The 115,343-nt window shown below is 35.4% G+C and carries 103 protein-coding genes and 2 tRNA genes (2 of these 105 running past the window's edge); 63 read left to right on the top strand and 42 right to left on the bottom strand.

The genetic code is table 11. The features are described from left to right. On the top strand, positions 1-314 hold the 3' portion of the coding sequence (locus ACQ65V_RS05440; protein WP_430467168.1) for a hypothetical protein. The gene continues 181 nt to the left of window position 1, outside the view; only the last 314 of its 495 coding nucleotides appear in the window; its start codon lies beyond the left edge, outside the window; its stop codon occupies positions 312-314. Here the strand turns inward: ACQ65V_RS05440 and ACQ65V_RS05435 are convergent. Both ACQ65V_RS05435 and rsmI read right to left on the bottom strand, forming a co-directional pair. After that, complete coding sequence (locus ACQ65V_RS05435) at positions 311-877, bottom strand: uracil-DNA glycosylase family protein (RefSeq protein ID WP_430467167.1); 567 nt, start codon at positions 875-877, stop codon at positions 311-313. The two genes, ACQ65V_RS05440 and ACQ65V_RS05435, sit on opposite strands and share 4 nt — an antisense overlap. After that, entirely contained in the window at positions 877-1,545 is a 669-nt protein-coding gene (gene rsmI / locus ACQ65V_RS05430; RefSeq protein WP_430467166.1) for a 16S rRNA (cytidine(1402)-2'-O)-methyltransferase, read from the bottom strand. The genes ACQ65V_RS05435 and rsmI overlap by 1 nt, the downstream gene beginning before the upstream one ends. Before the next feature lie 92 nt (positions 1,546-1,637). Here rsmI and ACQ65V_RS05425 point away from each other — a divergent pair, with 92 nt between their 5' ends. Beyond that, complete coding sequence (locus tag ACQ65V_RS05425) at positions 1,638-5,057, top strand: gliding motility-associated C-terminal domain-containing protein (RefSeq protein WP_430467165.1); 3,420 nt, start codon at positions 1,638-1,640, stop codon at positions 5,055-5,057. Here the strand turns inward: ACQ65V_RS05425 and ACQ65V_RS05420 are convergent. After that, positions 5,054-5,800, bottom strand: a complete 747-nt coding sequence (locus tag ACQ65V_RS05420) for a hypothetical protein (RefSeq protein WP_430467164.1) — start codon at positions 5,798-5,800, stop codon at positions 5,054-5,056. The two genes, ACQ65V_RS05425 and ACQ65V_RS05420, sit on opposite strands and share 4 nt — an antisense overlap. Before the next feature lie 171 nt (positions 5,801-5,971). Between ACQ65V_RS05420 and ACQ65V_RS05415 the strand changes: the two genes are divergently transcribed. From ACQ65V_RS05415 to ACQ65V_RS05375, 9 genes are all read left to right on the top strand, one after another. Next, positions 5,972-6,619, top strand: a complete 648-nt coding sequence (locus ACQ65V_RS05415; RefSeq protein WP_155089131.1) for a thymidine kinase — start codon at positions 5,972-5,974, stop codon at positions 6,617-6,619. Beyond that, a complete protein-coding gene (alr, locus tag ACQ65V_RS05410) occupies positions 6,612-7,721 on the top strand; it encodes an alanine racemase (RefSeq protein ID WP_430467163.1) in 1,110 nt (369 codons plus the stop codon). Before ACQ65V_RS05415 ends, alr begins: the two co-directional genes overlap by 8 nt. Before the next feature lie 82 nt (positions 7,722-7,803). Next, positions 7,804-8,205, top strand: a complete 402-nt coding sequence (mscL, locus tag ACQ65V_RS05405; protein ID WP_155089133.1) for a large-conductance mechanosensitive channel protein MscL — start codon at positions 7,804-7,806, stop codon at positions 8,203-8,205. Positions 8,206-8,394: 189 nt separating this feature from the next. Continuing rightward, positions 8,395-9,384 carry an aspartate-semialdehyde dehydrogenase gene (locus ACQ65V_RS05400; protein WP_430467162.1) on the top strand — a complete coding sequence of 330 codons (990 nt, stop codon included), beginning with the start codon at positions 8,395-8,397 and terminating at the stop codon, positions 9,382-9,384. 185 nt (positions 9,385-9,569) lie between these two features. After that, positions 9,570-11,738, top strand: coding sequence for a prolyl oligopeptidase family serine peptidase (locus ACQ65V_RS05395; protein ID WP_430467161.1), 2,169 nt, complete (start codon positions 9,570-9,572; stop codon positions 11,736-11,738). Positions 11,739-11,770: 32 nt separating this feature from the next. Further along, positions 11,771-13,840, top strand: coding sequence for an HAD family hydrolase (locus tag ACQ65V_RS05390; protein WP_430467160.1), 2,070 nt, complete (start codon positions 11,771-11,773; stop codon positions 13,838-13,840). A gap of 124 nt (positions 13,841-13,964) precedes the next feature. Beyond that, entirely contained in the window at positions 13,965-15,326 is a 1,362-nt protein-coding gene (locus tag ACQ65V_RS05385) for an Ig-like domain-containing protein (protein WP_430467159.1), read from the top strand. An 11-nt stretch (positions 15,327-15,337) separates the two neighbouring features. Next, positions 15,338-18,364: an FG-GAP-like repeat-containing protein gene (locus tag ACQ65V_RS05380; RefSeq protein ID WP_430467158.1), complete on the top strand. Its 3,027-nt coding sequence runs from the start codon at positions 15,338-15,340 to the stop codon at positions 18,362-18,364. Positions 18,365-18,432: 68 nt separating this feature from the next. Further along, a complete protein-coding gene (locus ACQ65V_RS05375; RefSeq protein ID WP_430467157.1) occupies positions 18,433-19,344 on the top strand; it encodes an ABC transporter ATP-binding protein in 912 nt (303 codons plus the stop codon). A gap of 3 nt (positions 19,345-19,347) precedes the next feature. Here ACQ65V_RS05375 and ACQ65V_RS05370 read toward each other — a convergent pair whose 3' ends face one another. The 19 genes from ACQ65V_RS05370 to pdxA all read right to left on the bottom strand — a co-directional run bounded on the left by ACQ65V_RS05370 (position 19,348) and on the right by pdxA (position 37,530). Further along, on the bottom strand, positions 19,348-21,600 hold the full coding sequence (locus tag ACQ65V_RS05370; protein ID WP_430467156.1) for an efflux RND transporter permease subunit: 2,253 nt from the start codon (positions 21,598-21,600) through the stop codon (positions 19,348-19,350). A gap of 45 nt (positions 21,601-21,645) precedes the next feature. Then, complete coding sequence (locus ACQ65V_RS05365; RefSeq protein ID WP_430467155.1) at positions 21,646-22,245, bottom strand: 4'-phosphopantetheinyl transferase family protein; 600 nt, start codon at positions 22,243-22,245, stop codon at positions 21,646-21,648. Further along, the gene (locus ACQ65V_RS05360) at positions 22,245-22,496 is read right to left on the bottom strand and encodes an acyl carrier protein (protein WP_412559551.1); all 252 of its coding nucleotides are present in this window, start codon (positions 22,494-22,496) and stop codon (positions 22,245-22,247) included. The genes ACQ65V_RS05365 and ACQ65V_RS05360 overlap by 1 nt, the downstream gene beginning before the upstream one ends. Positions 22,497-22,586: 90 nt before the next feature. Further along, positions 22,587-23,861: a beta-ketoacyl-[acyl-carrier-protein] synthase family protein gene (locus ACQ65V_RS05355; protein WP_430467154.1), complete on the bottom strand. Its 1,275-nt coding sequence runs from the start codon at positions 23,859-23,861 to the stop codon at positions 22,587-22,589. Positions 23,862-23,885: 24 nt separating this feature from the next. Beyond that, complete coding sequence (locus ACQ65V_RS05350) at positions 23,886-24,329, bottom strand: 3-hydroxyacyl-ACP dehydratase FabZ family protein (RefSeq protein ID WP_430467153.1); 444 nt, start codon at positions 24,327-24,329, stop codon at positions 23,886-23,888. A 73-nt stretch (positions 24,330-24,402) separates the two neighbouring features. Further along, complete coding sequence (locus ACQ65V_RS05345; RefSeq protein WP_430467152.1) at positions 24,403-25,197, bottom strand: enoyl-ACP reductase FabI; 795 nt, start codon at positions 25,195-25,197, stop codon at positions 24,403-24,405. Positions 25,198-25,265: 68 nt separating this feature from the next. Next, positions 25,266-26,318, bottom strand: a complete 1,053-nt coding sequence (locus ACQ65V_RS05340; protein ID WP_430467151.1) for a type III polyketide synthase — start codon at positions 26,316-26,318, stop codon at positions 25,266-25,268. After that, positions 26,319-26,981 (bottom strand): methyltransferase domain-containing protein, encoded by a 663-nt coding sequence (locus ACQ65V_RS05335; protein WP_430467150.1) that lies wholly within the window; start codon positions 26,979-26,981, stop codon positions 26,319-26,321. A gap of 47 nt (positions 26,982-27,028) precedes the next feature. After that, the gene (locus ACQ65V_RS05330) at positions 27,029-28,159 is read right to left on the bottom strand and encodes an NAD(P)/FAD-dependent oxidoreductase (RefSeq protein WP_430467149.1); all 1,131 of its coding nucleotides are present in this window, start codon (positions 28,157-28,159) and stop codon (positions 27,029-27,031) included. Then, positions 28,159-28,671, bottom strand: a complete 513-nt coding sequence (locus tag ACQ65V_RS05325) for a YceI family protein (protein ID WP_430467148.1) — start codon at positions 28,669-28,671, stop codon at positions 28,159-28,161. Before ACQ65V_RS05325 ends, ACQ65V_RS05330 begins: the two co-directional genes overlap by 1 nt. 65 nt (positions 28,672-28,736) lie before the next feature. Beyond that, entirely contained in the window at positions 28,737-29,186 is a 450-nt protein-coding gene (locus ACQ65V_RS05320) for a 3-oxoacyl-ACP synthase (RefSeq protein WP_430467147.1), read from the bottom strand. Continuing rightward, positions 29,183-30,298, bottom strand: coding sequence for an NAD(P)/FAD-dependent oxidoreductase (locus ACQ65V_RS05315; protein WP_430467146.1), 1,116 nt, complete (start codon positions 30,296-30,298; stop codon positions 29,183-29,185). The genes ACQ65V_RS05320 and ACQ65V_RS05315 overlap by 4 nt, the downstream gene beginning before the upstream one ends. Before the next feature lie 53 nt (positions 30,299-30,351). Beyond that, entirely contained in the window at positions 30,352-32,394 is a 2,043-nt protein-coding gene (locus ACQ65V_RS05310) for a T9SS type A sorting domain-containing protein (protein ID WP_430467145.1), read from the bottom strand. 129 nt (positions 32,395-32,523) lie between these two features. Continuing rightward, entirely contained in the window at positions 32,524-33,873 is a 1,350-nt protein-coding gene (gene accC, locus ACQ65V_RS05305; protein ID WP_155089152.1) for an acetyl-CoA carboxylase biotin carboxylase subunit, read from the bottom strand. A gap of 95 nt (positions 33,874-33,968) precedes the next feature. Further along, entirely contained in the window at positions 33,969-34,451 is a 483-nt protein-coding gene (accB, locus tag ACQ65V_RS05300; protein WP_155089153.1) for an acetyl-CoA carboxylase biotin carboxyl carrier protein, read from the bottom strand. A gap of 30 nt (positions 34,452-34,481) precedes the next feature. Continuing rightward, positions 34,482-35,480, bottom strand: coding sequence for a beta-ketoacyl-ACP synthase III (locus ACQ65V_RS05295; RefSeq protein ID WP_430467144.1), 999 nt, complete (start codon positions 35,478-35,480; stop codon positions 34,482-34,484). Positions 35,481-35,658: 178 nt separating this feature from the next. After that, the gene (gene rpmF, locus ACQ65V_RS05290) at positions 35,659-35,862 is read right to left on the bottom strand and encodes a 50S ribosomal protein L32 (protein WP_087492327.1); all 204 of its coding nucleotides are present in this window, start codon (positions 35,860-35,862) and stop codon (positions 35,659-35,661) included. A gap of 8 nt (positions 35,863-35,870) precedes the next feature. Then, positions 35,871-36,410: a YceD family protein gene (locus ACQ65V_RS05285; protein ID WP_430467143.1), complete on the bottom strand. Its 540-nt coding sequence runs from the start codon at positions 36,408-36,410 to the stop codon at positions 35,871-35,873. Positions 36,411-36,489: 79 nt separating this feature from the next. After that, the gene (gene pdxA, locus ACQ65V_RS05280) at positions 36,490-37,530 is read right to left on the bottom strand and encodes a 4-hydroxythreonine-4-phosphate dehydrogenase PdxA (RefSeq protein WP_430467142.1); all 1,041 of its coding nucleotides are present in this window, start codon (positions 37,528-37,530) and stop codon (positions 36,490-36,492) included. A gap of 98 nt (positions 37,531-37,628) precedes the next feature. Here pdxA and ACQ65V_RS05275 point away from each other — a divergent pair, with 98 nt between their 5' ends. Further along, positions 37,629-38,219, top strand: coding sequence for a riboflavin synthase (locus ACQ65V_RS05275; RefSeq protein WP_430467141.1), 591 nt, complete (start codon positions 37,629-37,631; stop codon positions 38,217-38,219). Here ACQ65V_RS05275 and ACQ65V_RS05270 read toward each other — a convergent pair. The 3 genes from ACQ65V_RS05270 to mce form a co-directional block, all read right to left on the bottom strand. Then, positions 38,216-38,416, bottom strand: coding sequence for a hypothetical protein (locus ACQ65V_RS05270; RefSeq protein ID WP_430467140.1), 201 nt, complete (start codon positions 38,414-38,416; stop codon positions 38,216-38,218). The two genes, ACQ65V_RS05275 and ACQ65V_RS05270, sit on opposite strands and share 4 nt — an antisense overlap. 268 nt (positions 38,417-38,684) lie before the next feature. Then, positions 38,685-38,758 (bottom strand) — tRNA-Ile (locus ACQ65V_RS05265). A 74-nt stretch (positions 38,759-38,832) separates the two neighbouring features. Then, on the bottom strand, positions 38,833-39,237 hold the full coding sequence (gene mce / locus ACQ65V_RS05260; RefSeq protein WP_430467139.1) for a methylmalonyl-CoA epimerase: 405 nt from the start codon (positions 39,235-39,237) through the stop codon (positions 38,833-38,835). A 93-nt stretch (positions 39,238-39,330) separates the two neighbouring features. Here mce and rbfA point away from each other — a divergent pair, with 93 nt between their 5' ends. Then, positions 39,331-39,723, top strand: coding sequence for a 30S ribosome-binding factor RbfA (gene rbfA, locus ACQ65V_RS05255; protein ID WP_155089160.1), 393 nt, complete (start codon positions 39,331-39,333; stop codon positions 39,721-39,723). Beyond that, positions 39,724-40,926, top strand: coding sequence for an ABC transporter permease (locus ACQ65V_RS05250; RefSeq protein WP_430467138.1), 1,203 nt, complete (start codon positions 39,724-39,726; stop codon positions 40,924-40,926). It begins immediately after the preceding gene. Between the two features lies 1 nt (position 40,927). On the opposite strand, the gene dusB is transcribed toward ACQ65V_RS05250, so the two are convergent. Both dusB and ACQ65V_RS05240 read right to left on the bottom strand, forming a co-directional pair. Next, positions 40,928-41,920 (bottom strand): tRNA dihydrouridine synthase DusB, encoded by a 993-nt coding sequence (gene dusB / locus ACQ65V_RS05245; protein WP_430467137.1) that lies wholly within the window; start codon positions 41,918-41,920, stop codon positions 40,928-40,930. Positions 41,921-42,032: 112 nt separating this feature from the next. After that, positions 42,033-43,277 (bottom strand): M28 family peptidase, encoded by a 1,245-nt coding sequence (locus tag ACQ65V_RS05240; RefSeq protein ID WP_430467136.1) that lies wholly within the window; start codon positions 43,275-43,277, stop codon positions 42,033-42,035. Between the two features lie 60 nt (positions 43,278-43,337). Between ACQ65V_RS05240 and ACQ65V_RS05235 the strand changes: the two genes are divergently transcribed. Then, a complete protein-coding gene (locus tag ACQ65V_RS05235) occupies positions 43,338-44,444 on the top strand; it encodes a TolB family protein (RefSeq protein WP_430467135.1) in 1,107 nt (368 codons plus the stop codon). Between the two features lie 61 nt (positions 44,445-44,505). Here ACQ65V_RS05235 and ACQ65V_RS05230 read toward each other — a convergent pair whose 3' ends face one another. After that, a complete protein-coding gene (locus ACQ65V_RS05230) occupies positions 44,506-46,911 on the bottom strand; it encodes a TonB-dependent receptor domain-containing protein (RefSeq protein ID WP_430467134.1) in 2,406 nt (801 codons plus the stop codon). A gap of 152 nt (positions 46,912-47,063) precedes the next feature. Between ACQ65V_RS05230 and lepA the strand changes: the two genes are divergently transcribed. The 5 genes from lepA (at position 47,064) to ACQ65V_RS05205 (ending at position 54,775) form a co-directional block, all read left to right on the top strand. Continuing rightward, positions 47,064-48,860, top strand: coding sequence for a translation elongation factor 4 (gene lepA / locus ACQ65V_RS05225; protein WP_155089165.1), 1,797 nt, complete (start codon positions 47,064-47,066; stop codon positions 48,858-48,860). A 45-nt stretch (positions 48,861-48,905) separates the two neighbouring features. Continuing rightward, positions 48,906-49,541: a response regulator gene (locus tag ACQ65V_RS05220; protein ID WP_430467133.1), complete on the top strand. Its 636-nt coding sequence runs from the start codon at positions 48,906-48,908 to the stop codon at positions 49,539-49,541. Beyond that, complete coding sequence (locus tag ACQ65V_RS05215) at positions 49,519-51,345, top strand: sensor histidine kinase (RefSeq protein ID WP_430467132.1); 1,827 nt, start codon at positions 49,519-49,521, stop codon at positions 51,343-51,345. Before ACQ65V_RS05220 ends, ACQ65V_RS05215 begins: the two co-directional genes overlap by 23 nt. 252 nt (positions 51,346-51,597) lie before the next feature. After that, positions 51,598-54,003, top strand: coding sequence for a T9SS type A sorting domain-containing protein (locus tag ACQ65V_RS05210; RefSeq protein WP_430467131.1), 2,406 nt, complete (start codon positions 51,598-51,600; stop codon positions 54,001-54,003). Between the two features lie 22 nt (positions 54,004-54,025). Then, complete coding sequence (locus ACQ65V_RS05205; protein ID WP_430467130.1) at positions 54,026-54,775, top strand: hypothetical protein; 750 nt, start codon at positions 54,026-54,028, stop codon at positions 54,773-54,775. Between the two features lie 58 nt (positions 54,776-54,833). Here the strand turns inward: ACQ65V_RS05205 and ACQ65V_RS05200 are convergent, their stop codons facing one another. From ACQ65V_RS05200 to ACQ65V_RS05190, 3 genes are all read right to left on the bottom strand, one after another. After that, positions 54,834-56,744, bottom strand: coding sequence for a cation:proton antiporter (locus tag ACQ65V_RS05200; RefSeq protein WP_155089169.1), 1,911 nt, complete (start codon positions 56,742-56,744; stop codon positions 54,834-54,836). 70 nt (positions 56,745-56,814) lie between these two features. Continuing rightward, positions 56,815-58,590 carry an SLC13 family permease gene (locus ACQ65V_RS05195; protein WP_430467129.1) on the bottom strand — a complete coding sequence of 592 codons (1,776 nt, stop codon included), beginning with the start codon at positions 58,588-58,590 and terminating at the stop codon, positions 56,815-56,817. A 13-nt stretch (positions 58,591-58,603) separates the two neighbouring features. Further along, on the bottom strand, positions 58,604-58,963 hold the full coding sequence (locus ACQ65V_RS05190) for a DUF202 domain-containing protein (protein WP_430467128.1): 360 nt from the start codon (positions 58,961-58,963) through the stop codon (positions 58,604-58,606). Between the two features lie 154 nt (positions 58,964-59,117). Here ACQ65V_RS05190 and ACQ65V_RS05185 point away from each other — a divergent pair, with 154 nt between their 5' ends. From ACQ65V_RS05185 to ACQ65V_RS05155, 7 genes are all read left to right on the top strand, one after another. Next, positions 59,118-59,975, top strand: coding sequence for an MBL fold metallo-hydrolase (locus ACQ65V_RS05185; RefSeq protein WP_430467127.1), 858 nt, complete (start codon positions 59,118-59,120; stop codon positions 59,973-59,975). A 22-nt stretch (positions 59,976-59,997) separates the two neighbouring features. Beyond that, positions 59,998-61,602, top strand: coding sequence for a S8 family serine peptidase (locus ACQ65V_RS05180; protein ID WP_430467126.1), 1,605 nt, complete (start codon positions 59,998-60,000; stop codon positions 61,600-61,602). Positions 61,603-61,636: 34 nt separating this feature from the next. Next, positions 61,637-63,442, top strand: coding sequence for a M1 family metallopeptidase (locus ACQ65V_RS05175; protein WP_430467125.1), 1,806 nt, complete (start codon positions 61,637-61,639; stop codon positions 63,440-63,442). A 63-nt stretch (positions 63,443-63,505) separates the two neighbouring features. Beyond that, the gene (gene rnpA / locus ACQ65V_RS05170) at positions 63,506-63,880 is read left to right on the top strand and encodes a ribonuclease P protein component (protein ID WP_430467124.1); all 375 of its coding nucleotides are present in this window, start codon (positions 63,506-63,508) and stop codon (positions 63,878-63,880) included. A gap of 28 nt (positions 63,881-63,908) precedes the next feature. Then, on the top strand, positions 63,909-64,745 hold the full coding sequence (locus tag ACQ65V_RS05165; protein WP_430467123.1) for a DUF4349 domain-containing protein: 837 nt from the start codon (positions 63,909-63,911) through the stop codon (positions 64,743-64,745). Then, on the top strand, positions 64,723-66,360 hold the full coding sequence (locus ACQ65V_RS05160; RefSeq protein ID WP_430467122.1) for a S41 family peptidase: 1,638 nt from the start codon (positions 64,723-64,725) through the stop codon (positions 66,358-66,360). Before ACQ65V_RS05165 ends, ACQ65V_RS05160 begins: the two co-directional genes overlap by 23 nt. Before the next feature lie 85 nt (positions 66,361-66,445). Then, the gene (locus ACQ65V_RS05155; protein WP_155089177.1) at positions 66,446-67,291 is read left to right on the top strand and encodes an OmpA family protein; all 846 of its coding nucleotides are present in this window, start codon (positions 66,446-66,448) and stop codon (positions 67,289-67,291) included. On the opposite strand, the gene ACQ65V_RS05150 is transcribed toward ACQ65V_RS05155, so the two are convergent. Genes ACQ65V_RS05150 through rpiB form a run of 3 tightly spaced genes read right to left on the bottom strand, consistent with a single transcriptional unit; the run spans position 67,288 to position 69,111 of the window. After that, the gene (locus ACQ65V_RS05150; protein WP_430467121.1) at positions 67,288-67,734 is read right to left on the bottom strand and encodes a GNAT family N-acetyltransferase; all 447 of its coding nucleotides are present in this window, start codon (positions 67,732-67,734) and stop codon (positions 67,288-67,290) included. The two genes, ACQ65V_RS05155 and ACQ65V_RS05150, sit on opposite strands and share 4 nt — an antisense overlap. 27 nt (positions 67,735-67,761) lie before the next feature. Continuing rightward, entirely contained in the window at positions 67,762-68,676 is a 915-nt protein-coding gene (locus tag ACQ65V_RS05145; protein WP_273289060.1) for a cation diffusion facilitator family transporter, read from the bottom strand. Continuing rightward, entirely contained in the window at positions 68,677-69,111 is a 435-nt protein-coding gene (rpiB, locus tag ACQ65V_RS05140) for a ribose 5-phosphate isomerase B (protein WP_430467120.1), read from the bottom strand. 687 nt (positions 69,112-69,798) lie between these two features. Here rpiB and rnr point away from each other — a divergent pair. From rnr to ACQ65V_RS05115, 5 genes are all read left to right on the top strand, one after another. Continuing rightward, the gene (rnr, locus tag ACQ65V_RS05135) at positions 69,799-72,033 is read left to right on the top strand and encodes a ribonuclease R (protein WP_430467119.1); all 2,235 of its coding nucleotides are present in this window, start codon (positions 69,799-69,801) and stop codon (positions 72,031-72,033) included. Positions 72,034-72,151: 118 nt separating this feature from the next. Further along, positions 72,152-72,451 (top strand): YbjQ family protein, encoded by a 300-nt coding sequence (locus ACQ65V_RS05130; RefSeq protein WP_155089182.1) that lies wholly within the window; start codon positions 72,152-72,154, stop codon positions 72,449-72,451. A 14-nt stretch (positions 72,452-72,465) separates the two neighbouring features. Further along, entirely contained in the window at positions 72,466-73,137 is a 672-nt protein-coding gene (locus tag ACQ65V_RS05125; protein WP_430467118.1) for a head GIN domain-containing protein, read from the top strand. Positions 73,138-73,181: 44 nt separating this feature from the next. Beyond that, positions 73,182-73,871 carry a LysE family translocator gene (locus ACQ65V_RS05120; protein WP_155089184.1) on the top strand — a complete coding sequence of 230 codons (690 nt, stop codon included), beginning with the start codon at positions 73,182-73,184 and terminating at the stop codon, positions 73,869-73,871. Positions 73,872-73,931: 60 nt separating this feature from the next. After that, a complete protein-coding gene (locus ACQ65V_RS05115; protein WP_430467117.1) occupies positions 73,932-74,591 on the top strand; it encodes a hypothetical protein in 660 nt (219 codons plus the stop codon). A gap of 544 nt (positions 74,592-75,135) precedes the next feature. Here ACQ65V_RS05115 and ACQ65V_RS05110 read toward each other — a convergent pair. The 3 genes from ACQ65V_RS05110 to ACQ65V_RS05100 form a co-directional block, all read right to left on the bottom strand. After that, positions 75,136-75,206 (bottom strand) — tRNA-Cys (locus ACQ65V_RS05110). A gap of 50 nt (positions 75,207-75,256) precedes the next feature. Then, complete coding sequence (folB, locus tag ACQ65V_RS05105) at positions 75,257-75,619, bottom strand: dihydroneopterin aldolase (RefSeq protein ID WP_430467116.1); 363 nt, start codon at positions 75,617-75,619, stop codon at positions 75,257-75,259. Between the two features lie 43 nt (positions 75,620-75,662). After that, the gene (locus ACQ65V_RS05100) at positions 75,663-75,863 is read right to left on the bottom strand and encodes a zinc ribbon domain-containing protein (RefSeq protein WP_155089187.1); all 201 of its coding nucleotides are present in this window, start codon (positions 75,861-75,863) and stop codon (positions 75,663-75,665) included. 127 nt (positions 75,864-75,990) lie between these two features. Between ACQ65V_RS05100 and ACQ65V_RS05095 the strand changes: the two genes are divergently transcribed. The 3 genes from ACQ65V_RS05095 to ACQ65V_RS05085 all read left to right on the top strand — a co-directional run bounded on the left by ACQ65V_RS05095 (position 75,991) and on the right by ACQ65V_RS05085 (position 78,833). Further along, the gene (locus ACQ65V_RS05095) at positions 75,991-77,991 is read left to right on the top strand and encodes a glutamine--tRNA ligase/YqeY domain fusion protein (protein WP_430467115.1); all 2,001 of its coding nucleotides are present in this window, start codon (positions 75,991-75,993) and stop codon (positions 77,989-77,991) included. A gap of 59 nt (positions 77,992-78,050) precedes the next feature. Continuing rightward, positions 78,051-78,260 carry a hypothetical protein gene (locus ACQ65V_RS05090; RefSeq protein ID WP_273289615.1) on the top strand — a complete coding sequence of 70 codons (210 nt, stop codon included), beginning with the start codon at positions 78,051-78,053 and terminating at the stop codon, positions 78,258-78,260. 96 nt (positions 78,261-78,356) lie between these two features. Beyond that, a complete protein-coding gene (locus tag ACQ65V_RS05085) occupies positions 78,357-78,833 on the top strand; it encodes a DUF1761 domain-containing protein (RefSeq protein WP_430467114.1) in 477 nt (158 codons plus the stop codon). Positions 78,834-78,889: 56 nt separating this feature from the next. Here the strand turns inward: ACQ65V_RS05085 and ACQ65V_RS05080 are convergent, their stop codons facing one another. Continuing rightward, positions 78,890-79,819 carry an SPFH domain-containing protein gene (locus ACQ65V_RS05080; RefSeq protein ID WP_430467113.1) on the bottom strand — a complete coding sequence of 310 codons (930 nt, stop codon included), beginning with the start codon at positions 79,817-79,819 and terminating at the stop codon, positions 78,890-78,892. Positions 79,820-79,913: 94 nt separating this feature from the next. On the opposite strand from ACQ65V_RS05080, the gene ACQ65V_RS05075 reads away from it, so the two are divergent. Beyond that, positions 79,914-80,591, top strand: a complete 678-nt coding sequence (locus ACQ65V_RS05075; RefSeq protein WP_430467112.1) for a hypothetical protein — start codon at positions 79,914-79,916, stop codon at positions 80,589-80,591. A gap of 103 nt (positions 80,592-80,694) precedes the next feature. Here ACQ65V_RS05075 and gltX read toward each other — a convergent pair whose 3' ends face one another. Both gltX and ACQ65V_RS05065 read right to left on the bottom strand, forming a co-directional pair. Next, positions 80,695-82,212 (bottom strand): glutamate--tRNA ligase, encoded by a 1,518-nt coding sequence (gene gltX / locus ACQ65V_RS05070; protein ID WP_430467111.1) that lies wholly within the window; start codon positions 82,210-82,212, stop codon positions 80,695-80,697. Positions 82,213-82,345: 133 nt separating this feature from the next. Next, positions 82,346-83,389, bottom strand: a complete 1,044-nt coding sequence (locus tag ACQ65V_RS05065) for an alkane 1-monooxygenase (protein WP_430467110.1) — start codon at positions 83,387-83,389, stop codon at positions 82,346-82,348. A 109-nt stretch (positions 83,390-83,498) separates the two neighbouring features. Between ACQ65V_RS05065 and ACQ65V_RS05060 the strand changes: the two genes are divergently transcribed. The 5 genes from ACQ65V_RS05060 (at position 83,499) to ACQ65V_RS05040 (ending at position 91,152) form a co-directional block, all read left to right on the top strand. Continuing rightward, positions 83,499-87,089 (top strand): DUF4175 family protein, encoded by a 3,591-nt coding sequence (locus tag ACQ65V_RS05060; RefSeq protein WP_430467109.1) that lies wholly within the window; start codon positions 83,499-83,501, stop codon positions 87,087-87,089. Beyond that, entirely contained in the window at positions 87,082-87,492 is a 411-nt protein-coding gene (ybeY, locus tag ACQ65V_RS05055) for an rRNA maturation RNase YbeY (RefSeq protein WP_430467108.1), read from the top strand. The genes ACQ65V_RS05060 and ybeY overlap by 8 nt, the downstream gene beginning before the upstream one ends. A gap of 83 nt (positions 87,493-87,575) precedes the next feature. Next, a complete protein-coding gene (mnmG, locus tag ACQ65V_RS05050) occupies positions 87,576-89,447 on the top strand; it encodes a tRNA uridine-5-carboxymethylaminomethyl(34) synthesis enzyme MnmG (protein WP_430467107.1) in 1,872 nt (623 codons plus the stop codon). A 79-nt stretch (positions 89,448-89,526) separates the two neighbouring features. Beyond that, a complete protein-coding gene (locus ACQ65V_RS05045) occupies positions 89,527-90,384 on the top strand; it encodes a class I SAM-dependent methyltransferase (protein ID WP_430467106.1) in 858 nt (285 codons plus the stop codon). Between the two features lie 213 nt (positions 90,385-90,597). Then, entirely contained in the window at positions 90,598-91,152 is a 555-nt protein-coding gene (locus ACQ65V_RS05040) for an OmpH family outer membrane protein (protein WP_155089199.1), read from the top strand. Between the two features lie 32 nt (positions 91,153-91,184). Here the strand turns inward: ACQ65V_RS05040 and ACQ65V_RS05035 are convergent, their stop codons facing one another. Next, the gene (locus tag ACQ65V_RS05035; protein ID WP_155089200.1) at positions 91,185-92,345 is read right to left on the bottom strand and encodes an ATP-binding protein; all 1,161 of its coding nucleotides are present in this window, start codon (positions 92,343-92,345) and stop codon (positions 91,185-91,187) included. Between the two features lie 137 nt (positions 92,346-92,482). Between ACQ65V_RS05035 and ACQ65V_RS05030 the strand changes: the two genes are divergently transcribed. From ACQ65V_RS05030 to ACQ65V_RS05020, 3 genes are all read left to right on the top strand, one after another. Further along, complete coding sequence (locus ACQ65V_RS05030; RefSeq protein ID WP_155089201.1) at positions 92,483-93,670, top strand: phosphoglycerate kinase; 1,188 nt, start codon at positions 92,483-92,485, stop codon at positions 93,668-93,670. Positions 93,671-93,732: 62 nt separating this feature from the next. Next, complete coding sequence (locus tag ACQ65V_RS05025; protein WP_235898307.1) at positions 93,733-95,289, top strand: LysM peptidoglycan-binding domain-containing protein; 1,557 nt, start codon at positions 93,733-93,735, stop codon at positions 95,287-95,289. A 23-nt stretch (positions 95,290-95,312) separates the two neighbouring features. Then, positions 95,313-96,293: a DUF4837 family protein gene (locus ACQ65V_RS05020; protein WP_155089202.1), complete on the top strand. Its 981-nt coding sequence runs from the start codon at positions 95,313-95,315 to the stop codon at positions 96,291-96,293. Between the two features lie 52 nt (positions 96,294-96,345). Here the strand turns inward: ACQ65V_RS05020 and ACQ65V_RS05015 are convergent, their stop codons facing one another. Next, the gene (locus ACQ65V_RS05015) at positions 96,346-96,528 is read right to left on the bottom strand and encodes a twin-arginine translocase TatA/TatE family subunit (RefSeq protein ID WP_155089203.1); all 183 of its coding nucleotides are present in this window, start codon (positions 96,526-96,528) and stop codon (positions 96,346-96,348) included. 113 nt (positions 96,529-96,641) lie between these two features. On the opposite strand from ACQ65V_RS05015, the gene ACQ65V_RS05010 reads away from it, so the two are divergent. The 19 genes from ACQ65V_RS05010 to pseG form a co-directional block, all read left to right on the top strand. Next, positions 96,642-97,511, top strand: a complete 870-nt coding sequence (locus ACQ65V_RS05010) for a M23 family metallopeptidase (RefSeq protein WP_155089204.1) — start codon at positions 96,642-96,644, stop codon at positions 97,509-97,511. Next, the gene (locus ACQ65V_RS05005) at positions 97,511-99,013 is read left to right on the top strand and encodes a GH3 auxin-responsive promoter family protein (RefSeq protein WP_430467105.1); all 1,503 of its coding nucleotides are present in this window, start codon (positions 97,511-97,513) and stop codon (positions 99,011-99,013) included. Before ACQ65V_RS05010 ends, ACQ65V_RS05005 begins: the two co-directional genes overlap by 1 nt. A 27-nt stretch (positions 99,014-99,040) precedes the next feature. Continuing rightward, on the top strand, positions 99,041-100,732 hold the full coding sequence (locus tag ACQ65V_RS05000; RefSeq protein ID WP_430467104.1) for a DUF6909 family protein: 1,692 nt from the start codon (positions 99,041-99,043) through the stop codon (positions 100,730-100,732). A gap of 3 nt (positions 100,733-100,735) precedes the next feature. Next, the gene (locus ACQ65V_RS04995) at positions 100,736-101,788 is read left to right on the top strand and encodes a hypothetical protein (protein WP_430467103.1); all 1,053 of its coding nucleotides are present in this window, start codon (positions 100,736-100,738) and stop codon (positions 101,786-101,788) included. Beyond that, positions 101,781-102,800: a dTDP-glucose 4,6-dehydratase gene (gene rfbB, locus ACQ65V_RS04990; RefSeq protein ID WP_155089208.1), complete on the top strand. Its 1,020-nt coding sequence runs from the start codon at positions 101,781-101,783 to the stop codon at positions 102,798-102,800. Before ACQ65V_RS04995 ends, rfbB begins: the two co-directional genes overlap by 8 nt. Continuing rightward, a complete protein-coding gene (gene rfbA, locus ACQ65V_RS04985; RefSeq protein WP_155089209.1) occupies positions 102,800-103,663 on the top strand; it encodes a glucose-1-phosphate thymidylyltransferase RfbA in 864 nt (287 codons plus the stop codon). The genes rfbB and rfbA overlap by 1 nt, the downstream gene beginning before the upstream one ends. Before the next feature lies 1 nt (position 103,664). Further along, positions 103,665-104,210: a dTDP-4-dehydrorhamnose 3,5-epimerase gene (gene rfbC / locus ACQ65V_RS04980; protein WP_155089210.1), complete on the top strand. Its 546-nt coding sequence runs from the start codon at positions 103,665-103,667 to the stop codon at positions 104,208-104,210. Beyond that, positions 104,207-105,058, top strand: coding sequence for a dTDP-4-dehydrorhamnose reductase (gene rfbD / locus ACQ65V_RS04975; protein WP_430467102.1), 852 nt, complete (start codon positions 104,207-104,209; stop codon positions 105,056-105,058). The genes rfbC and rfbD overlap by 4 nt, the downstream gene beginning before the upstream one ends. 26 nt (positions 105,059-105,084) lie before the next feature. Further along, positions 105,085-105,891 carry a 3'(2'),5'-bisphosphate nucleotidase CysQ gene (cysQ, locus tag ACQ65V_RS04970; RefSeq protein ID WP_430467101.1) on the top strand — a complete coding sequence of 269 codons (807 nt, stop codon included), beginning with the start codon at positions 105,085-105,087 and terminating at the stop codon, positions 105,889-105,891. Then, entirely contained in the window at positions 105,891-106,319 is a 429-nt protein-coding gene (locus ACQ65V_RS04965) for a DUF2061 domain-containing protein (RefSeq protein WP_430467100.1), read from the top strand. The genes cysQ and ACQ65V_RS04965 overlap by 1 nt, the downstream gene beginning before the upstream one ends. A gap of 36 nt (positions 106,320-106,355) precedes the next feature. Further along, positions 106,356-106,958, top strand: a complete 603-nt coding sequence (cysC, locus tag ACQ65V_RS04960; RefSeq protein ID WP_430467099.1) for an adenylyl-sulfate kinase — start codon at positions 106,356-106,358, stop codon at positions 106,956-106,958. Then, positions 106,951-107,856, top strand: coding sequence for a sulfate adenylyltransferase subunit CysD (cysD, locus tag ACQ65V_RS04955; RefSeq protein WP_273289642.1), 906 nt, complete (start codon positions 106,951-106,953; stop codon positions 107,854-107,856). Before cysC ends, cysD begins: the two co-directional genes overlap by 8 nt. Before the next feature lie 11 nt (positions 107,857-107,867). Continuing rightward, complete coding sequence (gene cysN, locus ACQ65V_RS04950) at positions 107,868-109,121, top strand: sulfate adenylyltransferase subunit CysN (RefSeq protein ID WP_155089216.1); 1,254 nt, start codon at positions 107,868-107,870, stop codon at positions 109,119-109,121. 76 nt (positions 109,122-109,197) lie between these two features. Beyond that, entirely contained in the window at positions 109,198-110,217 is a 1,020-nt protein-coding gene (pseB, locus tag ACQ65V_RS04945) for a UDP-N-acetylglucosamine 4,6-dehydratase (inverting) (protein ID WP_155089217.1), read from the top strand. Beyond that, positions 110,218-111,378, top strand: a complete 1,161-nt coding sequence (gene pseC / locus ACQ65V_RS04940; protein ID WP_430467098.1) for a UDP-4-amino-4,6-dideoxy-N-acetyl-beta-L-altrosamine transaminase — start codon at positions 110,218-110,220, stop codon at positions 111,376-111,378. Next, the gene (locus ACQ65V_RS04935) at positions 111,375-112,250 is read left to right on the top strand and encodes an aldo/keto reductase (protein WP_430467097.1); all 876 of its coding nucleotides are present in this window, start codon (positions 111,375-111,377) and stop codon (positions 112,248-112,250) included. The genes pseC and ACQ65V_RS04935 overlap by 4 nt, the downstream gene beginning before the upstream one ends. A gap of 10 nt (positions 112,251-112,260) precedes the next feature. Further along, positions 112,261-113,034 carry an SDR family NAD(P)-dependent oxidoreductase gene (locus ACQ65V_RS04930; RefSeq protein ID WP_430467096.1) on the top strand — a complete coding sequence of 258 codons (774 nt, stop codon included), beginning with the start codon at positions 112,261-112,263 and terminating at the stop codon, positions 113,032-113,034. Beyond that, a complete protein-coding gene (locus ACQ65V_RS04925; RefSeq protein ID WP_155089221.1) occupies positions 113,015-113,863 on the top strand; it encodes a cytidylyltransferase domain-containing protein in 849 nt (282 codons plus the stop codon). Before ACQ65V_RS04930 ends, ACQ65V_RS04925 begins: the two co-directional genes overlap by 20 nt. After that, positions 113,835-115,343: the 5' portion of a UDP-2,4-diacetamido-2,4,6-trideoxy-beta-L-altropyranose hydrolase gene (pseG, locus tag ACQ65V_RS04920; protein WP_155089222.1), read on the top strand. The gene runs 66 nt beyond the window's last position; 1,509 of the gene's 1,575 nt are visible here — the first part of the coding sequence; its start codon is at positions 113,835-113,837; the stop codon falls past the right edge of the window. Before ACQ65V_RS04925 ends, pseG begins: the two co-directional genes overlap by 29 nt.

Genomic DNA, 115,343 nt, shown 5'->3' with positions numbered 1-115,343 from the left:
TTGAGGTTACCAATAAAAATGCTTCCATTTTAGAAAATAAAGGAAAAAGCATTACTCCATATTTGGTTGATGCTCTAAAAGACAAAGAAAAAACAGTTATTGCACATATTATACTAACAAATATATGGGAGCCTGAAGTTAATTTTATTAATTACTATTATTGTATCGAAGATCCTTTTTACGAAACACATTATCAATGTTTAATCAATAACTTAAAATGGTACATGCCGACTTCAGAAAATTATAGTCGTCAAATTGACGAATACGACCAAAATAGAATTTTTGAATATTGGGTTAAAAGGATTAACAGTTAGTTTAAAACCTGACTAACTTTATTCTGCAACTCAAGCACCACCAATTCCTCAAACCAAGGGTTTTTGGCACGCCAAAATCTGTTGGTTGGTGATGGATGTGGAATCGGAAAATACTTTGGCAAATAAGATTTGTAATCGCCAACCCGCTCTGTCAAGGTTTTCTTGTCTTTTAAATAATACTTCTGCGCGTAAGCTCCAATTAAAATAATTAGTTCAACCTTGGGCATTTTCTCTAATAATTTCTCATGCCATTGTGGTGCACATTCTGGTCTTGGTGGTAAATCTCCTGTTTTACCTTTTCCTGGATAGCAAAAGCCCATTGGTATAATGGCAAAGTTTTCTGTGTTATAGAATTGTTCGTCTGTAACATTTAGCCATTGTCTTAGTTTCTTTCCGCTTTGGTCGTCCCAAGGAATTCCAGATTCATGGACTTTAGTTCCTGGTGCTTGACCTATAATCACAATTTTAGAATTTGGATGTGCCGTTGCAACAGGTCTTGGGCCTAGCGGAAGGTGAGCTTTACATGTAGTGCATTGGCTTATGTTGTGGAGTAGTTCTTCCATCACTTTTTCCCAGCAACACAAATTACAATCTCGCCTTTTGGTGGTTTGTTGGTATAATGTTCCAATACCTCTTTAGCTGTTCCTCTGATGGTTTCTTCATAGAGCTTGGTCAATTCCCTCGACACCGACACCAATCGGTCCTCACCAAAATACTCACAAAAATGCCCTAACGTCTTTATGAGTTTATGTGGGCTTTCGTAAAAAATCATCGTTCTATTTTCTTCTGCCAATAATAAAAGTCGGGTTTGACGTCCTTTCTTTACCGGCAAAAAGCCTTCAAAAACAAACTTGTCATTAGGTAATCCGCTATTGACCAATGCTGGTACAAAAGCCGTTGCTCCAGGCAAACATTCCACCTCTATATTGTTTTCTACACAAGCTCTTACCAATAAAAATCCTGGATCAGAAATGGCAGGAGTGCCAGCATCGCTTATCACAGCAATGGTCATTCCAGACTTTAGCTTTTCAACTAAACCATTAACCGTTTTATGCTCATTGTGCATGTGGTGGCTTTGCATTTGGGTAGAAATTTCAAAATGCTTTAAGAGTTTTCCTGAAGTTCTGGTGTCTTCGGCTAAAATCAAATCGACATCATTTAAAACTTCAACAGCTCTAAAGGTCATGTCCTTTAGATTTCCTATTGGCGTTGGTACCAGAAATAACTTCATATTTACGTTTGTTACACCTCAAATTTACAATCTTTTGCATTTCTTTACGCAACCATTTGTAAGAATCTACATCTATAGTATAAAACCAATCAATGTTAAAATCAATCTGCCTTTTGTTCGTTTTTTGTGTAAACGCATGCCTGCTATCTGCGCAAACTACAGACTTATCCATTACTATTGAGGCTCAAGATTTAAATGGCACTACTGTGTCTCAGGTTGATATTTATGAAGATTTTCGATATCTAATTACCATTTCTAACTCTGGTAATGCGGTAAATGATGCTACAATTTCTATTGATTTTGATGATGATTTAACCCTGATTTCAACAAACTCCCAGAACAACATTAATGGCGCTTCAGATATTTCTAACATTAATGTAGTCGCAAATGTCTTAACCGCTTCAATAGATAATATGCCCAACAACTCTAGTGTTGAGTTATTGGTTTTAGTTACCGCTCCTACAAACCTAGGTGGAATTGCAGCGAACGGAACCGTAAGTCCTCCTGTGGGAACGACAGATACCAACACCAATAACAATCAGTCTATTATATCTATTGATGTTTTGGATATCGTTATAGATTTTTCAGTCACGCAAACCCAAATACAACCAACATTAGGAACTCCAATAAATGCTTGGGGAGATGAAGTGACTTATCAATTTACAATCACCAACAATAGTGCTGTAGATTTTCCTGTAAATACAATTTTTGGAAACATTAAATTAAACACTTTGCCAAATAATGGTCAGCCAATTACCCAATTTATATCTCTAGAATGTATTGCGACAACCAATGGAACATTGTGCCCAGATTTAACAGACCTTACAGGAACAACAGTTGTGGTAGCCTCGCAACCAACTCCTGTATTTATTTTTGAAACAGATACTGAAATCACTTCTGGAGGAAGTATTACGTTTGAAATGATTTATAAATACTCCAACTTCTCATGTTCACCAGATCCCATGCCTATAGATGTTGATAGTATTATAGAAATAGGGCTAGAGCATGATAACGCTTCATCAAATAACTCGAATACCATTATTACCAATTTGCTTAATGCAGACCCATGTCCAGAAACCGATATCTGTATTGAAACGGTACAAACCAATCCAGATATATCCGCTACTCTCGATTATGACCAGGAGATTACATTCAATACAACGGTATGCAACACTAGTTCTACACCAACACCTATAAGATTCTTTTTTCAGAATATAACGGTTGGAGATGTACTTTGGGAGCTAGAATCTGTAAACTGCACAAGTACATTAGGGCCTGTTTCTTGTACTGACTTTGACATTAACGCCTCAGATAATGGGCAGCTATGGGTTAGTAGTGATTTTGTTTTACAAGGCAATACAACTATTAATATTGAAACTATATTGAAATTCATAGAACCTCAGTGTGTTCAAAACCCTGTGCCAATTGAAGCCATTGCTCGTAGTGCCATTAATATTTTAGACAGTCAGATCATAGATGTTAATTTAGATAACAATCAGTTTTTTAATTACTTACAACTTCCTGCTCCAGATCCAGAAAACTGTGATGGACCTAGCCTTTCTGGTTTAGAAATCTCTAAAACTCAAATAAGTCCTGAGTTACCCATAGGAAGTTCTGAAGATAACACTGCAGAATGGGGTTTGGTAACGTACGAAATAACGGCAACCAATACAGGAGACTATGATGGTATGTTATTTTTACAAGATTACATGGCTATATTGGAAACTAATTATGCTCCAATTACGGCATCATTGGTTTCGGTTGATTGTGTAAGTACTACAGGAACCGCATCTTGTTTTAGCATTCAAAATGCTAACATTGGAGTGTCCTATGATGGTGTTCCTGAAGATGGTGAGTCAGATGTGTTTTGGGAAATTCTACCGGAAGACAATTGGGTATTACCTGCAAATAGTTCTGTAACGTTTCATGTTGTTGTAGATTGGCTTCCAGAATGTTCAATAGATCAACCTATGGCAGGTTCTAATGTTGCTCTTGCTGGTTATGCTGATGGTCCAGAAAATGAAGTAGGTTCTTTCATTGCTGATGATGTAACTACTTTTTTTGCACCATGTGTGGATTTGGTGGTTCAAACGTATCCTGAATTTACTCAAGTTGATACAGGCCAAGCTTTTAACTGGATTGTAGATATTAGTAATAGCATTACAAGCGCTGATGCCGTTGATGTACTTTTTGAAAATACTCTAAATTCTGTTTTCAACATTTCCGGAGCACCAATTTGTACTGTTACATCTGGCAATGCTACGTGTATAACCAATTTTAACATCAATGGTAATTTTATCTCTGGAATCATTCCTTCAATGGCAGCTGGTTCTACTGTAAGGATTAGTATTCCTGTAATCGCTCCAAACTTAGGAGGTGCATTTAATAATATTGCAGAAGCAATTCCGAGTGCAATAAACAACGAAGAGCTAACACCAGAAACTAATATTTCCATTAATAGCGTTCAGGTTATTTCTCCCGTTCTGGAAAAAATGTTTTCTCCAGACACTATTTTTGAAGGTGGCGAAAGTGAGTTGATTTTCACCGTTTATAATATCGCCAACAACCCAACACAGAATAATATTTCGTTTACAGATAATTTACCAACTGGAGTTGTAATAACTCAAGTACCTAATTGGGTAGAAGCCAATGGCTGTACAGCTAATTTTATTGGTGATCCAGGAGATGATTTCATAGGTGTTACGGATTTAATTTTCCCAGCTGGTGTTGAAAGTTGTACATTCTCGGTGATGGTAACTGCTGATGTCGCCGGAAATTATCTTAATAACTTTGAGAATTTCTCGGACACCAATAATATTGATGCCTCTCAAACCAATGCCGCATTAAACGTATTAGCTGACACGTCTAATGTGGATATTGAAATTACTAAAATAGTCGAGCCAGCAGAAGTTATTATTGCAGAGGAAGTTATCTTCACTATTACAGCAACTAATTTAGGAACAACCAACGCAACTGATATCGAAGTTTTGGATCAACTACCTATTGGTTATGAATTTATTTCAGCCACAACCAACTTGGGTGTTTTTGATGAGGGTACTTTTATATGGACAATTTCAACTCTATTCCCAAGCGAATCAGCTACACTAAGCTTGATTGCAAGAGTGGTAGCATCTAACGATTTATTAAATGTTGCTCTTTTAAATAGCGTAAATGAAATTGATAGAGACGCTACCAATAATGAAGACAGTGCGCTTGTTGAAATTTCTAACTGTTTATCTATTCCTGAAGGAATTTCACCAAATGGTGATGGAAAAAATGATTTCTTGGTAATTCCTTGTATTGAAGCTTATCCTAATAACATTATTAAAATATACAACCGCTATGGTACACAGGTATATCAGGCAAAAAATTATTTAAACAATTGGAATGGAAGAGCAAATATGGGAGTTCCAAATTCATCTAGATTATTGCCAGTTGGCACTTATTTCTATATTCTAGAAATTATGGATTTTGAAAAACCGTTACAAGGATATGTCTATCTCAACTATTAATTAAACCTGCTCTCAACAATTTCGATAAAGCGTTCTTCGTATTCTTCTTTGCCTTCCCAATTGTTGTAATCTGGCTTTACCATATCTAGAATGAGTGCTTTGGCCTCACTAAATGATTTGGTGGTGTTTATTTGAGAGACCACGCGCTCGTAATCTTCGTTTTTACCTTCAAATAGGTGTTTTATAAACGCGATTTTGTCATTCAAGCCTATTTTTAAACCTTTACCTTTAAGCTTGTCATTAAGAGATTTTTTTCCTTGTTCTGCTTCACGTTTTTTTGCATCTTCAATAGGTTCAAATTCTGGAATATCGGCAAAATCTGAGCTTATGTTTTCAAATTCTACCGTATTTGGGTTTTCCTTTGCAACAGCTTCCTCAACAATAACATCAACTTGTTGGGTTTCTTCGGGCATCTGTGCTACCATATCCTTAATTTTCTCCATTACGGGTTCCATAATGCCATCATCCTCTACCTCATCTAAATTGACATAGGTCTTGTTACCAACCTCAATATTGTCGCTTACTTTATTATTAAATGCTGTGTCTAGCATATCAAAAAATGAGGAGTCGTTGCCAATAGTTGGCATATCATCTTCAAAATTCTCTTGAGCAAATTTTAAAACCGTAAGCTTTTCGTAGAGTTTAGACACTTCTTCGTGCATTCTATCAACATCTTCTCTGCCTTTTAGTTTTAGAATCCTGTGCGCTATGCTAACCAATTCTGATTCTAATTTCTTTTTCATGTGCTTATTTTTATTGATTTTTTAAAGTCACATGGAACATCCTAATCTTTGCTTTACAGCGTTTGTAAACAAATCATAGATGTTTCATGAATTTTACTTTTGTTTTTTAATAAATTTGCGTGACCTTTATACAAACGAATTATTACTACGTTTTAGTGCTAAAATTACGAAATGTTTCTTGAAAATACGGTAAATCATAAAGAACAATTTGGGTGGATTGAAGTGATTTGTGGATCGATGTTCTCTGGTAAAACCGAAGAGTTGATTCGCAGATTAAAACGCGCTCAGTTTGCAAGGCAGAAGGTTGAAATTTTTAAACCAGCCGTAGATGTGCGCTATGATGATGATATGGTTGTGTCTCATGATGCTAATGAAATTCGATCTACGCCTGTACCTGCAGCAGCCAATATTCCTATTTTAGCCGATGGTTGTGATGTGGTCGGAATTGATGAAGCACAGTTCTTTGATGATGAAATTGTAAGGGTTTGTAACGACCTTGCCAATAAAGGCATAAGGGTTATAGTCGCTGGATTGGATATGGATTTTAAAGGTAATCCTTTTGGGCCAATGCCCTATCTTATGGCTACTGCAGAATATGTGACCAAAGTGCACGCTATTTGTACCAAAACCGGAAACCTAGCGCAATACAGTTACAGAAAAGCAAAAAGTGACGATTTGGTTTTGCTCGGCGAAGTCGATGAATATGAGCCACTAAGTAGAGCCGCTTACTATAAAAGCATGCTTCGTGATAAAGTAAGACAAATGAAGGTGAATGATGCTGAAGAAGTGAATTCTAAAGAAAAAAAGTCTAATGCCTAAAGCTAAAGAAACAGTTCTTGAAATTGATTTAGGTGCCTTAACCCATAACTTCAATTATTTAAAATCTAAACTACAACCAAGTACAAAGTTTTTAGCCGTTGTTAAAGCTTTTGCGTATGGAAGTGATTCTGTAGAAGTAGCCAAACATCTTCAAACTTTAGATGTAGATTATTTTGCTGTAGCTTATGCTTCTGAAGGTGTTGTGTTACGCGACGCTGGCATCACAAGACCTATTTTAGTGCTTCACCCTTTGCCAACAAGTTTTGAAGTGATTATTGAACGTTGCTTAGAACCTAGCCTTTACAACGCTAAGGTTTTAAAAGAATTTATTGCAACTGCAGAAGCGCATAACCAATCAAATTATCCTGTACACATTAAATTTAATACAGGTTTAAACCGTCTGGGATTTTGGGAAAATGATGTGGATTATATTGTTTCAAAACTACAAGGAACAAAATCCGTTATAGTGAAATCCATTTTTTCTCATCTAGCAGCTAGTGAAGATAAAAATGAAGTCGCCTTTTCAAATAAGCAAATTGAATCTTTTAAGTCAACAGCTAAAGCATTTGAAAATAAGATAGGTTATAAACCATGGTTACATCTATGCAATACCTCTGGTGTAATTAACTATCCTGATGCCCATTTAGATTTGGTGCGTTGTGGTATAGGGCTTTACGGATTTGGTAATTCTGCAAAAGAGGATGAAAGTTTAAAGCCTGTTGCTAGGCTTAAATCTGTAATTTCTCAAATACATAAAATTGAGAAAGACGAAACTGTTGGCTATAATAGAGCATACAAATCAAAAGGATTTGAAAAAACAGCAACCATACCTATTGGACATGCAGACGGTATAAGCCGTATCTATGGAAACGGAAATGGGTTTGTATTCATAAATGGTAAAAAAGCTCCTATTATTGGCAATGTATGTATGGATATGGTTATGGTAAATATCACTAATATTGATTGTAATGAGGGTGACGAGGTTGTGGTATTTGATTCTGGGTATAAAGCCAGTGATTTAGCAGAATCTGCACAAACAATTTCTTATGAAATTTTAACTGCCATATCTCAGCGAGTTAAACGGATTATTATCGCAGATTAAGGTTTTTTTAACACATTGTGACTTTTTAATTACTTTAGTGTCACATTAACATAAATACTAACTATTTTAAAAACACTAAATTATGTTGAAAGAATTTAAAGAATTTGCAATGAAGGGCAACCTTGTAGACATTGCTGTAGGTTTTGTAATGGGTGCTGCTTTTAATAAAGTAGTTTCTTCATTCACTGGAGGAATTGTTTCTCCTTTAATCGGTTTAATTTTCGATGCCGACTTTAAGGACTTAAAGTACAAACTAAAGGATGGCGAACTAAACGATGCAGGAGAAATGGCAGGAGAAGTCTTCTTGGAATACGGTACATTCTTAACCAACGTAATCGATTTTATTATCGTAGCATTTGTAATGTTCATGGTAGTAAAAGGTGTTAATAAAACAAAGAAAAAGGAGGAGCCAGCACCAGAAGCGCCAGCGGGTCCAACAGAAATTGAACTACTTCAAGAGATTAGAGATTCCCTAAAGAAATAAGAAATTAGCGTCACCGCTACATTATATATTATTAACCAAACCCAGGCATTTTGTCTGGGTTTTTCTTTTATAGTCTTCTCTTTTATGAAACCCATAATTTTAAACGTGAATTTTTATCATATTTTTATAGATAAACAGCCTTATTTAGTTCAAGAAATGCTATAATTTTGTGGTTTAAATTTTTTGATTATGAAAGTAGCAATAGTTGGCGCAACTGGTTTGGTAGGAAATGTAATGCTCAAAGTGTTAGAAGAGCGTAATTTCCCAATAGATGAATTATTATTGGTAGCTTCTGAGCGCTCTGTTGGTAAAAAAGTAAACTTCAAAGGAAAAGATTATGAGGTTATTAGCATACCGACAGCTATCGAAAAGAAGCCAGATATTGCTTTGTTTTCAGCAGGTGGAAGCACATCTTTAGAGTGGGCTCCAAAGTTTGCTGAAGTTGGTACAACGGTAATCGACAATTCCTCTGCTTGGAGAATGGACTTATCAAAAAAATTAGTAGTCCCAGAAATTAATGCCAATCAACTAACCAAAAATGATAAAATCATTGCTAACCCTAACTGTTCCACTATACAAATGGTAATGGCGTTGGCACCGCTTCATAAAAAATATAAAATTAAGCGTATTGTTGTTTCTACCTATCAATCGGTTTCTGGTACAGGCGTAAAAGCTGTTGAACAAATGGAAAATGAAATGGCTGGTGTAAAAGGCGAAATGGCTTACCACTATCCTATCCATAAGAATGCTATTCCTCATTGCGACGTTTTTGAAGAAAATGGGTACACCAAAGAGGAAATGAAATTGGTTAGAGAAACCCAAAAAATACTTGATGACAGAACCATTGCTGTAACTGCTACAGCAGTTAGAATACCAACAGCAGGTGGACATAGTGAAGCTGTTAATGTTGAGTTTGAAAATGATTTTGATTTGACCGAGGTTCGCCAACTTCTTAGTGAAACCGAAGGTGTTACCGTGCAAGATAATTTAGACGTTAATGTTTATCCAATGCCAATGTATGCCAACGGAAAGGATGATGTTTTTGTTGGACGTATTAGGCGTGACGGTTCACAGCCAAACACATTAAACCTTTGGGTGGTTAGCGATAACCTAAGAAAAGGTGCAGCGACCAATACTGTTCAAATTGCGGAGTATTTGGTTAAAGAAGGGTTGGTTTAATATCTTTTAAGTCTTTCGCAACAACAGTAATTTTTTGTATTTCAACTAATTAATTAATTTTTTAGTTGTAAATGTCTATATATTGGCCTCCCATTTTACCTAAGTTTTAAGAAAATTTGATAAAATCAGTTTTGTTAAATACTTATCTTTGAATTTAACATTGTTATCATTCAAAAAACCTAATTATGAAAAAATTACTTCTAATTACTGTAGTGCTAAGTATTTTTGTTTCTTGTAAAAACGAAACTGAAAAGGTGAAACCAATTTCCGTAGATTATCCCGAAACAAAAAAAGTTGATACTGTTGTTGACAATTACTTTGGCGAAGAGGTCCCAGACCCATATCGTTGGTTAGAAGACGATAGAAGCGAAGAAACAGAGGCTTGGGTAAAAGCTCAAAACGAAGTAACTTTTGGGTATTTAGACAATATCCCTTATCGTGAAGAATTAAAAGAACGTCTTTCTAAACTTTGGAATTACGAAAAAATAGGCGCTCCTTTCAAAGAAGGAGATTATACCTATTTCTATAAAAATAATGGGTTACAGAACCAATATGTCATCTATCGTTATAAAACAGGAGCTGATCCAAAAAATGCTGAGGTATTTTTAGATCCAAATACGTTTAAAGAAGATGGTACCATTTCATTGGGAGGAGTAAGCTTTTCAAAAAATGGAAAAGTTTTAGCCTATGCCATATCAGAGGGAGGAAGTGATTGGAGAAAAGTTTTGGTAATGAATGCTGAAACCAAAGAGATAGTCGAAGACACTTTAGTTGATATAAAGTTTAGTGGTATGTCTTGGTATAAAAATGACGGTTTTTATTACTCTAGCTATGACAAGCCTGAAGGAAGCGAACTGTCTGCTAAAACCGACCAGCACAAGGTTTACTATCATAAATTAGGCACTAAACAATCTGAAGACAAATTAATTTACGGAGGAGCTCCTGAAGAAAAACACCGTTATATTTATGGAGGTGTCACTGAAGACGATCGCTATTTAGTGATTACTCCAAGGGTTTCAACTTCTGGAAACAAGTTATACATTAAAGACTTAACTGTACCAAATGCTCCTTTAGTTGAGATTTTAGGACATACCGATTCTGATTCTAATATTATAGAAAATGTTGGTTCTAAGCTATATATTATGACCAACCTTAACGCTCCTAATCAAAAAATTGTCACAGTAGATGCATCTAATCCTACACCAGAAAATTGGGTGGATTTTATTCCTGAAACTGATAATGTATTAAGCCCGTCAACAGGTGGAGGTTACTTTTTTGCGGAATATATGGTAGATGCTGTTTCTAAAGTCTTACAATATGATTATGATGGGAACTTAGTTCGTGAGGTTGAATTACCAGGTGTTGGAAGCGCTGGTGGCTTCGGTGCCAAAAAAGAAGAAAAGGAATTATATTATTCGTTTACCAATTATGTAACTCCAGGAAGCATTTACAAATACGACATAGAAAATGGTACTTCAGAATTATATCGTAAACCAGATATAGATTTCAACCCAAATGATTATGAGAGTAAACAAATCTTTTACACTTCTAAAGATGGAACACAAGTGCCGATGATCATCACATATAAAAAAGGCATAGAACTTAATGGGAAAAATCCAACTATTCTTTATGGGTATGGTGGTTTCAATATATCTCTAACACCAAGTTTTAGTATCGCTAATGCCGTATGGATGGAACAAGGCGGTATATATGCTGTAGCCAATTTACGTGGTGGTGGAGAATATGGAAAGGCATGGCACAATGCAGGCACTAAAATGAAAAAACAAAATGTATTTGATGATTTTATTGCAGCAGCGGAATATCTCATAGACTCAAAGTATACCTCATCAGATTATTTAGCTATCAGAGGTGGTTCTAATGGAGGTTTGTTGGTTGGTGCCACTATGACCCAAAGACCAGATTTAATGAAGGTGGCATTACCTGCAGTTGGCGTTTTAGATATGCTGCGTTATCATACGTTTACAGCAGGAGCAGGATGGGCTTATGATTACGGAACCTCTGAAGACAGTAAAGAAATGTTTGATTATCTTAAAGGTTATTCACCTGTTCATAATGTAAAGGAAGGTGTCGAATATCCTGCAACTATGGTTACAACAAGCGATCATGATGATAGGGTTGTACCTGCTCACAGTTTTAAATTTGCAGCAGAATTACAGAGTAAACAAGCTGGAGACAATCCGGTTTTAATAAGAATAGAAACAGATGCTGGCCATGGTGCAGGAACTCCTGTCAGCAAGACTATAGAGCAGTATGCTGATATTTACGGTTTTACACTTTACAATATGGGATTTGATGTATTGCCGAGCAAAACCAAAGAAAAAGTAAAAGGGTAACACCGTTTTAGCTATTAACCAAATCATATTTTTTGTCACTTAACCAACTTCATAAGCAACTTAAAGAAAAGGATATTAAATTTCTTTTCACGGACTACTATGATACCATAGTACATAGACATGTGCACCCAAATTATGCTCAACGTTTGTGGGCTAAATTTATGATCAGGGAGTTGGGATTGTGTATTTCTATTGATAAACTATATTTTATACGACAAGAATCCGTAAACTATCTTGTTAATAAGTTAGGAAAGAGCATTGATGAAATTCCTTATCACAGGCAAAAAGAAGAAATTAGTAAAAGGTTAATCAACGATGATGTCATTTCTGTAAACGAAAAAGATGATTTTATCAACCTTTTTGAAGATGCAGATGTAAAAGCAGAGTCTAGCGTGCAATACATAGACCAAGATGTTCTGGATACCATCAAATACTTTAAGAGTAATGGAGGAAAGGTTTATATTGTTTCAGATTTCTATGGCGCCAAAACTCTTTTCGAAAAACTATTGACACATCATAAAATCATAGATTTATTCGATGGTATATATAGCTCGGCTGAATTGGAAAAAAGTAAGTCTTCAAATTCAATCTATGAACCAATTCTTTCAGAATTAAAAATAGAACCCGAAGAGGTAATGATGATTGGTGACAACTTAAAAAGTGATTACACCAATGCTATTAAAAATGGATTGAATGCCTATCACCTGCCTCATAAGAAGTATTTAAGGAAAAACAAGCGTAATAATTTTGGTAATGACAAAAAGCAACTAAAATCAATTATCAACGCTGTATATAAAAAATGCAAAAAAACCTCCGCTATACCATATACTGAATACGTTATATTTTATCACATCTTTGCCGAACGCTTATACGAAGTTGCCAAAAGAAAAAAAATTAAGAATTTATTCTTTCTTTCTCGCGAAGGGCAATATCTAAAAAAACTTTTTGACTCCTATCAAGATTTCGCTTTGATTGATGAAAGCCATAGAATAAAAACGCACTATTTAAAAATATCGAGGCATGCCGCACTTCAAATGTCCTTAAAAGATATTAATGAAGAGCCATTTACTTTTCTAAGTAAAAAGTATGGCAATATTTCAACTGAAGATTTTTTAATTGCCGTCAATTGCCCAGACAACCTTAGGGACAAGGTGATAAAAGAACTTAATATCGAAGGGAAGGCCAGTGTTAAAGGTTTTTTTAACTCTCCTATATTTGAGAGTTTAAAACAGAATGAAACCTTTGTTTCATATTATAACGAGCACAAGGATTTAAGCCGTAGGGCATTTGAAACATATATTCAGTCTTTTAACACCAACATTGAAGAAAACGGAATTCATCTCGTTGATATTGGTTGGGGAGGCACTATGCAAGAGGCCATTTATGCATTTTTTGATGAACAAATTCCGGTCACTGGTTATTATCTTGGTTTGAATGAAATCTATGATATACAACCTTTAACAAAACGACATGGATTAAACTTTTCCTTAATGCCTTATCCTGACTACCACGACCATATTATAATGGCGAATATGCAGCTTTACGAACAATTTTCTGCAGCAGATCATGGTAGTGCGTTAGATTACAGTTTAGATGCAGAGGGCTACACCTTAGAATATCATAAACCAGAAGAAAAGTGGCTTTACGAAAATCACATTAAGCCTCACCAAGAGCAAATGTATAGCCTACATAAAAAACTATTGGTCAATTTACAACCTTTGTGCTATTCCGAAGAAATGATGCAAGAGACCATGTCTAAAATAGCTTTAAAGGTTGGGCTGTTTCAGAGTGTCAAAAAATTAAAGTTTTTAGATACGTTAAGCCATGGCTTTTATCAAAATGTTGGGACAAATCAAGTTGGTATATCTTATGAACCACCAAAAATTAAAAGCCCTATTAAAAGTGCTATTAAATTCTTAATGACTCCTGAAAAATATTTTAGGTATTTAGTAAAGCTAAAACCTGTACTTTACAAAAAGAACAAGTTAATAACAATGCTTGCGCCTATGTATTTTGTTTATCTCTACATTAAGCTCAATAAATACATTAGGTTTAAAATCCTTAAGCGTTTTTTCCTTCTAAAATACAACGCTTTTAAGTAGGTAGGTCATCCCTTTTTATTGATTATTAACGATTTAATAAAAAAATCTTAGATTTACTCCTATTTTTGTAAAAAGTAGGGGTTTCTCAGTTTAGGTTGTTCTATTGATATAGACTAATAATTGTATGAAAAAGAAGTACGTACTCAGCTTATTTTTAGTCTTGCTTTTGCTGCATTTTTCCTGTGGTACAGATGACGGTACAACTCCGGTAAATATTGAAACTGTTGCAGATGACGCTGTATTAGCTCAAAACTCTGAGGTTGAAATCTTCATATTTGAAAATGATTCTAATATTCCTGAAATTGGCAGTCTGTCGCTTAGTTCTCCAACAATGGGAGTGGTACAAGTTATAGATGCTAATGGCACACCCAATAATCCGAGTGATGACTCTGTAGTTTACACGGCCAACCCTAATATAGTAGGGCAAGATTCTTTTCAGTATACCATATGTAATAATTCAGGGGAGTGTGAAACCGGAAATGTTTCCATTACAATTATATCTTCTTCTGTTGTGAATGTTTTTACTGGCGATACACCTCATCAAACACTTTCAGAGTATAATTTTTTTGAGGGAGATTTAAAAGATTTAAATCCCACATTTGGAGTGGTTCCTTACGATTTAATTTCCCCATTATTTACCGATTACGCTAAGAAAAAACGCTTTTTATGGTTGCCTAATGGCGTTAGCGCGAATTATGTAGACGATCATTCATCTCTTCAATTTCCCGAAGGCACAATTATTATTAAAAATTTTTATTATAATGATGTCCAACCTAATAATTCCACTAAAATCCTAGAGACTAGGATAATGTATAAAAAATCAACCGGGTGGGATTTTGCCAATTATGTATGGAACGAGAACCAAACAGAGGCTTTTTTTACTAATCAGGGCAGTACGGTATATATAAGTTGGCTTCAGGGCGAAAATATTAAAACAACAGACTACCGAATCCCTTCTAGAGCAGAATGCTTCACTTGTCATAATCAACTAGATGACCCTACGGTTATTGGTTTAAAACCACAAAACTTAAATAAGGATTATAACTATGCCAGCGGAATAGCTAATCAACTACGTAAGCTTAGCGAAATAGGCTATCTTAATTCTGATATACCAAACAATATTGAGACAACCGTGGCCTGGGATGACTCCTCCCAGCCCCTTGAAGAAAGAGTTCGTTCATATTTAGATATAAACTGTGCACATTGTCATTCAGACAACGGACATTGTAATTACAGACCTATGAGGTTTGAATTTCAGTTTACAGATGAACCCGAAAATATTGGAGTTTGTGTAGAACCTGAAACTCAATTCATTCCAAATTCTTATATTGTAAAGCCCAACGACACAGATCTATCCATACTCTATTACAGATTAAGTACCACTGACGAATCTTTTAGAATGCCCTTGCTAGGAAGGACTATTAATCATGAAGAAGGTATTGACCTTGTAGAGGAGTGGATTGCCTCATTAACTAATTGCGAATAACATAAATAAATATGAAAAATTTTACTTTACTTTTAATTGCTGTTGTATTGTCTTCCTTTGTGGGTAATGCTCAGTTTGTTTTTGATCCAATAGTTGGACCCACCAATGTTGCAGAAGGCTCTCCTGTTACCATAAATCTAAATAATGCTGCTAACTCAGCTAATGTATCTGCATCTTCAACAGGTACTTATAACTCTTTTTCTATTTCCGTAGATTGGGCAGCTGGCGCAGGAATTCCTTGGTCAACAGAAGCTGATTTGACTTTTACCACCTCTGCAGGTTCAACAACTATTGATCCACCTACAACTGGTGCTGCAAATTCAACTAGTAATACAGTTTTAACATTCCAAGGTAATTTAGCTGGTGTATACAATCCAGCTGTAGATGGATATATCGATTTAGTTTTAAATCAAAGTTATGGTGGTTCGGATGCCAATTGGTCGAACATCGTAGTGACTCTGATTGAAACTCCTAGTTGTCCAGATCCAATAAACCTTAATGCAACTAATGTCACGGAAACTTCTGCTGACATTCAATGGACAGAATCTGGCTCTGCTACCCAATGGAATATTGAATGGGGAACTAGCGGATTTACTCCAGGAACAGGCACAACAATAGCTAATGTTACTTCTACAACATATAGTTTGTCTGGTCTCTCTCAAGGAGTTTCGTATGATTTTTATGTACAATCAAATTGTGGAGGAGGCGACTTATCTAATTTTGCTGGACCTTTTAACTTTATTACCGCTGCTCCCGGTGGAACTTGCATTTCAGCAGTTAGCGTCAATGTAGAGTCCAATTGTAGCAGTGCAACACCAACGACTTTTGACTTTAGTGTTGCAGCAGACATAGATGCAAATAATGAAAACCCATCTTGTGACGCCGTTGGTAACTATGGGTATTTTATAAGTTTTACAGCCCCTGCTGTTGGGTCTGTTGCTATACATTTTAGTGGCGCCGCTAATGCTATTGGGCTCGAAGTGTATGATTCTTGTGGCGGCAACTCGGTTTCAAGTTGTACAAACAACGGTTTCGACGCGGGTGATAATTCTGGTCAAATAGGCGGCTTAACTCCTGGTGCTACATACTATGCTGTAATTTGGAGGGATCAACAGAGCGGTACTGCTGATATATGTATAGAAGAAGGCTCTAGTTGCCCGGGACCAAATAATTTAACAGCTTCTGGAGTAACTTTAGATTCTGCCGACTTAAGCTGGGCAGAAAATGGTTCTGCATCACAATGGAATTTAGAATGGGGAAACACTGGATTTCTTATAGGTTCGGGCAATATGGCTAATGGTTTAACAAATACATCCTATAATTTAACAGGGTTATCGCCAAGTACATCTTATGATTTTTATGTTCAATCGGTTTGTACGGGTGAAACTTCAAATTATTCTGGACCGTATACCTTTACCACACAAGCATTGTCAAGAATAAATTACTCACAACAACCGATTTCTGTGAGTGGCTCTGATTTAGCTGTGGTTGATATGGATGGTGACTTCTTAGATGATATTGTCGGAGTTTCTTCTACTAACGTAAACATAAAGAAACAAAACCCTGATGGTACATTTACGGATATTAATATCACAACGCCCAATGCAGACTACTTACCAAGCTGGAGTATAGCTGCAGCAGATATAGACGCCAATGGAAAAACAGATTTGTTATATGGTGCCGGTAGTGGTGTTACTTTTATGAAAGCCAGTAATGATGGGCTTAGTTTTGCTGAACAATCCACAACTGAATATGTGTTTTCGCAACGCTCAAACTTTGTTGATATTAATAACGATGGTAATCTTGATGCTTTTGTATGCCACGATGTTGAACCAAACGTATATTTTATTAACGACGGTACAGGTAATTTAACTTTCTACCAGTCTGATGTTACGCCAGGCGCACCGTATTCATTAGGTAACTATCCTTCTGGTGGCGATTATGGCTCAATTTGGATTGACTACAATAACGATGGGAATATAGACTTGTTTATAGCAAAATGTGGCGGCTCTGTAGAACGAAGAACCAATATGATGCTTACAAACAATGGTGATGGTACTTACTCAGAAAATGCTGCTGTCTTAGGTTTGGATGATCCTATGCAAACTTGGTCCTCTACTTGGGGAGATTATGATAACGATGGAGATATGGATGTTTTTGTAGGTGCAAGTTCAGGAAGTCATAAACTTATGATGAACAATGGCTTTACAGACGATGGAAACCCTAACAATGATTACTTATTTACAGATGTTACTGCTGGTGCCGGAATTTCCGCTCCAACTGGTTGGGAGAGTTCTTCCTTCGATATTGATAATGATGGTAATTTAGACATTATCAGTAATGGCTCCATAATGTACGGAAAAGGCGACATGACTTTTGAAGACGCAGATCCAAACCAATTAAATTATAAGAATGGTAGCTTCGGTGACTTAAACAATGATGGTTTTATAGACGCTTATTATAATGGTGTAAGGTATTATAACCAAGGTAACAGCAACAACTGGGTTAAAATAAACACTGTCGGTATGGCGCATGTTACACCAAACTACAGTAATAGAAATGGTATTGGTGCAAGAGTTGTGCTTACAACTCCTTCGGGTACTCAGATTAGAGATGTTAGAAGTGGTGAGGGGTTTGAGTTTATGAGCTCACTCAATACACATTTTGGAATTGGCTCGGATACAACTATAAACGAGATAAGAGTATATTGGCCTTCAGGTGAAATAGATGTTATTGAAAATCCTGGTTACAACACTACACATACAATAGTAGAGGGTTCTTCGCCATTAAGTGTAGAAGACGAAACCTTAAGTGACATTTCTATATATCCAAACCCAGTTGATGACGTTTTAATCATTAAAACAAGAGCAGATTTAACAGAAAAAATTGCAACTATTTTTGACGTTACGGGTAAAAGGGTTTACAACCAAAAGCTACTTACCAATGAGCTTAACGTTTCAAGCTTGCAAAGTGGTGTGTATTTCTTAAGGCTTGAATCTGATGGGAAAAGCATAAGACGAAAATTTATAAAAAAATAAAATCACCATATAACTATCCTTAAAACCGTTTGAGAAATCAAGCGGTTTTTTTATGGTATTTTTACAACATGCTTCAAGTAAAAAATATTTCTTTTGGGTATTCTTCAACTACTGTTTTAGAAGAAGTTGACTTTAGTATTGGAATTGGTGAAAACCTAGCCATTATTGGCGAAAGTGGCTCTGGAAAAAGTACCATGCTCAAACTAATTTACGGTGAATATGATTTAGAAGTCGGTGAAATTTTATGGAATGACATCAAAATTCTTGGGCCAAAATACAATCTGGTAATTGGCTATGACTTTATGAAATATGTTACCCAAGAGTTTGATTTAATGCCTTACACCTCTGTTGAAGAAAATATAGGCAAATACCTGTCTCGTTTTTATCCAAAGGAAAAAGAAAAACGGATTAAAGAACTGATTAAAGTTGTAGAGCTTGAGTCCTTTTCAAAAACTAAAGTTAAAAACTTAAGTGGTGGGCAAAAACAACGTGTTGCACTTGCTAGAGCATTAGCAAAAGAACCCGAAATCTTGTTACTAGATGAGCCTTTTAGCCACATTGATAATTTTAAAAAACAATCTTTAAGACGAAACCTTTTTAAGTATCTAAAGGAGAACAGCATTTCGTGTATTGTTGCGACTCACGACAAGAGTGACGTACTGGACTTTGCTGATAAAATGATTGTACTTCACAATAAAAAAATCATTGCCAAAGGCACACCTCAAGAGCTATACAAAAACCCTAAAATACCACTGATTGCTTCTTTTTTTGAAGAATTTTCGACTATAAATGATGAAATCTACTACGCACATCAACTTGAAATTGTAGAGCGATCTAATTTTAAAGCTCTTGTGAAACAGTCTTATTTTAACGGTAATTCTTGGTTGATTGAAGCAGAATATAATAGTGATTCTGTTTTCATTACTCACAGAAACTTCTTAGAAAAAGACACTGTTGTGTATTTTAATATCAAAAAATAACTTTTACTTATCAAACTTCTTCAACAACGCTGGTAAATAAAATATATCCGTTATCAATGCAATCGCAACCGTAACCGCACACAACAAACCAAAATCCTTAACGGAAGGTGTGGCACTTGAGGCAATAATCAAAAAACCACCAACCAAAGCGATAGTTGTAGAAATCAATGCGCTTCCCGTATAATGCATCGCATTATCCATTCGGTTTTTTGGGGAGCCTTTTATGGTTTTACTTCGTCTGTATTTGTGCACTAAGTGGATGGTGTCGTCCATAGCAATACCCAACATAATGGGTGTAATCATTGCCGTGGTCACATCCAACGGAATATCCAACAAGCTCATAAAAATTGCCAACACTGCAAGTGGTAATAAGTTAGGTATTAAAACCAATAGCGTGGTTCGCAATTGCTTAATAAAAATTAAAAGACAAAGAAACGCCACAAAAAAAGCAGCAAAAAACGATTTAAATTGTGTCTCTAGAATGAAGTTATTGAGCTGTGCAAACACAACAGCAAATCCGTTAATTTTTAAATTGTAATCTTCAACATTAAAGGTCGCTTCAAAATCCCTCTGAATATCTTCCAGTACTTTTTCTAGTTCAGAGGTTTTCATTTCTCCTAGCGTCAACGTGAATCCTGCAGTTGATAGATCTTCAGAAAAGAGCTTGAAGAAGCTGTTATCATTACTATCAACTTCAGCTAACGTGTTTTTTAATTTTTCTTCAGAAATGTTGGATTGAAATAAAACAGGAGTTCGTTTTTCCAAAAAGGATTTTATAGTAACTACCGAAACCGGACTCGCAATAAATGGATTGTCCTCCAATCTATTTTGAAAATCTTCAAGTTGTTTTATGGCGTCTCTATTCAGAATAACGTCTCCATTTACTGTAGAAATATTGAGCTGTAAACGGTTGCTTCCACCGAGTTCAACTTCAACAGTTCTTAAATCTTGTTTTGCTGTTCCTTCTGCCAAAAGGTCACGGGAATTGGTATCAATTTTAACTTGAAATATAGAATATATACCAAACAAGAGAATTGCCGAAAAGCCCACTATTATTGTCGTTTTATATTGGGAAGTCACACTATTAATCCAATTAATAAACGCATTTTGATTCCACTTTTTTAAGCTTAAAAGCGGTTTGGCCTTTTCAAAATTATGAGTCTTAAAACTGAAGCCAATAATGGTAATTACATAAACCAAAATAAAACTGAGCAACAGACCAATACAGGTAAAAACACCCATATTTTTAAACGCTGGCAATGGCGACAAATACAGTGCAAAATAGCCTACGAAGGTGGTCAATGTGGTGTAAAAACAAGGCGTAAGACTTTTTTTGATAGCAATAGTCAGCAGGTCAATTTTGTTCGACGATTGATTTAAAATGCCTTCTTTATGGTAGATGTTAATGATATGAACAGCATCACTAACACTGTAAACCATTAATATGGTTGGGATGAGCATAGATATCATATTGAGTGCATATCCCAAGGATGTTATGAGTCCAAATAACAGGGTTATTGGAACCGCTACCGACAAAAGTGAAATAATTAAATAACGCTTACTCGGCAACATAAACAAAAGTAAAATTGTGATTACCAAAACGGTTAAAATCCCAAAGGTTAAGCTCTCTTTGTAAATCCCTTTACTATACGCTTCATTTAATACTGGTGGACCTGTTAGATAATAATTTGAAAATTCCTTATCTAAAATTGTACGTATCCCCCCAGCAATATCTTGGCGTTTGGCTTCAATCGTCGGAGTTGGGTTGAGCTGAATATAAAAGAATTGATTTCTGTAGTCTTTGGTCACCAATTGCGAAGTAATATTCGGTAATTTTGAAAAGAGGTTTTTTAATCCTTTTTCACTACGTTTCGGATTGTAGAGGTTATCAAAATTTATTTTGCTGTTGGCATAAATAGGGTATTTGGCTTTAGCCAAACTGAACGTTGTCTCCACGTAAGGTAAGTCTTCGAAAGTTTTATGAAGCTTTTTTAACCTATTTATTTCAATTTCGCCAATGGCATTTTCAACAGGAAGCATAGCAATAAAGATTTCATCTGAACCAAAATTTTCCTGAAAATCTATATACGCTTTATAGCTAGGATCATCCTCTAAAAACCAAATAGACAATGAATTGTCAACACTGAGTTTATTTATGGTTTGGTAAGCTGAAACACCCATCAGCAACACCAAAACAATAATGATTGCTATTCTGAATTTGATGATAGTTGATATGATGGCTTTTAATTTATTCATTTATCATTACTGCGAAAGCAGGGATCTATTTTAGTTTAGTTTATATCATAATGATACTACTGCTTTCGCAGGAAGGGCAACGTGCACAAAGGCATAAGCACCAAATTGCCCATGATGACTAATGCTCACTTTGATTTTTTCTGAATTAAAACTCACGGTCGGAATTCCAAACTCTGATTTCTGAAGTTTTAGTTCTGAAAAAGGAACTTGATGTGTTCTTGAAATGCTGCTCAATAACGCTGATTTAGTTTCTTTGCTCTGTGATTTATGATGTCTTACGTTAAGTCGAATGACTTCTGAATTCATTTCAAAAAGATTTAACCGTGCTTCAGAAATTATATAGTTTGAAGTTACTTTTGATTGTATGTAACATTCAAAGTCTTTGAAAAACACTTTTTGGTTTTTATTTTGAACTGCACACTCAAAAGATTTGGGGCTATAAAATCGGCTTGGATTTAGCTGTGTGTAAAGTTTATAAGCAGCTTCTTTCATTGACCACAGTTGCCATACTTTTAAAAACGGATTATTAGAATTTTTAATGTATTGTTGCTCATTTGGCGTAAATAATTTTTCTAAGAAGCGAGGACGTTGCCAATTAGAGGACGTTTTTGCTTCAGCCAAATCAACAATATCATTGCCAACCATTAATTATCTAATTTGGTGTTTATAATTTGCATAGCTGACTTAACATCGAGCATTTTCTCCATGTCCTCATTTTCCAACCTTATATCAAATTCGTCTTCGATATCAAGAATAATATCAACTAAATTTGCTGAATTTATCTTCAGGTCTTTTACAAAATCGGTGTCTTCAGATAGGTTTTTAAAAGCTTCTTCGTCTTGAACATAGGGTGCTATTATGGTTTTTAGTTTTGGGATTAATTCTTCTTTGTTCATAGCTTGTTATTGTATTGTAAAGTTACGCTATAAATAGCATCTATGAAATAGAAAAATATAAGGCTAACTATCTGTCACACTGACAGCGAATTATAAATGAAACTTCTTAAAAACCACACAAGCATTAACATCGCCAAAACCAAAACTTGCCTTCGCTAGAACATCAAAATTTAAATCTATTTTTTCCGTAGGAATTTTTTCTGAATCGATAAGTGCTTCAATTTCAGGATGCAAGTCTTCACAGTTGATGTTTGGTGCAATAAATTGTTCTTTTAATTGAATCACGCTCGCCACACACTCAATCGCGCCAGCAGCAGCCAAGCAATGGCCAATCATGGATTTAGTAGAATTTACATATGGGAAATCAATACCTGTTCGATTTAAGGCTTTGGTCCAATTTTCAATTTCTAGAGCATCTTTAGTAGTAGCTGTCAGATGACCATTTATTACTTCAATGTCATTTGACAAAATTCCAGAATTTTCAATTGCTTTTTTGATGCAACGTTTTACGGCTTCTGGATTTGGTGCGGTCAATGTACCGCCTTCTCGTTGTCCACCAGAATTAACTTCTCCACCTAAAACCTCAGCATAAATAGTTGTACCACGCTCTAACGCACTCTCAAGAGATTCTAAAACCAAAGTGCCTGCACCACTTCCAGGGACAAAACCTGATGCTGTGGCACTCATTGGTCTTGAGGCTTTTTCTGGTTCATTATTATGCTTGTAAGTCATTACGCGCATGGCATCAAATCCGCCCCAAATATATGGTCCATCGTCGCTGCAACTGCCAACAAGCATACGTTTGGCTTTTCCATTTTGAATACGGTCAAAACCCATCAACAATGCTTCTGTTCCTGTTGTGCAAGCTGAAGAATTTGTTGTAACCTGGTTGCCCAAACCTAACATTCCACTCAGATATGCACTAACTCCACTTGCCATGGTTTGTAACACCACTGTGCTTCCCAAACGACGCACTTTGCCTTCATCGACTCCATGAATGGCTTCTCTGAACTTCTCGACACCAGATGTTCCTGTTCCGAAAATAAGTCCCGTATCATAATCCAATTCACTTTCTGGATTCATATTAAAACCAGCATCTTTCCAGGCGTCTACACCAGCGATACAACCATACAAAATTCCAGAGCTATTAAATCCCCTTAATTGTAAATCTGTAAAATATTTTGACTTTAAGTCTTCAGAAATATTTGGAGTGCCACCAATTTGACAAGAAAAATTGAGGTCTTTTAGGTTCTGGTGAAATGTGATTCCAGATTTACCTTCTCTTAGCGCATCTGTGAATTCTGTCACTCCCACTCCGTTTGGTGCGACTACTCCCAAACCTGTTATGACTACTCTTTTTTTCATTTTTTCCAATTGTGAGATTACTGCCTACGCAGGAATTGTTATCATTCCCGAAATATTTCCGCGAGCCACCAATTCTTCTTTTTCATTCAACATCCTCACCTTACATTTCAACTTATTGAAACGAAAGATTTCTTTTTCTGAAACCACAGTTACTTTTGCGTTGGGCAAAACCGGTAAATAGAAATCCATTTGATGTGACGTCAATACTATTTGTGGGTTTTTGCTATCATCTAATTCGTTTTTCATTAAATATATCCCTAGACAAACTAATCCTATTTGCGCCATGCATTCTGTTAAGATCACTCCAGGCGTTATTGGGTTGTCCTTAAAATGGCCTTTGTAAAACATTTCATCACTTTTAAAGGTGTAGTGACCTTTGATTTTTTCTTCTGAAATTTCATCTATGCCATCTACGAATATAAATGGATTTTGATAGGGTAAAAGGTTTATGATGTCATTCTTATTCATAGTTTCTTTATAACTTCTCAATACAATTTTCTCGTTCCTCAAAAATCACTCGAAGTGACATTTTATTTATAATTTATGACAGATGTTCTCCTCCATCAACAGGAATCACAGTTCCCGTAATCCAAGACGCTTCATCCTTGCTCAATAAATATACAGCATTTGCAACATCTTCTGGCAGTGTTAATCGTTTGTTTGGATTGCGTTTAAGAGTGTGTTCTATTATTTTTTTGCTTCCTGGAATCATGCGTAAAGATGATGTATCTGTAACTCCCGCTTGAATGCAGTTGGCTTTAATTCCGTATGGTGCAAACTCCAATGCTATGTTCCTCGTAATGGCTTCAAGCGTGACTTTGGCCGCTGAAACTGTTGCATAATTTGGCCAAGCCTTAGTATTGCCTTCGCTTGTAAAACTTATGATTCTGGCATCTTCTGAAAACAAACCTGCTTCATAAATGGCTTTTGTCCAATCGTAAAGACTTATTGCCATCGCATTTATAGTTAAATTGAAGTCATCATTTTTTAATTCCGGTTTTTCGTTTGAAACCATTGGTTTTAAATTGCCTTTGGCGACGCTGTGAACAAGGGTTCTAATTTTCCCGTCACTTCCAAAAGTTTCTTTTAGTTCTTGGATGACTTCGTTTCTTTTTTCACTTTTAAAAGCATCGATATTGAAGGATTTAAATTTTACTCCTTCATTTTTTATAGTTTTAAATTCTGATTGTATTTCTTCTTTCTGCAGTCTGGAATTTCTATGAACGATGCAGATATTCATGCCGTGTTTGGCTAGTTTTTTTGCTGTTGCCAAACCTAAGCCGCTACTGCCTCCTAAAATGAGTGCCCAATAATTTTTGCTTTTGAATTCTTTCATTTTCGTATTAATATTGAGGTTTCGAAACACTTCGACTGCGCTCAGTGTGATATAGATTTTCATTTGGATTACCACTCCAACAAAATACGCTGCGCCGAAAAGCCAGGCCCAAAACTGAGCATTAGGCCTTTGTCTCCTTTTGGCAAATCCCTGTCCATAAATCGCTCTAGCACGTAAAGTACTGTTGCGCTACTCATATTGCCATATAATCGTAAAACCTCTTTAGTATCGTCTATATTCTTGCCCAATTCTCCGAATAATTCTTCTACAGTCTGTACTATTTTTTTTCCTCCTGGATGAAATACCAAATGGTCTATATCTTCAATCGTAAGATTGTTTCGCTCTAAAAACGGATGAATTATTTTAGGAAAATGGTCTGCAATGGTTTGTGGAACTGATTGGTCTAACACCATTTGTAGACCAGAATTTTTCAATTTAAAACCCATCATATGTTCGGCATCAAAGAAATGGTACATGGCTTCGTCTTTTATTTCTGGGCCTTTTTCATCTTCATACGATGATAAAATCACACTTGCACAACCATCACCAAAGATTGCAGCACTTACAACATTCACCATAGAGTAATCATCGAGTTGAAAGGTTGCCGTTGGCGATTCTACCGCAATCACCGCTGCTCGTTTATTCGGGTTGGCTTTTAGAAAATTCTTGGCATATATAATTCCTGAAACTCCTGCTGCACAACCCATTTCGGTTACTGGGAGACGTACAATATCTTGTTTCATTTCAAGATTATTAATAAGATAGGCATCTAACGACGGAATCATAATGCCAGTGCAACTCACCGTAATTATATAATCAATGTCAGTAGGTTTTAGTTGGGCTTTTTTCAATGCTTTAAGCAAACTTTTCTCTGCTAATATTATCGCCTCCCTAGTGTAAATATCGTTTTTTTCCTCAAAAGACGTTTTGTTGAAAACCTCTTCGGCATCCATTATGGAATAGCGTTTATCTACTGCTGCATTTTCAAAAATCTTTAGGACTTTTCTTTTAAAACGTTCTTCTTTTCCATTTAGCCATAGTTCCACAAAGGGTAAAATGTCTTTGGTCTCTCTGGTATATTTTGGTAATTGTTTTGCAACTGATGTAATTCTAACTGCCATTTATTTTTGAATTAGCCATTGGTAACGAAATGCCCATTTCCAGCGGATTTGTGATTTGAGGTGTAGTTGTTGTGATATTTCTTCTAATTCTTCTCGTTTAAAAGCACGAAGAATAGAGGTTAATCCATCTTGTTTTATCATTTGGTTGGTTATCACCAAACCTAATAATTTAAAGAGTCCGTAGGCCAATTTACTCCTTTGTAAGTCATTTATAACCAAACCAATATTAGCATTGGCATATAATTTTTTTAATAATTTTTTTATTTCCTCTTCTTTAAAATGATGCAGAAAAAGTGTTGTAAGCGCAATATCAAAATTCAAAGTTTCAAATTGGTCCGAAAAAATATCGATACTTTTAAAAGTTATATTAGGATACTCAGAAGATAGTTCCGTGGCATAAGCAATTGCATCTTGGTTGGCATCGATACCTATTAATCTAAAGCTATATTGATGTTTACGACCATATTTTGCCACCTGCCTTAGTATGTCTCCGTGTCCACAGCCCAAATCTATAATGGTATAGGTTTTATTCTTTGGCTGGTTTTTTAAAAGCTGAATAATACCATTTAAAGTCACACGGTTTCCTCCTAGCCATTTATTGATGTTACCGAGTTTATCCAAGGTGTCGCGTAACAATTCCCCTTTTAGAGAAAAATCGTCCATGAGCTCAGTTTTATTGCTTCGATATTTAGTGTTTATAAATAAATTCACTACGCTTTCATAGGTTTACCATGTGTCATTTTAATGATTAAAGGAACTAAAAACGGAAACCATCTCAACATAATCAATAGCTTTGGAGCTAACCAATTTTGCCTAAACAAATACGCAATTGTGTGGCCAATTTTTAATCTAAATCTAAATGTTTGTTGCCAACGCTTGGCATAATGTTTCTCCAATTTTTCCCTAGACTCAATTTTTCCTTGAAGATAATCAATAATCAGCTCTGATGCTAATTGTGCACTTCTTATAGCCATTCCCATTCCATTGCCGCACAAGGGGTGAATCATTCCTGCAGAATCGCCACACATTATGATATGGCTTTCTATTGGCTGTTTAGTTTCAAATGAAATCTGGCTGATCGTCAAAGGATTTTCAAATTGAATTTCAGAATTATTGAAAATCTCTTTTAATGCAGAATTTTTGAACACTACTTCTTCCTGAAAAGATTCAATATCCTTATACTTTTTAAAAGCTTTAAAATCTGTGATATAGCATAAATTGATGTGGTCGTTTTCAACTTTTGAAACACCGCAATAACCTCCTTTAAAGTTATGAAGCGCAACTTTATCCTCAGGAAATACTCCTGAAACATGAAGTTTCACTCCTAAATAAGGCGACTTATTTTTTATGAATTTTCGGTTGAATTTAACATCTAGATTCGATCGTTTCCCGAATGCACCAATTACTATTTTTGAATGGAATGTTCCATTGGATTTAGCTTCTACTTTAAAAATATCCTGTTCAAAGTCTACATCAATTACGGAATCTTGAAGTACTTCCACTCCATTAGAAACGGCCAATTTATATAGCTGAAAATCCATTGCATAGCGACTCATGCCGAAACCTCCTAAAGGTAAATTGGCCTGAATCTTTTTATTATTATGTGTTGTTAACTCAAACTTAGAAATGACTTTAGCACCAAAACTAAATGGATTAAAGCCTAAATACTTCAAGTATGGCAATACTTCGTTAGACACATATTCACCACAAACTTTATGTTTTGGATAGCTGTTTTTTTCAATAACCAAGACTTCAATATTGTACTTAGCTAAGTGTATGGCACTTGCTAATCCGGCTAAACCACCACCAATGATTATAACATCGAAGTCTTGTTTGCGCATTAGATATCTTGGTAATGTGTCACATTAATTTTGACCGTTTTACCCATTATGAAACTACCACGTCCAATATCAAAATCTTTGCGGTTGATTTCAAAATATGAGGTAATTTTATATTCACCATCTACCTTCTCTATGGCAATAGGAATTGTGATTTTCTTTGTCTTCCCCTTAATAGTTAAATGGGCTGTTACCTCATAACTGCCGACTTTTAATATTTTGATTGCGGTACTCTTCAGGGTAATTTTTTGGTGCTTCTTTGCGTTAAAATAATCTTCCTCTAAGATATGTTCGTCTCTACTATCAATTCCCGTTTCTATTGAAGATACATCAATAGTGCCCGCAATGTCATTCAGCTTACCATCTGAATCAAAATCAGCAGTTATGACAAATTCATTGAAATGACCATCTACATTAACGCCAAGGTTTTTAATGATGAAATCTATGCTAGAGCCTTGAGCATTTGCATTCCCAAAACAAAACAAACTAATAAATAGAATTAAAAGACGTTGCATAATAACAGTTTTTCTTTGTTAAGTTACTGTACAACCAAAACACTTTAAAATGATTTAACGTTTTTCTACAATACTTTTAAAATTTTAATCTCTTGATTCTTGAATTGTATTTTGTCGCCCTCAGCTTTAGACATTAATAATTTACCTATTGGTGTGACAGGCGAAATAGCAAAAAAGCATTGCTCGTTTATTTTAATTTCTCCTACACTAATCGCTAAAAAATAATTAGATTGAGAAGTATAAACCACAGAGCCTAAAGCAACTGTGTTTTGAATAGTCTCTGGATTTATTTTGTTTAATAATTCGAATTGCATTTGGATTTCAGCAAGTTGTTGACCTGCTTTTTCGCGCTCAAGTTGAAGCATAGCTCTACCTGTTTCGTGTTTATCGCCAGCACTACTTTTGGTTTCCGATTGAAGAGCGTTCTGAATATCTGAAATGCTATTCTGAATAACTTTTAATCGGCTATCTATAAGCGCTTTGCATTTGTTATGAAGTTGTTGTTTGGTGTTCATTCTATTAAGTTTGCAAGTTCTTTACCCACTAAACTACCAATGGCAACTCCCATTCCGCCTAATCTTACTCCGCAATATACATTATTGCTTAATTGTTTTACAATGGCGCTCTTTTGTTCTCCAACTCCCATAATACCAGACCATTGATAGTCAATCTTATAATCTATATTTGGCAAAATCATTGTTCTAAGTAATTCGTTTAGTTTACTCTGAATAATATGTGTTTTACCAAACTCTTGGGTTTCCTCGGTTTTAAAATCTAGGTGACGTCCGCCTCCAAGTAATATTCTATCATCAATATTTCTAAAATAATAATAGCCTCTATCGAGGTGAAACGTTCCTTTAATATGAAGATTTTTTATCGGTTCGGTAACTAAAACTTGTGCTCTTGCGGGTTTTACGTTTTGATTTATCAGTTTTGAGGCGAATCCGTTAGTGGCTATTAACAATTTTGAAGTTGAGAACTCGAAGTTGTCAGTCTTAATTTTCACCTTATCAATATCTTCTGAAAAACCTTTAACATTGCAGTTGTTCAATATTTTTATACCAGACTTCAGCGCCTTTAACAGTAGGGCTTCCATCATTTTTCCTGTATCAATCTGTCCTTCAAATTGATTAAAACTATAATGAGGTTTTATTTTTAGAAAATTGAAAAGATTTTCCTTAAATGAAAAAACATCAGCTTTAAAAATTGGCTGCAGAAGCTTATTGATGTATTGTTGCTTACCTACACATAAATCATATAGTTCTTTATCTTCACTTAAGAATAATTCATAGCCTCCTTTATTTTGATATTGAATAACCTCATCTCCTAAAGTTTTTCTAAGTAAACTTAATCCATCAACTCTTTTTTTAACAAGCTGAAAAACCTCTTCTTCTGAATGGCTCTCTAAATCATCTATTATCTCACTAAGACTTCCAAAACAAGCAAAACCAGCATTTTTAGTGCTTGCACCTTGTGGCAAAGTTCCTTTTTCCAAAATTAGAATTTTAGAATTAGGGAACTTCTTTTTTAATTCTAAGGCACAGTTTAGACCTACGATTCCGCTTCCAACGATCGTAAAATCAATGTTAGATAACCATGTCTTTATTTCCCAATATGATAAATTCATGTTATAAAAAAAAGCTCCTAATGTTAGGAGCTTTTTATTAATAAATTAAATAGTTAATCAACTACTATTTTCTTCGTCACTTTTTGAGGGCCATCAGAAATGTTTAACAGGTAAACACCAGATTCTGCATTCGTCAATTGAATAACTTCATCAAACCTACCGATACTATTATACGTGTTCTCAAAAATAGCTCTACCTCTAATATCATAAACCTGAATAGTAATATCCTCACCTGACTTAGGGCTAAAACCAATATTAAAAGTGCCGTTATTAGGATTTGGATAAACACTAAGGTTATCAATTATGCTCTCGTCTATACTTAAATTATTCATTACGTTCAGCGTATAGTCCTCTACTTCACCATCAAATCCTATCTCACACGATGTTGGGAAGTCATTTCCTGTTGGTGGTGAGTATTTTGCACTTACTCGCATTATTGTGGTACCAGAGGCCGCATCTGTTGGGACTGAAACGGTTAACGGTGAGCTGGTAGTTGGTTGATCTACGACGTTAGCCGTATCACCCATATCATATTCTTCTCCTGGGTCGTCAAAAGAACAGTTTTGGTTCCAATCGATCCAAACTCTAGTAATTACAAGAAAATTACCATCGGTATTTATATTCACTGTTAAATCATAATTTTGGCCAGCTTCGACGTCAGTTGATTGGCTAGTGAAATCAGAGTATGGTGCCGTTTTAGCACCTGGTGATGAGTTGTTTATTGTGTTAAAGTTTACTCCTGTTACTCTCGTTTGGAAACTTAAATCACCTTCTGAAGGGCAAAGGCTGCTTGTAATTGTTAGGTCAACAGAAGCTTGTTCTGTAACCGAGCTCGAAGTACCTGTTAAGGTCATCGTATAAGTATTATTAGCCAGAGAACTAATATTTGAGAGCGTTAAAGTAACAGTACCATCAGAGTTCAAGGTAGTAGGGCTCAAATCAGAACTTACACCTGGCGGAACACCTGATACACTAAAGTTCGTGGTTTCCGAAAACCCTTGAATAGTATTGTAAGAAAACATATAAACGGCCTCTGTATCGTTGTTTGGACATGTTACTATTTCTTGTGGATCTGCAATTAGATTGAAACCAGGACTAGCCGGTTGGCAAACATTTGGTTTAATATCTGCCTGTATACTAGATATGTAAGCTTCTGCGAATGTCATTTGATCTTGGCTAAACATATACATACAGGCATCATTAACATAATCCATATAATTCATGGTTAATGCAGGTTGACCAGGTGTACATGAAGGAACTGATGTTGGTGGGTTAGGACATCCATAGGTGCTGTTAGCAACTTCTGGTGTATCTGCAATACCATCTCCTCCAGAACCACAAGTACCGCCACCATCTGCATTAAATGTATGATTAAGACCGAAAAAATGCCCCAGTTCATGTGTTGTTGTTCTACCTAAATTATAAGGTGCTCCAGGAACTACAGACGTACAACCTGCACCCGAACCGAATGCGTTATTATCCATAGTAACAGCGTCGCCATCCGAAATATCTCCAAACAATGGTGAAAAACCTAAGGCTCCAATATTTCTAATCACAAAATTAAGATAGCCACTCCAGTTGCCATCTGTATTACTACCACCGCCAAAATTGTAGCCAATGGTAATACAAGGGTTTCCTTCTAGTAGCTCTGGGTCCAATCCTGTTGGGTGGTTGGATGTTGCAATACAAAATGATATGTTAGCCACACCTGCACTAGTGCCAGGATACTGGCTACTAATTGCGTTCCAGCTTGAAATATCTGAGTTTGTTGCAGTGTAATCAGCATTTAATATATCAATCTGGTTTTGAGCTAACGCTTCTAAACAAGATCTCTCTGCTTCACTAGCTTCAGGAAAGTGAACTGCAACAGGAATTTCTATAGTTCCGCCGCGTTGATATAAATCGCTGTTGTTAAGATAGTTTTGTAGTCTCTGTTTTAAAGCCTTTTGTTTTTCCTCGTATTGTCTGGCATACTCAGGATCTTTCATCATTTCTTCCATATATTCTTCCATACCGCAACGGTCTTGGGCATGACTATTAAATGGAACAGCCGCCAACAGCAGTCCTAGTAAAACACAAAGTGTAAAGTTTTTCATGTGATGATATTTAATTATTAATAACCGTAGGTTAGACTCAAATTTAAGCAATTTTGACAAATTGAAGCTTTTTTAAGCTTTTAAAGTTTACCCTACAAAAAAACCCAAGTTTAAACTTGGGCTTTAATTTTATTCTGATTCTTCTTTAATCTTAAAATCTTCCATAAACTTGGTGGTGTAATTACCAGCCAAATAGTCTGGATGCTCCATTAATTGTCGATGAAATGGAATTGTAGTTTTTATACCCTCAATAACAAATTCATCTAAAGCACGCTTCATTTTGTTGATGGCCTCTTCACGAGTCTGTGCCGTTGTAATCAATTTTGCAATCATAGAATCATAATTCGGAGGTATACTATAACCAGCATAAACATGTGTGTCTAGTCGTACTCCGTGACCACCTGGTGCGTGGAGCGTCGTAATCTTTCCGGGTGATGGTCTGAAATCGTTAAACGGATCTTCAGCATTGATTCTACATTCTATGGAGTGCAGGTTTGGTGTATAGTTTTTACCAGAAATCGGCACTCCGGCTGCAACCAATATTTGTTCTCTAATAAGGTCAAAATCTATAACCTGTTCAGTAATTGGATGCTCAACTTGAATACGCGTATTCATCTCCATAAAATAGAAGTTTCTATGCTTATCCACTAAAAACTCCACAGTTCCCGCGCCTTCGTACTTGATGTATTCTGCAGCCTTAACTGCAGCCTTACCCATTTTTGTTCTCAACTTGTCGGTCATAAACGGAGATGGTACTTCTTCCGTTAATTTTTGGTGTCGACGTTGAACAGAACAGTCTCTTTCGGATAAATGGCATGCTTTACCTCTCGAATCACCTACTATTTGAATTTCTATATGTCTAGGTTCTTCAATGAGTTTCTCCATATACATATCGTCATTCCCAAAAGCTGCTTTAGACTCTTGTCTTGCAGAATCCCATGCCTCTTTTAAGTCTTCTGGCTTCCATACGGCTCGCATCCCTTTTCCACCTCCACCTGCGGTTGCCTTTAACATTACAGGATATCCTGTGGACTTGGCAACTTTTTTGCATTCATCAAAATCTGCAATAATTCCGTCACTTCCTGGTACGCATGGCACTCCTGCCGCTTTCATAGTTGCTTTGGCAGTCGCTTTGTCTCCCATTTTAGAAATCATCTCTTCTGATGCTCCAATAAATTTAATACCGTGTTCCTCGCAGATTTTTGAGAACTTAGCATTCTCAGATAAAAAACCATAACCTGGGTGGATTCCATCAGCATTTGTGATTTCTGCGGCTGCAATTATATTGGATATCTTTAAATATGATTCGCTGCTGGGAGGTGGGCCAATGCAAACTGCTTCATCTGCAAACTTTACGTGCAGACTTTCAGCGTCTGCAGTTGAATAAACCGCAACGGTCTTAATGCCCATTTCTTTACAGGTTCTAATAACACGTAATGCTATTTCGCCTCTATTGGCAATTAGTATTTTTTTAAACATAACTTTAGTTTTAAAAATTCAACTTCCAAGCACCAAAATCCAATAATTTGGGTTTTGGTCCCGAAATAACGGGAGTAGATTGGAATTTTCAATTGTTATGATGGATCAACCAAAAATAGTGGTTGGTCAAATTCAACTGGAGAAGAGTCATCTACTAAGACTTTTACAATCTTACCAGAAACCTCAGATTCTATTTCGTTAAATAATTTCATTGCCTCAATGACACAAAGCACATCTCCTTCTTTTATTTCAGTACCTACCTCTACAAAAACTGGTTTGTCTGGAGATGGTTTACGATAAAATGTACCTATTATGGGTGACTTTATAGTAATATATTTAGAATCATCATTTGCTGAGGCAGCTGGAGCAGAAGCCTCTTGTGGTGCTGCGGCAGGTGCTGGTGCGGGAGCGTGTTGAACCATAGGCGCAGACTGCACTGGTACCTGCTGAACAATAGTGGTATCGTTTTCTGAACCTGTTCTGATGGTAATTTTAACATCATCCATTTCTAGCTTAACTTCGCTTGCACCAGATTTGGCCACAAACTTAATTAAGTTCTGAATTTCTTTTAAATCCATAGTTTTTAGATTATTTGTTCGTTAGTTATATTAGTTAGGATTATAAGCCCATTTAAAATAAATTGAGCCCCAAGTAAATCCACCGCCAAAAGCAGCGAATATAATATTATCCCCTTTTTTTAATTGGGATTCGTAGTCGTATAATAATAATGGTAATGTTGCAGACGTAGTGTTACCATATTTCTGTATATTCATCATTACCTTTTCATTTTCTAGATTGATACGTTGTGCCGTAGCGTCTATGATTCTTTTATTAGCTTGGTGAGCAGCCAACCAAGAAATGTCATTATTAGTAAGATTGTTTCTTTTTAAAATGCGCTCAGTTACATCTGCCATATTAAAAACTGCATTTTTAAATACGGTCCTCCCATCTTGAAAAACATAATGCTTTCCTTCATTGAAGGTGTTTTCGTTGATTGGATAAGACGAGCCACCATATGTGGCTTGTAAAAATTCTCGTCCTTCCCCATTACTTCTTAATAACTCATCTTGCAAACCAAACCCTTCTTCGTTAGGTTCAAATAATACAGCGCCTGCGCCATCACCAAAAATGATACAAGTAGCTCGATCTTCGTAATTAATAAATGATGAGTTTTTATCTGCTCCTATTAAAAGAATTTTTTTATAACGCCCAGACTCTATGTAAGCTGCTGCCGTTGACATACCAAAAAGGAAGCTAGAACAAGCCGCTTCAAGATCATAGGAAAATGCATTTACGGCACCGATTTGAGTTGCTGTATAAGCTGCGGTTGAGGCAGCTTTCATGTCTGGAGTAGCTGTTGAGACTATGACCAAATCAATCTCTTTAGGGTCTAATCCTTTTTTACTGATAAGATCTTCAGCAGCTTTTATGGCTAAAAATGAGGTTCCTTTTCCTTCTTCTTTAAGAATTCTTCGCTCTTTAATTCCCGTACGTGTGGTAATCCATTCGTCATTTGTGTCAACCATAGTTTCAAGAACCTTATTTGATAACACAAAGTCAGGAAGATAGCCTCCTACAGCTGTGATTGCCGCTGTGATTTTACTCATTGTTAGGATTTAGTTAATTAAAATTAGTTGAAAAAAGACAAAACCAATGCTTTTTTAGCCAATTTTCCTCATTTTTTGGCAAATAATTATACAAATTAAGTGGTTTTTGGCTTATTCAGAAAATAATAACAAAAAAAACGCTCACAAGTGAGCGTTTTATTATATGCGTGCATAATAGTTATGCTAAGTTCTCTTCTTCAGTAGAGTTGTCTATTAGAACTTGTCCTCTGTAATAAAGTTTACCTTCGTGCCAATGTGCTCTATGGTACAAATGTGGCTCACCTGTTGTAGGGCAAGTTGCTATTTGAGGTACGGAAGCTTTATAGTGTGTTCTTCTCTTGTCTCTTCTTGTTCTAGATATTTTGCGTTTAGGATGTGCCATTTTAAATGTTATTTATCCGTTAATAGTTTTTTTAAATTATTCCAACGAGGGTCTATATCCTCTGATGATTTTGTTTTTGAGTCCTCCTTTGGACTTAATTCTTCTAATTTTGAAAGTATTTCTGACTTTAATGTTCCATCTTCAACACCTGGATGAACTCGTTTTGCTGGTACTGCTAAAACAATAAGCTCATAAATATACTGAGCTATATTAATTTCATACTCACCATGAGGCACAATCAAAATGTCCTCATTGTCGTCGTTATATTCTGCACCGAACTTTACAACCAATTTAAACTCATCCTCAACAACCTGATTATAAGGCTCATTGGTTAAGTCGCAATTTACATTGACATGTCCAGAAGCAGAAAAATACAACTCCAAAAGCGTCGTTTTCTTAATGAGTTTTAGATCGATTTTCACATCAACTTCATTAAACTCATCGTATTCAAAATTCTGAAAGAACGTATTGTCTATATTAAAATCAAAATTGTGCTCTCCTTCTTTTAACCCAACGAATTGGATTGTATATTCTTTTAATGCCTTCATTACCACACTCATTTTGAGCGTGCAAATATATAAATTTTTAGTTATTTAAAGCCTAGATATCAACAAAATTTGTTAATATCTATTTTGAGGCTTTCTTTAGTGGGTCTTTGCTATAATGATTAAAATCCTGTCTATTTCTGTAAATCTTAATTGCAGTATAAATAGCTTGCTTAAATGAACTTTCGTCAGCAGTGCCTTTTCCCGCAATTTCATAGGCTGTGCCATGGTCTGGTGATGTTCTTACCTTGTCTAACCCAGCAGTGAAATTTACACCTTTTCCAAACGCAATAGTTTTAAAAGGGATGAGCCCTTGATCGTGATAAGATGCAATTACGGCATCAAAACTTTCGTAATTATTTGAGCCAAAGAAACTATCCGCAGAATATGGTCCATAAACCAAGTTGCCATCAGCTTTAATTTTTTCTAATGTAGGTTTTAAAATTGTGTCATCCTCATTACCGATAACACCATTATCTCCTGCATGTGGATTTATTGCCAAAACAGCTATTTTAGGCCTTCTAATATTAAAATCTTGCTTTAAGGATTTAGTTACTGTAGCAATTTTATCTTGGATTAAATCTTCCGTAATATGATTGCTGGCATCTTTTAAAGGCACGTGATCGGTTAAAAGTCCTACGCGCAGTTCTTCAGATACCATAAACATCAAACTTTTACCATTTAAAGCTCGTGCCAGATAATCCGTGTGGCCTGGAAAATTGAATTTATCTGATTGGATATTGTGTTTATTTATAGGAGCGGTAACTAAAACATCTATGGCTCCATCCTTTAGAGCGTTGGTTGCAGCTTCAAGTGATTTTATGGCATATTCCCCTATTCTTTTATCCTCTTTACCAAATTCAATTTTTACCGGTTCTTGCCACACATTGACCACATTGACTTTTCCATGGGCAATTTTATTTACATCATCAATATTAAAAAAGTTGATTTTACTTTTAAAATGATTCTTAAAAAATTGCATCGTCTTGCCTGATGCAAAAATCACGGGTGTATTTAGTTCTAACACCCTCGGGTCTTCATAAGTTTTTATGATGATTTCCGGTCCTATACCATTGAGGTCACCAATAGAAATACCAACAATAACTTTTTCTTCTTTCTTCATAATAAGTGATTCTCCTATTTTTTTATTAAAATTGGTGATTGAGTTAAGTGGTGTACTTAACTTTGCTGATGCAAATTTAACCAAATAAAGCACATACTATGTTTACGGGTATCATTGAAGATTTAGGAACTGTTCAAAAATTAGAAAAAGAAGATGGCAATCTTCATTTAACATTGGGTTCTTCAATTACCAATGAATTAAAGATTGATCAAAGTGTTGCTCATAACGGCATTTGCTTAACCGTGACAGGTATAGAAAACAATAATTATACTGTAACCGCTATAAAAGAGACCTTGGATAAAACCAATTTAGATTCTCTTAAAAAAGGTGATGTGATGAATTTAGAACGTGCCATGAAATTAGGTGACCGCTTAGATGGACACATTGTACAAGGTCATGTTGACCAAACTGCAAAATGTATATCGGTTGAGGAGGAAAATGGAAGTTGGTTGTTTACTTTTAACTACGATAAGAGCCTCAATAATGTAACTATAGAAAAGGGTTCAATTACAGTGAATGGTGTTAGCTTAACTGTTGTAAACTCTAAGACAAATCAATTCTCTGTAGCGATAATTCCTTTTACGTATGAGCATACCACCTTCAACACCTTAAAAGTTGGTGATGATGTAAACCTTGAGTTTGATGTAATAGGTAAATATATTAAGCGTCTTAATGATCTAAGACACTAAGCGGTTTTTTTTGAAATTGTATAAGCTTTATAAATCCCGAAGCTTAGGGCAACTAAAAATAGCGCCACAACTCCACTGTCAATTGGCAGTCCCGGAGGAGGAGGAGGCATAGGCGGAGGAGGCGTAGCTCCCTGAGCCATAGATATGAAACCTACGAAGAAAAATAAGATTGAGGCTAACATATTTTTATTCTGCATGTGATAATTTAAGCTGTAAATGTATAAAAAAAACCTATCTAACAAAACTAATTCAACTAAAAAACGTCTTTGAACGGTAAATATTGTCGATGAAATGCATAAAATGAGCTTAAATTAGGGAAGATACGCACATTTCACATGAACACTTAACACAAATATAATATTTATTCCTTATTCGATGAATACTCAACAGCCTTTAATTCATTAAAAGCTAAGAATATAATAATAAAAAAAGCTGCTTCAAATTAATGAGGCAGCTTTTAATTTGTGGTCCCACCTGGGCTCGAACCAGGGACTTTCTGATTATGAGTCAGATACTCTAACCAACTGAGTTATAGGACCTATTGGTAAAACCAATCTCTCTATTTCTAAAGAGTGTGCAATATTACTATATATTTTAAAACTCTACAAGAATTTTAATCGCTAATGTCTTGGCATAACTCTACTAACACACCGTTGGTAGATTTTGGGTGTAAAAAAGCAATCAGCTTGTTGTCTGCTCCTTTTTTTGGAGTTTTATGAATCATTTTGAAGCCCTCTTTTGTCAAACGTTCAATTTCTTTTTCAATATCACTTACCGCAAAAGCAATATGGTGAATGCCCTCTCCCTTTTTTTCAATAAACTTTGCAATTGGGCTATCTTCATTGGTGGCTTGTAGCAACTCAATCTTATTCGGTCCACATTTAAAAAAAGATGTTTTAACACCTTCGCTTTCTACATCTTCAATTTTGTAGTGCGGTTTTCCAAAAAGGGCCTTAAACAATTGATTCGAATTCTCAATATCCTTTACGGCAATGCCAATGTGTTCAATTTTCTTCATTTTAAAACAATTTCAGTCTCCTTGAAGCGGAAATCTGCTTAATATTTACCTTCAAAAATACTATAATACTATAATATGCTATACTTTTGCATCATGGAAAGTAACAGACAGAAAAAAATAGCAGGTATTTTACAGCAAGACTTGGCAGAGGTTTTGCAGCGTGCTGCTGCAGATGGTGGATTGAAAGGGGTTATCATATCTGTTTCAAAAGTGAGCGTTACCGCAGATTTATCTATTGCTAAAGTTTACCTCAGTATTTTTCCAAATAAAGAGGCTAAAGAATTATTGGAAGGCGTTAGGTCTAATACTCCATTAATACGTCACGAATTGGCACAACGCACAAGGCATCAGCTAAGACGTATGCCTCAACTCGAATTCTTTATAGATGACTCGTTAGAATATATCGATGGCATTGAGCGTTCTCTTAAAGGAGGCGACAACCCTCTTGAGGATCCTGATTTGTTAGGTAAGCGCAAAAAATCTTAAGTGAATTTTTCCCTATATATAGCAAAACGTTACCTGTTTTCTAAAAGCAGTAACAATGCTATAAATATTATGACGCTTATCGCTTCTGGTGGTGTTGTTATTGCTTCGGCTGCTTTATTTATTGTGCTTTCTGTTTTTGCAGGCCTTAAGGATTACAGCCTTCAGTTTTCATCTTTTGTAGATCCAGACTTAAAATTGCTTCCTTCAGAAGGTAAATCGTTTCTTTTTACAGATGATGATGTTTCTAAGTTCAATTCCATTGACGGTATCGCGTTTTATTCTGAAATTATAGAGGAACGTATCATTATAAAGTCTGAAAACAAAAATCTCCTTGCCACTTTAAAAGGTGTGGATTCTAATTTTTTGAATGTTACCAATGTAGACTCTATGGTAACAAAAGGTAGTTGGATTTCGCCTGAAAGCAACGATGTGGTCTCAGGTTGGGGAATTTCCAATAAACTATCTTTTGGTATCCTTGATTACAGAAAAGCGTTATCATTATATGTACCTAAGCCGGGAAAAGGACAATCGAGCTCGCTAAAAAGTATTTATAATTCTGCTTACGTAAACAATGTCGGACTTTTTGATATTAACGAGGAACTCAATTCAGAATATGTGTTTTCGGGTATTGAATTAGCCAAGCAACTGTTGAACTATAAGGAAAATCAAATTAGCGCGGTAGAATTAAAATTAAATCCAAATGCTAACGAAAGTGATGTTAGAGCCGAAATCAACTCAAGTTTCCCAAATCGTTTCACTATTAAAAACAGAGAACAACTCAATGACGCACTTTTTAAAATGCTGAATACTGAAAACCTTGCAATTTACCTCATCTTTACTTTGGTGATTATTATTGCGCTTTTTAACGTTATAGGCGCTATCATTATGATGATTTTAGATAAGAAAAAGTCTCTAAACACGCTTTTTAACTTGGGTACAGAACCCAAAAACATTAAATCTATTTTCTTTTGGCAAGGCAGTTTAATGACAATGTTTAGCGGTATAATCGGTGTAGCCCTTGGGTTGCTTATTGTCTTTTTCCAACAATCTTTTGAGTTGGTAATGCTCACGCCTGAATTACCTTATCCGGTAAGATTAAATGCGTTTAATGTACTTATAGTTTTGGCAACAATTTTTGCGCTAGGTGTTGTGGCTTCTCGAATTGCATCACAGAGAATTACTAAAAGCCTTATACAAGGTTAATCTAAGCGAACTGGTAGTCTGCAAATTTTTCCAATACTTCGTCAAACGCATCAAACACATCTTTAGAATCATCACTGGTGACCATTTTCATTCTATATTCCTTAAAGTTAGGAATACCTTTAAAGTAGTTGGTGTAGTGTCTTCGGGTTTCAAAAACACCAAGTTTTTCACCTTTCCAATCAATGGACATTTGTAAATGGCGTCTCGCTGCTTCTACACGCTCTGGCATTGAGATTGGTGGCAGGTGTTCTCCCGTTTTAAAGTAGTGTTTAACTTGCTTAAAAAACCATGGGTTACCAATGGTTGCTCTACCGATCATGGCGCCATCCAACCCATAACTGTCTCGCATTTCTGCAGCACGTTCTGGTGTGTTTACATCACCATTTCCAAACACAGGTATGTGCATTCTAGGATTGTTTTTTACTTCTGCAATAGGTTTCCAATCTGCATTGCCTTTATACATTTGCGCTCTTGTTCTTCCGTGAATTGCAATAGATTTACAACCCACATCCTGAAGGCGTTCCGCAACTTCAACAATTTTTATGGAATCGTAGTCCCAGCCAAGCCTAGTCTTTACGGTTACTGGCAAGTTGGTACGCTTTACCATTTCGGCTGTCAGCTTTTCCATTAAGCAGATGTCCTTTAAAATTCCTGCTCCCGCACCTTTAGAAACAACCTTCTTTACAGGGCAACCGAAATTAATATCAATTATATCTGGATTGGATTTTTCCACAATATCAATGGTCTGCAACATACTATCCATATTGGCCCCAAAAATCTGGATGCCAACAGGGCGTTCTTTTTCGTAAATATCTAGCTTCATAACGCTTTTAGCTGCATTACGAATTAAGCCTTCGCTACTCACAAACTCGGTATAGACCACATCTGCGCCTTGCTCCTTGCACAATGCACGGAAAGGTGGATCGCTAACATCTTCCATCGGTGCCAAAAGCAACGGAAAGTCTGGTAATTCTATGTCTCCTATTTTAACCAAGGCTTATTTTTTATGCAAAGCTAAAGCTTTTTAGAATATTCACTATTTAAGTTAAAGACTTATAACAGCCATAAGCATGTACTACATTTTTTTTATAGATACAAAAAAGCGTTTAAAAGTTAACCTTCGTTGCTATAGTTCTATCTCCGCGTTTTACTATAATGTCTGCCTCATCTCCCTGGTCGAAAACTGAAAGTGCTCGCATATAACTCATCATGTCTGTTACCGTGCTATCACCCAATTTCACTACGATATCTCCTTTTTGCAGTCCTGCGTTATAGGCTGGCGTTTCTTCTCGTGTACCATCAATACGCATGCCTTTGCCGTCATACAAATAATCTGGCACAACACCTAAACCAACTTTAAATCGTGGTGTTTCTTCACTTTCGTTTTTAGTTTTTCTAAAAGCCAATTCTCCGTTATCATCTAAATCTGTTATAACAGAATAGATGTAATCTGAAATTAAACGCATGCCCTCGTAATTTAACTTTTCAGAATCGTCTCCAGGTTTGTGGTAATCTTCATGCTGCCCTGTAAAGAAGTGTAAAACCGGTATATCAATTAAGTAAAATGAGGTGTGATCACTTGGTCCTACTCCACTTTCATTTTCTATGAGTTTAAATTTCTCGTTATTGGCTTTTAATGTTTGCTTAAACAATGGTGATGTGCCAGTACCGTAAACCGCCAATGTGCTATCAGCTTTCATTCTACCAACCATATCCATGTTTATCATGTAATTAATAGAATTGGCATCAATGGTTGGGTTTTTTGAAAAATAATTAGAGCCTAACAAACCCATTTCTTCACCAGAAAATGCCATAAACAGGTAGTTGTTGTTGTCCTTAACTTTAGCGGTATCATTTTTCACTTTTAATCGACTTGCTAAATTCAACATTACTGCAACTCCGCTTGCGTTGTCATCCGCTCCGTTATGTACGGCTTTTTCTTCTCCTCTAAAAAGGGAGCCTTCTCCACCAAAACCTAGGTGATCGTAATGCGCACCAATAACAATTGTGGTCTTGGCACCATTATTAATATAACCAATGACATTGTTACCCGTTATGGTGCTGTCTGCGTTGGTTGTAAACTCTACTTCTTTATGTGGATCTGTTTTTGGTTTAAATGAAAATGGCTGTAAATAACCTTCAGTGCCTTTTGGGTCTAGACCTATTTCCTTATACCGTTTTATTAAATATTCTGCGGCTTTTTTTTCGCCGTCTGTTCCGGTTTGTCGACCTTCAAGTTTATCGTCTGCTAAAAAAGCAATATCTTCCTTTATTTTGCTTTCCGCTACTTTAGGTTCAGTTTTGCAAGAAAGTATCGATGCTAAAACAACAAAAAGGACAATTTTTTTCATCTTAAATCTTATTTTTGCACAAAATTAGGCATTAATAGCCATTTATTATAATTCTTTACTATGAACAGATTAGCTGTTATTGTTTTTGTAAGTCTTTTGTTTTTTTCATGTAAAAACGAAAAGAATTCATCTGATTCAGAGGCATCTTCTGGTGCAACAAAAATGAATGAATCCTTAATATATCCTGAAGAAACCAACTTTAAATCTTTACGCCAAGTCACCTATGGTGGTGATAATGCGGAGGCATATTGGAGTTTTGATGACAAGCAATTGGTTTTTCAATCTAACAATACAAAATGGGGAGTTAATTGCGACCAAATGTTTTTAATGGATGCAGATGAAACCTTTACAGACAGTATTGCACCGCCAATGGTAAGTACAGGAAAAGGGAGAACCACCTGTGCTTATTTTCTGCCAGACAATAAGCACATTATTTACGCTTCTACACATTTGGGAGACGACGAGTGTCCGGAAGTTCCACTAAAAGAAAATGGTAATTACATATGGCCAATTTATGATAGTTACGACATCTTTATTGCGGATTTGGAAGGTAACATAGTAAAGCAGCTGACCGACGAAGTGGGTTATGATGCAGAGCCAACCGTGTCACCAAAGGGCGATAAAATTGTGTTTACCTCTACAAGAAGTGGAGATTTGGAACTTTATACCATGAACCTTGACGGTAGCGACGTAAAGCAAATTACAGATGAATTGGGTTACGATGGCGGAGCATTCTTTTCACCAGATGGCAGCAAACTTATCTTTAGAGCATCACGACCAAAAACAGAGAAAGAAAAGAAAGAATACAAGGACCTACTAGCCAAAGGTCTTGTTGAGCCAAGTGATATGGAATTGTTTATCTGTAATGCTGATGGAAGCGAGATGCGACAATTAACCTTTTTGGGGAATGCCAATTGGAGTCCGTTTTTTCACCCTAGTGGCGAAAAAATATTATTCTCTTCTAATTTTGAAAGTGAAATCGGTTTCCCGTTTAACCTTTATATGATCGATATTGACGGTAAAAACCTAAGACGCGTTACTCATGGTAATACGTTTGAAGCTTTCCCTGTATTTTCTAATGATGGTAAACATTTGATTTTTTCATCTAACCGTAATAACGGAGGGACAAGAGATACCAATTTATTTATTGCAGAGTGGCAAGATTGAGATTCTTCGCTTAGCACTTCGACAAGTTCAGCATGGCACTCTGAATGACAAATTGCATGTTTCAGTTTAAGTCTTTTAAACGCTCGCGCTCCTCTGCGCTTGTGGTGCGTTCATTGGTTTCTAGCTTTGTATTACCAAAGTTATAACGAAAACCAAGTTTAACAAACCTAGTGTCAACATCAACAAAGCTACTACTAGACTGGTTGAGATAATTTGTAGAAGAGTCAAAATCTTGCATGTTAAAGATATCGTCCACTGCTAAGGAAATAATACCCTTTTTATTCAGAATGGACTTTGAGATACTGAGCTCTGAAACCAATCGATTTTTAAGCGTTTGAAATTGTTGCAAGTTTTTTCCTGCCCAAGTAAGTACTAAGCTCACATTTAAACTTCTGTCTTCTAGAAATGACACATTGTTGTATAATATGCTATAGTTAGACCATTGGTCTTGTTTCACAAAACCCTCACCAAAATCAGATTCTTCAGAGATATTATAAAACGATGTAACAAAGTAGAGATTCCATGTGTTTGTTGGGTAGTAATCAAAAAGAAAGTCAAATCCATACTCTATTTTTTTATCCAAATTCACAGGTGTGTAGGCAACAATATTGGTTTGGTTGTTCTGCCTTGGCAACTCTACAATATCACCATCATAGTTCATATAATAAGCCTCAACTGTAAAATGCTCTAAAAAACTGGTTCCTATTTTATAATGATCTCTGTAAGTCGGTACTAGATTAGGGTTACCCAAAACCACCGTGTTTTCATTTAAAAAGAAAGTGAATGGGTTTAAATTCGTATAACTTGGTCTCGTTATGCTTCTTTTGTAGCTAGAGTAAATATTAACATCATCAGAAATGGTGTGCAATAAACTTACGTTGGGAAACCAATTTAAATAATCTTGCGTGTTGGTTTCGCTTAAGCTTAAAGATTCTCCTTCAATATTAGTTTGCTCTGCACGCAAGCCTAGGTTTAACTCCCAACTGTCCCAAGATTTGTTGTAGTTAGAATAAACTGCGAAAACTTTTTCATCATACTTAAACGCATCACTATTCTCCATGTTCACCACTTCATTACCATTAATAATATCGGTTCTTGTAATGTCGCTATCTGTATTAACACTTGAGTATTTCGCTCCAAGATCAAAAGTAGAACTTTCATTGATCGGTAAATTATAGTCCATTTTACCAGTAATAATTTGTGTGTCTTGGTTGGCTAGCGTATTGAATTCTGAGTCATCATCAACTCCGGATTCATCTTGAAACACATTTTGGTCGCGCTCATAATCATAAACTGTATGGTGCACGTTAAAAGTGAGGCTAGCATCATTCTTAAAACCATGTCTAAAAATTAAATTCGTACCAATATTATATTTATTGTCCCTTGATAAGTTATCTGCCGTAAAACTTGACACAAAGTTTTCATTGGCATCAAATATATCGGTCTTGTTTCTTAGTTGATATTTAAAATACGGCGTGTATAAACCTGTGCTCGTTAAACTCAGTGTATTTCTTTCATCAATATAATAATCGAAGTTTAGATTGAGGTTGTGGGTTTCAGACCATGTGTTTCTATTGACATTAGATTTCCAAATCTCTTCTATTTGATTAGAGTCATCTAAAAAATTCACTCTATCGTCTTGGTCTCTATTGATTTTTTGGTTGGTATAACTATAATTTAAGTTTAGGTTGATTTTGTCATTCTTAAAATAATGGCTTGTCCCAGCATTATACCTCGGAAATACTCCTTGCGTAAAATTGGTTTGAATACTTCCTCTGTAACCTGTCACCAGATTTTTGCTCATTATAATATTAATTACCGAGCCACTATCAGCATCGTAGCTAGCAGGTGGATTTGTAATGACCTCCACAGATTTTATACTGTTTGCTGGTGCGCTTTCAAGCAATTGAATGAGTTCATCCGAAGTTAACTGCACCTTACGATTGTTGATATAAACGGCAGCTGGTGCACTTTTAATATTTATACCTCCTTCGCTTATAATGATGCCTGGAGTACTTTTTAAAACTCCGAGAGTTGAGCCCTCTGTCAACGCTGTGTTTTCGACATTAAAAATTAATCGGTCTGGTTTTCTAGTTATGGTTGGGCGTTTGGCCACAACAGTCACCTCGTCTAGGCTTTCTGGTAAGTCGTTAAGTTGAATGGTTTTGATATCTAAGTTCCCGGTGAGTATAACTTTCTGAGCGAAATCTTCATGCCCAATATAGCTAATTCTAACAAAATATGTGGTTGCATCTAAGTTGTCTATTATAAAGAACCCCTTATCATCAGTTGATGTACCCTTGTAGAATTCATCTTCGTTTTCAACTGATAAAATAACATTGGCAAATTCAATAGGGCTACCGTTAGCATCAACCACTTTTCCAGAAAGGGAAAAATCCTGAGCAAAGGCACTTAAAGATAGCACAAAAAGAATTGCGCTAATATAATTTCGTAGGTGAGCAATCATTAGTTAGGTTTGTATCGCAATATAAAGATTGTTTTTTACTTTTTATTATGGTTTTTCCGTAATTCATCAACTGTTTAATGTAGCCTTGGATAGCGTAATGCACAAGAAATCGATTATATTTGCAGTCTTAAAACGCCCTTAGAAAAAGAGAGATGAAGAATATTCGCAATTTTTGCATTATTGCACATATAGACCACGGAAAAAGTACGCTAGCGGATCGATTATTGGATTCCACAGGTTCTGTTACCGATAGAGAAAAACAAGATCAGTTACTGGATAGTATGGATTTAGAGCGCGAACGTGGTATTACCATAAAGTCGCACGCCATACAGATGGATTATGAGTATAATGGTGAAAAATATGTGTTAAATCTTATCGACACTCCTGGTCACGTGGATTTTTCATACGAAGTATCTCGCTCTATTGCGGCTTGTGAAGGAGCACTTTTAATTGTTGATGCTGCGCAAAGTATTCAGGCTCAAACTATTTCTAATTTGTATTTGGCTTTAGAGAATGATCTGGAAATTATTCCTGTATTGAATAAAATAGATTTACCAAGTGCCAATCCTGAAGAAGTAACTGACGATATCGTTGATCTTTTAGGTTGTGACCCTTCTGAGGTGATTCCTGCCAGTGGAAAAACCGGTCTTGGTGTAGAGGATATTCTTTCTGCTATTATTGAACGGATTCCTGCTCCAAAAGGTAATGTTGATGAGCCTTTACAGGCTTTGATTTTTGATTCTGTTTACAATCCTTTTAGAGGTGTTGAAACCTACTTTAGAGTAATAAACGGCTCAATTAAGAAAGGGCAGCACATTAAATTCATTAACACAGGCAAAAGTTATTACGCCGACGAGGTTGGGACTTTAAAATTAAACCAAGTAAAAAAGCAAGAAATCAAAGCTGGTGATGTTGGGTATCTGATTACAGGAATTAAGGATGCGCGCGAAGTAAAAGTTGGTGACACCATTACGGATTCTAAAGAGCCAACCAAAAACGCCATTTCTGGTTTTGAGGATGTAAAGCCTATGGTTTTCGCTGGTATCTACCCTGTTGATACCGAAGACTACGAAGAGCTTAGGACTTCCATGGAAAAATTGCAGCTTAATGATGCATCTTTGGTTTTTGCCCCAGAAAGTTCGGCTGCTTTAGGCTTTGGTTTCCGTTGTGGCTTCTTGGGAATGCTTCACTTGGAAATCATACAAGAGCGTTTAGAGCGTGAGTTTGATATGACGGTTATTACAACCGTACCAAACGTAAGCTATCATGCATTTACCAATAAAAACCCTGACGAGATTGTCATCGTAAACAACCCTTCTGATTTACCAGAGCCTTCAACATTAAATCGTGTTGAAGAACCGTATATTAAAGCCACAATCATAACAAAATCTGACTTTGTTGGCCCTGTGATGAGCCTTTGTATTGAAAAACGTGGGCAAATTACCAACCAAACCTATTTGACCACAGAGCGTGTTGAGCTAAGTTTTGATATGCCTTTGGCAGAGATTGTTTTTGATTTTTATGATCGATTGAAAACCGTTTCAAAAGGATATGCGTCATTTGACTATGCTCCAATAGGAATGCGAGAATCTAAATTGGTGCGTGTAGATATACTTTTAAATGCCCAAACCGTAGATGCGCTTTCCGCATTGATACATGCCGACAATGCTTATACTATTGGTAAAAAAATAACCGAGAAATTAAAAGAGTTAATTCCTAGACAGCAGTTCGATATTCCTATCCAAGCTGCAATTGGTGCGAAAATCATTGCTCGTGAAACGGTTAAGGCATTACGTAAAGATGTTACTGCTAAATGTTATGGTGGTGATATTTCTCGTAAACGTAAACTCCTTGAAAAGCAGAAAAAAGGTAAAAAACGTATGCGACAAGTGGGTAATGTAGAAATACCTCAACAAGCATTTATGGCGGTTTTAAAGTTAAACGACTAATTCTTAGCCTCTTTTTTAGTATCTTGTTTGGTAGGTTTTTGTCCTATGGAAAACCAGCCAAAAAACATACTCATCTGTGAAGATCATCAAATTGTAATTGATGGTCTTGTTTCTATTTTCAAAAATCAAAAGGATTTCAATGTTTTGGGCTATGTAAAAGATGGCAAAGATGTTCTGTCTAAAGTCCAAAATGATAATCCTGACATCCTACTTCTAGACTTAAACCTTCCCAATAAAAATGGGCTAGATATTCTCAATGAGGTGAAGCTTTACAACTCCGAAATTAAGGTTGTTATACTTACCATGTACAATAAGGAGAGTATTGTAAAAAAAGTAAAACAGTGCGGAGGTGATGGGTTCTTATTAAAAAACTGTTCTTCAGATGATTTGCTTCGAGCTTTAGATAGTGTGAGCGAAAAGAAAACATTCTATGTTGGCAAAGGAGTGAACAACTCCATTGAAGAATCCGATGGTTTCACAGAAAAAATAAAGCTTACCAGAAGGGAAAAAGAAATCATTGCAGAATTGGTAAAAGGATATAATGTTCCACAAATTGCCAAGTCTCTATATATTAGCCCTTTTACTGTTGAGACACATAAAAAAAACATATTTAAAAAACTAAATATTCATAATTCTATTGACTTAATAACCTTTGTAAATGATAATAACATGTTTACATAGGCTGGTTTTAAGTCTTCTGTTTTTGAGTTTTGCGTCTTTTCTCAATTTAGACGCTCAAAATGTAGATACTCTTTTTGTGGGTTCAAATTTTGAAAAAAAGAATATAAAAGCCTATTCAAAAATAAATGGTTCAACATCTATCACTCAACGAAACTTTTTTTATTTCGGTTTTAAAAATGAATACAACACTGTTGTGTTCCACATTAAAAATACAGAAAGCGTTAATAAAGATTTGGTGCTGGAGTTTTCTAATGCGCTGATTAGTGAAATTGTTTTGTTGAAGAAAGACAATGAGAGATTTCAAACGGTTAAAAAAACAGGTATTGATTATCCTATCTCCCAAAAGCCTTTGGAGCATAGGCTTTTTGCGTTCCAAATAAAACTAGATCCCCATGAAGCTGCCACTTATCAAATAAAGTTGAAAAAAGAAGAAGGCAAGCCCTTGGTGACTTCAGTTTATTTAAAAAGTTTTCAGGCTTTTAATAAGCAAAATTCAATTCAGCAAACCGTAATTGGCATCTATTTCGGCATTAGTATTTTGTCTATTCTATTCAGTTTGTTTGTGTTCTTTGTTTTAAGAAAAGGGAGTTATCTTATCTACGCACTTTACATTATTTTTCTTGGTTTGTTTATTAGTTCTTACACGGGTTTGTTTTCACAGTTCTTTCTAGACGCTTCAAGTTTTTTTAACAAATACACACATTATGTGCTGTTTAGTGAAATATCAATGTTATTATTTGTGGTCTTTTCACAAAAAATTCTTGAAGCAAAAACCCACATGCCCAAGTTGAAAAAAGCAATAGACATTCTGTTGATTGTACTTGTCTCTATTAGGCTATTAATACACTTTGTTTTTACAGATATTTTTGAAGCATATATTTCAATATTCATGAACTTATGGTATGCAGTTTTTATAGTAATGGTGGTGCTGGTTGCTATAGAAATTGTACTCTATTTTAAAACTAATTTTAAACGATCCTCTCTTTTTGCGTTTGCTTATTTGTTTATGATAGTGGGTGTATGTGTTACCATTCTTTATCATAGTTATGGTCTTATTAATACTATGATTTACGGATTACCTGTTGTTTTTTATTCCTCATTTTTAGAGATCATTTTCTTAACCTTCACTGTGATTTTTATGGTAAAGGATATTTATGATGAGCGCAATTCACTATCAGAAAAGCTCATAGTTGAAGAAAAGAAAAGCCTAAACGCCTTTATAAAAGGGGAAGACAAAGAACGAAAGCGAATAAGCAAAGAACTACACGACAATATTGGCAGTCAATTGGGTTACCTTAAGCGTTTTGTCTCTGATAAATTTAAAGATGGTGCTGTAAGTGAAGCTATTGATAGCTTATGCAATGACGTAAGAAATCTTTCGCACGACATATCTCCCTCAGATTTAAATTTTATCGGGTTCGAAAATGCTGCTTCAGATTTGTCAAAACGACTATCAGAGCAAACTTCCTTGAATATCGATTTTAACAGTTATAATTTTCCCACACAACTTGATGAAAATGTAGAAACCCAACTATATCGTGTGCTTCAAGAGGCAATCAATAATATTATTAAACACGCTAATGCCAAACAGGTAGATATACAGCTTGTTGGGCATGATGAGTATGCAAGCATTAGTATAGAGGATGATGGAAAAGGCTTTAGTACAAGTAATAGAAATATTGGTCTAGGTCTTAAAAATATGAAATCTAGAATCCAGCAAATTGGCGGAACTCTAGAGATTGACTCAACAATAAACAAAGGCACTTCTATAATTATTACAATTCCTCATTTAAAATCTACCTGAATTCTGGTATTGAGTTTGTTCTTTTTCAAGGTTAGCTTTACGATTCAGAATAATTTGCTATTAATTCAATAATCTCTTGGTAAAAACCATCAAGATGTATGTTTTAAATTGATCACTATTATCTTGAGAGAAGGGGCTCTAAATGATTAGAGCCTCTTCGTTTTTTTTAAATCAAATATACCTGAACTCTGGTATTGCCTTAAAGGGTGTTATACACCTAATTTTACTACTATCAATTTAAAACCATGCATTATGAAAACAAAACTACTTTCGTTTTTGGCATTTTGCTGTGCTATTAACGCTTTTGCACAAACCGATGGGTGGCACCTTTTTACAAAGGCATCTGAAATCACGAAAATTTTACCAGACGATATAAATGTTGATGAACTCCATCTTGCTACCGATATTGGGTATATCAAATACAATACAAGCACAGATATGGTGGTTGATTTTCTAAATCTCACTTCTCAAAATCCAGCCATTGGCAATGTTAAGGATATCGCTTTAGACCCAACTAGTAATGACATAGCTCTTGCATTAAAAGATGGTATTGCTATATATGATGGGTCAGCCGTAACTGTTTATAGTTACGCAACCTCTGACTTAACTATTGGCGAGTCTACAAGTCAATTTATCTCACCAAAGGTGGATTATGCAAAAGATGGATCACTATATATATATAAAGAAGATGCTCTCGGATATCAAAAATTCAACAATGGTAGTTTTGAAACCGAAATGGTCACTTCGTTTAGACCTCAGGACATTGTAGAAAATAGTGATGGTACAAAAGCTTATTTTGCAGGAGACAACAATGGATTGTGGGAATTAGATAAAACTGCAGACACTTGGGCTAATTATACGGCCTCTAATTCTGATTTGTTTCAAAATTTCTTAACCTCGCTATGCTTTGATTCTTCAGATAATCTTTACATAGGCAATTACCAAGGGATTGATAAATTAGATACTAGCGGAAGTTTTACATCTTGCAATGACGGTACACCTATTCCTGTTTTCGACATAAATATTAATCCAATAAACGGTGAGCTGTTGGTTAGAAATTCCCGACTAAACAGTGCAAGCAACTTTGGGTTGAGTATTGTAGATTTTGATTCTTGCTCATGGACAAACTATAGGGAAGACGGTCTTAATTGTTTAAACGAAAATGCGCTGAGTGCTTGTGGTTATGATAGTAATGGTGAAATGTTTGTGGCACCAACTGATTTCTCAGACCCTGGTAAGTTTATACATTTTAATCCTGGTAATTTTTGTATGTCATTAGATATCGATTACATAGGTGTTCCGAGAGCTATAAATACCAACACAATAGGTGACTTTGCTCTTAGACAAAATCCATCTGGTAATATAGATATTGGTGTCATCAGATCAGACAAGGTTCATATGCTTGAGTTTGAGCTTGGTGTTGGAAATAATTATCTAGGCTTTAACACCCTTGATACTACTGAAAACAACTGGAGTATTGTTTCAGACAACGATTATTTTATAACAGAGAATAATACCGGTTGGAATTTTATAGATGGCAATAATGTCATCACAGAATTTGACCATAACATTGCTAATCATTCTGCTTTTATAACTAAAAAAGCAGGTGCTTATCATTCTGATGATGGTATTATTAATTTAATTCATAAAGGTTTTGATGGGTCGTTTAATTATCGTGTTTATAAAACCCAATGTAATACACAATTGGGCAATTGTTCTCCTTCTGAGGAAATTTTCACTAATGATAGAGATATAACACAAGATGTCAGATTTGGTACTGTCTTAGATGTTGTCAATGATGAAGTAATTACAGTTGGTGTAAAAACTGATGCATCTGGTGAGGTGAAACGAGAAAAAAAATCTTGGAGTGATTCATTGAATGACTCTCCACTGACCATTTGGGAAGAAAACCACCCATTATATCCACTATTCGATTGTTTAATAATTGCAGTCTCAGTAGCAATAGGTGATGATGAAGAGTCAGTATTTATTAATGATGAAACAACTCTTCAGTCTCGGTCTGAAGATTCTGGTGGAAATCCGATTATAACGGATGTAACTTTAGATTTAGATGAAGATGGAATGGATGATGAGTTTATGGGTGTTGTAGATGTGGAAATTACTGATGATGAAGCGACCCATATTGTATATGCATTACTAGTCTTTGTTGGAGATCGTACACAACTCAGGGTTAATCAATATCGAGGGATTAACACTGATCCCGAAAGATCCTTCAACTCATTCTCAAATCAGAATAACGAAATACAACAAGCCCAATTTAATAATCCCCCTCCAGATATTTTTATACGCAAAATAAGCATGATTCAGTATAGCGATAGTGAGCTTCTTATAGCATTATTAACAAACTATGGTCTATTGGTTAAGTCCGGAATTGATATTTCCCAATTTACCCTGAGTGATAATGACGTAGAATTAAGTGAAAATGAAACCACTTTATTTCCCAACCCCTCAAAAGACAAGGTATCTTTCTCAAACAAAAACATCCATTCTGTAACAGTTTACGACATTAATGGACGATTAGTTTCAACCGCACAGTCTAATATATTTTCAATAAAGGGTTTAAACGCTGGAATTTATATCGTAAAAGCTCAATTAGAGAATGGCTCAGAAATCATTAAAAAGATCATAAAAAACTAAATACAACCAAAACCCACATATTATGAAAACTAAATTTTCTCTTGTATTAAGTGCGCTTTTAGTGTGTTCTTTAATACAACTTAATGCCCAATCTGACTTATTTAATGACATCAATCTCGAAAAGAAAGAGATAAAAGCAGAAGATTTTACCAATCTCGAAACAGATTATCTTGTTGAAGATTTTAAGTCTTACTTAGAAAACAAACCCGAGCTGAGCAAGGCAATAAATGAGCAAGTCAATCCGGAAGATATTGTGTTTGCAATGCAAATGTTGGCCATTGGAGCTGGTGTAGGGTTTGGTGACGATGAAACCTTATGGTGTTTACAAGCTGCTTATTATTACAGATTAAAGTTGTTTCAGCGTTCTGCGCTTTTTGCTTCTCTCGGTTTAAAATACGATGGCTTAAGCATTGGAGACCGAACACAAAGCTTAGTAGGTTTACAAGTAAGTTTGCTCATGTTTCAAGCCATATCACAGCTTAATGAAATTCGTTTAATTTATGGCTTACTTGGAGGTTATGGGTTTGGTAACGAAAAGTTTGACAGTTTTACAACTGATATTACACGGATTACACTTGCCGTTGTGGTTGGTTTTCAACTGATGCTATCCACAAATTGGTCTTTAGCGCTGCACACCAACCTTGTTGCTCATAATCGTTGGACGTTTAAACCCGAAAGTGGTGGAGAGTTTAAAAATGACTTTACAAATTTCTTGATAAACAAGAACAACATATTTACTCTGTCATTATTATTTAACCTCGGAAAAAATTAACTCTAACCTTTAATCATTCAATACAGGGAGGGGTTTTAGAAAAATCCCTCCCTGTATTTTAATCATCTTCAACCGCAACTTCTTCAACATCAAAAGGCTTTCCTAAATAGACAAGTTTACAACCTTTGCTAATATCTTCAAATTCAATGCTGTCGGAGGATAAAATGTGGAGCTCGTCCTCATTGTCTTTTATAAATAAAGGAATGATATCCTTGTCCTTGTTCGTAATATCAATTAAGCTATCGTAATGTGATTTGTCCTCTATCTCTATCTCTTGAATGGATGGGTATTTTCTTGTGACATCTGTTAAATTATTGTAATCATCGGTATGGGAAAATAGTCCTTCTTTAGGATTGTTTTTTGGGTCGCTCATTTCCTCTGGGGATACCAATCTAAAAGAACCGTTTTCACCGAACTGTTTGCTAAACTTGCTAATTGCATATCGGTTTATGTCAGAGCTTCCTGTCATTGCCATTAAATAACCTACATCATTTAATTCTATGTTATCCAAAAGTGTATCAGAATAAATATTAGTATTAATCGCCTCCAAATCTAATTCTTTAGCTTTTGCAATATTGCTTTGATTACTGTCTATAAGTACTACATGTCTTCCGTTTGATTCGAGGTAATGCCCTAACAAACGAGAAACTTTAGATGCGCCCACAATTAAAATCCCGTCAGATTTAACAAGAAATACACCCACTAATCTTGCAAATAACCTTGCTGTAGTTGCATTCAATAAAACAGTACCTAGAACTATAACAAAAACTAGTGGCGTAATGTATTCTGCTCCCGCAACACCTTTACTTGCTAGTTTTAAACCAAAAAGAGAAGCAATACCAGCCGCAACGATACCACGCGGTCCAACCCAGCTAATAAATAATTTTTCGTTAAGCTTTAGGTTAGAATCATAAGTGCTCAAAAACACTCCAATAGGTCTAATTAAAAATACAATTATCGCAAAAAGAGCTACAGTATTCCAATTATAAATTAGCATTAACTCCTCAAAGTTTATGTTCGCCGCTAATAATATAAATAATATGGAGATTAGTAAAACGCTTAAAGACTCCTTAAAATACAAGATGTCTTTCAAATAAGGAGAGTTTGAATTTCCCATAACCATTCCCATTACGACCACCGCTAAAAGCCCAGATTCGTGAGCAAAGGCATCTGATAATACAAATAATCCAAGAACTACAGCTAAAGTAAAGACGTTCATTAAATAATGTGGTACCCATTTTCGGTTTAAAATAAAATTGAGCGTGTGTGCAAATGTGAATCCGAATGTAAACCCAAATAGAACAATTTTTCCAAACTCAATTAAAGCGGTTTTGGTAAACTCCCCACCTGCATCGACACTAATAAACTCAAATACTAATACAGCAACCAAAGCTCCTATAGGATCTATTAATATACCTTCCCACTTTAAAACAGCAGAAACATCCTTTTTTAAGGGGATATTCCTTAAAATTGGGGTAATAACCGTTGGGCCAGTGACAATTATCAATGCCGCAAATAAAAATGCCATTTTCCAGCTTAAATTAAAAATATAGTAAGCAGCTATAGCTCCCCCAAAAAATGTAACTAAAGATCCAATGGTAATAAGTTTGGTAATGACGGGGCCTACATTTTTAATTTCGCCTTTCTTTAAGGTTAACCCTCCTTCAAAGAGAATAATACCAATAGCAAGCGACACAAAATAAAAAAGACTTTCTCCGGGAAAAAGACCTCTGCCCATTATCGGTTCCCCTTCTTCATTTAAGACAGGGTTTCCATAATTATCTAATTGTGGTTCAATCCAGATTGGATCAATTAATTTTGTAACTCCGTCTGAACTAAAAAACTCTGCGGCTATTGGGCCAACTAACAACCCAATTAATATCAAAGGTAATATTGCTGGTATTTTAAACTTCCAAGCTACCCATTGTGCGAGTATGCCTAGTATGATGATTCCTGCTAACTCTAACATAAATTTACTTTTTGGTGAAAATACTAAATAAATATAATTTGAAAGGCTTTTTCAATTTATCACCAATAACTCAGAATGGAAAGAAATAAGGAATTACAAAAGAGGCTGCCAACCAAATCAACAAGTTTAATGGCGTTCCCATTTTTAAAAAATCATTAAACTTATAATTTCCAGGGGCATAGACCATAGTGTTGGTTGGATAACTCATTGGTGTCATAAATGTTAATGAGCAAGCAAACATTACAGCAACCAAAAATGGTCGTTCACTCACTTGCATTACCTGTGATAGACTTATAACAATGGGAGTCATTAGTGCGGCTGTAGCCTTACTAGAAATAAGATTGGTAGAAATAAATGTAGCAAGATAGATTAGACTTAGTGTTATTTGCGCACTATACTGACCCAGACTTTCTTGAATAAAATTCGCAATAAGTTCAGCACCTCCTGTTTTTTCCAATGCCGTACCCATGGACAAAACACCAGCCATCATAAAAATCACTTTCCACTCCACTGCCTTATAGGCATCAATGGGTTTGAGTATGCCCAAAACCACCATTAACAATGCTCCAACCATAGCGCTTATCAATATGGACGTGAGGTTTAGTGAAGCTGCTAAGACTACTCCAACACCTATTAGAACCGCTGGTATTGCCTTTTTAAGGTTTGTTTTCTTTTTTGCGTATTCCGAAAGTTTTACAACAAGGTTTTGCGATTCGAGATTATTGATATCTTCAGCTTGTCCCAAAATAATGAGCATATCACCTTCTTTCAGCATTACGCGTGTCAGCTTATCGTAAATTTCATCACCACGCTGTCGTATAGCAATTACCGATGAGTTGTACTGTCTTCTAAAATTAGATTCTTTTAATGTGCTGTTTGATAAACCAGACCCATAGGGAATGATGACTTCATAAAGGTTAAAAGACTTGTATTTATCCTCGGCTTTTTTCATACGTTTATTGCCTTTAATACTGTAGCCCTCAAAATCTAAAAGCCTGCTGAGCGTCTGTGGTGGTGCCAAAATTTTAAGTATGTCACCTTCCATAATTCTTGTGTCGAGTCCAAAAGTATGCTTCAGTACACCATTTCTTAGAATGGAAAGGATGTTTACATTAAAATCCTTAACCAATTGCGAATTACCTAAGGATTTATTAATGTCTTCACAATTGTCTTCAACATACAATTCTGTAATATAAGTTTCGGCTTTTTTGGTAAATTCATCATCCGCACCTCTGTTTTTTGGTAACAAAATTGGCCCAATTATAAACATATACACAAAGCCTACAATAAGTAAACAAAAAGCCGCTCCACTAAACTCAAACATCCCAAACTCTTCAACTCCGTACTTTTTTGCGTAGCTGCTAACCAAAATATTTGTTGATGTACCTATTAGTGTACAGGTTCCGCCAAATAGTGCGGCAAAAGAAATTGGCATCAATAATCGGCTTGGGGCAATCTTGGTTTCCCTACAGACCGTTAATGCAATAGGCAGTAGTAAAGCTACTACTGCGGTATCGTTAATAAATGCAGAACATAATCCTGAAATGGTACAAAATACAATTAGAGCTATACTGTAATGGATCTTTGCCAGTTTAATAATCCTATGGCTTAAACCATCTAAAATACCTGAACTAAAAACACCACCACTAACTACAAAGATGCAACCAAGGGTTATTGTAGCCGGATGATTAAACCCAGAAAAACCCTCTTCAGGATTCAAAACCCCAGAGACAATAAACATGGCCATTATTAATATTGAAGTAGTGTCAATAGAAAAGTAATCCCTAACAAATAGGAATACGCCAACAACAATAATGGCAAACGTGATGATTAATTCTACACTCAATATGTCTTAAATTTTAGTCGTTCTCCTCTTCTATCTCTTCTGATTTATAATAAAGGCGTTTTAAACTCTTTTTCAAAAGTGTAAACCTATATATACCAATGATAAAAAAGATAAGGCTAAAGACCAGTGACAATATGGCCAAATATTTAAAATTCGGGAACTCTTTAAGTTGAAAAAAAGCTATGCCACCAAGGAGCAAGTATAATGAAGATCTTATGTAGGACAATAGTGTGCGTTCATTCGCTAAACGTGTGCGCTCTATTGCCAAATAATCTCTAAGAATAACCTGTTGGTCTGGTTCAAAATCTCTACCGAACCTTAACAGTTTCATCTTTTTTATCTTAACAGGGGATTTCACTTTTGGCTTCATCATTATACGTTTTGCATTATATAAATGTAATTAATTTTAATGCGAATGAAAATGCAATTAGCCTCAAAAATGTTAAAAAACAATCAATTATTTGCGTCTAAACCTTTTAGTATTGGTGCTTTTAGTAATTTGCACTTCACTAAAAATTGACTTTTTAATGCAACTATACCCTATTAATGCAGGTAACTTTAAGCTTGATGGTGGTGCTATGTTTGGTGTGGTTCCAAAATCGTTGTGGACCAGAACAAACCCTGCGGACACCAATAATATGATAGATATTGCGGCACGTTGTTTGCTTATTGAAGATGGAAATCGATTGATTTTAATTGATACTGGCATGGGCAATAAACAAAGTGACAAATTTTATGGTTATTATTTCCTTTGGGGAGATGATAGTATTGATAAGTCTTTAGGTAAATATGGTTTCCATAGGGATGATGTTACCGATGTGTTTATGACGCATTTACATTTTGACCACTGTGGCGGTAGTATACAATGGAACAAGGACAAAACAGGTTACAAACCGGCTTTTAAAAATGCGCACTTTTGGAGCAATGCTGACCATTGGCAATGGGCAACAGAACCCAACCAGAGGGAAAAAGCATCTTTTTTAAGAGAAAATATTTTGCCAATGGAAGAAAGTGGGCAATTAAAATTTACCTCAATCCCTAATCATCATATCTTGCAGAATTCTGAGCTCGGTTTTGATATATTTTACGCCAATGGCCATACCGACAAGCAAATGATTCCAATGATTAACTATAAAGGAAAAACCATTTGTTTTATGGCAGATTTGGTTCCAACCGTTGGTCACATACCCTTACCATTTGTAATGGGTTATGACACCAGACCCTTGCTGACTTTAGACGAAAAAGAATTATTCTTGAATATGGCAGCAGACCAAAATTTTTATCTATTTTTAGAGCACGATGCTCACAACGAAATCATTACCGTAAAGCACTCAGAAAAAGGGGTGCGACTCAATGAAACTTTTACTTGCAACGAATTATTTTAAATAAACTAATATATAAACACAAATGAAATTTAATTACAGACCTATTTTATATTTAGGTATAGCAGCAACGCTTATGGTGGGTTGTGGAGGAACAGCTGATATTCTCTCAACTCCCGTTGAAAATATTGATACATCTCCTCTAAAAGTTACTGAACTTACAGAAGCTGAAAAGAAAAACTGGGGACATTTAGATCTTGTAAGAGATACCATTCCGGGAATGGCAGTTGATAGAGCTTATGAAGAAATAATAAAAGGTAAGAAAGGTAAGAAAGTGATTGTTGCCGTTATTGATTCTGGTATTGATATTGACCATGAAGATTTGGATGATGTTATTTGGACGAATGAGGATGAAATCCCAAATAATGGTAAAGACGATGACAACAATGGCTATGTAGATGATATCCATGGTTGGAATTTTCTTGGTGATGCTTATAATGAACAATTGGAATATGTTAGAATTTTAGCGAGCGGAAATACATCACATCCACGTTATGAAGAAGCTAAAACCACCTATGAGTCTGAATACCAAACTTGGACAGGCAGAAAAACACAGTACGATCAAATTGCACAAGCTGTTAATAATGCTCATGAAACTTTAGCAAAACATCTTAATAAAGAAGATTACACTATGGAAGAGGTCAATGCTATTTCTTCTGAAGAACAAGACGTACAACAAGCGAAACAAATAGCACAAAATATAAACGCCAACGGTTTAACCTTACAACAAGCTCAAAAGGAATTAAAAGGTATTCAAGAGCAGGTTAATGAGCGTTTAAACTATAATCTAAACAAAGATTTTAAAGGCCGAACCACGAATGATGATATCAACGATTTATCTGATATTGGCTACGGTAACAGTAATGTAAAGCCAGTAAAAAAATCAGAGTCTCACGGTACGCATGTAGCAGGCATAATTGCTGCAGAACGAAACAATGGGAAGGGTGCCAACGGTGTAGCAAACAATGTAGAGATAATGGCTTTAAGAACCGTGCCTAACGGAGATGAGTACGACAAGGATGTTGCTCTTGCCATCCGTTATGCGGTTGACAATGGCGCAAAAGTCATTAATGGTAGTTTTGGAAAGTCATTTTCACCACATGCAGACTGGGTAAGAGAAGCCATTAAATATGCCTCTGATAACGATGTGGTGTTTGTACATGCTGCTGGTAATGACAGTAAGGATGTAGATGTTGAGCCTAATTTCCCAGATGATAACGTTGACTATGTCGAGGTTTCAGATACTTACATCAGAGTGGGCTCATTGACTGAAAAATATGGTTCTAAATTGGTTTCGGGCTTTTCAAACTATGGTAAGAAGAACGTGGATGTTTTTGCTCCAGGTTCTGCAATTTACTCTACAATGCCAGAAAACGAATACGACTTTAACGGAGGAACTTCAATGGCTGCACCAGGTGTAGCTGGCATTGCTGCCTTAATCCGTTCTCAATATCCAAATTTAACAGCCGCACAAGTTAAGCAAGTGATTTTAGATTCTGGCTTGCCATTAACGACAAAGGTTGTGGTCGGTGGAGATGCTTCAAACGTGAAGCCATTTGTTGAGCTGTCTTCATCTGGAAAAATAGCCAATGCTTACAACGCATTAATAATGGCTTCAAAAATTAAATAGCCATTAAAACACATTTAATTAAACCCAAAATTATATGAAAAAATTTCTTTTAAGCCTTTCTTGTATCGCTCTTGTATTCTCTTGTAGAGCAACAGAAAAGCCTAGTCAGAGTAATAATAGCCCTATTGCTAAACCTAAAACAGAATACTGGCAACAGCATGTAGATTACCAAATGGAAATCGATATGGATGTCAATACCTTTCAATATAAAGGAAAACAGAAGTTGGTTTATACCAATAATTCACCAGATGTATTAAACCGAGTGTATTATCACTTGTATTTTAATGCCTTTCAGCCTGGAAGCGAAATGGACGTACGCTCTAGAACTATTGCAGATGCCGACCCAAGAGTTGGAGATCGCATCAGTAAACTTCAACCAAATGAAATTGGTTATATAAAAGTTAGTTCTTTAAAACAAAACGGTACGACAATTACCCACGAAACTGTTGGCACGGTATTAGAGGTGAAGTTGGCTCAGCCTATTCAACCGGGTGAAAAAGTGACTTTTGATATGGATTTTGATGCTCAAGTCCCTGTTCAAATTCGTCGTTCTGGTAGAAACAACAAAGAGGGCGTTGCGCTTTCCATGACGCAATGGTACCCGAAATTAGCAGAATACGATGACGAAGGTTGGCATGCAGATCCATACATCGGAAGAGAATTCCATGGTGTTTGGGGAGATTTTGATGTGAAATTGACTATCGACAAAGATTATGTTGTTGGCGGTACGGGTTATCTGAAAAATGAAACCAAAGCTAAAGGTGGTAAAAAAACCTTGCATTTTGAAGCTCCAAAAGTTCATGATTTTACTTGGGCTGCAGATCCAGATTTTATCCATGATACTTATGAAATGCCAAATGGTCCTAAACTGCATTTCTACTACAAAAAAGATCTAGAGCCTAAGTATCTTGAAAATTGGAAGAAACTACAGCCAGACACGGCAAAATTAATGGATTTCTTTAGTGAAAATATTGGTGAATATCCTTACGACCAATATTCTGTTATACAAGGCGGAGATGGTGGTATGGAGTACGCCATGTGTACATTGATTACCGGTCAGCGAAGTTATGGAAGTTTACTCGGTGTTACAGCCCATGAGTTGGCTCATACATGGTTTCAATTCTTATTAGCTACTAACGAAGCAAAGCACGAGTGGATGGATGAAGGCTTTACAAGCTATATTTCTAATCTTGCTGAAAATGAACTGAATGAAACCAAAAAAGATAATCCACAAGCTGGCTCTTATCGAAACTACATAGGATTAGCAAATTCGGGCTATGAACAACCATTGACTACACATGCCGATAGATATGCTTACAATCAAGTTTACGGAGCTGCTGCATATAGCAAGGGAGCTGTATTTATGGCACAACTTGGCTATGTTATTGGTGAAGACAATCTTAAGAAAACCATTAAAAAGTATTATGATGATTTTGCCTTTAAACATCCAAAACCAATGGATTTTATAAGAACAGCAGAACGTGTAACTGATTTTGAATTGGATTGGTACTTAATAGATTTTGGCCAAACCACCAATACTATTGATTATGCTGTAAAAGCGGTTGAGGGCAAATCCATTACTTTAGAACGTATCGGATTAATGCCAATGCCTATTGATTTGTCCGTAACCTATACAGACGGTTCAACTGAAGAGTTTTATATTCCGTTACAAATGATGCGCGGAGAAAAGCCAACATCAGCAACTACAATAGAAGATTGGGCTTGGGCAATGCCCACCTACACTTTTGAAGCAAATAAAGCTGTTAAATCTGTTGAAATTGATTCTTCTCAGATGATGGCAGATGTAAAACGAGAAAATAATTCACTTACTTTGGAGTAAGCAATTATTCAAATAGATTATGAAAACCATGTCTAATCGGCATGGTTTTCTATTTTTGTTACGATGCGATTTCAATATTCTAAAAAAGATAAGCTAAAAAGTAAAAAACTCATTGAGCATTTGTTTAATGAGGGCAAATCTGTTACGGTTTATCCTCTACGTCTTATTTACCTTAAAACAGATTATGAAGATGGTAGCACGCTCAAAACTGGTGTTTCAGTAAGTAAGCGCCTCCATAAAACTGCAGTGGCCAGAAACAGAATAAAACGTTTACTAAGAGAAGCTTATAGGCTGAATAAACCCTTATACTTTAACAATAGTTCAACATCTTATGCGTTTATGATTTTGTACCTTAGCAAGGATGGAACAACTTTTGATAAACTCAATGAAAAGATGCAACTCTTGTTTAAGAAATTCTTAGATAAAACTAATGATTAAAAGCTCTATGAAATATTTCGCCATTTGTGTGTTTTTCCTTTTTTCATTGTCATGTACAAACAAGGATCAAGTTGAAAACTCAGGAGTCCTGGGGCTTTTAAATGCTGGCTCAGGAACCCCTGAATATTTTGAATTTAGCAATGAAGCAGTAAATTTAAATTATAAAACCTATGGTGACGCCAAGTCTAGTCAAGACCAAAAACTAATTAAAGAATCTTATCTGGTTTTTGAGACGGGTGATATTGATAAGTCTTACTCTAATATTGTCGCTGTTATAAAAAAATATAATGGATATATTCAAGACGATTCTGCAGAAAAAGATTATTATAGAATCATTAGGCGATTAACTGTAAGAATTCCAACAGCTAATTTTCAAAATACAATTGATGATGTTAGTAAAAATGTAGAATATTTCGACACTAAACAAACTACGTTAAGAGACGTAACCGAAGAATTTATTGATCTTGAAGCGCGTCTGAAAGCTAAAAAAGAATTAGAAAAAAGATATTTAGAGCTGTTAAAAAAAGCTAAGAATGTTCAAGAGCTTCTAGAAGTTGAAAAAGAACTATCTCATATCAGAGAGGAAATTGAAGCTAAACAAGGGAGACTAAAGTATCTTGAAAACAAAGTTTCATTGAGCTCTATAAATATTGAGTTTTATAAAACCAATTCTGAATCTAAAGTCACAAAATCCTACGGTTCAAAAATGTGGAATGCAATTGTTTCTGGTTTTGATGGTTTGTCCACATTTTTTCTAGGAATTTTATACATATGGCCTTTTATAATTATTTTAATTATAGTGTTTTTTATAATAAAGCGATGGCTTAAAAAAAGAAAAAAAAATGAAGCGAATTCTAAAAAATAAAATCATAATTCCTGCTCTAGCTGTAGTTATTTTCTTTAGCACCACAGCATTTAAAAACGATTTCTTTGAAATAGCAAAGCAAATTGAAATCTTCACCACAATGTTTAAGGAGCTCAACATGAACTATGTTGACGAGACCAATCCTGGCGAGTTAATGGACACGGCTATTAAAAGCATGTTAGACGATTTAGATCCTTACACGCAGTTTTATAATGAGCAAGATGTTGAGGCTTCACGAATAAACAATGCTGGAGATTATACTGGTATTGGTGCCAAAGTATTGACCCTAAAAGATAAATTGGTTATAGTTGAGCCTTATAAAAACTATGCTGCAGATAAAGCCGGACTAAAAGCAGGTGATGAAATCATTAAAGTAGATAATGTTGTCGTAGCCGATTTTAAGGATGATGCCGCAAACCTGCTTCAAGGTGCAGCAGGTACTGAAGTTACCGTAACCTACAAACGACAGGGTAAAACCAATACGGTAAAAATAATTAGAGAATCACTTGAAATAAAAGCGGTTCCGCATTACTCAATGATTGATGATAAAACGGGTTACATTGTATTGAGAAAGTTTAATCAAAAAGCTTCAGCGGAAACACTTGGTGCGTTAAGAGCATTAAAAAATCAAGGAGCTACACAACTTATTTTAGACTTAAGAGGTAATCCAGGTGGTTTGTTGCACGAAGCGGTAAATGTCACTAACATTTTTGTGCCTAAAGATCAGTTAGTGGTGACCACCAAATCTAAAGTTAAAAAATATAACAAAACCTATTATACAAAAAGAGATGCTGTTGATACTGAAATTCCATTAGTGGTCTTAATAGATGGTAGCAGTGCTTCTGCCAGTGAAATTGTTTCTGGTGCCCTGCAAGATATGGATAGGGCAGTAGTGGTAGGTGCACGTAGCTTTGGTAAAGGGCTGGTTCAACGCCCTAAACCTTTGACCTACGGAACACAAATGAAAATTACCATATCGCGATATTATACACCTTCTGGTCGTTGTATACAAGCTTTAGATTATTGGAATAGAGACGAGAACGGAAAAGCAACTCGTGTTAAAAAAGAAAATTACAATGCCTTTAAAACTCGCAACGGGCGCGATGTTTTTGATGGTGGCGGAGTACAGCCAGATGTTGAAATAGAGCTTTCTAAATTTACGCCAATAACCAAAGCGATTTTAAACGAAAATTTAGTCTTTAATTTTGCGACGCAATATTATTACGATAATAAGGTAGAGGATTTAAGCGCCTTTAAGTTATCTGATTCAGATTTCAATGCCTTTAAGGGGTATTTAAAAACCACTGGTTTTAATTTTGAAACCAAAACAGAAAAAGCTTTGGAAGATGCGATATCTGTTGCTAATGAAGAAGAATTGAGTGGTGTTATAAACTCAGAAATAGATGATTTAAACAATGCTTTAAACGCTTATAAAACGAATGCTATTAATGCTAATAAGCCTCAATTAAAATCGTTGTTAACTGATGAAATTATTAAACGCTATTTCTATAGTGAAGGTTTGTATCAATATTATATCGCAAATAACCCTGAGATAAATAAAGCGGTTTCTATATTGAATGATACCAAGCAGTATACTAGCATTTTAGGTAAGTAAGAGCGCTCTATAAAAGCGTTTAAGAAAAAAATATCTATATTTAACACTAAGGAAATTTTCAATTAGTAAGAAAATTCTAGAAAAAATGAAGTCCCTACTCGTTTTTATATGCCTATCCATTCAGTTTGCTTTTGCTCAAAAGGAGATTAAGCATCAGGTATATTTTTTAACGGATAAATACGAAATTCCTGAGACTGAAGAAAGTCGACTCCTCTTGTTTTTATCGGAAATTGAAAACATGGATATTCAGAAAATATCCATATACGGTTTTTGTGATGATAGAGGTAGTGATTCTTATAACATGGTGTTGTCTCAACAGCGCGCAGATGCTATAAAAGAAGTGTTTTCTAACAATGAGTTTGATGAGTCCGTAATTACAAATGTGGATGGTAAGGGTGAAATCCTTCTCAATGTTGTAAATGATAAGGATCTTTATAAAATTCGTGGACTTAACAGAAAGGTTGAAATTATAGTGCAACCATATGATCCTCCTCGTGAAAAGGTAGAACAACCAAAAAAAGAAACTACTGAAGAACTACTAAGCGGTGAACTCAAAGAAGGTGATAAAATTCAACTAGAAAATATTTTATTCCGTACGGGTTATAGTTATCTTACCAAGGAGTCAAAGGCTAAATTAGACGAAATCGCTAAAATTTTAGTAAAGCGAACAGATATTTATTTCAATATTGAAGGCCATGTATGTTGTACCCACGGTGCACGAGATGCTATTGACCGAAAAACCAAAAAACGTAATTTATCCTTAGCAAGAGCTAAGACAGTTTACGATTATTTAGCAGAAAAAGGTGTAAAGCGCTATCGCATGAAGTTTGTTGGTCAACGAAGAAAATTTCCGCTTGGTGGTGAGCCGGAATTAGATAGACGTGTAGAAATCGTTGTGACGCGTGTTATTAAACCCAAAACTTCTAACTAAGAAGATTTAATCATGTTTATATGCGGAATGCCATCTTCTAGGTACTCCTCTCCCACTTCCCTAAAATTTAGATTGTTATAAAATCGCTTTAAATATATTTGGGCAGAAATTCTAATTTTAGATTCGTCGTAATAGTCTTTAATTGCTTGTATTGAAGCAGTCATTATATCATAACCATACTTATATTGCCGAGCATTTTCTTTCACCACTACTCTACCTATACTGGCTTCATCGAAATAATCACCTGGTTTAAAAATACGTGTATAGGCCACTAATTTTCTATCTCTATAGCCTAATATATGTAGCGCTTTCTGATCTTTACCATCAATATCTTGATAGACACAATCTTGCTCTACCACAAACACTTCACTACGTAATTGAAGTAGGTCATAGAGTTCTTCAGTGTTTAATTCTTGAAATGTTTTTGTCTTTATTTCTAGCATAATTGTTTTTCAGCCTGATAAAATTAATTAGTCTTGTACAATTACATCCTTGGCATCACATTTTCCAAATTCTGGTTGAATATTAATATGATTAATTTCGTACTTGTGATAGACCAGTTCTTCAATTTCATCTAAAATGGTGTCAAATTCAGATAAGGTAATATTCTTATTAAAATCTATATGAGCCTCGAGATGAATTTCTTCTTCATTCAATTGCCAGATATGTACATGATGAACATTTTTAATTGTATCTATGGTTTGAATATCTTTAACGATAGCATCAACAGAAGTAGACTCTGGCGTAAACAACATTAGGACTCTAAATGAGTCTTTTAATAAGTTCCATCCCATAACAATAAGATAAATGGATATAGCAAAGGTTAACACACTGTCTATCCACCAAATCTGATAAAACTTCATTAACAATCCACCCACTAAAACTGCAACGCTTGCCATCATATCGGTTAAAAGATGAAGGTAGGCGCTTTTCATATTCATGTTATCGCCTGCATTCTTTTTTAGCAATAAGACGCTAAATCCATTACCTAAAATAGCGATAACAGAAAGCCAAATCACAAGGTTAGATTCTATTTGCTGTGGATTTTTAAAACGCTCAACAGCTTCAAATATTAAAAGTATAGCTATAATAATAAGTGTAGCCGCATTAATGAAAGCCGCTAGGATTTCCGCACGTTTATATCCAAAAGTCCGTTTTAGTGAGGCTTTTTGTCTAACTAGTTTATTCGCAATTAAACTTATAATCAAAGAGACAACATCACTTAAATTATGGAGCGCATCACTAAGCAAGGCCAAACTACCTGAAATTAAACCACCTACAACCTGAGCGACTGTAATAACAATATTGAGAAGTATGGAAATAAACAGATTACGACCATTTAGATCGTGGTTATGGGAATGTTTATGAGCGTGCGAGTGACCCATTTAACAGGATAACGGAATCTTATCCACACGTTTTTGGTGACGACCACCTTCAAACTCAGTATTTAAAAAAGTATCTACCATTTTAATAGCTTGTGGAACAGATGTAAAACGTGCTGGAATACATATAATATTAGCATTATTATGTTGTCTAGTTAATTCTGTGATTTCTTTTGTCCAACACACACCAGCTCGTACGTTTTGATATTTATTTGCCGTCATAGCAACACCATTAGCACTACCACAAATTAAAATTCCAAAATCTACTTTTTTATCGTTAACATCCTTAGCTACAGGATGAACAAAATCTGGATAATCTACACTATCCGTAGAATCGGTACCGTAGTTGGTAACGACATATTCTTTAGATTTTAAGTATTTTAAAATTTCTAGCTTGTATTCTGGACCTGCATGGTCGTTTCCTATTGAGATATTCATATTTTTTATGTCATTGCGAGCGAAGTGCGGCAATCTCATCAATTATGGAGATTAATTTCTTAGCTCTGGATTACTAATCTTATCTTTCAACAAAGTTACAAATAATAAAAACTGGTTAATAGTAATACTCATTACTTGTTAATAACTGTTCACAAGTCTTGAAAACAAAAATTAGGATTATTCATTTAATTTTTCAAACCAAAATAGCATTTATATAACCTAATTTTTTAATCCTTTTTTTGGAGTGAATTTATAAACAGCTATTTTATTGAAATGAACATATTTTTACTCAAAACATATCATTCTATTCTATTAACATTGCTTATTAACAGTTGTTGATAGCTTTTTTATTTCGCTTAAAAATGAAGCTTTTACATGTAAATTTAGTGTTAACTAAACCGTAATAAATTGTAAACTACAACAAATCAAAATAAAACCTAAAAAAGTTATACTAACTATTAACAGACTATAATAACCATCATTTTATTTTTTAAATTTTAAAAGAAAAATGATGATATGTATATATATGTTGATAAGTGATTTTTTATTAATTTAACCTTTACTAAACACTATTAAAATTTAATAGTGTAGCTTTGCACTAAACTTAATATCTTCACTTCCACCTATATTGAGTTTTAAATGAAGAATTCCTAACACTTTTAGGAAACGAATATGATTACAAATTAAATGACAAGACAGAAAAAAAGGAAATCTAAAAAGAACAAGATTCCTAACCTTACAAATACCATCTTAGGTATTTTAAAAAAAGATAAAAACAAAACTTTTAATTACAAGCAAATTGCATCTATACTTAGTGTTAACGATGCTAGTAGCCGTAACCAAATCATTAAAACCTTAGCTAAACTTACTTCTAAACAAGAAATAGAACAAGTCGATAGAGGTAAATACAAAGCCATTGTAAACACAGAATATCATACAGGTATTCTAGACCTTTCTTCAAAAGGTAATGGCTACATCATCAGTGATGATTTTGAGGAGGACGTATTTATAGCATCCAATAATATCAATAGAGCTTTGGATGGTGACGAAGTAGAATTTTACGCCTACAGAAGAAAACGAAGAGGAAAACAAGAAGGTGAAATCACCAACATAATTAAGCGTGCGAGAAGTGAATATGTAGGTACTATTCAGATTCACGAAAAAAAGAATTTTGCCTTTGTCGTAGCTGATAGCGTTAAGATGTACACTGATATTTTTGTACCCATCAATAAAACCAAAAAAGCTGAGGATGGAGACAAAGTTTTGGTATCCATAGAAGAGTGGCCAGAAAAGGCAGATTCACCAAATGGTAAAGTATTGGAAGTTCTTGGTAAACCAGGTGAACACGGTACGGAAATTCATTCCATTTTAGCAGAGTATGGCTTGCCTCACGAGTTTCCTCACGAGGTAGAAAACTATGCTAATTCCATAGACTTAAATATTACAGCTGAAGAAATTGCCAAGCGACGCGATATGCGTAAGGATTTAACCTTTACCATAGATCCTAAGGATGCAAAAGACTTTGATGATGCCCTATCCTTTAAAGTTTTAGAAAATGGCTTATACGAGATAGGAATACATATTGCAGACGTTTCACACTATCTAGAACCAGGAACGGTTTTAGATGATGAAGCTTACGAGCGTGCCACCTCTATTTATTTAGTAGATCGTGTGGTGCCGATGTTACCGGAAATTTTATCTAACGGAGCCTGTTCATTACGTCCGCATGAAGAAAAATACACCTTCTCTGCAGTCTTTAAAATGAACAATAAATGTGAGATTAAAGACCAATGGTTTGGTAGAACAGTGACCTATTCCGATGCACGTTTTGCCTACGAAGAAGCACAGGCTATCATAGAAAATAATCCAAAAGTCACGCTGAGTGCAGTTGAAGCGTCTCAATTAAATACAACCATTCCAGAAGAAGTTTCATTAACAGGTAAACAATACAACACTAAACCAGAGATTGCCGAAGCTGTTTTGGTTTTAGATAGATTGGCTAAAAAAATGCGTTCGCAACGAATGCGATCGGGAGCGATTTCTTTTGATAAGGTTGAAGTGAAATTCAATTTAGACGAAGAAGCCAACCCAACGGGAGTATTCTTTAAAACCAGTAAAGAAGCCAACAAACTGATTGAAGAATTTATGCTATTGGCTAATAAAAAAGTAGCAGAATTTATAGGTAAGCAGAATCCAAAGAAAACCTTTGTGTATAGAGTACATGACGAGCCAGATGAAGCTAAATTAGCACAACTACAAACTGTGGTAAGCCGTTTTGGACACAAACTCACGTTTAAGGATCGTAATAGCATTGCCTCATCATTAAACAAACTATTAACAGATGTTGTAGGTAAGAAAGAGCAAAATTTGGTTGATACCTTAACCATCCGTACTATGTCTAAGGCTGAATATACGACGCAAAATATAGGACATTACGGACTAGCGTTTGATTATTACAGTCACTTTACTTCACCTATTCGTCGTTACCCAGATGTAATGGCACATCGCTTGTTACAGCATTATTTAGATGGTGGTAAATCAGCCAACGAAGAGATTTACGAAGAAAAGTGTAAACATTCCAGTAACATGGAATATTTAGCCACTAAAGCAGAGCGCGATTCAATTAAGTACATGCAGATACGCTTTATGCAAGATCACCAAGACGAAGAGTTTTTAGGAGTGATATCTGGTGTTACAGATTGGGGAATTTATGTTGAAATTATCTCCAACAAATGTGAAGGAATGGTAAGTGTTAGAGACATGAAGGATGATCATTATTATTTTGATCAAGATCAATATGCTATGGTTGGTCGTAAAACACAGAATATATATCAATTAGGTGACGAAATCATCGTAAAGGTTAAAAATACCGACTTGGTAAAAAAACATTTGGATTTTTATTTGGTAGGAAAACCTGAATAAAACCTAAATTTGTCATGCTGAACTGTCATACTGAGCTTGTCGAAGTATTGTTTCAGTATCTTGTATGTTGTGGTGCAACGATTTATATTTGACATAGACATATAAATAAACTTATCGTATGATTCTAACCACAACAAATTCCATAGAAGGTTTTAAAATAATGGATTATTTAGGCATTGTCACTGGTGTTGCTATGAATGAAGAGAAATTGGCAATGGGCTTTAGTGTCTCTAAATACTATAAGACAATTCAAGATAGTGTAGATAAAACCAAAGAAAAAGCATTTCAGAGTCTTCAGGAAAATGCAAAACAATTAAATGCCAATGCCATCGTTGGTATTAAAGTAGAAATTGAATTAACTACAAGTAACTATGCAATGGTTTCCGTGACAGGAACCGCAGTAAAAGTGGCAACATAAATTATTAAAATCAAATGAAAAATATCATTCTTACCCTTGCTCTTTTATTTAGCTGTTCTATTACTGCTCAAGATACTATTGAGAAGACAGTTGGTGAATTTAATACCGTAAAAGTTTACGACCTAATTAATCTAAAGATGAAAAAATCTGATGAGAACAAAGTTGTTATTTCTGGTAAAAACCGTAAAGATGTTCAGGTTTTGAACAATAACGGTAAGCTAAAAATAAGAATGAAGCTAGAAGAGAGTTATGACGGAAATGACACAGTCGTTATTCTTTATTACACTTCCGTAGATGTTATCGATGCAAATGAAGGAGCAAAAGTTACCGTAGATCAAACCTTAGAACAATATGAGATTGACCTAAAAGCACAAGAAGGAGCGGAAATCACAGCAGATATAAAAACAACTTATGCAAATATTAGAGCTGTAACTGGTGCGGTAATTAATACAACAGGAAGCTCTAAAAATCAGGATATATCTATTTATACAGGCGGAGTTTTTAATGCAAAAGAATTAAAAACGGAGCAAACGGAAGTAAGCATCAATGCTGGTGGTGAAGCTTATATCAATGCATCTGAGTATGTGGATGTAAGGATAAAAGCTGGCGGAAATGTCTTTATCTATGGTAATCCAAAACTCATAGACGAAAAGACAGTTCTTGGTGGCAAAGTAAAGCGTATGTAAATTCCTATTACTTTTTGTTACTTTTGTGTAAACCGCAAGTTTACATGTTAGATGACATCTTAACAGCCATTCCCTTTGGGATTATTTTAGCCTTTACCATAGGTCCAGTATTCTTTGTGCTCTTAGAAACAAGTGCTACAAAAGGATTTACAAGAGCTGTGGTTTTTGATCTTGGTGTTATTCTAGCGGATATAGTCTTTATACTTGTTATTTTTAAAAGCACTGATACGCTACTAGACAAAATTAAAGACGACCCTAATTTATTGGTGTTTGGAGGTGTTCTTCTAGTAATTTATGGAGTCATAAGTTTTATAAAAACGTCAAAATCTTTTCGTTCCATAGTAAGGGAGCACCATCGCATAGAATTACCAAAAAACGACTACGGAAAGCTGTTTGTTAAAGGATTTTTACTCAACTTTATTAATATTGGAGTGCTTTTGGGCTGGTTAGGCTTCATTGTTATCGGTACATCAATAACAGAATCTTCAAACGGTGTAGCAATCTTTATTACCACCATGCTGATATCCTATTTTTTATGTGATCTCTTTAAAATAGCTATGGCAAAACGCCTTAGAAGTAAATTGACACCTAGACTTATTTTTAAGACAAAGAAAATTGTGGCTTTGGTTATTTTAGGGTTTGGAATTCTACTTTTATCTCAGGGATTGTTCCCAGATTTATATGAAAAAGGTAAGGAACAGATTGATAGGGTAAACCCAATAAAAAACGAGTAGGATAGAGATAGGTATAATTCTTGAGGTATAAATTACCAGAACCAACAAATACGATTTATAATGAAATCAGTTATTACTTTATTTTGTACTACACTTTTTATGTGTTTTGGATATACGCAAGACAATTCCAGTAAATCTCCACATTATGTATTGCCTGAATTTACCGAAGGTATAATTTTAATGAAGGATGGAAGTAAACTAACCGAAGTTTTAAATTACAATGCACTTTTAGAAAACTTTGCTTTTAAAAAAGACGATGAGATATTAGCAATGACACAAACTGATATTGGGAGGATAGATACGGTTTATGTTTCAAACCGAAAATTTATAAGAAAAGATGGTGTCTTTTTAGAGTTGCTAATGAAGTCTGACGTTGAGTTGTATTTGGAACATAAATGTAATTTAGAATCTTCAACAGCTGCTAGTGGTGGATATGGTGGAACATCGCAAACCACCTCAGGTAGAACAGTGTCTTCAATAGAAAACCGAGGAAATCTATATGACCTGGAATTACCAGAAATGTATAAGGTTAAACCGATTAAGGAATATTGGTTCTATAAAGATGATGTTGTAACAAAGTTTAAATCATTGAGCCAACTTAAGAAGCTTTATAAGGACCGAAAAAAAGACATTAAAACCTATAGAAAATCACATGATGTCGATACAAAAGAGCCACAAACCATAGTCCAATTAATAGAACACCTGGAGTCAGACCAATAGTTATTAAAAGAAAACTCTTTGTGAAATTTTGGCTTCTTAAGGTATCTAAAAATCTTTATTTGTATTGTATGACTTTCAATAGGCTTCGTCATAACTATTATAGCTAAAAACCCTTCGATTCTTGTTGAAGTTTCTCCGTGCTGTCAAGTGTCCATAAAGACTCGGATAATTACTATAGACGGCGTCTGTCTTTTATTAATTTTCGTAAAAAATCCACAAAAAACTCAGTTATGCTAGACGTTCCAAGGTATCCTTCTTGGACGCGAACCGCAATGACATAATCACAATTTTCTTAAAATTTTAAAACAAAACGCTTTCAATATATTTTGAAGGTTTGAAGAGATGTCGAGCGTCCCTAAGTGTATGGAGAACCGATGTAGATGATGTTGGGTCTTTAATTATTTTTTTATAAAAATTTAAAAAATCTCAGTTGAGTAAATCGTTTCAAGATGTCTTTCTTGGATTCGAACCGCACATGACTTAATCTAAATTTTCCTAAAATTTTAAAACAAAAAAAGAGATACTTTTCGGTATCTCTTTCTTGAGGTGTCGAGCGGATTCGAACCGCTGTAGATGGTGTTGCAGACCACTGCCTAGCCACTCGGCCACGACACCCTTTTGAGAGGGCAAATATATAAATTATAAACGTTTTACCCTATACAGGCTTACTTTTTTCGCTTTTCAGATAGTTTTATAGTCACCATTTCCACATCACCACCAATAGGAGGATTAATCTTACTAACCGCAACTGTAATCTTGGTAACCAATTTATCCTCACTAAAAATTTTATCAATAATCCGTTGTGCAACGGTTTCTAGCAGTTTAGACGGTTTAGCCATTTCCTCCCTTACAACTTTGTTTAAAAAGACATAATCAACGGTATCACTCAGTTTATCTGATTTTGAAGAGGGCTTCAAATCCGCTTTAACCTCTAGATCAACACGGTAATCACTACCTATTGCGGTTTCTTCTCTCAAACAACCGTGATGTGCAAAAACACGGATATTTTCAACTTTTATAACTCCCATGCTGCAAATATAGAGAATCCCTTAATTGTTATTGGACGTTGAGCTAATTTGTAAAGAAATCAAAGATATTGCTCAAAGCACCTGTTTTAGCTTTAAAAAACTCAGTATAGGTACACTTTTTACAAGTTACTGAAGTAAACTTTTTGTTTTGTACGTCAAAGATTTTAGACAATGTACCTCCTGTAGCTCTCATTTCACCAATTTCGTAAGTGGTGTTATCACATTTAGGACATTTGTAGTTCATGTTTTTTTGGTTTATGTTATATCTATTCTATAAGTATCCCATAGTGCAATAATGTTACATTTTGCTTAATTTTGCCACGTCCAACAAAGCCTTGGCAAAGTTGGAACTTTTACTCAAGACCTAAACAATGTCAGAAGAAACAAAATCACTCAATTTTATTGAGCATATTATAGAAGAAGACCTATCCAACGGTTTACCAAAAGAGAAACTTCGTTTCCGTTTTCCTCCAGAACCAAATGGCTATTTGCACATTGGCCACACAAAAGCTATTGGTATTAGTTTTGGTTTAGGCAAAAAATATAATGCTCCCGTAAACCTAAGGTTTGACGATACCAATCCAGCAAAAGAAGAACAGGAGTATGTAGATGCCATAAAAAAAGACATTGCTTGGTTGGGCTATGAATGGGCAAATGAACTGTATTCTTCTGACTATTTCGATAAGCTTTACAATTGGGCTGTTCAGCTTATTAAAGATGGAAAAGCATACGTAGACAGCCAGTCTTCTGAAGCTATGGCAGAACAAAAAGGGACGCCAACACAACCGGGAACTAACAGTCCTTACAGAGACAGAAGTGTAGAGGAGAACCTAGATTTATTCCAACGCATGAAAGCTGGGGAATTCAAAGCGGGTACACATGTACTGCGCGCTAAAATAGATATGGAGGACCCAAATATGTTGATGCGAGACCCAATAATGTATCGCATTTTACACGCCAAACACCATAGAACAGGTGATGACTGGTGCATTTACCCAATGTACGATTGGACGCACGGTGAAAGCGATTACATAGAACAAGTTTCACATTCACTTTGCTCTCTGGAATTTAAACCTCACCGAAAGCTTTATAACTGGTTTAGGGATCATGTTTACGAATACGCTAAGGACCAATTACCACTTCCGCCTAAACAACGCGAGTTTGCAAGATTAAATCTCAGCTACACCATAATGAGCAAGCGTAAATTGTTACGCTTAGTTGAGGAGGGTATTGTATCTGGGTGGGACGATCCACGTATGCCAACTATTTCTGGCTTAAGACGACGAGGTTATACACCGAGTTCAATACGCGAGTTTATAAAAAAAGTAGGTGTTGCCAAGCGTGAAAATGTCATTGATGTATCATTACTTGAATTCTGTATTCGTGAAGATTTAAATAAAACAGCAAATCGTGTGATGGCGGTTTTAGACCCCGTGAAAGTAGTCATTACCAATTACCCTGAGGATAAGGAAGAATGGCTTGAGGCAGAAAACAACCAAGAAGATGAATCTGCCGGTTATAGAAAAGTGCCATTTTCGCGAGAAATCTATATTGAAAAAGATGACTTTAAGGAAGAAGCTGGAAACAAGTTTTTTAGATTAAAGCTAGGTGGTGAAGTACGCTTGAAGAATGCCTATATTATCAAAGCAAATGATGTGATTAATGATGAAAATGGAGACATCATAGAAATTCACTGCACCTATGACACAGACACCTCAAAGAAAGTCAAAGGCACTTTGCACTGGGTTTCTATAAAACATGCCATAAAAGCTGAAATAAGAGAATATGATCGTTTGTTTATGCATGAAGCACCAGACAGCGACAAGGACAAGGATTTTATGGAATTTCTAAACCCGAATTCACTAGATGTGAAAACAGGCTACTTAGAACCCAGTTTGTCTGATGTTGAAGCGGGAGAACGATATCAATTTCAGCGCTTAGGCTATTTTGTGGTGGATGAAGATTCTACCAAAGATAAATTGGTATTTAATAAAACAGTTGGACTTCGTGATAGTTGGGCAAAGCAAAAACCAAAACCGCGACAAAAGCAACAACCAAAGAAACAACAACCGCAACGTCCAGCGATTAGTGTTATTCAACAATTAGGTAAAAAATACACAAATTTACCCGAGGAAAAGCAAATACGCACCAAAGCGGAAATACAAGAACTGGCTAAAAAAGTTTCTTACGAAGAACTGGAACCTTGGTTTGGTACCGCGGTAAAAAAGGCTGGGACACGCATTGCCACTATGATAACGCTAAAGGTACTTTTGAATAAAGGATTAGATCGCAACGACGCCATAAATGAATTTATAGCAAAAGCCTTGGAAGATAAAAATGAACTTTTGGTAAAGGAAGCATCAGAGGTTTAACAAAGTCTTCATAGTTGTTTTCATTATAAATTTTTATCTTAGTCTAAACTTGGAACATTATGAAAGAAACACAACAAATACTGACAGAAATAGCAACCGTTACACGAGAGATAGAGGATAACTATCCAGAATTGATGAAATATCTCAATGAAACCAGAAGTACTTTGCCGGAAGGCTCTAATGCTAGCGCAACTTTAAATAAAGAGGATTTACAGAACTATTTAAACCAACTGAAGGAATTGGTTTCAAAATATAAAAAAGAGCATTAAAACAATCGATAAGACACTTAGAAACAGCCCAGGAACTTAATATTCTTGGGTTTTTTTGTACATTTAAAATCTACTAACTAAAAAATCTTATACATTATGGAATTAAATTTTCTAGCAATCGTCGTTGCTGCTATTGTACCACTTATAATTGGTGCTATTTGGTACAATCCTAAAGTTTTAGGTACGGCATGGATGAAATCTTCTGGAATGACGGAAGAGAAAATGAAAGGAGCCAATATGGGAGTCATTTTTGGAGTTACTCTGGTCTTATCTTTTATGCTAGCGTTTACGGTGAACGGTATGGTCATTCATCAGGTTGCTGCCCAGCAATTAGCATTTACAAATCCTGATGCAGAGTCATTTAAGGCCTTTATGGAAGAGTTTGGCAATATGCATCGTAATTATGGCCATGGAGCCTTACATGGAGCCATAGGAGCAATATTTTTTGTGTTACCAGTTTTAGGAATCAATGCTCTTTTTGAAAGAAAAGGCTGGAAGTACATCCTCGTAAATGTGGGCTATTGGGTGGTAACTTTAGCAATAATGGGAGCTATTCTCTGTGGTTGGAAATAAAAAATAAGTATAAAAAACCGAAGTTTTTACTTCGGTTTTTTATGTTTATACCAAGACTATTCGTCCTCGTTTTTCTTTTTAGCATTCTTCATCGCTTCACCAATCTGGTTACTTGCCGCGAAACTCGCCACCATATCGTTTAACATATTGCTACCAGCTTGTGGTGCGTTGGGTAGTAGAATAAGATTACTATTGGTTTCTTCGCCTAAGGACTGTAGCGTATCGTAATGTTGAGTAACGACAATTAAAGCTGACGCTTCCTGTGAGTTAATACCAACTCTGTTTAAAACTTCTACGGATTCTTCCAAGCCACGTGCTATTTCACGTCTTTGGTCTGCTATACCTTGACCCTGTAAACGTTTGCTTTCTGCTTCCGCCTTTGCTTTTTCAACGATAAGAATACGAGCAGCATCACCTTCAAACTGTGCTGCAATTTTTTCGCGTTCAGAAGCATTGATGCGGTTCATGGCTTGTTTAACCTGCGCGTCAGGATCTATGTCTGTTACCAAAGTTTTAATGATATCAAAGCCGTAATCCAACATCGCATCATTAAGTTCTGCCTTTACCGCTAAGGCAATATCATCCTTTTTAACAAAAACGTCATCCAGCTTCATTTTTGGCACTTCTGCGCGTACCACATCAAATACATAAGAAGTGATTTGATCGTGAGGATAATCGAGCTTGTAAAAGGCATCATAAACTTTATCTTTAATTACTTTGTACTGTACAGACACCTTTAAACGCACAAATACATCATCCAAAGTTTTGGTTTCTATAATAACGTCTAATTGCTGAATCTTAAGGCTTAAACGTCCAGCAACACGATCAATAAGAGGAATTTTTATCCTCAAACCAGATTGCGCTATATATTGAAAACGGCCAAAGCGTTCCACAATAGCAGCAGTCTGCTGTTTTACGATAAAGAATGAAGAAATAAGGATAAGTAATCCAAAAAATATAATCGGAACTAAAATAAATTGACCCATAACAAGTTTTTTAAGGTTAGTGAATACGAGAAACTAAATGTAAGTAATATTAAATTATTTTACTTAGGTTTGCTTTAATAAGCCTTAAATCGGTATGAAAAAAACAAAACACCTCTTATTAGTAACTATTTGCCTAGCTTTTGTTACAATGAGCTACGGACAGCATAAGCGTTATGCCATAAAAAATGGTATAGGTATTCAAGGAGGAATCACACAATTTGATATCATTACCGATAATTTTAAAACCAAATCAAATACTGGTTTTTTGGGAGGTTTAACGGCTTCTGTTAACATTCCGCACAAATGGTATAATGTAAGCTACAACATTCAACTATCAGAAAACAATATTGATATACTAGGTGAAACACCTGCAACAGCTAGAGAAGAGTATATTGAATATAAAATGCTAACAGCACAATTATCGTTTTTGTTGCATGTAAAACTTATCAGCAATAATGTTACTTTAGATGTAGGTCCAATGCTGCAGTATAATGGTGAATTAGATCTTAAAGATGATTCTAAAGAAGGCTTTTTGGTTACAGGTTACGACAATCTATTTACTGAAGACATATCCGATATCTCCAAGTTTAACGTTAATGGAGCTGTAGGATTATCTGCGGGCTTTGGTAGCTTTAGATTACGCGCGCAATATGTTTATGGCTTCACTAATATTTTAGGAAAGTTGAATGATAACGACTTTAACCTAAACAACTCAGACCGTTTTGAAGGAAATCAATCCCTTTTGGTTTTTACTGCTTTAATTACGTTTTAGCAACTTTAAGTTGCCATACCAACTGTCACACTGAGCGCACGCGTGTCGCTGAAGCTTTAGCGTAAGAACAGTCGAAGTGCTGCTTAAGGATCTCATCCAGCAATTATATAGTCTTAATCAAAGCTTCTACACGCCTTACCGTTTCAGCCTTACCAATCATAAACATAATCTCAAAAACATCGGGACCTTGTAAAGCGCCAACTAATGCTAGTCGCAACGGCATCATTACTTTACCAAAACCTATATTGTTGTCGGTAATCCAACCTTTGAGTTTGGTTTGAAGGTTTTCAACCGTAAAATCTCCAGTTGCCGTCACAATTTCTATAACCTTTTGCATCAATTGAGGTGTATCTTCTTTTAGTGCCTTTTTTGACGCCTTTTCATCATAATTAGCTGGAGCTACAAAGAAAAAATGACTCAATTCCCAGAAGTCCTTAACAAATGTTGCACGTTCTTTAATAAGACCAACAACTAAAGCAATATAGTTAACATCAACACCCTCTAAAAGAATGTTTTTGGCTTGAAATTCTTTCGCTAAATCCAAATCCAACTGCTGTTGCATATAGTGATGATTAAACCATTTGGTTTTATCAGGATCAAAACGTGCACCAGCTTTATTAACACGCTCTAAATCAAAACTTTGTACAAGTTCTTCTAAGCTAAAGATTTCTTGCTCTGTTCCTGGGTTCCAACCTAAAAACGCCAAGAAATTAACTACAGCCTCTGGGAAGTAATCCTCTTCTTTATAGCCTTTAGAAACGTCTCCGGTTTTTGGGTCTTTCCATTCTAAAGGAAATACAGGAAACCCTAATTTATCACCATCGCGCTTACTCAATTTTCCTTTTCCTGTAGGTTTTAAAATCAAAGGCAAATGCGCAAATTCAGGAGCTTCCCATCCAAAGGCATTATATAATAACTGATGTAAAGCCAATGAAGGCAACCACTCCTCACCACGAATAACATGTGTGATTTCCATTAAATGATCATCTACAATATTGGCTAAGTGATAGGTTGGCATGCCATCACTTTTAAACAAAACCTTATCATCAAGTGTATTGGTGTCAATAGAGATATCACCACGAATGCTATCCTTTAAGTGTAGAGTTTCATCTTGTGGTGATTTAAAACGGACAACATAGTCTTCACCTGCATCTAATTTGGCTTGAGTTTCTTCTTTCGAAAGTACCAAAGAGTTGATCAAACGCCCTTTTTCACGATTGTGCCAATTATAGATAAAGGTTTTCCCTTCGGCTTCGTGTTGTTTTCTATGTGCATCAAGTTGTTCAGCCGTGTCAAAAGCATAGTATGCTTTATCTTCAGCAATCAATTGATCCGCATATTGCTTATATAGATGCTTACGCTCACTTTGTCTGTATGGACCAAATTTTTCGTTCTTTCCAAGGCCTTCGTCAAACGGAATGCCACACCAATTTAAAGCCTTTACAATATAATCTTCAGCGCCTTCAACATAACGGTTTTGATCTGTATCCTCGATTCTAAGAACAAAATCACCACCATGTTTTTTTGCAAATAAATAATTGAATAAAGCGGTTCTTACACCACCAATATGTAAAGGGCCTGTTGGACTTGGTGCAAATCGCACACGTACGTTTTTTGACATTTCTTTGAATACAATAAATTGTCATTCTGAACTTGTTTCAGAATCTGAAGCAAAGATAGATTTTTGAAGTTCAAAGTTCAAAGTTTCAAGTTCAAAGTTTCTTAAACCAGCAACTGAAAACCGCGACTGAAAACTATTCTAGAATCATACTTCTTGGCACACGCTTATTCATAATCTTAAACCAAAGCGGAGGTACCATAGCTAAAACCATAGAGGTAGGATAGCCAAAAGGCATCTGAGGACTCTCATCATGGCAATCTAAAACCTGGTATTTTTTTGAAGATTTATAATGATGATCACTATGTCTTGTGAGTTCATACAATACGATTCGCCCAATAACGTGGTTGGAATTCCATGAATGTATTTCCTTAACACGTTCGTAACGACCAGATTTGGTCTTTAAGCGTAGCAAACCGTAATGTTCAATATAATTCACGGTTTCAAGTAGAATAAACCCAACAATTCCCGCTAAAACAGCAAATATTAAAGCTATAGTTCCAACAGTGACTCCAATAACTATTAAATACCCAATCTGAAATAGAGTAAACCATAGCATATCGTTTTTTATAGAGAAAAAAGATCGGTTATTATTCTTCAACAGCTTCTTTTGAATGTTCCACGCATTAAAGTATTGTCGAATAGATGAGGTTAACCAAAACGAATAAACAGATTGATTGTATCTAGCCGTTGCAGGATCTTCAGGTGTTGCTGCATGCAAGTGATGGCCGAAATTATGTTCAATATAAAAATGCATGTAGAACGAGGGCAGAAGTAGAGCTTTACCAATAAAGCGTTCGCTAGTAGTTTGTCTGTGGCCGAGTTCATGACCAACATTGATACCATTAACACCGAGAACAATCCCAACGGAAATGACGAGACCTACAAATTCATAAGTTTCTAAAGGTTGACTAGAAACCAAAACCAAGGCATAAAGAACGAGTCCATATACAATAGGAAGATTCAAGTATAACAACCAATCAAAGAGCTTGTGTTTTAGTTTGCTATCCGCGTCTTCGGGCTGAAGGTTTTTGGTGTCCACGGGAAAAATCAATTCCAAAACAGGAATACATACGAAGGCAAAAATGGGAGTTGCCCAAACCCAATAACCTTTAAGGTACAATCCAATAAACGCCATTAACGGGATTGAAAATGCAGCTAAATATTTAAGGTCTTTCATGCTTTGAGTCCGTATTTAACAGTTAAAGCCCCTAAATTAACAGAATCTTACCAAATTAAAGGAATTAACAATTAAAATAAAATCGTAGATTAGTCAGTTAGAATAAGACATGAGCAATTTCGAAACCATAAAAAACAAACTACAAGAATTCATTAGAAAGTATTACACTAATGAATTACTCAAAGGCGCAATACTGTTTTTCGCTATTGGTTTGCTGTATCTTATTGTGACACTTTTTGTAGAGTATGTGCTATGGCTTAACCCGACAGCACGAACTGTTTTGTTCTGGACATTCATAGCTGTGGAGATTGGTTTGTTTATAAAATTCATCGCTATTCCGCTAGCACACCTATTTAATTTAAGAAAAGGCATTAACTTCGAAACGGCTTCAAAATTGATTGGGAGTCATTTCCCTGAGGTTAACGACAAGTTGCTCAACATACTTCAATTAAATCAAAGCCCAACACAATCGGACCTTTTGATTGCGAGTATAGAGCAGAAGTCGCAAGAATTGCAGCCTATTCCGTTTAAATCAGCTATTAATTTTAAATCTAACACCAAATACTTAAAGTATGCGGCAATTCCGATTGCCATTTTACTTTTATCATTCTTAACAGGAAAAATCAATTGGTTTAGTGATAGCTACGAGCGTGTTGTTAATTACAAAACAGCCTATGATCCACCGGCTCCTTTTCAGTTTTTTGTGTTAAATGAATCTCTTCAGGCTATTGAGGGCAAGGATTTTAAATTAAAAGTATCTACAGCAGGTGATGTTATACCAGAGAATGCACAGATTCAATTCAATGGTCAGTCCTATTATTTACAGCAATTGGCACCAGGAGAATTTCAATACACGTTTAATCTACCAAAAAACAATATTGAATTTAGCCTATCCGCTAACGATGTCACCTCCAAAACCTATGCTCTTGAAGTAGTCAATACGCCAAATCTTGTCAATTTTGAAATGGTTTTAGACTATCCGGCTTACACAAGAAAACAAGATGAAGTTTTAAAAAGTACAGGATCAGCCGTAATTCCTGAAGGCACAAAAGTAACCTGGAAGGCATTGACAAAATCCACAAGCGAAGTCAATATTTATGCTAACGATACTTTGCCCTTCAAGCAAAACGAAGAAGGAAAATTTGAAGCCACCAAACGTCTATATAGAAACTATAATTACAGTATTTCAACAAGTAACAACAACCTTAAAGATTACGAAAATTTAGCATACAGCATAAGTGTGGTTAAGGATTTAAGTCCAGAACTGAGCATAAAAGTGCAAAAGGATTCCTTAGATCAGCAAAGTTTATACTTCTACGGTCAAGCAAGTGATGATTTTGGGCTAACAAAGTTGAATTTAGTATACTATCCGATTGATAATGAAGCGAATAAGGCTGTTGAGCCTATTGCCATTTCAAAATCCAATTTTAGTGAATTTGTAAGCGCCTTTCCAAATCAGTTGAACCTAGAAGAAGGAGTAAGTTACCAATTGTATTTTGAAGTCTTTGATAATGATGCGCTACATAATTACAAGCGCACAAAAAGCAGTGTGTTTAGCTATAGAAAGCGAACCCAAGAAGAAGAAGAGCAGAAGCAACTGCAAGAACAAAACGAAACCATAAAGGATATTAGTAAGACTTTTGAAAAGTTGCAAGAACAAGATAAAAAGCTTGAAGAGTTTTCTAAAACTCAAAAAGAAAAGCAACAACTCAACTTTAACGATAAAAAGAAGTTTGAGGATTTTTTAAAGCGTCAGAAACAGCAGGAGCAGCTGATGAAAAACTTCAACAAAAAACTTCAGGATAATCTCGAAGAATTCCAAGAAGAGAAGAAGGAAGATCAGTTTAAAGAAGACTTAAAAGAGCGCCTAAAAGAAAATGAAGAGCAGCTCAAAAAAGATGAAAAGCTTTTAGAGGAGCTCGAGGAATTAAAAGACAAAATTAACAAAGAAGAATTTACACAAAAACTTGAAGAATTAGCAAAGCAGAATAAAAACAAGAAACGAAGCATGAAACAACTCTTAGAGTTGACCAAACGTTTCTATGTGATGAAAAAGGCCGAGAAAATCGCAAATCAATTGGAAGATTTGGCCAAAAAACAGGAAGAACTTTCAAACAAGGATAAAGAAAACACAAAAGACAAACAAGAAGAATTAAACAAGGAGTTTGAAAAACTGCAAGAGGATATTGAAGACCTAAAACAAGAAGACCGACGACTTCAAAAGCCAACGGATGTTAAGGTTGATGAGTTTCTGGAAGATGGTGTAAAGTTTGACCAAAAGGAAGCTAAAGAAGCGTTAGAGCAAAAGGAGCAAAACGAAGAACAAGGAAAGCCACAAGAAGCACAAGAACAGCAGCAAAAGGCAAAAGAAAATCAAAAGAAAGCCGCTAAGAAGATGAAAGAAATGAGCGAAAAGATGATGCAGAAACTCGGTGGTGGCGGAGGTGGTGGCGACCAAATGTCTGAGGATATTGACACGCTTCGTCAAATCCTAGAAAATTTGTTACTCTATTCTTTTGATCAGGAAGAACTGATGAACACCTTCGAGAGTATTGACATCAACAACAACAAATACGGTAAATACATTATTTCCCAGAGCAATCTAAGGGAACACTTTGAGCATATCGACGACAGCTTGTTCGCCTTGTCTTTGCGTCAGCCAAAGATTTCTGAGAAAGTGAATTCACAAATAACAGAAGTTTATTTCAATATCGATAAAGCGTTGGGTCAACTGACCGAGAACAGATTATATCAAGGTGTGTCCTCACAACAATATGCCATTACGGCCAGTAATGAGCTGGCGAGCTTCTTGAGTGATGTCTTGGACAACATGGAAATGTCCATGAATCCGTCACCAGGGTCAGGAGGTGAAGGAGGTCAACAGCTTCCAGATATTATTATGAGCCAAGAAGAGTTGAATAAACAAATGGAAGAAGGGGTTAAAAAGAGTGAAGAAGGCAAATCTGGTGAAGAAGGAAAAGAGGGTGAAGGAGAAAAACCAGGTGAAGGTGAAGAGGGTAAAGATGGTGAAGGAAAACAGCTAGGAGAACAAGGACAAAAAGGCCAAGAAGGAGAAAGTGGACAGAGCGGAGAAAACGGTAAGTCTGGAGAGCAGCAAGGTGAAGGCGGTGAAGGAGGTCAAAATGGAGAGAACGGCAATCAGAACGGTGAAGGCAATCAAGATGGTGAAGGAAAAGACGGAAAAGGTGGAAAGAACGGAAAAGATGGAAGAAATGGTAGTGACGGTAATGAAGGGAAAAATGATGGCTACGGTGAAGGTGGGAATGAAGAACAGAACGCAGAACTCTTTAAAATATATCAACAACAGCAACAACTCAGACAGGCTCTAGAAGATCGTATGGCTAAGGAAGGAAAAATTGAATCCGCTGGGCAATTAATAAAGCAAATGGAAGAGGTGGAACTCGATTTGTTGAATTACGGTTTCACCAATCAAACACTCCAAAAGATGATGGACTTGCAACATCAGTTGTTGAAATTAGAGAATGCTACTTTCATGCAAGGACAAGACACAAAACGTGAATCTGAAACTAATAAAAAGGAATTTGACAACGCTAATCCAAATCAAATTCCAACAGCTAAACAATACTTCAATACCACCGAAATATTAAATCGCCAAGCACTACCTTTGCAGAATCATTTTAAGAAAAAGATTCAAGAGTATTTTAAGAGCGATGATTAGTTTTAACTACGAAACGGATTTTAATTTAGATAACGAAAACCAATTTTCCGATTGGATTTCCAAGACCATTAAGGAGGAGAATTGCAAGGAAGGGGAGATTAACTATATCTTTTGCTCAGACCAATATTTACATAAAATCAATGTAGAATTTTTAAATCATGATACGTTTACGGACATTATTAGTTTCGATTACTCAGTAGGAAAAGAACTACATGGCGATGTTTATATTTCAGTGGATAGAGTAGCGGAAAATGCCAAAGAGTTCAACGTGAAATTTGAAGATGAATTATCAAGGGTAATGATTCATGGTATTCTTCATTATTGTGGTTACAAAGACAAAACAGAAGAAGACAAAAAACAGATGCGCTCCAAAGAGGACCACTACTTGTCAAAACGTTCGTAAATATCGCTATTTCAATGTATCTTTGCGCGCCTAAAAATTTATGTTTACAATTATGTTCCACGTGGAACAAAAAGAATTAAATTATGTTTAACGAAGTCTATGATGTTATAGTTGTTGGTGCTGGCCACGCAGGTAGCGAGGCTGCGGCTGCGGCTGCCAATATGGGAAATAAGACCTTGTTAATAACAATGAATCTTCAGAACATCGCTCAGATGTCTTGTAATCCTGCGATGGGAGGAATTGCGAAAGGACAAATTGTGCGTGAGATCGATGCGCTTGGGGGTTATAGCGGAATTGTTTCAGATACGTCGGCGATTCAATTTAAGATGCTCAATAAATCTAAAGGACCGGCTATGTGGAGTCCAAGGGTGCAATCTGATAGAATGCGCTTTGCTGAAGATTGGAGATTGCTGCTGGAGAACACACCGAATCTTGACTTCTATCAAGAAATGGTTTCTGGCCTCATTATAGACAAGGGTAAAATTGTTGGTGTAAAAACATCATTGGGAATTGAAGTGAAGGCGAAGACCGTTGTGTTAACCAACGGAACTTTTCTTAATGGCTTAATTCATATTGGTGATAAAAATTTTGGCGGAGGTCGAGCAGGTGAAAGAGCCGCGACAGGAATAACGGAAGAGTTGATCGAAATGGGTTTTGATTCCGGAAGAATGAAAACCGGAACACCGCCTAGAGTCGATGGACGATCGTTAGATTATTCTGTAATGATAGAGCAACCAGGAGATGAAAATCCTGAAAAGTTTTCTTACTTAGATATTACAAAACCATTGCAAGAACAACGTTCTTGTCACATGACTTATACAAGTCCGGAAGTACATGATTTATTGCGTGAAGGCTTTGATCGTTCACCAATGTTTAATGGAAGAATACAAAGTGTTGGACCAAGATATTGTCCTTCAATAGAGGATAAGATTAATCGATTTGCTGATAAGGATCGTCATCAATTGTTTGTGGAACCAGAGGGTTGGAATACGGTTGAAGTTTATGTCAATGGGTTTTCAACATCGCTACCAGAAGATGTTCAGTTCAATGCCTTAAGATCTGTAAAAGGGTTTGAAAATGTGAAGTTTTTTAGACCTGGTTATGCTATTGAATATGATTATTTTCCACCTACGCAATTAAAGCACACACTGGAAACTAAGTTAGTTGAGGGTTTGTTTTTTGCAGGTCAAATTAACGGAACGACTGGTTATGAGGAGGCAGCATCTCAAGGCTTAATGGCTGGTATAAATGCTAGTTTAAAAGTTCAGGAGAGAGATGCTTTCACACTGCAACGAGATGAAGCTTATATCGGTGTTTTGATAGATGATTTAATCACAAAGGGGACTGAAGAGCCATATCGTATGTTTACCTCTCGTGCTGAATACAGAACCTTATTACGTCAAGACAATGCAGATTTTAGATTAACTCCAAAGGGCTATGAATTAGGTTTAGCATCTGAAAAGCGATTACGCAGGATGGAAGAAAAGCAATCTAAGTCAAATGCTTTTGTGCAGTTTTTTAAAGACACAAGTGTAAAGCCAGATGAAATAAATCCTGTTTTAGAATCCAAGGATTCTGCTAAGGTGAAACAACAGGACAAAATGTTTAAGCTGTATGCGAGGCCTAATATTAGCATTGAGGATATGCGTAAGGTGGAGGCTGTGGATAATTATATTAAAGAAAATAGTCTTGATTCTGAAGTTATTGAGCAAACCGAAATTCAGGTAAAATACGCTGGATATATAGAGAAGGAAAAAAATAATGCTGATAAGTTAAACCGCCTTGAAAACGTAAAGATTCCGTCTAATTTTGATTATTCAAAGCTTAAGTCTATGAGCATGGAAGCAAGGCAAAAGTTATCAGAAATACAGCCCGTAACCATCTCACAAGCATCAAGAATTAGTGGTGTGTCACCAAATGATGTTTCGGTTTTACTGGTTTATTTGGGTCGATAACATATTGTGTTCCACGTGGAACACAACAAAACTATATACCATAATTTGTCATTCTGAACTATATTCAGAATTCAATAGAATGAATAACAAACCAACATATTTAACAGTAAAAGATCATTCAGTCTCAGGAGAAACATTCCAGTTAATATATAATGAAGAGTTAGATATGTTGGAGACATTCCCTCAGCCTAAGGCAGAAAATCTTTTAGATTATTATAAAAGCGAAGACTATATTTCCCATACGGATACCAAACGAAATTTATTAGAACGAGTTTATCACATAGTGAGAAGTATTTCACTAAAACGAAAACTTGAGCTCATTAACGTTTTTAAGTCAGAAGATAAAACACTTTTAGATATTGGCTGCGGAACGGGTGATTTTTTAGAAACCGCACAAAATGATGGTTGGCAAATCACAGGAATTGAACCTAACAAAAATGCAAGACAAATTGCAAATTCTAAAACTAATAATTCAGTTTTTGAGATAGATCACTTAGCTGATTTAGAACAAAACACTTTTGACGTTATTACGCTTTGGCACGTGTTAGAACATTTGCCAAATTTAGATATGCACGCTAAATTATTTAAGCGACTTTTAAAACCAAATGGCAGATTGGTGATAGCGGTTCCTAATTTTAAAAGTTATGATGCTAAGCACTATCAAAACTTTTGGGCAGCTTATGATGTGCCGAGACATTTATGGCACTTTTCAAAAACCTCAATTTCAAAAATGTTTCAACCACAAAACCTTAAAGTAGTAAAAATCTTACCAATGGTTTTTGACGCCTATTACGTGAGTTTGCTTTCAGAAAAATATAAATCAGGATGGATGAATCCACTTAGAGCATTTTGGATAGGAATGCAATCAAATCAAAAAGCAAAACGCTCAAAAGAGTATTCATCTCATATTTATATCTTAAAACAACAGGATACTTAAATAAAAGACAACTGTTTAATTTTAGTCCATTATAATAGCAGATTACAGGCTAAAAAACCAAAATGCGCTTAAAACGCTTTATTTTAGCTCAAAACCAATAACTTTTAATAATAAAAGAGGTAAGTCAACATAGGTTTTATTAATGGTAATAAAATTATGTAATTCACAAGCTAACTTTTATACATTTGCAAAAATTTAAATAGAATTAAAATCATGAAAAAAATAATTGTTGCCTTAATTACTTTGGTCGTTTTTGCGTCTTGCCAAGAACAACAAAAAATCGCATTCATTGATAACAGTAAAGTCATTAATGATTATCAAATGAAAATTGATATAGAAGAAAAGTTTAAAGGAAAAGACGAAGTTTTTAAAAAGAGAATGGATAGTGTCGGAAAAGCTTTTCAAACAGAAGCGCAAAAACTAAGTGTTGATGCACAAAAGATGTCAAGGACCAAGCAAGAGGAAATTTATAATGAGCTGGGGCAAAAACAACAAATGTTACAGCAACAGTTTCAGTATGAGCAACAACTGATGCAGCAGGAATTCAATACCGAGATTGACTCTGTAATATCTAAAGTCAGGACTTTTGTTGAAGACTATGGAAAAGACAACGGCTACACTTATATTTTAGGAAAAAATGAAGCGGGAAGCGTGATGTACGGTAGTGATGCTAACGATATTTCAGAAACCATTACCAAAGCACTAAATGATGCTTACGGTAAAAAAGATGCTGAAGCTTCTACCTCTGAAGAGGCAAAAGAAGAATAAATATTGATAACATAGTTCAAACTAAGGCCGAGCTACATAGCTTGGCTTTTTTTATGCAATAACCTTGTTAACTTAATAGACAGATCTGTCAGGATAATTTTAGAATTCCCATTACGTTCAATATGGTAAATAGCATCTTGCAACTCGTCGGAAATCTCTAAAATATTTGCGTCATGAACAAAAGGCGCGAATTTCTCAAGTTTAAAATCTTCTGATTTGGGTTCTAGATAAACCAATTCATCAGCTTTATAATTCAACAGCAGAGCCTGTCTAAAATAATTTAAGCAAAAGCTTAAGAATTTCTTTTGTGTTTCCCGACCTGTTTTGGCAATTTCCTCAGACCAAGAAATTAAATCGTGAATGGCACTTTTATTTCCTCTAGCCTTAAAAGCAGAACGCACCCAAAGGATAAACCATTTTTCAAATTGAATATCCTCACTATCCTGATAGATTAAATCACAAGCCTTGTTGTAGTTTCCGTTGGACTGATGTGCAATTTTTGTGGCAACAGCATTTTCAATATGATAATTCTTTACTAATGCCTCGGTAATAGCCTCTTCTGCTAAAGGAGGAAAGTGTAAAACCTGACAACGAGAAAGAATGGTATTAATGATTTGCTCTTCATCCTCTGCTATCAGAATAAAGATGGTTTTTTCAGGTGGCTCTTCAATTAACTTTAAAAGTTTATTGGCGGCTGGTATATTCATTTTTTCAGCCATCCAAATAATCATAACCTTGTAGCCACCTTCATAAGATTTTAGAGAAAGAGATTTCACAATCTCCAAGGCTTCATCAACACCTATCTGTCCCTGTTTATTATCTACTCCAAGAAGTTTATACCAATCAAATAGATTACCATAGGGCTGCTGCTCTAAAAGTTGTCGCCACTCCTCGAGATAAAAGCTTGAAACAGGCTTACTTTTTACTTTATCACTGGTGGTTACCGGAAACGCAAAATGCAAATCAGGATGCGAGAAGTTTTTAAACTTTAAATTACAGGCATCATTTCCGCCCGTATTTTCGCCATTCGTGTTACTGCACAGAATATATTGCGCATATGCTAGTGCCATTGGTAACGTACCAGAACCTTCAGGTCCAACAAAAAGTTGCGCATGTGCAATTCTACCTTTATCAACACTGGTTGTAAGGTGGTTTTTAATATGAGCCTGTCCTAAAACTTCAGAAAATAGCATAGGGCAAAACTATGCATTATTTTATCCATAAAAAACTATCAATTAAATGTAATAGACATAATGCTATTTAAGCATCTAAAGGTTCTGTTTGTCAAATGCACATTATGGGTTTATATTTGCTTTTCAAAATTTAAAATATGAAGACCATAAACGATTTCAATTTTCAAGATAAAAAAGCATTAATACGCGTAGATTTTAATGTGCCATTAAACGATAGCCTTGAAGTAACAGACGCCACTCGAATCGTCTCTGCTAAACCGACTATAATTAAGATTTTAGAAGATGGCGGGAGTTGTGTACTAATGTCGCATTTGGGAAGACCAAAGGGTGTTCAGGAAGAATTTTCCCTTAAGCACATTGTAGATAAAATTGAAGACGTTTTGGGTGTTGAAGTAAAATTCGCCAAAAATTGTATTGGCGAAGAAGCAGAGGAAAAAGCAAGTACACTGCAACCTGGAGAAATCTTGTTGCTTGAAAACCTGCGTTTTCATGAAGAGGAAACTAAAGGTGATGTGGATTTTGCTGAAAAACTTTCTAAACTAGGTGATATTTATGTGAATGACGCCTTTGGTACAGCGCATAGAGCACATGCCTCTACCACAATCGTTGCACAGTTTTTTCCTGAGGCAAAATGTTTTGGTCACTTATTGGCAAAGGAAATAGAAAGTATTAAAAAAGTATTGGAAGGTGGAGAAAAACCAGTACTAGCAGTACTTGGCGGAGCAAAAGTGTCTTCAAAAATCACAGTGATTGAAAATATATTAGATAAAGTAGATCATTTAATTATAGGAGGAGGAATGACGTTTACCTTCATAAAAGCCCAAGGAGGAAATATTGGAGATTCTATTTGCGAAGACGATAAAACAGCTTTGGCTTTAGACATTATGAAACAAGCAGAAGCAAAAAATGTCAAAATCCACTTACCTGTTGATGTCGTTGCTGCGGATGCTTTTAGTAACGATGCGAATACACAAATTTGTGATGTTAGGCAAATCCCAGATGGTTGGCAAGGCTTAGATGCTGGACCAAAGTCTTTGGAAATTTTCGATGATGTAGTAAACCAAAGCAAAACGATATTATGGAACGGTCCCCTTGGTGTTTTTGAAATGGAAAATTTCGCAAAAGGCACTATAGCTTTGGGCGAATCGATTGCGCAGTCCACTAAAAATGGCGCATTCTCACTAGTTGGTGGAGGAGACTCTGTTGCAGCCGTAAAGCAATTCGGGTTTGAAGATAAGGTAAGCTACGTGAGCACAGGTGGTGGGGCAATGTTAGAGAGCTTAGAAGGTAAAACCTTACCAGGAATTGCTGCTATTTTAGACTAAAGTCGTAAAAAATACTATTTTAGAGCCTCTAACGTTATATTTGGCACATCTAAACTAGGTCTATGGGAATTAAAGGTATTGTATCATTTTGCTTACTCATGTTTATGTCTTTTGGTTTTTCTCAAGTAAAAACTGATAGCATAACTAAGCAACAAACAAAGATTTCCGAGAAAACAGACACCATAGTTGATGGCTCTGTAATACCACATAAAAATATTCCTGCCGAGATTGATTCTTTAAACATCAAAAACCTTCAGGATTTAGCTGAAGCTGCTGAGTTAGATCAAAAATGGTTAGATGAGCTTTATAACAACTCATTATTTGATACCATTTACAAATCGGTTTCAGAACTAACTTACGAACCTGTTGATTATCCAGAATTAACCACAGATACCTTAAAAGCGAGGCTAAAACGACTCAATGCCAGAACACCTTTCAATGTAGAATATAACCCTTCATTAGAAAGTGTTATAAAAAACTATCTCAAATATAGACGCACATCCATGGAGCGCTTAATGGGATTAAGCCATTTTTATTTCCCAATGTTTGAGCAAGAGTTTGACAATTATAATATTCCCTTGGAAATGAAGTATCTCTCAATTGTAGAATCTGCACTAAAACCCAGAGCACGTTCTAGAGTTGGTGCAACAGGTTTATGGCAATTTATGTTTGCTACCGGGAAAGAATATAAATTGGATGTGAGCAGCTATGTAGATGAACGAAGTGACCCAATAAAATCGACAACTGCAGCAGCTCAATACCTATCTAGGCTTTATAAAATCTTTGGAGATTGGGACTTAGCTTTAGCCGCCTATAATTCAGGACCAGGAAATGTCAATAAAGCCATAAGGCGTTCAGGTGGTTATAAGAACTATTGGAATATCCGCCAAAACCTACCAAGGGAAACAGCTGGCTATGTTCCCGCGTTTTTGGCAACTATGTACATTTTTGAATATGCTAAAGAACACGGTTTTAAACCTGAGCGACCAGCATTTCAGTATGTACAAACAGACACCATCCATGTGAAGCAAATGATTTCTTTAGATCAGGTCTCTGAGACTACGGGAGTAAAAATTGAAGAGCTACAGTTTTTGAATCCGTCTTATAAATTGGACATTATACCTAAGGTAGACGGAAAAACCTACACACTACGTTTGCCCAGAGAAGCTGTCGGTATCTTTACCACAAACGAAGATAAAATATATGCTTTTGCAAATGCAGAATTTAATAAGCGTGAAAAACCTTTGCCACAATTGTTGAATTCTGATACCAAAATAAGATACCGCGTTAAGAGTGGCGATTATTTAGGCAAGATTGCAAGGAGGTATGGAGTGCGAGTAAGCCAGATAAAACGTTGGAACGGTCTCAGAAGTAACAACCTAAAAATTGGACAGCGCCTAACCATCTACCCGAGAAATCCAGTTGCTTCTACAAAACCAAAAACAGAAAAAAAGGTTGTAAATACAAACGGTAAACAAATTTATAAAGTAAGATCTGGTGATTCGCTTTGGAGTATTGCCCAAAAATTTTCTGGAGTTTCTGTTCAAAATCTTAAAGAATGGAACGATATTAGTGGTAGTAAACTCAAAATAGGAATGACACTTGTTGTGTCAGAATAAAAAAATCAACAAAAAATAAACTTATGAGAACATTATACACTTTGCTGTTCTGTGTGCTATTGGTTGCATGTGGTGACAAAAAAGACGATGACAAAACAACTTATCTCCCAGCATCTAACGGTATTTTAAACAGTATTTCGGTGGTTGTAGACAATACGCTTTGGGAAGGTAGTGTGGGTGAAAGTGTTAGAGAAATTTTTGCCGCACCACTTAATGGGCTGCCAACAGACGAACCAATGTTTAATTTAAAACAGATTCCGCCTCAAGTTTTTGACGGTTTTGCTACACGCAGCAGAATTGTTCTTAAAATTGAGAAAAGTGATGTAGAAGCGACGACTATTATTAAGAATAATGTTTTTGCAAAGCCACAAACCGTAGCTGTAGTTCGTGGGAAAACAAATCAAGATATAATTGCTCAATTAAAAGAAAGCAAAGCGAGAATTATTGATGCATTTAATAAAGAAGAAGTAAAGGAGAAGCAAAGACAAATCAATAAATCACTTTTAAAAGACGAAAAAATGGAAAATCAGCTTGGTTTTACAGTTGATATTCCTTCAGTCTATAAGTTTGGAAAATCAGAGAAAGACTTTTATTGGCTAAGGAAAGCGTTGGACAATAGTAAAACTATAGATATTATGTTTTATGAAGTTCCAATGGAAACAATTTCTGAAGGTGATAGCACTGTTGTTGACATTATTAAAATGCGAAATCACATTACAAAAACTAAAGTCCCAGGCGAAGATGGTATTTATATGAAGGTTGAAGACGCCTTCGCACCGGCAATGTTTAAAACCATAATTGATAATAAACCAACTTATGAAGTCAGAGGACTTTGGGATATGGAAGGTTATACCATGGGAGGGCCTTTTATAACCTTCGCCATAGAGGATAAAGTGAACAAACGCTATTTAATTGCAGATGGTTATGTGTATGCACCATCACTTAATAAGGGCGAATACATTTTTGAAATAGAGTCAATCGTTAAATCCATAACTATTAAGTAATAAAAAAGCCAACTGATTCAGTTGGCTTTTTTTATGTTTTTCAATTAAGGAACTATTCTTTTTCCTTATTGTCAGCAGGATCTTCTTTACTTGCGTCTTTAAACTCTTTGATACCACTACCCAAACCCCTCATTAGTTCAGGAATTTTTTTACCACCAAACAATAGTAAAATGGCCACAACTATTAAAACAATTTGCCATGGACCCAACGCTAAAACTATATTGCTAGAAATCATATTTTTAAATTTAGACCACAAAGTTAGTAATTATACTTTAATTATAACGTTGTAAACCCAACTTTAGCACTTATTGATAGCGCTATTTCACTATTTTAACTAATTTTGTTTTAATGGCAAAAAAGAAAAAAAAAGAAAAAAAAATTGCTAAAAAGCTACTTCATAAGTATCGCTTAGTAATCCTTAATGAAGATACTTTTGAAGAACGTTTTGCAATTAAACTAACACGCCTTAATGTTTTTGTCTTAACATCACTTTCGGCAATTTTCTTGGTATTCTTTACCATTCTATTGATTGCCTTTACGCCGTTGCGCGAGTATATTCCTGGGTATTCTTCAGCAAAGCTTAAAAAAGAAGCCTCTGTCCTTAACTATAAAACAGACTCGTTGGTTCAGGAATTGGAGCTAAATAAACGATATTATGCCTCAATCCGAAAAGTTCTTACAGGTGATGTATCAACGGTTGAATTTAACAGAGATTCCATTATTGAAGCGGCCAAAAACGACGTAGATATTTTGCAGATTACGACCAACAAAGAGGACTCTTTGTTAAGAGAAAAAGTTGAAAAAGAGGATAAATATAACTTGTTTGAAGAATCAACAAACCAAAATAGTTTTGTGTTATTTCCGCCAGTTAATGGAACTATATCAGAAGAGTATAATATTGAAGACAAGCACTTTGCTGTAGATGTTGTAGTCGCTAATGACACTCCTGTTAAGGCCACGGCAGATGGAACAGTTATATTTGCAGAGTGGACTGTAGAAACGGGCTATGTAGTTATTATTGAGCATAACCAAGAATTAATTTCTGTGTACAAGCACAATTCAGCCATTACAAAGTCTCAAGGCGATTTAGTTAAGGCAGGAGAAGTCATCGCTATGTCTGGAAATACGGGAGAGTTGAGCACAGGTCCGCACCTTCATTTTGAACTCTGGAGTAAAGGCTACCCAGTAAACCCAACTAATTTCATTGATTTTCAGTAATGCCATCGGTTAAAGCAGCACTATCCAAACCTTTTGCCAAAATTATAGCTTGGCGTATAAAAAAATGGGCTTCAAATCCTATTGAAACCCAAGAAAATGTGTTTCAAAACCTTATAACTGAAGCAAAAAACACTGTTTTTGGTAAAGACCATAATTTTAGTGAGATTATTACCCATGAGCATTTTAAGTCTAAAGTTCCCATAAGGGACTATGAAGACTTAAAGCCCTATGTAGAACGCGTTGTTAAAGGCGAAGAGAGTATACTGTGGAAAGGCAAACCATTGTATTTCGCTAAAACATCTGGTACGACATCTGGTGCTAAGTATATTCCCATTACTAAAGAAAGCATGCCAACACATGTTGATGCCGCTAGAAATGCCATTCTAATGTACATTAACGAAACCGGAAATTCAAAATTTGTAGATGGCAAGATGATTTTTTTACAAGGAAGCCCAACCCTTGAAGAAAAAAACGGGATTAAGCTTGGAAGACTTTCTGGCATTGTGGCACATTATGTACCTAAATACCTTCAAAAAAACAGACTGCCTAGCTTAAAAACCAATTGTATTGAAGATTGGGAAACTAAAGTAAACGCCATCGTTGAAGAAACTATTGACGAAGACATGACGGTTATTTCAGGGATACCGTCATGGGTGCAAATGTATTTTGAAAAGTTGATAGAAAAGAGAGGAAACAAGGTGGGCGAAATTTTCAAAAACTTTAATTTATTCATATTTGGAGGCGTTAATTATGAGCCATATAAAGCTAAATTCGAAAACCTAATAGGGAGAAAGGTTGATAGTATAGAACTATATCCTGCAAGTGAAGGCTTTTTTGCATTTCAAGACAAGCAAAATGAAAAAGGGATGCTCTTACAATTAGACTCCGGTATATTTTATGAGTTTGTTGAAGCTGAACATTTCTTTAGTGACAATCCGGAACGAATAACAATAAAAGATGTAAAACTTGGCGTTAACTACGTTATGATTATCTCTACAACAGCTGGACTTTGGGCGTATAATGTTGGAGATACAGTGCAGTTCATGTCACTAAAACCTTATAGACTTATTGTTAGTGGCAGAATAAAACACTTTATTTCTGCTTTTGGAGAACACGTTATAGGGAAGGAAGTTGAACAAGCCCTAAAAGAAGCTACAGAAAATACATCAATTACTGTTAATGAATTTACTGTAGCACCTCAAATTAACCCAGAGGAGGGGCTACCTTATCACGAATGGTTTATTGAGTATGAAAATGAACCTGAAAACAAAGCTAAATTTATAGAAGATTTAGAGCAATCGCTTCAAAAACAAAACAGCTATTATCTAGATTTAATAAAAGGAAAGGTCTTGCAACCCTTAAAGATTACTAGAGTAAAGAAAGATGGTTTCAAAACCTATATGAAATCCATAGGAAAACTAGGTGGACAAAATAAAATCCCAAGATTATCCAATGATAGAAAAATAGCTGATAAAATATACGAACTTCAATTAACTAAATAACTCTATATTTGTAGGTTAAAATAATGTATGAGCACAGTTAAGAAAAAACACGAAAGAACTAGAGCGCAAGAAAGCTCAAATGCAATTGAGCGTATGTATATAACCATGCGGCATTTGTTTAATCGTGGATTTTATAAACCAATGGGAGTTTCGGGCGAAACTTTACGTGAGGCATTGTTGTTGTTACGTCCAGAAATCTACGGTTCTATTGCCGATGAAAAAGCAGAAATAGAGGGTTTACTTTATGTTATTGATCGTTTACCTCGAGGCATAGAAGAGTGCACGTTCATAAACCTAACAAGTGATGAAGGCTATACCAACTCACATTTTAAGCCTATAATCCCACCAAAACGAAGACGAAATTGCTATCGTATAGACGATGAGCAAATGAATATTGAAATAACAAGAGGTCGTTCAGAAATCTACGATATTTTAACACATCTTACATTTTTGTTTGTGGAGTCTCACAAAATAAGTAAGCGGATTATTATTAATGAAGAAGGGGCCACTGTTAGAGACTGGCAGAAGTTAGAAAATGCTGTTACTTCAACAAAAAAACTAACTCAAAAAGAGCGCGAAATTGCCATTACGCACACAGCAAATATTTTAGGGAGAACTTTCAATGAATTAACCGAAGCATATCCTAAATTTGCTACCGAAAGTCAACCAGAACGCTTATTGCACATTGTTTATTGGTTGGGTAAGTTGGCAATTGAGGAGGTCATAAATGGCAATAAAAGAACCATAACTTTTAGCCCAGTTTTAAGAGAACGATTGGGCCATCATATCCACGGTGAAGTATGGGCAGACAATATAAAAGAGATATTAAATAAGCACGGACTTTTAGAGCGACCGATACACATTATTAGCGCAAACATGCACAGTGTTATGAATTCTATTTTTGCGAAAGGTACTCTTAAGGGTGCTGATTCCAAAAAAGACATTTTTGAGGTTTACGAAACCCTTAGCAACTCGAAAAGTGTTGGAATGCGCAATAAAGTAGAGAAATCTGCGTTGCAGAACGGAATGATCTACATAAAGGACACGTCTGGAACCAACATAGATGTCCAAATTTTTGATACAGATAAAATAGATTTTTCTAATACAGACTTTGAGTATTCACAATCCAATAAGGATGACAAAGCTGTAATTTTTGTTATGGACTATGCGTTTGGAGAACAGGCGTATGAAACTATGGATGAATTTCTAAAACCGATAAAGGTGAATGGTAAAAAAGTTCATTTAGATGTTAAATCCATATCTATTATGGGTAAGGCAGGTATTTTAGAGGGAGGCAAAGGAGATGTTATGATTCCTTCGGCCCATATTTTTGAAGGCACAGCTGACAATTACCCATTTAAAAACGAACTAAGTAAAAACGATTTAGTAGATTGCGGAGTTGATGTTTTTGAAGGCACTATGGTTACTGTTTTAGGCACATCTTTGCAAAACAAAGAGATTTTAAAATTCTTTAAAAAGTCAACTTGGAATGTTATTGGGTTAGAAATGGAAGGAGCGCATTATCAAAAAGCGATTCAGGCAGCATCAAAAGTCAGAGGCAGTATAAATGAAGATGTAAAAGTTAGATATGCGTATTACGCAAGTGATAACCCTCTAGAAACCGGAAGCACACTGGCATCTGGTGGATTGGGGACATCGGGTGTTAAACCAACATATGTAATAACAAAAAAAATACTAGAACAAATATTTAATTCTTAATTCATGAGTGATAAATTACCTGAAAACACAAAAACTGAGGAAGTAGATTTAGGGCAATTATTTAATGTCATTGGCAGATTGTTTGAAAAGTTATTTTTGTTTATTGGCAAAATCCTCAAAGGACTATTTTCTATCTTAATCTATGCTCTAAAACCTATTGTAAATAATTTTAAAGTAATAGCCATTGCTCTTATGGTTGCAGCTGTTATTGGGTTTTTTGCGGAAAAATTTAAAAAACCGGTTTACACTTCGAGTATGCTAGTTAAACCTTATTTTGACTCTAAATACCAATTAGCAAATAATGTCAATTATTTTAATGCTTTAATAGGTTCTGAAAATTTAAAAGAATTGTCTTCTGTATTTGAAATTGACACTACAACAGCCTCTGAGTTAATGGGCTTTGATATTGAAATAGGACCTGAAACAGGTAATGATTTACTTAAAGAATATAACGATTATATAAAACAAATAGACAGTACGCTAGCAAAAGACATGACCTATGAAGAATATGTGGATAATAGGGATATTTTAAGCGGTAGTATTTTTTCTATAAAAGCTAAATCTAAGGCTAGTGATATTTTTACAAGTTTAGAAAGGGGCTTTGTAAAAACATTCGAGAATGAATATTCAGAGAAGCTAAAAGAAATAAGGGATAAATCTATTGAGATAAAAACTAGAGCTTATAAAAGCGAATTGAAACGAATAGATAGTCTGCAAAAAATATATTTCGATGTTCTTACAACAGAATCCGAAAGTGATAAAGTATCAATTGGCCTTAACGGTATGATACCTTTAACCAATCAAAAAACAACAACAAGAGAGTACGAATTATTTCAGAAAGAAATGGTCATAAGAGACTCTCTTAAAATACTTGAGCAAGAATTAATTAAAAACAATGATTTTTATGACATTTTATCTGGCTTTGAAGATGTTGGAACCATAGAAAAAAGTTTCCTAGAAAGATACACCATTCTTTTTCCTGCTTTAACAATGCTATTTATAATATTAGGCTACATAATGCTTAAAACATTTCAATACATAAAAAACTATGAGTAAAGAGCAAACAATACTAATTACAGGTGGTGCTGGTTTTATTGGCTCAAATTTTATTTTCTATTTGCTAAAAGAGCGAGAAAACATCAATATTGTTAATTTAGATAAGCTCACCTACGCAGGCGAGCTTTCTAATTTAAAACAATTACAAAACCATAAAAACTATAGTTTTGTAAAGGGAGATATATGCGATAGAGAATTGGTTAATGAACTTTTCAAAAAACACAGCTTCTCTGGAGTCATTCATTTTGCTGCCGAGTCTCATGTAGACAATTCAATTAGCAATCCAGATGCTTTTATAAAAACAAATATAGAAGGCACCTTTAATCTACTTAATATAGCTAAAACCTTTTGGATGGACGCCCCCTTTAAACCCAAATCAGGTTTTGTAAGCAATAGGTTTCATCATATTTCTACAGACGAGGTTTATGGCACCCTAGGGGAAACAGGGCTTTTTACAGAAGAAACACCCTACGCTCCCAACAGTCCTTATAGCGCCTCTAAGGCATCATCAGACTTTATTGTTAGGAGTTATTTCCATACGTATGGCATGAACGTAGTTACTACAAATTGCAGTAACAACTATGGACCAAAACAGCATGATGAGAAATTAATACCAACAATTATAAGAAAAGCTATCAGTGGAGAAAACATTCCTATATATGGTGATGGAAAAAATATAAGAGATTGGTTGTATGTAGAAGACCATTGTAGAGGAATTGATTTGGTTTTTCAAAAAGGAAGAAAAGGAGAAACCTACAATATTGGAGGAAAGAATGAAAGAGATAATCTTTATATAGCCCATAAGATCTGTGAAATCCTAGACAGTATCAAACCGAAAAAAGAACCATATTCTAAACAAATAACCTTTGTAAAGGATAGACCTGGACATGATTTTAGATATGCTATTGATGCCTCAAAGATTGAAAGTGAATTAGGCTGGGAAGCAAAAGAGAATTTTGAAACAGGAATAGAAAAAACCATACACTGGTACTTAGATAAATACGAAAACTAATGAAAGGGATAGTTCTAGCGGGCGGATCAGGTACAAGATTGCATCCATTAACTTTAGCCATAAGTAAACAACTTATGCCGATTTATGACAAGCCTATGATTTATTATCCCGTATCTACGCTTATGTGGTCTGGGATAAAGGACATACTTATAATTTCTACACCAGAGGATCTTCCACTATTTGAAAAGTTATTGGGAGATGGTAAAAAGTATGGCTGTAATTTTCAATATGCAGTACAGGAAGAACCCAAAGGTCTTGCTGAAGCTTTTATCATAGGAGAAGATTTTATAGGAAAGGATAAAGTTGCTTTAATCCTTGGAGATAACATTTTTTACGGTACAGGCTTATCAGAATTACTTCAACAAAACAATAATCCCGACGGTGGAATTATTTACGCCTATCATGTACACGACCCAGAGCGCTACGGAGTTGTTGAGTTTGATAAAAACGGTACAGTGGTGTCGATTGAAGAAAAGCCCATGAAGCCAAAATCTAACTATGCAGTTCCAGGAATATATTTTTACGATAACTCAGTAGTAGAAATAGCAAAAAACATAAAACCAAGTAAAAGAGGAGAATTAGAAATTACCGATGTTAACAAAACGTATTTAGAGAAGGGGAAACTAAAAGTAAGTGTTTTAGATAAAGGTACAGCTTGGCTAGATACAGGCACGTTTAATTCACTGATGCAAGCTTCACAGTTTGTCCAGGTAATAGAAGAACGACAGGGTTTAAAAATTGGAGCTATTGAAGAGGCAGCGTACAAAATGGGTTTTATAGATAAGGCGCAATTCAAAAAAGTTGCAAAAACCCTAACCAAAAGCGGTTACGGCAAGCACCTCCTGAGTTTACTGGCTGAATAATATGATTATAAAAGAAACAAAATTAAAAGGGTGTTATACACTACAACCAAAAGTGTTTGAAGATAAAAGGGGCTATTTTATAGAGAGCTACAATGAAAACGTATTTAAAAAAGCCCTTGGAAAGAACAATAACTTTGTTCAAGATAACGAATCCCAATCCTCTAAAGGTGTTTTAAGGGGTCTCCACTACCAAACAGGTGAGTTTGCACAAGCAAAATTGGTCAGGGTTATTAAAGGTAAAGTGTTGGACATTGCAGTTGATTTGAGACAAAACTCCTTAACTTTTGGCGAACACGTCTCAGCAATTCTATCTGAAGAAAACAAAACTCAACTTTTTATACCTCGAGGCTTTGCCCATGGGTTTTTGGTCTTAGAGGATAATACTATTTTTAGTTACAAATGTGATAATTTTTATAACAAAGAATCAGAAACAGGGGTAATATACAATGACAAAGATTTAAATATAGACTGGAAATACCCAGAGTCTGAATTAATTCTCTCAGAGAAAGACTTGCTTTTACCATCTTTTAAAAACGCTAAATTATGAAGCGGATAGCTGTCTTAGGTGCTAACGGGCAATTAGGCCAGACACTAAATTCTTTAGTTGATAAAGAGCCAGACAGTTATAGCTTTTACTCAAAAGAGGATGTTGACATAACTGATAAGGAGTCAATTAGCACTCTTTTTAATAAGAATGATTTTGATTTTTGTGTCAATTGTGCCGCCTATACAAATGTTGAGTTGGCAGAAAAAAACGTTGACCAAGCTTTTTTAGTAAATGCAGAAGGAGCAAAGAATATTGCAGAGGTTTGCCAGTCAAAAAATATAAAATTAGTTCACATTTCTACGGATTATGTTTTTGACGGAAAAAAAAGAGAACCATACACTACAAAAGACAAAACCGATCCAATAAACCAGTACGGTAGGTCTAAGCTTAAAGGCGAACTCTATATTAAGGAAACAATAAAAGAGCATTACATTATAAGAACGTCTTGGCTTTATTCTCTATTTGGCAAAAATTTTCTCAAAACCATTGTCAACAAAACAAAACAAAATGTAGAGTTAAAAATTACAACTGAAGAACAAGGTACACCCACAAGCTGTTTGGATCTCTCAAGGTTTATTATTTATCTAATCAAATCAGACGATATTCATTACGGAATCTACCACTTCTCGGCCAAAGGGAAAACAACTTGGTACGGTTTTGCAAAAGAAATAGTCAAGCATTTTAACCCAAAGAAAACTGCAAATATTTTTTCTGTAGACAGTTATAAAACCATAGCAGAGCGACCTAAATATAGCGTTTTAGAAATTTCAGAAACGGAAAAAGTATATAGAAACCTAAATGAATGGCAAGAAAGCCTAAAAGCCATGATTGAAGAATTAAAGATATAGATTTAACTGGTAATAAGAGAATTAATATGATTAATATACTCGAAAATAAGAATATAATGACAGCCATCAAAGCATCCTTAGATGCGGGAAAAGTTATCATGCAGGTTTACGACACTTCGTTTAATGTTGAAATAAAAGATGACAAATCGCCATTAACAGAAGCTGATAAAAAAGCCAATGAAGTGATTAATTCATATTTAATAGATACTGAAATTCCTATTATTAGTGAAGAAAATAAACAAATTGACTACTCCATTAGAAAAAACTGGGACACTTGTTGGATTGTAGACCCGGTAGATGGGACCAAAGAATTTATAAAAAGGAATGGCGAATTTACAGTAAACATAGCTTTGGTTGAAAGTGGGAGGCCAATATTAGGCGTGATTTATGTGCCAACTATAAAACGATTATATTTTGCAAATGTAGAGGAGAAACATGCTTATTCCGCAGATCTAACCTCCCATGATTCATCTATAGACACAGTAGGTGCAAACGCAAAACCACTAAAGCCAAAAACATCTTCAAATTCGGTTGAAGTCGTCGGAAGCCGCTCTCATATGAGCCAAGAAACCCTGGATTTTGTTGAAAATATTAGATCATCTGGAAAGGAGGTAAGCATAGTTTCCAAAGGAAGCTCATTAAAGTTTTGCATTGTTGCTGAAGGCAAAGCTGATGTTTACCCAAGATTTGCACCTACTATGGAGTGGGATACAGCTGCTGGTCAAGCCATTTGTAATGCCGTAGGCATTAATGTTATTTCGCAAGCCACTAAAGAACCGCTTCTTTACAATAAGGAAAACTTACTAAACCCTTGGTTTGTAACCTCAAAATAATGAAGGACCAATCTCACAAGAGACATATTGCCAAAACATTAACATGGAGAATTGTTGGTACTTTAGATACGGTAATACTTTCTTGGGTGATTTCTGGCAGCCCATCAATTGGGTTAAAAATCGGATTTGCAGAGGTTATCACCAAAATGATTTTATATTATTTACATGAACGTACCTGGTTTAACATTAACCTATCAAAGGATGGCCGAGTACTTGAAAGTCGAAAAAGGCACATAGCCAAAACTTTCACATGGAGATTTATAGGGACGTTAGATACCATGTTATTGGCATGGTGGATTTCAGGGAATCCATTAATTGGTTTAAAGATTGGGTTTGCGGAAGTTTTTTCTAAAATGATTTTATATTATCTTCATGAAAGATTTTGGTATAGGTTCAATTATGGGCTCACAAATAGAAAAAACAATTAGTCTCTAATAAAGTAAGACCAAATAAAATTCAAATCAATGGAGGAGAATATAACGGCACATTCATATCAGATATCTCAAAAGGAAAGGGTGGCTTTAAATAACCATAAACCCTTATTAATCTGGTTTACTGGTCTTTCAGGATCTGGAAAATCGACTATAGCTAATCTTGTAGAACATTCTTTATTCGAAAGAGGAATAAAAACATATGCATTAGATGGCGATAACATTAGAAAAGGAATTAATAATGATCTTTCTTTCTCGCCACAAGACAGAACGGAAAACATTAGACGCATTGCCGAGGTTTCTAAGCTTATGATAGATGCTGGTTTAGTGGTTTTAGCGGCATTCGTGTCCCCAAATAAAAAAGACAGACAGGACATTAGAACTATCGTTAAAGATTCTAACTTTGTTGAGATTTATGTAAACACGAGTATTGAAGAGTGTGAGCGTAGGGATGTTAAGGGTTTATACAAGAAGGCCAGAGCAGGAGAAATTAAAAACATGACAGGTATTTCTGCTCCTTATGAAGCACCAGACAATCCTGAGATTGAAATAGAAACAGAAAATGAACCGATAGAGGATTCGGTAAAACGAATAGTAGATTATATAATACCAAAATTAAAACTCAACAATGAGTAAATATTATTTAAATTATTTAGACGAGTTAGAAAGTGAAGCAATTTATGTTTTAAGAGAAGTTTGGGCTCAATTTGATAACCCGGTTATTTTATTTTCTGGAGGGAAAGACTCTATTTTAGTTACTCATTTAGCAAAAAAAGCATTTTACCCAGCCAAGATTCCTTTTCCCCTTATGCATGTTGATACTGGCCATAATTTCCCTGAAACTATTCAATTTAGAGATAATATTATAAAAGAGCTGGGTGTAGAACTTATTGTAGGTTCGGTACAAGAATCTATTGATGAAGGGCGCGTAGCAGAAGAAAAAGGAAAAAACGCCACAAGAAATGCCCTGCAAATTACAACACTTCTTGATGCGATAGAAACTAATAAAATAGATTGTGCTATTGGTGGTGGACGTAGAGATGAAGAAAAAGCGAGAGCTAAAGAACGTTTCTTTTCGCATAGGGATGATTTTGGACAGTGGGACCCCAAAAACCAAAGACCAGAACTTTGGAATATTTTCAACGGTAAACATTTTGAAGGCGAGCATTTTAGAGCCTTCCCTATTAGTAATTGGACAGAAATGGACGTTTGGAACTACATTAAAAGAGAAAACATAGCAATACCATCATTATACTTTGCCCATGAACGTGAAGTGGTTTGGAGGCAGGATAGTTGGATTCCTAATTCAGAGTTTTTAGTGCTCGAAGATCACGAAGAAATTGTCACCAAAAAGATTCGCTTTAGAACTCTAGGAGACATTACGATTACAGGAGGTATTGAATCCGATGCGGACACATTGGAGAAAATTGCAGATGAGGTGTCTGGAATGAGACAAACAGAACGAGGAAACCGAAGTGACGATAAGCGCTCTGAATCTGCAATGGAAGACAGAAAGCGTCAAGGATATTTTTAAGAAACAAAGCAATGTTAGATAATAATCAATTATTACGGTTTACAACCGCAGGAAGTGTAGATGACGGCAAAAGTACCTTGATAGGTCGTTTATTATACGATTCAAAATCTATTTTTGAAGATCAGCTGCAGTCAATTGAAAACACGAGTAAAAAGAAAGGACACAACGGTGTAGATTTAGCTTTATTCACTGATGGACTCAGAGACGAAAGAGAGCAGGGCATAACGATAGATGTAGCCTATAGGTATTTTACAACTCCAAAACGCAAGTTTATAATAGCAGACACGCCTGGACATATTCAATATACTAGAAATATGGTTACAGGTGCTTCTACGGCAAACGCAGCAATAATTCTAGTAGATGCTAGGCATGGTGTTATTGAACAGACAAAAAGACACTCGTTCATAGCTTCTTTACTGCAGATACCACATATAATTGTATGTATTAATAAAATGGACTTGGTTGATTACTCTGAAGACGCTTATAATGAAGTGATCAACCAGTTTGAAGAATTTTCTTCAAAATTGTTAGTCCAAGATATTCGCTTTATACCTATTAGCGCTTTAAATGGGGATAATGTGGTAAACAGGTCTAAAAATATGGATTGGTACCAAGGAGCGCCACTTCTTCATACCCTAGAGACCATGCACATTAGCAGTGATATAAATAAAGTTGACGCTAGATTTCCGGTGCAAACCGTATTAAGACCGCAGAGTGATAAACATAGAGATTACAGGGGATATGCTGGTAGGGTTGCAAGTGGTATTTTTAGGGTTGGGGATGAGGTTACGGCAATGCCCTCTGGTTTTTCGTCTAAAATAAAATCTATAGATGTTTTGGATGAATCTTTGAAAGAAGCCTATGCACCTATGTCAATATCAATGACTTTAGAAGACGATATTGATATTAGTAGAGGAGATATGATTGTAAGAACCAATAATAAACCAGAGTCCTCTCAAGATATAGAAGTGATGTTATGTTGGTTAAATGACAATTCAGCCAAACCAAGAACTAAGTACAGCATTAAGCACACAAGCAATGATCAAAAAGCAATGATTAAAGAGATTATCTACAAAATAGATATTGAGACTTTAAATCGGAATACAGAGGACAAAAGCTTAAACATGAATGATATCTCAAAAGTTAAAATTAGAACCACAAAACCACTGATGGTAGATTCATACCGAGAAAACAGAACCACAGGGAGCATTATACTTATTGATGATACTACTAACGAAACCGTAGCGGCTGGTATGGTTGTTTAGTAGTGCCAATTATATTGGTCAAAGACAATTATTATGGTATTTTTACCATCTAAAATTATAACACTCTATATACTCTATGTTTAGCTTTAAAGATAAATCTATATTAATTACTGGTGGGACAGGGTCTCTAGGGAAGGCGCTTACATCTCATATATTACAAAAACACCCTGAAGTCAAAAAGTTAGTTGTTTTTTCTAGAGATGAACAGAAGCAATTTCAAATGGCGCAAGAGTACCCAACGGATCAATTTCCTCAAATCCGGTTTTTCATAGGAGATGTGCGAGATAAAGAACGTTTGGTGAGGGCATTTCAGCATATAGATTATGTGATACATGCTGCAGCAATGAAACATGTGCATATTGCAGAATACAATCCAGATGAATGTATAAAAACTAATATTAACGGTGCAGAGAATGTGGTACATGCATGCTTAAGTACAAATGTGGAACGTGTAGTCGCTCTATCGACGGATAAAGCGTGTGCCCCAATTAATTTGTATGGTGCAACAAAACTGACGTCAGATAAATTGTTTATAGCAGCCAACAATATTAAAGGCACGAATCCGATTAAATTTTCAGTGGTTAGATATGGTAATGTAATGGGCTCAAATGGTTCAGTAATCCCTTTCTTTATTAATAAGAAAAAAGAGGAGAATAGTTTGCCAATTACTGATCCAAATATGACACGGTTTAATATTTCACTTCAAGGAGGTGTAGATATGGTAATGCACGCATTAGAACATGCTTGGGGAGGTGAACTTTTTGTGCCTAAAATACCTTCATATAAAATTATGGACGTTGCGGAAGCAATTGGACCTGAATGCGAAAAACCAGTGGTCGGTATCAGGCCAGGTGAGAAAGTGCACGAGGAAATGATTACCGCTTCAGATTCATTTTACACTTACGACTTGGGGAAATATTACACTATTCTTCCAGCTACGCATCAATGGAAATTAGAGGATTTTATTAAAGCTTTTGATGCGAAAAAAGTACCATTGGGCTTCAGCTATAACTCTGGTGAGAATGAGGAGTGGGAGACTATAGAAAGTTTACGGCACCTAATTAAAGAACATGTTGACTCTACCTTCGAAGTATAAATGGACAAACCAATAATTCCATATGGCCGTCAGCACATAGATCAAAATGATATTGATGCTGTGATAAATACGTTAACTTCAGATTTTTTAACTCAAGGCCCTAAAGTGAGTGAGTTTGAAAAAAAATTCGCTGAATATGTCGGCTCAAAATATGCTGTAGCCGTTTCTAACGCAACTGCTGGTTTACACATAGCGGTAATGGCTTTAGGTTTAAAACCTGGTGAACGTGTTATAACGACTCCAATTACTTTCGCGGCTTCGGCAAATTGTGTAAGATACTGTGACGGTGAAGTATGGTTTGCCGATATAGATGCTAATACCTACACTTTATCCTTAGAGAGTACTAAACGGCTCATAGAAAGTAAGCCCAAAGGCTTTTTTAAAGGAATTATACCAGTAGATTTTGCAGGTCTAACAGTAGACCTTGAGGAATTTAGAAACCTGGCAAATGAACACAATTTATGGATAATTGAGGACGCTTGCCATGCACCAGGCGGTTATTTTACGGATACAAAAGGCGTAAAACAAATGTGCGGCAATGGGAAATATGCTGATATCGGGATTTTTTCGTTTCATCCGGTAAAACATATTGCTTGTGGCGAAGGCGGTATGGTTACCACTAATAATGAAGCATTATATAATAAATTATCGAAGTTAAGAACACATGGTATCACCAAGGACAATATGGAAGAAAACCATGGTGGTTGGTATTATGAAATGCAAGAATTAGGTTATAATTATAGGCTTACGGATATTCAATCAGCTCTAGGTATTACTCAACTATCCAAAAATGATGAAGGAGTGATAAAGCGAAACGAAATAGCTAATAAATATAAAGAAGCATTTAGGGGCAAAATAAAATATCAAAGTTTACCAGACCAGACATATAATGCTCACCATTTATTTGTAATAGAGGTGGATGACAGAAAAAAACTCTACGATTACCTCAGAACCCATAACATTTTTGCACAAATTCATTACATACCAGTACATACATTACCTTATTATAAAGAAATAGGGTATGGTGATGCAAATTTGAGAAATTCTGAAAACTACTATTCTAAATGCATTAGCCTGCCAATGTACCCAACACTGCTTGAAGAAGAACAAACTTATGTTGTCGATAGGATACTAGAATTCCTTGAGGAAAACACTAAATGATAGATAAATTAATATTAGGAACAGTACAACTAGGCTTAGACTACGGCATTAATAATTCTTCTGGCAAACCCACACAAGAAGAAGCCTTTTCTATATTAAACTACGCTTACGATAAAGGTCTTAGAAAACTTGATACCGCAGAAGCTTATGGAAATTCAATTGAAATTATTGGAGCCTTCCACAAAGCCTACTCCAATAAAAGATTTCGCGTCATAAGTAAACTAAATCCATTGGTTGATGCAACAAGTATGGATTTGAGAACTTATGTTGCTGAAACTTTAAATACATTGTCTGTAAACGAATTACATGCTTATATGTTTCATAGCTATAATAGCTTAAAAATTAATCCATCACTTTTTAAGGATTTTATAGAGTTAAAAAATAAGGGAATCGTCAAAAACATAGGCGTTTCAGTATATACCAATGATGAAATAGAGGACATTATTGAAAATTTTAGTGAATTTGATTTTATTCAAATACCTTTTAATCTTCTCGATAATTCTAAAAAACGCAAGGATTTAATAGTAAAAGCGAAACAAAAAAATATAGATACGCACACGAGATCTACTTTTTTACAAGGGCTTTTTTTTAAAAAAGATCAAGAATTACAATCAAGACTATCACCTCTAAAGCCTTATTTGTCTAAATTAAATTCTATTGCAAACCGTTGGCAAATTCCTATAGAAGCTTTAGCATTACAATATGTATTACAAAAAACATATATTGAAAATGTATTGATTGGTGTTGAAACAAAAACGCAATTAGAAGCGAATCTTGTAATTTGCAATAAGTATAGAGACGTAGATTGGACAGAAATCGATAAAATTGATGTTAATGAATTAGATTTACTTAATCCTGCAAATTGGGCTTAAAATATTTAATATGAATTTATTTAAAGACATAGAGAATCGTATAGTTATAGTAACAGGCGGATATGGTCACCTAGGTGCCACTATGTGTGAGGTTTTGGCTGATTACGGTGCAAAAGTATATGTGGCAGGCCGTAGAAAAGAAAAATTTGATGATCGCTTTAATGCTGCAAAAGGTGAAATTAAGTTTATCAAAATGGATGTTCAAAATAGAGAATCCATAACCAACGCCTTTCAATCTATATATTCAACCGAAAAGCGAATAGACGTACTTATCAATAACGCTCATTTTGGAGCTACAGATCATCCAGAGAAGCTTTCTGCAGATGATTGGCGAATTGGCATGGAAGGGGGAATTAATCATTATTTTGATACCGTAATGGCAGCAATACCATTTCTTAAAAAATCGAAAAACGGAAAAATCATCAACATCGCCTCCATGTACGGAGTCGTTGTGCCAGACCTTGGTATATATGACGGTAGAGAAGAATTGCTAAACCCTGCTAATTACGGAACTTCTAAAGCGGCAGTAATACACTTGTCTAAATATTATGCAATGTATTTAGCTAAGTATAATATAAATGTTAATTCAATATCACCAGGACCATTTCCGTCGGAATCGGTGCAGAAAGACAAAGATTTTGTAAAGCGCTTAGAAGAAAAAACAAAACTAAAGCGCATTGGTAACCCAGAAGATTTGAAAGGAATCATCTTGTTATTATCATCTAATGCTTCAAGTTTTATAACTGGACAAAATATTGTAGTAGATGGAGGGTGGACAATTTAAAATAACAGCAATAATACAAGCAAGGTTGGGATCTACAAGATTGCCTAATAAAGTTTTGTTACCGTTGCCAGCAACGTCAAATAATTCTATATTAAAAATTATCACTTCGGCACTTAAGCAAGTTGATTTAATCGACGAAATATTTGTTGCCACATCTAAAGTTAAAAACAATGATGGTATAGAGTCAGAATGCGACAAACTAAGTCTAAATTGTTATAGAGGAAGTGAGGAGGATGTGTTATCTAGGTTTTCTGAAATAGTGAGCGCTAATAACAGCGACTATGTTTTAAGATTTACAGCAGACAATCCGGTAATAGACACAGGCCTTCTTCTAAAGTTTATTAACAACCATTTAACCAAAGGATTAGATTATTCTAAAAGCGAAGGACTTCCATTGGGTTGTAATTTTGAGATGATCAAGAGCACTTCATTAATATCAGCAGATAAAAACACTAAGGTTGCCTATCATAGAGAGCATGTAACACCTTACATTATTGAAAACACAACAAACCAAGAGATCTTCAAGTTTAAAACTTTAGACCCAATAAATAATATAAGATTTACAATTGACTACCCTAGTGATTATGCATTTATGAACCTTATATATAGTTATCTAGATAATAATATATCCCACTGTTTAAAAGACTTCTCTAATATTATTGAAAAAAACTCTTGGCTATCTAAGATAAATAGTAACAATTATCAAAAAATAAAAGCAGAGACTTTTAATGAAGAGATAGACGCCATTCTTCCTATAATCAAATTATTAGAGTTAAATAAACTATCAGACTTTCTAAAAGATGAAAAACAAAAAAAGTATAATCTTTAGAGCAGATGGAAACGCAAACACTGGCTTAGGTCACTTATACCGTTTATTTAGCTTAGTAGAAACTGTTAAAAACAAATTTGACTTTGTATTCCTTACTAAAGAAAACTCTACGCGTTCTGTAGTACCTACAGATTATAATTTAGATTTTATTCCAATGCAGATAAAACTCATGGAAGAACCAGAGTGGTTATCCGAGAATTATAATAGTTCTGAACACATTATTATTGCGGATGGGTATCATTTTAATTCTACATACCAAAGGTTAATAAAAGACTATGGTTTTAATTTAATCTATATAGACGATTTGGCTACAGAGCATATGTATGCCGATTGGGTTATAAATCATTCACCTCAAATTAGGTCGGATGATTTTAAAGCCCAAAACTATACAAAGTTTGCTTTAGGAATGGACTATGCTATGTTAAGACCGGCATTTCTAAAAGCAGCTAGGAAACCCATGGTCTTGCAGCCAATTGATTCAGTATTTGTAAATTTCGGTGGATCTGATGTACTAGGCCTAACCTATAAAACAGTAAGCACACTTATAGAAATATCAGCTATAAAATCTATAAACATAATCTTAGGAGCGGCATATTTAGACTTACGTTTATTTGAATTAAAAAACAGGTACAGTGAAAAAATAAACATTCACAAAAATTTATCTGAAAATGAATTGATTAAGGTAATGCAATCTTGTACATTTGCCATAGTGCCTTCTAGTACAATTTTATTTGAGCTTTTTTGTGTTAAAATTCCGATTTTTTCAGGATATTTTGTTGATAATCAAAAAAACGCTTTTTTAGAATTTAAAAAGTCCGGTGTGGTATATGGGGAAGGGGATTTTACCAAATTGTCAAAAGAGCAACTTAGACTTAAATTGGAAGAGTCTATTTTAAAATCTAATCATTTGGATATGCTAGAGAAACAAGAAAAACTTTTAGACGGACAGCAGGCACAACGACATCTAAAAATAATAAAAAACACTATTGTAATGAATAATATCGATATTGAATTGATTAAGGTCACAGTTGACGATATTGAGCTTATTAGAAGCTGGAGAAACTCAGATGAGGTAGCTTCATATATGTATACGGAGAATAAAATATCTGCAGAAGACCAGAAAAACTGGTATAAGAAAATAAGTACTGATACGACTTCAGAATATTGGATTATTAATTATAACGGTAAAAAGTTAGGACTGGCAAGCATAACTGATATAAATAGAACATTAAGTAGTTGTTATTGGGCTTTTTACCTTGGAGACACATCGGTAAGAGGCGCTGGTATAGGAGGTAAGGTAGAATACAATGTATTAAGCTATGTGTTTGAAGAGCTTAAATTACACAAACTTAGATGTGAAGTTTTTACTTTTAATGACAAAGTAATCTCAATGCATGAGAAGTTTGGGTTTAGAAGAGAGGCGTACTATAGAGACCATTGTTATAAAAATGGAGCATACCACGATGTTGTTGGTTTAGCA

The organism is Winogradskyella ouciana (genome assembly GCF_965284585.1).
In the GTDB taxonomy this organism is placed as follows: Bacteria; Bacteroidota; Bacteroidia; order Flavobacteriales; family Flavobacteriaceae; genus Winogradskyella; species Winogradskyella ouciana.
The sequence above is the reverse complement of the archived record's forward strand: the minus strand, read 5'-3'. Positions and strand labels throughout refer to the sequence as shown.

What these genes read in the sequence shown, in the direction of transcription:
- ACQ65V_RS05435 (WP_430467167.1), bottom strand. Translation starts at nt 877, where the DNA reads ATGGAAGAACTACTCCACAACATAAGCCAATGCACTACATGTAAAGCT.
- rsmI (WP_430467166.1), bottom strand. Translation starts at nt 1,545, where the DNA reads ATGAAGTTATTTCTGGTACCAACGCCAATAGGAAATCTAAAGGACATG.
- ACQ65V_RS05425 (WP_430467165.1), top strand. Translation starts at nt 1,638, where the DNA reads ATGTTAAAATCAATCTGCCTTTTGTTCGTTTTTTGTGTAAACGCATGC.
- ACQ65V_RS05420 (WP_430467164.1), bottom strand. Translation starts at nt 5,800, where the DNA reads ATGAAAAAGAAATTAGAATCAGAATTGGTTAGCATAGCGCACAGGATT.
- ACQ65V_RS05415 (WP_155089131.1), top strand. Translation starts at nt 5,972, where the DNA reads ATGTTTCTTGAAAATACGGTAAATCATAAAGAACAATTTGGGTGGATT.
- alr (WP_430467163.1), top strand. Translation starts at nt 6,612, where the DNA reads ATGCCTAAAGCTAAAGAAACAGTTCTTGAAATTGATTTAGGTGCCTTA.
- mscL (WP_155089133.1), top strand. Translation starts at nt 7,804, where the DNA reads ATGTTGAAAGAATTTAAAGAATTTGCAATGAAGGGCAACCTTGTAGAC.
- ACQ65V_RS05400 (WP_430467162.1), top strand. Translation starts at nt 8,395, where the DNA reads ATGAAAGTAGCAATAGTTGGCGCAACTGGTTTGGTAGGAAATGTAATG.
- ACQ65V_RS05395 (WP_430467161.1), top strand. Translation starts at nt 9,570, where the DNA reads ATGAAAAAATTACTTCTAATTACTGTAGTGCTAAGTATTTTTGTTTCT.
- ACQ65V_RS05385 (WP_430467159.1), top strand. Translation starts at nt 13,965, where the DNA reads ATGAAAAAGAAGTACGTACTCAGCTTATTTTTAGTCTTGCTTTTGCTG.
- ACQ65V_RS05380 (WP_430467158.1), top strand. Translation starts at nt 15,338, where the DNA reads ATGAAAAATTTTACTTTACTTTTAATTGCTGTTGTATTGTCTTCCTTT.
- ACQ65V_RS05375 (WP_430467157.1), top strand. Translation starts at nt 18,433, where the DNA reads ATGCTTCAAGTAAAAAATATTTCTTTTGGGTATTCTTCAACTACTGTT.
- ACQ65V_RS05370 (WP_430467156.1), bottom strand. Translation starts at nt 21,600, where the DNA reads ATGAATAAATTAAAAGCCATCATATCAACTATCATCAAATTCAGAATA.
- ACQ65V_RS05365 (WP_430467155.1), bottom strand. Translation starts at nt 22,245, where the DNA reads ATGGTTGGCAATGATATTGTTGATTTGGCTGAAGCAAAAACGTCCTCT.
- ACQ65V_RS05360 (WP_412559551.1), bottom strand. Translation starts at nt 22,496, where the DNA reads ATGAACAAAGAAGAATTAATCCCAAAACTAAAAACCATAATAGCACCC.
- ACQ65V_RS05355 (WP_430467154.1), bottom strand. Translation starts at nt 23,861, where the DNA reads ATGAAAAAAAGAGTAGTCATAACAGGTTTGGGAGTAGTCGCACCAAAC.
- ACQ65V_RS05350 (WP_430467153.1), bottom strand. Translation starts at nt 24,329, where the DNA reads ATGAATAAGAATGACATCATAAACCTTTTACCCTATCAAAATCCATTT.
- ACQ65V_RS05345 (WP_430467152.1), bottom strand. Translation starts at nt 25,197, where the DNA reads ATGAAAGAATTCAAAAGCAAAAATTATTGGGCACTCATTTTAGGAGGC.
- ACQ65V_RS05340 (WP_430467151.1), bottom strand. Translation starts at nt 26,318, where the DNA reads ATGGCAGTTAGAATTACATCAGTTGCAAAACAATTACCAAAATATACC.
- ACQ65V_RS05335 (WP_430467150.1), bottom strand. Translation starts at nt 26,981, where the DNA reads ATGGACGATTTTTCTCTAAAAGGGGAATTGTTACGCGACACCTTGGAT.
- ACQ65V_RS05330 (WP_430467149.1), bottom strand. Translation starts at nt 28,159, where the DNA reads ATGCGCAAACAAGACTTCGATGTTATAATCATTGGTGGTGGTTTAGCC.
- ACQ65V_RS05325 (WP_430467148.1), bottom strand. Translation starts at nt 28,671, where the DNA reads ATGCAACGTCTTTTAATTCTATTTATTAGTTTGTTTTGTTTTGGGAAT.
- ACQ65V_RS05320 (WP_430467147.1), bottom strand. Translation starts at nt 29,186, where the DNA reads ATGAACACCAAACAACAACTTCATAACAAATGCAAAGCGCTTATAGAT.
- ACQ65V_RS05315 (WP_430467146.1), bottom strand. Translation starts at nt 30,298, where the DNA reads ATGAATTTATCATATTGGGAAATAAAGACATGGTTATCTAACATTGAT.
- ACQ65V_RS05310 (WP_430467145.1), bottom strand. Translation starts at nt 32,394, where the DNA reads ATGAAAAACTTTACACTTTGTGTTTTACTAGGACTGCTGTTGGCGGCT.
- accC (WP_155089152.1), bottom strand. Translation starts at nt 33,873, where the DNA reads ATGTTTAAAAAAATACTAATTGCCAATAGAGGCGAAATAGCATTACGT.
- accB (WP_155089153.1), bottom strand. Translation starts at nt 34,451, where the DNA reads ATGGATTTAAAAGAAATTCAGAACTTAATTAAGTTTGTGGCCAAATCT.
- ACQ65V_RS05295 (WP_430467144.1), bottom strand. Translation starts at nt 35,480, where the DNA reads ATGAGTAAAATCACAGCGGCAATCACAGCTGTAGGAGGCTATCTTCCT.
- rpmF (WP_087492327.1), bottom strand. Translation starts at nt 35,862, where the DNA reads ATGGCACATCCTAAACGCAAAATATCTAGAACAAGAAGAGACAAGAGA.
- ACQ65V_RS05285 (WP_430467143.1), bottom strand. Translation starts at nt 36,410, where the DNA reads ATGAAGGCATTAAAAGAATATACAATCCAATTCGTTGGGTTAAAAGAA.
- pdxA (WP_430467142.1), bottom strand. Translation starts at nt 37,530, where the DNA reads ATGAAGAAAGAAGAAAAAGTTATTGTTGGTATTTCTATTGGTGACCTC.
- ACQ65V_RS05275 (WP_430467141.1), top strand. Translation starts at nt 37,629, where the DNA reads ATGTTTACGGGTATCATTGAAGATTTAGGAACTGTTCAAAAATTAGAA.
- ACQ65V_RS05270 (WP_430467140.1), bottom strand. Translation starts at nt 38,416, where the DNA reads ATGCAGAATAAAAATATGTTAGCCTCAATCTTATTTTTCTTCGTAGGT.
- mce (WP_430467139.1), bottom strand. Translation starts at nt 39,237, where the DNA reads ATGAAGAAAATTGAACACATTGGCATTGCCGTAAAGGATATTGAGAAT.
- rbfA (WP_155089160.1), top strand. Translation starts at nt 39,331, where the DNA reads ATGGAAAGTAACAGACAGAAAAAAATAGCAGGTATTTTACAGCAAGAC.
- ACQ65V_RS05240 (WP_430467136.1), bottom strand. Translation starts at nt 43,277, where the DNA reads ATGAAAAAAATTGTCCTTTTTGTTGTTTTAGCATCGATACTTTCTTGC.
- ACQ65V_RS05235 (WP_430467135.1), top strand. Translation starts at nt 43,338, where the DNA reads ATGAACAGATTAGCTGTTATTGTTTTTGTAAGTCTTTTGTTTTTTTCA.
- ACQ65V_RS05230 (WP_430467134.1), bottom strand. Translation starts at nt 46,911, where the DNA reads ATGATTGCTCACCTACGAAATTATATTAGCGCAATTCTTTTTGTGCTA.
- lepA (WP_155089165.1), top strand. Translation starts at nt 47,064, where the DNA reads ATGAAGAATATTCGCAATTTTTGCATTATTGCACATATAGACCACGGA.
- ACQ65V_RS05220 (WP_430467133.1), top strand. Translation starts at nt 48,906, where the DNA reads ATGGAAAACCAGCCAAAAAACATACTCATCTGTGAAGATCATCAAATT.
- ACQ65V_RS05215 (WP_430467132.1), top strand. Translation starts at nt 49,519, where the DNA reads ATGATAATAACATGTTTACATAGGCTGGTTTTAAGTCTTCTGTTTTTG.
- ACQ65V_RS05210 (WP_430467131.1), top strand. Translation starts at nt 51,598, where the DNA reads ATGAAAACAAAACTACTTTCGTTTTTGGCATTTTGCTGTGCTATTAAC.
- ACQ65V_RS05205 (WP_430467130.1), top strand. Translation starts at nt 54,026, where the DNA reads ATGAAAACTAAATTTTCTCTTGTATTAAGTGCGCTTTTAGTGTGTTCT.
- ACQ65V_RS05200 (WP_155089169.1), bottom strand. Translation starts at nt 56,744, where the DNA reads ATGTTAGAGTTAGCAGGAATCATCATACTAGGCATACTCGCACAATGG.
- ACQ65V_RS05190 (WP_430467128.1), bottom strand. Translation starts at nt 58,963, where the DNA reads ATGATGAAGCCAAAAGTGAAATCCCCTGTTAAGATAAAAAAGATGAAA.
- ACQ65V_RS05185 (WP_430467127.1), top strand. Translation starts at nt 59,118, where the DNA reads ATGCAACTATACCCTATTAATGCAGGTAACTTTAAGCTTGATGGTGGT.
- ACQ65V_RS05180 (WP_430467126.1), top strand. Translation starts at nt 59,998, where the DNA reads ATGAAATTTAATTACAGACCTATTTTATATTTAGGTATAGCAGCAACG.
- ACQ65V_RS05175 (WP_430467125.1), top strand. Translation starts at nt 61,637, where the DNA reads ATGAAAAAATTTCTTTTAAGCCTTTCTTGTATCGCTCTTGTATTCTCT.
- rnpA (WP_430467124.1), top strand. Translation starts at nt 63,506, where the DNA reads ATGCGATTTCAATATTCTAAAAAAGATAAGCTAAAAAGTAAAAAACTC.
- ACQ65V_RS05160 (WP_430467122.1), top strand. Translation starts at nt 64,723, where the DNA reads ATGAAGCGAATTCTAAAAAATAAAATCATAATTCCTGCTCTAGCTGTA.
- ACQ65V_RS05155 (WP_155089177.1), top strand. Translation starts at nt 66,446, where the DNA reads ATGAAGTCCCTACTCGTTTTTATATGCCTATCCATTCAGTTTGCTTTT.
- ACQ65V_RS05150 (WP_430467121.1), bottom strand. Translation starts at nt 67,734, where the DNA reads ATGCTAGAAATAAAGACAAAAACATTTCAAGAATTAAACACTGAAGAA.
- ACQ65V_RS05145 (WP_273289060.1), bottom strand. Translation starts at nt 68,676, where the DNA reads ATGGGTCACTCGCACGCTCATAAACATTCCCATAACCACGATCTAAAT.
- rpiB (WP_430467120.1), bottom strand. Translation starts at nt 69,111, where the DNA reads ATGAATATCTCAATAGGAAACGACCATGCAGGTCCAGAATACAAGCTA.
- rnr (WP_430467119.1), top strand. Translation starts at nt 69,799, where the DNA reads ATGACAAGACAGAAAAAAAGGAAATCTAAAAAGAACAAGATTCCTAAC.
- ACQ65V_RS05130 (WP_155089182.1), top strand. Translation starts at nt 72,152, where the DNA reads ATGATTCTAACCACAACAAATTCCATAGAAGGTTTTAAAATAATGGAT.
- ACQ65V_RS05125 (WP_430467118.1), top strand. Translation starts at nt 72,466, where the DNA reads ATGAAAAATATCATTCTTACCCTTGCTCTTTTATTTAGCTGTTCTATT.
- ACQ65V_RS05120 (WP_155089184.1), top strand. Translation starts at nt 73,182, where the DNA reads ATGTTAGATGACATCTTAACAGCCATTCCCTTTGGGATTATTTTAGCC.
- ACQ65V_RS05115 (WP_430467117.1), top strand. Translation starts at nt 73,932, where the DNA reads ATGAAATCAGTTATTACTTTATTTTGTACTACACTTTTTATGTGTTTT.
- folB (WP_430467116.1), bottom strand. Translation starts at nt 75,619, where the DNA reads ATGGGAGTTATAAAAGTTGAAAATATCCGTGTTTTTGCACATCACGGT.
- ACQ65V_RS05100 (WP_155089187.1), bottom strand. Translation starts at nt 75,863, where the DNA reads ATGAACTACAAATGTCCTAAATGTGATAACACCACTTACGAAATTGGT.
- ACQ65V_RS05095 (WP_430467115.1), top strand. Translation starts at nt 75,991, where the DNA reads ATGTCAGAAGAAACAAAATCACTCAATTTTATTGAGCATATTATAGAA.
- ACQ65V_RS05090 (WP_273289615.1), top strand. Translation starts at nt 78,051, where the DNA reads ATGAAAGAAACACAACAAATACTGACAGAAATAGCAACCGTTACACGA.
- ACQ65V_RS05085 (WP_430467114.1), top strand. Translation starts at nt 78,357, where the DNA reads ATGGAATTAAATTTTCTAGCAATCGTCGTTGCTGCTATTGTACCACTT.
- ACQ65V_RS05080 (WP_430467113.1), bottom strand. Translation starts at nt 79,819, where the DNA reads ATGGGTCAATTTATTTTAGTTCCGATTATATTTTTTGGATTACTTATC.
- ACQ65V_RS05075 (WP_430467112.1), top strand. Translation starts at nt 79,914, where the DNA reads ATGAAAAAAACAAAACACCTCTTATTAGTAACTATTTGCCTAGCTTTT.
- gltX (WP_430467111.1), bottom strand. Translation starts at nt 82,212, where the DNA reads ATGTCAAAAAACGTACGTGTGCGATTTGCACCAAGTCCAACAGGCCCT.
- ACQ65V_RS05065 (WP_430467110.1), bottom strand. Translation starts at nt 83,389, where the DNA reads ATGAAAGACCTTAAATATTTAGCTGCATTTTCAATCCCGTTAATGGCG.
- ACQ65V_RS05060 (WP_430467109.1), top strand. Translation starts at nt 83,499, where the DNA reads ATGAGCAATTTCGAAACCATAAAAAACAAACTACAAGAATTCATTAGA.
- ybeY (WP_430467108.1), top strand. Translation starts at nt 87,082, where the DNA reads ATGATTAGTTTTAACTACGAAACGGATTTTAATTTAGATAACGAAAAC.
- mnmG (WP_430467107.1), top strand. Translation starts at nt 87,576, where the DNA reads ATGTTTAACGAAGTCTATGATGTTATAGTTGTTGGTGCTGGCCACGCA.
- ACQ65V_RS05045 (WP_430467106.1), top strand. Translation starts at nt 89,527, where the DNA reads ATGAATAACAAACCAACATATTTAACAGTAAAAGATCATTCAGTCTCA.
- ACQ65V_RS05040 (WP_155089199.1), top strand. Translation starts at nt 90,598, where the DNA reads ATGAAAAAAATAATTGTTGCCTTAATTACTTTGGTCGTTTTTGCGTCT.
- ACQ65V_RS05035 (WP_155089200.1), bottom strand. Translation starts at nt 92,345, where the DNA reads ATGCTATTTTCTGAAGTTTTAGGACAGGCTCATATTAAAAACCACCTT.
- ACQ65V_RS05030 (WP_155089201.1), top strand. Translation starts at nt 92,483, where the DNA reads ATGAAGACCATAAACGATTTCAATTTTCAAGATAAAAAAGCATTAATA.
- ACQ65V_RS05025 (WP_235898307.1), top strand. Translation starts at nt 93,733, where the DNA reads ATGGGAATTAAAGGTATTGTATCATTTTGCTTACTCATGTTTATGTCT.
- ACQ65V_RS05020 (WP_155089202.1), top strand. Translation starts at nt 95,313, where the DNA reads ATGAGAACATTATACACTTTGCTGTTCTGTGTGCTATTGGTTGCATGT.
- ACQ65V_RS05015 (WP_155089203.1), bottom strand. Translation starts at nt 96,528, where the DNA reads ATGATTTCTAGCAATATAGTTTTAGCGTTGGGTCCATGGCAAATTGTT.
- ACQ65V_RS05010 (WP_155089204.1), top strand. Translation starts at nt 96,642, where the DNA reads ATGGCAAAAAAGAAAAAAAAAGAAAAAAAAATTGCTAAAAAGCTACTT.
- ACQ65V_RS05005 (WP_430467105.1), top strand. Translation starts at nt 97,511, where the DNA reads ATGCCATCGGTTAAAGCAGCACTATCCAAACCTTTTGCCAAAATTATA.
- ACQ65V_RS05000 (WP_430467104.1), top strand. Translation starts at nt 99,041, where the DNA reads ATGAGCACAGTTAAGAAAAAACACGAAAGAACTAGAGCGCAAGAAAGC.
- ACQ65V_RS04995 (WP_430467103.1), top strand. Translation starts at nt 100,736, where the DNA reads ATGAGTGATAAATTACCTGAAAACACAAAAACTGAGGAAGTAGATTTA.
- rfbB (WP_155089208.1), top strand. Translation starts at nt 101,781, where the DNA reads ATGAGTAAAGAGCAAACAATACTAATTACAGGTGGTGCTGGTTTTATT.
- rfbA (WP_155089209.1), top strand. Translation starts at nt 102,800, where the DNA reads ATGAAAGGGATAGTTCTAGCGGGCGGATCAGGTACAAGATTGCATCCA.
- rfbC (WP_155089210.1), top strand. Translation starts at nt 103,665, where the DNA reads ATGATTATAAAAGAAACAAAATTAAAAGGGTGTTATACACTACAACCA.
- rfbD (WP_430467102.1), top strand. Translation starts at nt 104,207, where the DNA reads ATGAAGCGGATAGCTGTCTTAGGTGCTAACGGGCAATTAGGCCAGACA.
- cysQ (WP_430467101.1), top strand. Translation starts at nt 105,085, where the DNA reads ATGATTAATATACTCGAAAATAAGAATATAATGACAGCCATCAAAGCA.
- ACQ65V_RS04965 (WP_430467100.1), top strand. Translation starts at nt 105,891, where the DNA reads ATGAAGGACCAATCTCACAAGAGACATATTGCCAAAACATTAACATGG.
- cysC (WP_430467099.1), top strand. Translation starts at nt 106,356, where the DNA reads ATGGAGGAGAATATAACGGCACATTCATATCAGATATCTCAAAAGGAA.
- cysD (WP_273289642.1), top strand. Translation starts at nt 106,951, where the DNA reads ATGAGTAAATATTATTTAAATTATTTAGACGAGTTAGAAAGTGAAGCA.
- cysN (WP_155089216.1), top strand. Translation starts at nt 107,868, where the DNA reads ATGTTAGATAATAATCAATTATTACGGTTTACAACCGCAGGAAGTGTA.
- pseB (WP_155089217.1), top strand. Translation starts at nt 109,198, where the DNA reads ATGTTTAGCTTTAAAGATAAATCTATATTAATTACTGGTGGGACAGGG.
- pseC (WP_430467098.1), top strand. Translation starts at nt 110,218, where the DNA reads ATGGACAAACCAATAATTCCATATGGCCGTCAGCACATAGATCAAAAT.
- ACQ65V_RS04935 (WP_430467097.1), top strand. Translation starts at nt 111,375, where the DNA reads ATGATAGATAAATTAATATTAGGAACAGTACAACTAGGCTTAGACTAC.
- ACQ65V_RS04930 (WP_430467096.1), top strand. Translation starts at nt 112,261, where the DNA reads ATGAATTTATTTAAAGACATAGAGAATCGTATAGTTATAGTAACAGGC.
- ACQ65V_RS04925 (WP_155089221.1), top strand. Translation starts at nt 113,015, where the DNA reads ATGGAGGGTGGACAATTTAAAATAACAGCAATAATACAAGCAAGGTTG.